The sequence below is a fragment of the Agrobacterium sp. 22-214-1 genome (assembly GCF_053522465.1).
On record NZ_JBNWCK010000002.1, the window covers coordinates 512439 to 626279 of the forward strand.

102 protein-coding genes and 1 riboswitch (2 of these 103 running past the window's edge) are annotated in these 113841 nt (G+C 60.9%); of the genes, 50 read left to right on the top strand and 52 right to left on the bottom strand.

The window, feature by feature from the left end:
• The 5 genes from ACQZ5G_RS12165 to ACQZ5G_RS12185 form a co-directional block, all read right to left on the bottom strand.
• On the bottom strand, positions 1 to 461 hold the beginning of the coding sequence (locus ACQZ5G_RS12165; protein ID WP_448738187.1) for an ABC transporter permease. The gene continues 550 nt to the left of window position 1, outside the view; only the first 461 of its 1011 coding nucleotides appear in the window; the start codon lies at positions 459 to 461; its stop codon lies beyond the left edge, outside the window.
• Complete coding sequence (locus ACQZ5G_RS12170) at positions 458 to 1459, bottom strand: ABC transporter permease (RefSeq protein ID WP_448738186.1); 1002 nt, start codon at positions 1457 to 1459, stop codon at positions 458 to 460. Before ACQZ5G_RS12170 ends, ACQZ5G_RS12165 begins: the two co-directional genes overlap by 4 nt.
• 13 nt (positions 1460 to 1472) lie before the next feature.
• Positions 1473 to 3008 carry a sugar ABC transporter ATP-binding protein gene (locus ACQZ5G_RS12175; protein WP_448738185.1) on the bottom strand — a complete coding sequence of 512 codons (1536 nt, stop codon included), beginning with the start codon at positions 3006 to 3008 and terminating at the stop codon, positions 1473 to 1475.
• 225 nt (positions 3009 to 3233) lie between these two features.
• Positions 3234 to 4244 carry a rhamnose ABC transporter substrate-binding protein gene (gene rhaS / locus ACQZ5G_RS12180; RefSeq protein WP_142780569.1) on the bottom strand — a complete coding sequence of 337 codons (1011 nt, stop codon included), beginning with the start codon at positions 4242 to 4244 and terminating at the stop codon, positions 3234 to 3236.
• 46 nt (positions 4245 to 4290) lie between these two features.
• Entirely contained in the window at positions 4291 to 5121 is an 831-nt protein-coding gene (locus ACQZ5G_RS12185) for a DeoR/GlpR family DNA-binding transcription regulator (RefSeq protein WP_003522575.1), read from the bottom strand.
• A 200-nt stretch (positions 5122 to 5321) separates the two neighbouring features.
• On the opposite strand from ACQZ5G_RS12185, the gene ACQZ5G_RS12190 reads away from it, so the two are divergent.
• Positions 5322 to 7418: a bifunctional rhamnulose-1-phosphate aldolase/short-chain dehydrogenase gene (locus ACQZ5G_RS12190; protein WP_448738184.1), complete on the top strand. Its 2097-nt coding sequence runs from the start codon at positions 5322 to 5324 to the stop codon at positions 7416 to 7418.
• 233 nt (positions 7419 to 7651) lie between these two features.
• A complete protein-coding gene (rhaI, locus tag ACQZ5G_RS12195) occupies positions 7652 to 8944 on the top strand; it encodes an L-rhamnose catabolism isomerase (RefSeq protein WP_448738183.1) in 1293 nt (430 codons plus the stop codon).
• 196 nt (positions 8945 to 9140) lie between these two features.
• Here rhaI and panB read toward each other — a convergent pair whose 3' ends face one another.
• The 8 genes from panB to ACQZ5G_RS12235 all read right to left on the bottom strand — a co-directional run bounded on the left by panB (position 9141) and on the right by ACQZ5G_RS12235 (position 18025).
• Positions 9141 to 9980 (bottom strand): 3-methyl-2-oxobutanoate hydroxymethyltransferase, encoded by an 840-nt coding sequence (gene panB / locus ACQZ5G_RS12200; protein ID WP_448738182.1) that lies wholly within the window; start codon positions 9978 to 9980, stop codon positions 9141 to 9143.
• Positions 9977 to 10855, bottom strand: coding sequence for a pantoate--beta-alanine ligase (gene panC, locus ACQZ5G_RS12205; RefSeq protein ID WP_448738181.1), 879 nt, complete (start codon positions 10853 to 10855; stop codon positions 9977 to 9979). Before panC ends, panB begins: the two co-directional genes overlap by 4 nt.
• Before the next feature lie 150 nt (positions 10856 to 11005).
• The gene (locus ACQZ5G_RS12210; RefSeq protein ID WP_448738180.1) at positions 11006 to 11776 is read right to left on the bottom strand and encodes an enoyl-CoA hydratase-related protein; all 771 of its coding nucleotides are present in this window, start codon (positions 11774 to 11776) and stop codon (positions 11006 to 11008) included.
• Complete coding sequence (locus ACQZ5G_RS12215; RefSeq protein ID WP_448738179.1) at positions 11766 to 12692, bottom strand: hydroxymethylglutaryl-CoA lyase; 927 nt, start codon at positions 12690 to 12692, stop codon at positions 11766 to 11768. The genes ACQZ5G_RS12210 and ACQZ5G_RS12215 overlap by 11 nt, the downstream gene beginning before the upstream one ends.
• Position 12693: 1 nt before the next feature.
• On the bottom strand, positions 12694 to 14685 hold the full coding sequence (locus ACQZ5G_RS12220; protein ID WP_448738178.1) for an acetyl/propionyl/methylcrotonyl-CoA carboxylase subunit alpha: 1992 nt from the start codon (positions 14683 to 14685) through the stop codon (positions 12694 to 12696).
• Positions 14686 to 14692: 7 nt separating this feature from the next.
• The gene (locus ACQZ5G_RS12225; protein WP_448738177.1) at positions 14693 to 16294 is read right to left on the bottom strand and encodes a carboxyl transferase domain-containing protein; all 1602 of its coding nucleotides are present in this window, start codon (positions 16292 to 16294) and stop codon (positions 14693 to 14695) included.
• A gap of 9 nt (positions 16295 to 16303) precedes the next feature.
• Complete coding sequence (locus ACQZ5G_RS12230) at positions 16304 to 17476, bottom strand: isovaleryl-CoA dehydrogenase (RefSeq protein ID WP_448738176.1); 1173 nt, start codon at positions 17474 to 17476, stop codon at positions 16304 to 16306.
• A gap of 75 nt (positions 17477 to 17551) precedes the next feature.
• Positions 17552 to 18025, bottom strand: a complete 474-nt coding sequence (locus ACQZ5G_RS12235) for an Lrp/AsnC family transcriptional regulator (protein ID WP_003524741.1) — start codon at positions 18023 to 18025, stop codon at positions 17552 to 17554.
• Positions 18026 to 18208: 183 nt separating this feature from the next.
• On the opposite strand from ACQZ5G_RS12235, the gene ACQZ5G_RS12240 reads away from it, so the two are divergent.
• The 6 genes from ACQZ5G_RS12240 (at position 18209) to gpmI (ending at position 26082) form a co-directional block, all read left to right on the top strand.
• Positions 18209 to 19372 (top strand): acetyl-CoA C-acyltransferase, encoded by a 1164-nt coding sequence (locus ACQZ5G_RS12240; protein ID WP_448738175.1) that lies wholly within the window; start codon positions 18209 to 18211, stop codon positions 19370 to 19372.
• 11 nt (positions 19373 to 19383) lie between these two features.
• Entirely contained in the window at positions 19384 to 20511 is a 1128-nt protein-coding gene (locus tag ACQZ5G_RS12245; protein WP_448738174.1) for an acyl-CoA dehydrogenase family protein, read from the top strand.
• 176 nt (positions 20512 to 20687) lie between these two features.
• Positions 20688 to 21926, top strand: a complete 1239-nt coding sequence (locus ACQZ5G_RS12250) for a thiamine pyrophosphate-dependent enzyme (protein ID WP_448738173.1) — start codon at positions 20688 to 20690, stop codon at positions 21924 to 21926.
• Between the two features lie 3 nt (positions 21927 to 21929).
• Positions 21930 to 22943 carry an alpha-ketoacid dehydrogenase subunit beta gene (locus ACQZ5G_RS12255; protein ID WP_059753514.1) on the top strand — a complete coding sequence of 338 codons (1014 nt, stop codon included), beginning with the start codon at positions 21930 to 21932 and terminating at the stop codon, positions 22941 to 22943.
• 2 nt (positions 22944 to 22945) lie between these two features.
• Positions 22946 to 24217 (top strand): dihydrolipoamide acetyltransferase family protein, encoded by a 1272-nt coding sequence (locus ACQZ5G_RS12260; RefSeq protein WP_448738172.1) that lies wholly within the window; start codon positions 22946 to 22948, stop codon positions 24215 to 24217.
• Positions 24218 to 24564: 347 nt separating this feature from the next.
• Complete coding sequence (gene gpmI, locus ACQZ5G_RS12265) at positions 24565 to 26082, top strand: 2,3-bisphosphoglycerate-independent phosphoglycerate mutase (protein ID WP_448738171.1); 1518 nt, start codon at positions 24565 to 24567, stop codon at positions 26080 to 26082.
• Between the two features lie 74 nt (positions 26083 to 26156).
• Here the strand turns inward: gpmI and ACQZ5G_RS12270 are convergent, their stop codons facing one another.
• The 7 genes from ACQZ5G_RS12270 to ACQZ5G_RS12300 form a co-directional block, all read right to left on the bottom strand.
• Entirely contained in the window at positions 26157 to 26594 is a 438-nt protein-coding gene (locus ACQZ5G_RS12270) for a DUF6691 family protein (protein ID WP_448738170.1), read from the bottom strand.
• On the bottom strand, positions 26591 to 26998 hold the full coding sequence (locus ACQZ5G_RS12275; protein ID WP_448738169.1) for a YeeE/YedE family protein: 408 nt from the start codon (positions 26996 to 26998) through the stop codon (positions 26591 to 26593). The genes ACQZ5G_RS12270 and ACQZ5G_RS12275 overlap by 4 nt, the downstream gene beginning before the upstream one ends.
• Positions 26995 to 27351 (bottom strand): sulfite-sensing transcriptional repressor BigR, encoded by a 357-nt coding sequence (gene bigR, locus ACQZ5G_RS12280; protein ID WP_137004837.1) that lies wholly within the window; start codon positions 27349 to 27351, stop codon positions 26995 to 26997. The genes ACQZ5G_RS12275 and bigR overlap by 4 nt, the downstream gene beginning before the upstream one ends.
• Complete coding sequence (blh, locus tag ACQZ5G_RS12285) at positions 27345 to 28640, bottom strand: bifunctional sulfur transferase/dioxygenase Blh (protein ID WP_448738168.1); 1296 nt, start codon at positions 28638 to 28640, stop codon at positions 27345 to 27347. The genes bigR and blh overlap by 7 nt, the downstream gene beginning before the upstream one ends.
• A gap of 265 nt (positions 28641 to 28905) precedes the next feature.
• On the bottom strand, positions 28906 to 29391 hold the full coding sequence (locus ACQZ5G_RS12290; protein ID WP_003524730.1) for a hypothetical protein: 486 nt from the start codon (positions 29389 to 29391) through the stop codon (positions 28906 to 28908).
• 13 nt (positions 29392 to 29404) lie between these two features.
• On the bottom strand, positions 29405 to 30196 hold the full coding sequence (locus ACQZ5G_RS12295; protein ID WP_269829865.1) for an SDR family NAD(P)-dependent oxidoreductase: 792 nt from the start codon (positions 30194 to 30196) through the stop codon (positions 29405 to 29407).
• Positions 30197 to 30222: 26 nt separating this feature from the next.
• Positions 30223 to 31050 carry an alpha/beta fold hydrolase gene (locus ACQZ5G_RS12300; RefSeq protein ID WP_448738167.1) on the bottom strand — a complete coding sequence of 276 codons (828 nt, stop codon included), beginning with the start codon at positions 31048 to 31050 and terminating at the stop codon, positions 30223 to 30225.
• Between the two features lie 130 nt (positions 31051 to 31180).
• Between ACQZ5G_RS12300 and ACQZ5G_RS12305 the strand changes: the two genes are divergently transcribed.
• Together ACQZ5G_RS12305 and ACQZ5G_RS12310 are read left to right on the top strand one after the other, a co-directional pair.
• Positions 31181 to 32167, top strand: a complete 987-nt coding sequence (locus tag ACQZ5G_RS12305; protein WP_448738267.1) for a GlxA family transcriptional regulator — start codon at positions 31181 to 31183, stop codon at positions 32165 to 32167.
• A 96-nt stretch (positions 32168 to 32263) separates the two neighbouring features.
• Positions 32264 to 32995, top strand: coding sequence for a FadR/GntR family transcriptional regulator (locus ACQZ5G_RS12310; protein WP_174023079.1), 732 nt, complete (start codon positions 32264 to 32266; stop codon positions 32993 to 32995).
• Positions 32996 to 33022: 27 nt separating this feature from the next.
• Here ACQZ5G_RS12310 and ACQZ5G_RS12315 read toward each other — a convergent pair whose 3' ends face one another.
• Positions 33023 to 33658 carry a LysE family translocator gene (locus ACQZ5G_RS12315; protein WP_448738166.1) on the bottom strand — a complete coding sequence of 212 codons (636 nt, stop codon included), beginning with the start codon at positions 33656 to 33658 and terminating at the stop codon, positions 33023 to 33025.
• Positions 33659 to 33970: 312 nt separating this feature from the next.
• Between ACQZ5G_RS12315 and ACQZ5G_RS12320 the strand changes: the two genes are divergently transcribed.
• Genes ACQZ5G_RS12320 through ACQZ5G_RS12335 form a run of 4 tightly spaced genes read left to right on the top strand, consistent with a single transcriptional unit; the run spans position 33971 to position 37479 of the window.
• Entirely contained in the window at positions 33971 to 34993 is a 1023-nt protein-coding gene (locus ACQZ5G_RS12320) for an ABC transporter permease (RefSeq protein ID WP_020813122.1), read from the top strand.
• Positions 34993 to 35880, top strand: coding sequence for an ABC transporter permease (locus ACQZ5G_RS12325; RefSeq protein ID WP_080819256.1), 888 nt, complete (start codon positions 34993 to 34995; stop codon positions 35878 to 35880). The genes ACQZ5G_RS12320 and ACQZ5G_RS12325 overlap by 1 nt, the downstream gene beginning before the upstream one ends.
• Positions 35881 to 35884: 4 nt before the next feature.
• Complete coding sequence (locus ACQZ5G_RS12330) at positions 35885 to 36721, top strand: ABC transporter ATP-binding protein (RefSeq protein WP_448738165.1); 837 nt, start codon at positions 35885 to 35887, stop codon at positions 36719 to 36721.
• On the top strand, positions 36721 to 37479 hold the full coding sequence (locus ACQZ5G_RS12335; protein ID WP_448738164.1) for an ABC transporter ATP-binding protein: 759 nt from the start codon (positions 36721 to 36723) through the stop codon (positions 37477 to 37479). Before ACQZ5G_RS12330 ends, ACQZ5G_RS12335 begins: the two co-directional genes overlap by 1 nt.
• 381 nt (positions 37480 to 37860) lie before the next feature.
• On the opposite strand, the gene ACQZ5G_RS12340 is transcribed toward ACQZ5G_RS12335, so the two are convergent.
• The 3 genes from ACQZ5G_RS12340 to ACQZ5G_RS12350 all read right to left on the bottom strand — a co-directional run bounded on the left by ACQZ5G_RS12340 (position 37861) and on the right by ACQZ5G_RS12350 (position 41325).
• The gene (locus ACQZ5G_RS12340; RefSeq protein ID WP_448738163.1) at positions 37861 to 39459 is read right to left on the bottom strand and encodes an ABC transporter substrate-binding protein; all 1599 of its coding nucleotides are present in this window, start codon (positions 39457 to 39459) and stop codon (positions 37861 to 37863) included.
• A gap of 81 nt (positions 39460 to 39540) precedes the next feature.
• Complete coding sequence (locus ACQZ5G_RS12345; RefSeq protein ID WP_448738162.1) at positions 39541 to 40170, bottom strand: SGNH/GDSL hydrolase family protein; 630 nt, start codon at positions 40168 to 40170, stop codon at positions 39541 to 39543.
• Between the two features lie 6 nt (positions 40171 to 40176).
• Positions 40177 to 41325, bottom strand: a complete 1149-nt coding sequence (locus ACQZ5G_RS12350; RefSeq protein WP_065657151.1) for a mandelate racemase family protein — start codon at positions 41323 to 41325, stop codon at positions 40177 to 40179.
• Positions 41326 to 41761: 436 nt separating this feature from the next.
• Between ACQZ5G_RS12350 and ACQZ5G_RS12355 the strand changes: the two genes are divergently transcribed.
• A complete protein-coding gene (locus ACQZ5G_RS12355) occupies positions 41762 to 42790 on the top strand; it encodes an LLM class flavin-dependent oxidoreductase (protein WP_448738161.1) in 1029 nt (342 codons plus the stop codon).
• Between the two features lie 85 nt (positions 42791 to 42875).
• Here the strand turns inward: ACQZ5G_RS12355 and ACQZ5G_RS12360 are convergent, their stop codons facing one another.
• On the bottom strand, positions 42876 to 44183 hold the full coding sequence (locus ACQZ5G_RS12360; protein WP_448738160.1) for an NtaA/DmoA family FMN-dependent monooxygenase: 1308 nt from the start codon (positions 44181 to 44183) through the stop codon (positions 42876 to 42878).
• Between the two features lie 359 nt (positions 44184 to 44542).
• Here ACQZ5G_RS12360 and ACQZ5G_RS12365 point away from each other — a divergent pair, with 359 nt between their 5' ends.
• The 8 genes from ACQZ5G_RS12365 (at position 44543) to ACQZ5G_RS12400 (ending at position 54423) form a co-directional block, all read left to right on the top strand.
• Positions 44543 to 45610, top strand: a complete 1068-nt coding sequence (locus ACQZ5G_RS12365) for an ABC transporter substrate-binding protein (RefSeq protein ID WP_448738159.1) — start codon at positions 44543 to 44545, stop codon at positions 45608 to 45610.
• A gap of 7 nt (positions 45611 to 45617) precedes the next feature.
• Positions 45618 to 46508 (top strand): NmrA family NAD(P)-binding protein, encoded by an 891-nt coding sequence (locus ACQZ5G_RS12370; RefSeq protein WP_448738158.1) that lies wholly within the window; start codon positions 45618 to 45620, stop codon positions 46506 to 46508.
• On the top strand, positions 46499 to 47683 hold the full coding sequence (locus tag ACQZ5G_RS12375; protein WP_448738157.1) for an LLM class flavin-dependent oxidoreductase: 1185 nt from the start codon (positions 46499 to 46501) through the stop codon (positions 47681 to 47683). Before ACQZ5G_RS12370 ends, ACQZ5G_RS12375 begins: the two co-directional genes overlap by 10 nt.
• Before the next feature lie 90 nt (positions 47684 to 47773).
• Positions 47774 to 48973, top strand: coding sequence for a M20 aminoacylase family protein (locus ACQZ5G_RS12380; RefSeq protein ID WP_448738156.1), 1200 nt, complete (start codon positions 47774 to 47776; stop codon positions 48971 to 48973).
• 34 nt (positions 48974 to 49007) lie between these two features.
• The gene (locus ACQZ5G_RS12385) at positions 49008 to 50597 is read left to right on the top strand and encodes an ABC transporter substrate-binding protein (protein ID WP_448738155.1); all 1590 of its coding nucleotides are present in this window, start codon (positions 49008 to 49010) and stop codon (positions 50595 to 50597) included.
• Positions 50598 to 51039: 442 nt separating this feature from the next.
• Positions 51040 to 51390 (top strand): DUF3088 domain-containing protein, encoded by a 351-nt coding sequence (locus ACQZ5G_RS12390; RefSeq protein ID WP_137004821.1) that lies wholly within the window; start codon positions 51040 to 51042, stop codon positions 51388 to 51390.
• 39 nt (positions 51391 to 51429) lie between these two features.
• Positions 51430 to 53025: an ABC transporter substrate-binding protein gene (locus ACQZ5G_RS12395; RefSeq protein WP_080857364.1), complete on the top strand. Its 1596-nt coding sequence runs from the start codon at positions 51430 to 51432 to the stop codon at positions 53023 to 53025.
• 45 nt (positions 53026 to 53070) lie between these two features.
• Positions 53071 to 54423: an LLM class flavin-dependent oxidoreductase gene (locus tag ACQZ5G_RS12400; RefSeq protein ID WP_448738153.1), complete on the top strand. Its 1353-nt coding sequence runs from the start codon at positions 53071 to 53073 to the stop codon at positions 54421 to 54423.
• A 16-nt stretch (positions 54424 to 54439) separates the two neighbouring features.
• On the opposite strand, the gene ACQZ5G_RS12405 is transcribed toward ACQZ5G_RS12400, so the two are convergent.
• The 7 genes from ACQZ5G_RS12405 to ACQZ5G_RS12435 all read right to left on the bottom strand — a co-directional run bounded on the left by ACQZ5G_RS12405 (position 54440) and on the right by ACQZ5G_RS12435 (position 61719).
• Complete coding sequence (locus ACQZ5G_RS12405) at positions 54440 to 55411, bottom strand: LysR substrate-binding domain-containing protein (RefSeq protein ID WP_448738152.1); 972 nt, start codon at positions 55409 to 55411, stop codon at positions 54440 to 54442.
• Between the two features lie 37 nt (positions 55412 to 55448).
• On the bottom strand, positions 55449 to 56687 hold the full coding sequence (locus ACQZ5G_RS12410; protein WP_448738151.1) for an acyl-CoA dehydrogenase family protein: 1239 nt from the start codon (positions 56685 to 56687) through the stop codon (positions 55449 to 55451).
• 68 nt (positions 56688 to 56755) lie between these two features.
• On the bottom strand, positions 56756 to 57811 hold the full coding sequence (locus tag ACQZ5G_RS12415) for an aldo/keto reductase (protein WP_003524705.1): 1056 nt from the start codon (positions 57809 to 57811) through the stop codon (positions 56756 to 56758).
• Between the two features lie 18 nt (positions 57812 to 57829).
• Complete coding sequence (locus tag ACQZ5G_RS12420; protein WP_448738150.1) at positions 57830 to 58765, bottom strand: ABC transporter ATP-binding protein; 936 nt, start codon at positions 58763 to 58765, stop codon at positions 57830 to 57832.
• Positions 58743 to 59741, bottom strand: a complete 999-nt coding sequence (locus ACQZ5G_RS12425) for an ABC transporter ATP-binding protein (RefSeq protein ID WP_448738149.1) — start codon at positions 59739 to 59741, stop codon at positions 58743 to 58745. The genes ACQZ5G_RS12420 and ACQZ5G_RS12425 overlap by 23 nt, the downstream gene beginning before the upstream one ends.
• Complete coding sequence (locus ACQZ5G_RS12430) at positions 59738 to 60733, bottom strand: ABC transporter permease (protein ID WP_448738148.1); 996 nt, start codon at positions 60731 to 60733, stop codon at positions 59738 to 59740. The genes ACQZ5G_RS12425 and ACQZ5G_RS12430 overlap by 4 nt, the downstream gene beginning before the upstream one ends.
• Entirely contained in the window at positions 60730 to 61719 is a 990-nt protein-coding gene (locus tag ACQZ5G_RS12435) for an ABC transporter permease (RefSeq protein ID WP_035240494.1), read from the bottom strand. The genes ACQZ5G_RS12430 and ACQZ5G_RS12435 overlap by 4 nt, the downstream gene beginning before the upstream one ends.
• Before the next feature lie 269 nt (positions 61720 to 61988).
• On the opposite strand from ACQZ5G_RS12435, the gene ACQZ5G_RS12440 reads away from it, so the two are divergent.
• The 3 genes from ACQZ5G_RS12440 (at position 61989) to ACQZ5G_RS12450 (ending at position 65870) form a co-directional block, all read left to right on the top strand.
• Positions 61989 to 63596: an ABC transporter substrate-binding protein gene (locus tag ACQZ5G_RS12440; protein ID WP_448738147.1), complete on the top strand. Its 1608-nt coding sequence runs from the start codon at positions 61989 to 61991 to the stop codon at positions 63594 to 63596.
• A gap of 67 nt (positions 63597 to 63663) precedes the next feature.
• Positions 63664 to 64695, top strand: a complete 1032-nt coding sequence (locus ACQZ5G_RS12445; protein WP_448738146.1) for an ABC transporter substrate-binding protein — start codon at positions 63664 to 63666, stop codon at positions 64693 to 64695.
• On the top strand, positions 64692 to 65870 hold the full coding sequence (locus tag ACQZ5G_RS12450) for an acyl-CoA dehydrogenase family protein (protein WP_448738145.1): 1179 nt from the start codon (positions 64692 to 64694) through the stop codon (positions 65868 to 65870). The genes ACQZ5G_RS12445 and ACQZ5G_RS12450 overlap by 4 nt, the downstream gene beginning before the upstream one ends.
• Positions 65871 to 65930: 60 nt before the next feature.
• On the opposite strand, the gene ACQZ5G_RS12455 is transcribed toward ACQZ5G_RS12450, so the two are convergent.
• Positions 65931 to 67001 (bottom strand): LLM class flavin-dependent oxidoreductase, encoded by a 1071-nt coding sequence (locus tag ACQZ5G_RS12455; RefSeq protein WP_448738144.1) that lies wholly within the window; start codon positions 66999 to 67001, stop codon positions 65931 to 65933.
• A gap of 399 nt (positions 67002 to 67400) precedes the next feature.
• On the opposite strand from ACQZ5G_RS12455, the gene ACQZ5G_RS12460 reads away from it, so the two are divergent.
• The 7 genes from ACQZ5G_RS12460 to ACQZ5G_RS12490 all read left to right on the top strand — a co-directional run bounded on the left by ACQZ5G_RS12460 (position 67401) and on the right by ACQZ5G_RS12490 (position 73930).
• Complete coding sequence (locus tag ACQZ5G_RS12460) at positions 67401 to 68003, top strand: alpha/beta hydrolase (RefSeq protein WP_448738143.1); 603 nt, start codon at positions 67401 to 67403, stop codon at positions 68001 to 68003.
• Between the two features lie 264 nt (positions 68004 to 68267).
• Positions 68268 to 69197, top strand: coding sequence for a sulfurtransferase (locus ACQZ5G_RS12465; protein WP_448738142.1), 930 nt, complete (start codon positions 68268 to 68270; stop codon positions 69195 to 69197).
• 78 nt (positions 69198 to 69275) lie between these two features.
• Positions 69276 to 70457 (top strand): YeeE/YedE family protein, encoded by a 1182-nt coding sequence (locus ACQZ5G_RS12470; protein WP_448738141.1) that lies wholly within the window; start codon positions 69276 to 69278, stop codon positions 70455 to 70457.
• Positions 70458 to 70665: 208 nt separating this feature from the next.
• Positions 70666 to 70863 carry a hypothetical protein gene (locus ACQZ5G_RS12475; protein ID WP_003524684.1) on the top strand — a complete coding sequence of 66 codons (198 nt, stop codon included), beginning with the start codon at positions 70666 to 70668 and terminating at the stop codon, positions 70861 to 70863.
• Positions 70864 to 71030: 167 nt separating this feature from the next.
• On the top strand, positions 71031 to 72200 hold the full coding sequence (ssuD, locus tag ACQZ5G_RS12480; protein WP_448738140.1) for an FMNH2-dependent alkanesulfonate monooxygenase: 1170 nt from the start codon (positions 71031 to 71033) through the stop codon (positions 72198 to 72200).
• A 189-nt stretch (positions 72201 to 72389) separates the two neighbouring features.
• A complete protein-coding gene (locus ACQZ5G_RS12485) occupies positions 72390 to 72935 on the top strand; it encodes a flavin reductase family protein (RefSeq protein ID WP_003524682.1) in 546 nt (181 codons plus the stop codon).
• Positions 72936 to 72985: 50 nt separating this feature from the next.
• Positions 72986 to 73930, top strand: coding sequence for an acyl-CoA dehydrogenase family protein (locus ACQZ5G_RS12490; RefSeq protein WP_003524681.1), 945 nt, complete (start codon positions 72986 to 72988; stop codon positions 73928 to 73930).
• A gap of 31 nt (positions 73931 to 73961) precedes the next feature.
• Here ACQZ5G_RS12490 and ACQZ5G_RS12495 read toward each other — a convergent pair whose 3' ends face one another.
• Positions 73962 to 74411: an RrF2 family transcriptional regulator gene (locus tag ACQZ5G_RS12495; protein WP_003524680.1), complete on the bottom strand. Its 450-nt coding sequence runs from the start codon at positions 74409 to 74411 to the stop codon at positions 73962 to 73964.
• A 299-nt stretch (positions 74412 to 74710) separates the two neighbouring features.
• On the opposite strand from ACQZ5G_RS12495, the gene ACQZ5G_RS12500 reads away from it, so the two are divergent.
• From ACQZ5G_RS12500 to ACQZ5G_RS12530, 7 genes are all read left to right on the top strand, one after another.
• Positions 74711 to 75715: an LLM class flavin-dependent oxidoreductase gene (locus ACQZ5G_RS12500; protein ID WP_448738139.1), complete on the top strand. Its 1005-nt coding sequence runs from the start codon at positions 74711 to 74713 to the stop codon at positions 75713 to 75715.
• A gap of 22 nt (positions 75716 to 75737) precedes the next feature.
• Complete coding sequence (locus ACQZ5G_RS12505) at positions 75738 to 77078, top strand: LLM class flavin-dependent oxidoreductase (protein WP_448738138.1); 1341 nt, start codon at positions 75738 to 75740, stop codon at positions 77076 to 77078.
• A gap of 82 nt (positions 77079 to 77160) precedes the next feature.
• The gene (locus tag ACQZ5G_RS12510) at positions 77161 to 78348 is read left to right on the top strand and encodes a M20 aminoacylase family protein (protein ID WP_448738137.1); all 1188 of its coding nucleotides are present in this window, start codon (positions 77161 to 77163) and stop codon (positions 78346 to 78348) included.
• Positions 78349 to 78369: 21 nt separating this feature from the next.
• A complete protein-coding gene (locus ACQZ5G_RS12515; RefSeq protein ID WP_003524676.1) occupies positions 78370 to 78927 on the top strand; it encodes a GNAT family N-acetyltransferase in 558 nt (185 codons plus the stop codon).
• 13 nt (positions 78928 to 78940) lie between these two features.
• Positions 78941 to 80746, top strand: coding sequence for an amino acid ABC transporter permease/ATP-binding protein (locus ACQZ5G_RS12520; protein WP_448738136.1), 1806 nt, complete (start codon positions 78941 to 78943; stop codon positions 80744 to 80746).
• Between the two features lie 23 nt (positions 80747 to 80769).
• Positions 80770 to 81708 carry an ABC transporter substrate-binding protein gene (locus ACQZ5G_RS12525; protein WP_020809915.1) on the top strand — a complete coding sequence of 313 codons (939 nt, stop codon included), beginning with the start codon at positions 80770 to 80772 and terminating at the stop codon, positions 81706 to 81708.
• A gap of 139 nt (positions 81709 to 81847) precedes the next feature.
• Entirely contained in the window at positions 81848 to 82783 is a 936-nt protein-coding gene (locus ACQZ5G_RS12530) for an ABC transporter substrate-binding protein (RefSeq protein ID WP_448738135.1), read from the top strand.
• A 67-nt stretch (positions 82784 to 82850) separates the two neighbouring features.
• On the opposite strand, the gene ACQZ5G_RS12535 is transcribed toward ACQZ5G_RS12530, so the two are convergent.
• Complete coding sequence (locus ACQZ5G_RS12535) at positions 82851 to 83774, bottom strand: LysR family transcriptional regulator (protein ID WP_448738134.1); 924 nt, start codon at positions 83772 to 83774, stop codon at positions 82851 to 82853.
• 113 nt (positions 83775 to 83887) lie between these two features.
• On the opposite strand from ACQZ5G_RS12535, the gene ACQZ5G_RS12540 reads away from it, so the two are divergent.
• From ACQZ5G_RS12540 to ACQZ5G_RS12550, 3 genes are read left to right on the top strand one after another with little or no spacing between them, the layout of a single operon-like run.
• Complete coding sequence (locus tag ACQZ5G_RS12540; RefSeq protein ID WP_059753398.1) at positions 83888 to 84199, top strand: (2Fe-2S)-binding protein; 312 nt, start codon at positions 83888 to 83890, stop codon at positions 84197 to 84199.
• Complete coding sequence (locus tag ACQZ5G_RS12545; protein ID WP_448738133.1) at positions 84178 to 85560, top strand: FAD-dependent oxidoreductase; 1383 nt, start codon at positions 84178 to 84180, stop codon at positions 85558 to 85560. Before ACQZ5G_RS12540 ends, ACQZ5G_RS12545 begins: the two co-directional genes overlap by 22 nt.
• Positions 85553 to 86704, top strand: coding sequence for an NAD(P)/FAD-dependent oxidoreductase (locus tag ACQZ5G_RS12550; RefSeq protein ID WP_448738132.1), 1152 nt, complete (start codon positions 85553 to 85555; stop codon positions 86702 to 86704). The genes ACQZ5G_RS12545 and ACQZ5G_RS12550 overlap by 8 nt, the downstream gene beginning before the upstream one ends.
• A gap of 7 nt (positions 86705 to 86711) precedes the next feature.
• On the opposite strand, the gene ACQZ5G_RS12555 is transcribed toward ACQZ5G_RS12550, so the two are convergent.
• Positions 86712 to 88037, bottom strand: a complete 1326-nt coding sequence (locus ACQZ5G_RS12555) for an NAD(P)/FAD-dependent oxidoreductase (protein ID WP_448738131.1) — start codon at positions 88035 to 88037, stop codon at positions 86712 to 86714.
• A gap of 230 nt (positions 88038 to 88267) precedes the next feature.
• Here ACQZ5G_RS12555 and ACQZ5G_RS12560 point away from each other — a divergent pair, with 230 nt between their 5' ends.
• On the top strand, positions 88268 to 88744 hold the full coding sequence (locus ACQZ5G_RS12560) for an Lrp/AsnC family transcriptional regulator (protein WP_003506856.1): 477 nt from the start codon (positions 88268 to 88270) through the stop codon (positions 88742 to 88744).
• A gap of 43 nt (positions 88745 to 88787) precedes the next feature.
• Here the strand turns inward: ACQZ5G_RS12560 and ACQZ5G_RS12565 are convergent, their stop codons facing one another.
• The 7 genes from ACQZ5G_RS12565 to ACQZ5G_RS12595 form a co-directional block, all read right to left on the bottom strand.
• Positions 88788 to 90443 (bottom strand): ABC transporter ATP-binding protein, encoded by a 1656-nt coding sequence (locus ACQZ5G_RS12565; protein ID WP_448738130.1) that lies wholly within the window; start codon positions 90441 to 90443, stop codon positions 88788 to 88790.
• Positions 90443 to 91294, bottom strand: a complete 852-nt coding sequence (locus tag ACQZ5G_RS12570) for an ABC transporter permease (protein WP_269313440.1) — start codon at positions 91292 to 91294, stop codon at positions 90443 to 90445. The genes ACQZ5G_RS12565 and ACQZ5G_RS12570 overlap by 1 nt, the downstream gene beginning before the upstream one ends.
• Positions 91294 to 92244, bottom strand: coding sequence for an ABC transporter permease (locus ACQZ5G_RS12575; RefSeq protein WP_003524664.1), 951 nt, complete (start codon positions 92242 to 92244; stop codon positions 91294 to 91296). The genes ACQZ5G_RS12570 and ACQZ5G_RS12575 overlap by 1 nt, the downstream gene beginning before the upstream one ends.
• 92 nt (positions 92245 to 92336) lie before the next feature.
• Positions 92337 to 93947, bottom strand: coding sequence for an ABC transporter substrate-binding protein (locus tag ACQZ5G_RS12580; RefSeq protein ID WP_448738129.1), 1611 nt, complete (start codon positions 93945 to 93947; stop codon positions 92337 to 92339).
• A gap of 93 nt (positions 93948 to 94040) precedes the next feature.
• Positions 94041 to 94754 (bottom strand): HAD-IA family hydrolase, encoded by a 714-nt coding sequence (locus ACQZ5G_RS12585; protein WP_003524662.1) that lies wholly within the window; start codon positions 94752 to 94754, stop codon positions 94041 to 94043.
• Positions 94755 to 95010: 256 nt separating this feature from the next.
• Positions 95011 to 96384, bottom strand: a complete 1374-nt coding sequence (locus tag ACQZ5G_RS12590; protein WP_448738128.1) for an aminotransferase class III-fold pyridoxal phosphate-dependent enzyme — start codon at positions 96382 to 96384, stop codon at positions 95011 to 95013.
• Between the two features lie 15 nt (positions 96385 to 96399).
• Entirely contained in the window at positions 96400 to 97236 is an 837-nt protein-coding gene (locus ACQZ5G_RS12595; protein ID WP_003524660.1) for a GNAT family N-acetyltransferase, read from the bottom strand.
• Here ACQZ5G_RS12595 and ACQZ5G_RS12600 point away from each other — a divergent pair.
• Genes ACQZ5G_RS12600 through ACQZ5G_RS12610 form a run of 3 tightly spaced genes read left to right on the top strand, consistent with a single transcriptional unit; the run spans position 97201 to position 99517 of the window.
• On the top strand, positions 97201 to 97551 hold the full coding sequence (locus tag ACQZ5G_RS12600) for a hypothetical protein (RefSeq protein WP_448738127.1): 351 nt from the start codon (positions 97201 to 97203) through the stop codon (positions 97549 to 97551). The two genes, ACQZ5G_RS12595 and ACQZ5G_RS12600, sit on opposite strands and share 36 nt — an antisense overlap.
• A 7-nt stretch (positions 97552 to 97558) precedes the next feature.
• Positions 97559 to 98227, top strand: coding sequence for a haloacid dehalogenase type II (locus tag ACQZ5G_RS12605; protein ID WP_003524659.1), 669 nt, complete (start codon positions 97559 to 97561; stop codon positions 98225 to 98227).
• A 15-nt stretch (positions 98228 to 98242) separates the two neighbouring features.
• A complete protein-coding gene (locus ACQZ5G_RS12610; RefSeq protein ID WP_003524658.1) occupies positions 98243 to 99517 on the top strand; it encodes an NAD(P)/FAD-dependent oxidoreductase in 1275 nt (424 codons plus the stop codon).
• 258 nt (positions 99518 to 99775) lie between these two features.
• On the opposite strand, the gene ACQZ5G_RS12615 is transcribed toward ACQZ5G_RS12610, so the two are convergent.
• The 9 genes from ACQZ5G_RS12615 to argE form a co-directional block, all read right to left on the bottom strand.
• Complete coding sequence (locus tag ACQZ5G_RS12615; RefSeq protein ID WP_448738266.1) at positions 99776 to 101233, bottom strand: NAD-dependent succinate-semialdehyde dehydrogenase; 1458 nt, start codon at positions 101231 to 101233, stop codon at positions 99776 to 99778.
• 15 nt (positions 101234 to 101248) lie between these two features.
• Positions 101249 to 102292 carry a tartrate dehydrogenase gene (locus ACQZ5G_RS12620; protein WP_448738126.1) on the bottom strand — a complete coding sequence of 348 codons (1044 nt, stop codon included), beginning with the start codon at positions 102290 to 102292 and terminating at the stop codon, positions 101249 to 101251.
• Between the two features lie 13 nt (positions 102293 to 102305).
• Positions 102306 to 103769, bottom strand: a complete 1464-nt coding sequence (locus tag ACQZ5G_RS12625; protein WP_448738125.1) for an aldehyde dehydrogenase family protein — start codon at positions 103767 to 103769, stop codon at positions 102306 to 102308.
• Between the two features lie 141 nt (positions 103770 to 103910).
• Positions 103911 to 105878 carry a hydantoinase B/oxoprolinase family protein gene (locus ACQZ5G_RS12630; RefSeq protein ID WP_448738124.1) on the bottom strand — a complete coding sequence of 656 codons (1968 nt, stop codon included), beginning with the start codon at positions 105876 to 105878 and terminating at the stop codon, positions 103911 to 103913.
• Positions 105879 to 105881: 3 nt separating this feature from the next.
• Complete coding sequence (locus ACQZ5G_RS12635) at positions 105882 to 107924, bottom strand: hydantoinase/oxoprolinase family protein (RefSeq protein WP_448738123.1); 2043 nt, start codon at positions 107922 to 107924, stop codon at positions 105882 to 105884.
• Positions 107925 to 108052: 128 nt separating this feature from the next.
• Positions 108053 to 108508 (bottom strand): GNAT family N-acetyltransferase, encoded by a 456-nt coding sequence (locus ACQZ5G_RS12640; RefSeq protein ID WP_448738122.1) that lies wholly within the window; start codon positions 108506 to 108508, stop codon positions 108053 to 108055.
• Positions 108505 to 108861 (bottom strand): cupin domain-containing protein, encoded by a 357-nt coding sequence (locus ACQZ5G_RS12645; protein WP_035264219.1) that lies wholly within the window; start codon positions 108859 to 108861, stop codon positions 108505 to 108507. The genes ACQZ5G_RS12640 and ACQZ5G_RS12645 overlap by 4 nt, the downstream gene beginning before the upstream one ends.
• Positions 108862 to 108887: 26 nt before the next feature.
• Positions 108888 to 109811 (bottom strand): 2-hydroxyacid dehydrogenase, encoded by a 924-nt coding sequence (locus tag ACQZ5G_RS12650; RefSeq protein WP_448738121.1) that lies wholly within the window; start codon positions 109809 to 109811, stop codon positions 108888 to 108890.
• A gap of 23 nt (positions 109812 to 109834) precedes the next feature.
• Positions 109835 to 110959, bottom strand: a complete 1125-nt coding sequence (gene argE, locus ACQZ5G_RS12655; RefSeq protein WP_448738120.1) for an acetylornithine deacetylase — start codon at positions 110957 to 110959, stop codon at positions 109835 to 109837.
• Between the two features lie 203 nt (positions 110960 to 111162).
• Here argE and ACQZ5G_RS12660 point away from each other — a divergent pair, with 203 nt between their 5' ends.
• From ACQZ5G_RS12660 to ACQZ5G_RS12670, 3 genes are all read left to right on the top strand, one after another.
• Complete coding sequence (locus tag ACQZ5G_RS12660) at positions 111163 to 112041, top strand: GNAT family N-acetyltransferase (RefSeq protein ID WP_448738119.1); 879 nt, start codon at positions 111163 to 111165, stop codon at positions 112039 to 112041.
• 39 nt (positions 112042 to 112080) lie between these two features.
• Positions 112081 to 112315, top strand: a riboswitch (cobalamin riboswitch).
• 158 nt (positions 112316 to 112473) lie between these two features.
• On the top strand, positions 112474 to 113505 hold the full coding sequence (locus ACQZ5G_RS12665; RefSeq protein ID WP_448738118.1) for an ABC transporter substrate-binding protein: 1032 nt from the start codon (positions 112474 to 112476) through the stop codon (positions 113503 to 113505).
• Positions 113502 to 113841, top strand: the beginning of a protein-coding gene (locus ACQZ5G_RS12670) for a FecCD family ABC transporter permease (RefSeq protein WP_059753341.1). It continues 689 nt past the right edge of the window; 340 of the gene's 1029 nt are visible here — the first part of the coding sequence; the start codon lies at positions 113502 to 113504; its stop codon lies off the right edge, out of view. Before ACQZ5G_RS12665 ends, ACQZ5G_RS12670 begins: the two co-directional genes overlap by 4 nt.

Below are 113841 nucleotides of genomic sequence, written 5' to 3' on the forward strand. Positions count from 1 at the left end.
ATGTAGGAAATGCCGCGAAACAGGCTCATCGTTCCGATGGTGACGACGATGGACGGCAGCTTAAGCCCTGCAACCAGAAAGCCGTTGAAAGCCCCGCATAAAAGCCCGGTCCCGATGCCGATGGCGACGAGGCCGGGCGTGCCGACGCCCATCTGCACTGCCGCACCCATGGCGGTGGAGGCAAGCGCAATGATGGCGGCGACGGATAGATCGATTTCACCGGCAATGATCAGCAGCGCCATGGCGAAGGCGATGATCGCCTTTTCGGTGAAGTTGAAGGTTGCGTCGGAGAGGTTCCAGGCATTGAGGAAATAGGGCGAAGCGAGCGAATTGGCGATGAAGATCAGGATCGCAACGCCAAGCAGCAGCACTTCCCAACTGGCCATGATGCGGCGTATCGGCGTGCCGAGCTTGTCTGGAATGATGCGCGGATTCTGCGCTGGTTGAGGCGTCGTGCTCATGCTGCGGCCTCCCTGGCCTGATCGGCTGCGGCCCGGTCACGCAGGATGATACGGCCTTTTCTGGCTTCGGCACGGGCATTAAAGACGACGGCAAGCACGATCACCACGCCGGAAATCGCCATCTGCGCGAAGGGCGAAATGCCGATGACGGGCAGGGCGTTCTTGATGACGCCGAGGAACAGTGCGCCGAGCACCGCACCCGCCACCGAGCCGATGCCGCCGGCAATCGAGATGCCGCCGATCACATTCGCCGCCACGCTGTCCAGCTCGAAACCGGCGGCGATGTCGACATAGGCAACCGCATAACGCGATACCCAGAGATAGCTGGCGAGACCGGCCAGAGCGCCTGACAGCACGAAGGCGAAGAAGCGCGTGCGGCCGACATCGATGCCCGCATAGACGGCGGCACTCGGATTACCGCCTGACGCATAGGCGGAGCGGCCGAAGGAGGTGCGGCTGAGCACCAGCCACGCACCGGCGATGATGAGGACCGCCACCCATGAAAGTACGGGCATACCGAGGATCATGGTGCGCGGCACGTTGAGGAAGGTGGGGGAAAGCTGGTGCGCATTCACCCAGCCGCCACCGGACAGCACGAAGGCCATGCCGCGATAGATGGTGAGCGTGCCGAGCGTGACGACGATCGGCGGAATGCCGAGCCACCAGACCAGCACGCCGTTGAGCGAGCCGAGAAATGCGCCGATGCCGACCGCCATGACGATGAGAAGCGGCAGAGGAATACCCGGAAAGGCGGCATTGGTCATCGCCACCGCCATGCCGGTGAAGGCGAGATTGGCGGCAACCGAAAGATCGATGGATTTGGTGAGAATGACCGCCATCTGGCCAAGCGCCAGAATGATGAGGATGGAGGTATCGTTGAAGATATTGACGAGATTGCCGGGCCGGCTGAAACCGGGCGCGCGCAGCGCAAAACCGGCGATCATGATGACGATGATGCCCGCCAGCAGCCATTCGCGATTTTTGAGTAGACGTTGCATGGTTTTGCCCCTCTCAGGCATTGCCGGTGGCGGCGCGCACCAGCTTTTCCGGAGAAAAATCGGCGCGTTCGAACTGGCCCGCCATCAGGCCTTCGCGCATCACGATGGCGCGGTCGGACATGCCGAGGATTTCGGGAAGTTCGGATGAAATCATGATGATGGAAAGCCCCTCGGCGGCAAGCTCGCTGATGAAACCGTGCACGGCGGCCTTGGAGCCGATATCGATGCCCTTGGTCGGTTCATCGAGAATGATGACCTTGGGCTGGGTGGCGAGCCACTTGCCGATCACCACCTTCTGCTGGTTGCCGCCTGAAAGCGTACCGACCGGCACGGAAAGGGCGGCGGCGCGCAGATCGAGCCGCGAGGCATATTTGCGCGCGAGCGCGAATTCATTAGCGGCGGCCAGAAATCCCTTGCGCGAGGTGCGCGTGAGCGATGGCAGCGACATGTTCTGGTAGATCGGCATGTCGAGCGCCAGCCCGTGGCGGCCGCGCTCCTCCGGCACATAAACGATGCCGGCGCGGATCGCGTCTTCCGGCGAGCGGATGGAAAGCGGCTGGCCTTCCAGCGATACCTTCCCTGAAGCCGGCCGGGTAATGCCGAACAGCGACTGGCAGAGTTCGGAGCGGCCGGCGCCGATCAGCCCGTAAAGGCCGAGAATTTCGCCCTTGCGCAGTTCGAGCGAAATATCGCGGAATTCCGTTTGATGCGAATAATCGCGCACCGAAAGAACCGTCGGACCAAGGGTGACGGCCTGCTTGGGAAAGGCGTTCGTCACGTCGCGGCCAACCATCAGCCGCACGATTTCGTCCTGCGGCGTGGCGGCGAGATTGCCCGCTCCAACCATCCTGCCGTCGCGGAACACGGCGTAGTTCTCGGCGATCTCATAGACCTCGTCGAACTTGTGGCTGATGAAGAGGATCGCCTTTCCCTGCCGCTTCAGGTTCTCGACGATGCGGAAGAGATCATCGATTTCCTTGCGAGAAAGGGCGGCGGTCGGCTCGTCCATGATGACGATGCGCGCCTCGACCGACAGCGCGCGGGCGATGGCGACGAGATGGCGCTGGGCAATGGACAGGTCCTTCAGCCGGATCGTCGGATCGATGGTGCTTTCCAGTTGTTCCAGCAGGGTTCTGGCGCGCGTGTTGATGGTCTTCCAGTCGATCAGACCGAAACGGCCTTTTGGCGCATGGCCTAGGAAGATGTTTTCGCCGACGGAGAGCTCGTCGAACAGCACGGTTTCCTGATGAATGGCGGTGACGCCGGCATCGATGGCGTCCTGTGCGCTGTGAAAATGGACGGGCTGACCATCGAGAAGGATTTCGCCCTCATTCGGGCGGTAAATGCCGGTGAGGATTTTGACAAGCGTGGATTTTCCCGCGCCGTTTTCACCGATCAGCGCGGTGACCTTGCCGGGATAAAGCGCGATATCGACGCCATCCAGCGCTTTGACGCCGGGGAATATCTGGCTGATGCCGCGCATTTCGAGAATGGGCGTGGCTCTGGAAGTCGCTGGGATGTCAATGGTTTGGGTTTCAGCACGCATCATTCCGTCTTACCGGTCGGTTTTGAGTGAAGCGGCGAGGGGCACCCCCCTCTGCCCTGCCGGGCATCTCCCCCTCAAGGGGGGAGATCGGCAGGAGGCGCTACCACCACTTCATTCGCGAATGTTTAGATGGGCGAGACTTATCCGCGAGTCGATCTCCCCCCTTGAGGGGGAGATGCCCGGCAGGGCAGAGGGGGGTAACCTCCGCACCGCCGGATATTATCAAGATCAGAAAATCTTCGAGAACTGATCGATATTCTTCGCATCATAAACAAACGGATCGGCCATCGCCGCTTCGCTGTTTTCGCCAACCTTGATCTTGCCCATGCGGCCTGCCTCGATTTCCGAGCCCGGCTTGCCATCGGTTTCGCCCTTCACGAGGCGATAGGCGATCTGGGTGGCGGAGTAGCCGAGGTCGATCGGGTTCCAGATGGCGAATTCCTTGGTGGCGCCCGACTTGATGGCGCCGGCCATTTCGGACGGCAGGCCAAGGCCCGTCACATAGACCTGACCGATCTTGCCCGCATCCTTCACCGCCTGCGAGGCGGCGAGAACGCCAACCGTTGTTGGCGCGACGATGACCTTCACATTCGGCTGCGAGGAGAGCAGGCCCTGCGCTTCGCGGTAGCTCTTGTCGGCAAGGTCGTCGCCGTAGACCGTGGTGACAAGGTTGAGGCCGGGGAAATCCTTCAGCTGCTTTTTCATCTCGTCGATCCAGATATTCTGGTTCGTGGAGGTGGTGGTGGCCGAAAGAATGGCGAAATCGCCCTTGCCGCCTTCCAGATGCGACGCGGCGAGCTGCAGGCACATCTTGCCGATCAGCGCGTTGGACGAGGGGTTGAGCTGGAGAATGCGGCCTTCCGGCGCAACACCGGAATCCCAGGAGATGACCTTGATGCCGCGCTGGGCCGCCTTTTTCAGCGCCGGAACCACGGCATCGGGGTCATTGGCGGAAATGGCGATGGCGTCGACGCCCTGCGCGATCAGCGAATTGATGACTTCGATCTGGCCTTCGGCCGTGGTGCTGGTCGGGCCGGTATAGATGATCTCGACGCCGCCGAGGTCCTTTGCGGCCTCCTGCGCGCCCTTGTTGGCGGCTTCGAAAAAGCCGTTGCCGAGCGATTTGACCACCAATGCGATTTTCACGTCGGCGGCCTGGGCGACGCTGCCCAGCCCTGCGACGGAGAGCGCTGCGCCAAGCGCCAGAGCGCTCGTCAATGTTCTGCGTGTAAGTTTCATGTCCCTTTTCCTCCCGTTTTGAACGTTTTCCTCCCCCCGGTGCTCCTCAGGCGACCGAAGAAGAATCCTCTTCATCCGGTGGGGCGGCTGTCTTGCCATCCCTCACCGCGCCGACGACCAGCAATTCGACGCCGGCATCTTCCACCATCCTTGCCGCTTCGTCCGAAATCCCGTCATCGGTGATGATGGTCGAGACATTCTCGAGCGGACATAAAATGAGGCTGGAACGTTTTCTGAATTTCGAAGAATCGACCATCACGATCAGCTCTTCCGCCTGTCGCATCAGCTTCTGCTCGCTCTGAATAACCAGCGCGTCGGATTCCATGATGCCGAGTGCGCCCACGCCCTGCGCACCGAGAAAAATCCGCCGCGCATAAAAATTGCGGATCGCATCGTTCTCGAAAGGCGACAGGATAAGGCTCTGGTCGCGATAGATCGCGCCGCCCGGCACGCTGACATTGCATTTGGAATGCTTGACCAGATGCTCGGCGATGGCGAAAGAATTGGTCATGACCTGCAGGCGGCGCGCCGCCATGTAATGCACCATCTGGAAAGTCGTCGTGCCGCCATTCAGGATGATCGCGTCGCCATCATTGCAGAGATCAACCGCCTTGCGCGCAATTGCGCGTTTCTTGTCGATATTGACCGATTCGGACACCCGGAACGGCCGGGCGGCCAGATTGCCGAGCTGCGGCGGATGCACCGCTTCCGCCCCGCCGCGCACGCGGCGCAACTTGCCCTGAACATGCAGCGAGGCGATATCCCGGCGGATCGTCGCTTCCGACGCATCCGTCAGTTCAGCAATATCCTGCACCGTCACGACAGCTTTTTCCTGTGTGGCGCTCAAGATGATGCGATGGCGTTCGCGTTCGTGCATGGGGTCCTCCTGATCGTGATTATTCGCAATCTCTTTACGTTGTCAATCAAGAACGATCAAATTAATCAATATCGCGCTGCAACATGAAAATTTGTGATCGTTTTTGATTGACATTATGCTTTTGGATGCGCGATATCTGCCATCAAAGGAGGCGGGCCGGTATCGGCTCCGCGAATGCAGACAGATATTGGGAGGAAGACATGACGGGAAAATCCCGCCTTCTCGAAAGCCGTTGGGACGATGCCTATGCCAGAACGCTCGATGAGCCGGGCAAGCTGCTTTATCGCTCCAATCTGCTCGGTGCCGACAAGCGCATCACCAATTATGGCGGCGGCAACACATCCGCAAAGGTGCTTGAGACCGATCCGCTGACGGGCGAGAAGGTCCGCGTCATGTGGGTGAAGGGCTCCGGCGGCGATGTCGGCACTATCAAGCTTGATGGTTTTGCAACGCTTTATCTCGACAAGCTGGAAGCGCTGAAGGGCATTTACAAGGGTGTGGAGGATGAGGACCGCATGGTCGGTTTCCTGCCGCATTGCACCTTCAACCTCAATCCGCGCGCGGCTTCCATCGATACGCCGCTGCACGGTTTCGTGCCTTACGATCATGTCGACCATATGCATCCGGACGCGATCATCGCCATTGCCGCCTCGAAGAATTCGAAAGAGCTGACGCAGCAGATTTTCGGCGATGATATCGGTTGGCTGCCCTGGCGTCGCCCCGGTTTCCAGCTGGGTCTCGATCTCGAAGCTTTCGTCAAGGCCAACCCGAAGGCCAAGGGCGTCGTGCTGGAAAGCCATGGTCTCTTCACATGGGATAATGACGCCAAGGCGTGTTACGAACTGACGCTCGCCATCATCAACAAGGCCATCGAATGGTTTGCGGCCAAGACCGAAGGCAAGACGATTTTCGGTGGCGCGGTGGCGAAGAGCCTGCCCCTTGCCGAACGCCGCGCCATCGCCGCCCGGTTGATGCCAGAAATCCGTGGCCGCATCGGCCGTGAGGAGCGGAAGCTCGGCCATTTCGACGATCAGGATGCGGTTCTGGAATTCGTCAACTCCAAGGATCTGAAGCCGCTCGGCGCGCTCGGCACGTCCTGCCCGGATCACTTCCTGCGCACGAAAATCCGCCCGCTGATCCTCGATCTCGATACGGCGAACCCGGATGTGGACGCGCTGACGGCGGGTCTCGACAAGGCGCTTGAAGCTTACCGCGCCGATTATACCCGCTACTACGAGGCCTGCCGCCACGACAATTCGCCGAAGATGCGCGATCCGAATCCGGTGATTTTCCTGATCCCCGGCGTTGGCATGTTGTCCTTCGCCAAGGACAAGGCCACCGCCCGCATCGCCGGCGAATTTTATGTCAACGCCATCAACGTCATGCGTGGTGCTTCTACCGTGTCCGAATATCAGGGCCTGCCGGAGCAGGAGGCCTTCGATATCGAATATTGGCTGCTGGAAGAGGCAAAGCTTCAACGCATGCCGAAGCCGAAGAGCCTTGCCGGCCGGGTGGCCTTCGTCACCGGCGGTGCTGGCGGTATCGGCCGGGCGACGGCGGAAAGGCTGGCGGGCGAGGGCGCCTGCGTTGTGCTGGCTGATATTGACGAAGCGGCGCTGGAAGCCGCCAAGGGCGATTTCGTCAAACGCTACAGCACGGATGCAGTGCGCAGCGTGAAACTGGATGTCACGAAAGAGGATGCCGTCATCGCGGCCTTCGCGGAAGCGAGCGTCGAATTCGGCGGCGTGGATATCCTCGTCTCCAATGCTGGCATCGCTTCCTCCGCGCCGGTGGAAGAAACGACGCTTGCCATGTGGAACAAGAATATCGACATTCTCGCCACCGGCTATTTCCTCGTTTCGCGCGAAGCGTTCCGGCTGCTGCGGCGTCAGAATCTCGGCGGCAACGTGGTGTTCGTCGCCTCGAAAAACGGTCTCGCTTCCTCGCCCAATGCATCCGCCTATTGCACGGCGAAAGCTGCGGAAATTCATCTGGCCCGTTGCCTCGCGCTCGAAGGCGCGGAAGCCGGCATTCGCGTCAACACCGTCAATCCCGACGCCGTGCTGCGCGGTTCCAAAATCTGGAATGGCGAGTGGCGGGAGCAGCGAGCGGCGTCGTCCAAGATCGAGGTGACCGATCTGGAGGAACATTACCGCAAGCGCTCGATGCTGAAGCTTAATGTCTTCCCGGAAGATATCGCCGAGGCGATCTACTTCCTGGCGTCCGACGCCTCCGCCAAGTCGACCGGCAACATCATCAATGTCGATGCCGGTAATGCGCAGAGTTTTACGCGGTAGGGTGTCGGTGGATACCGACATATAAAAAGACACGATGCTTTGAGAAGTGGCGAAAGTCCCACCTCCGTCATTCCGGCCTTGAGCCGGAATCCAGCAGCCGCGCGTCTGCGCGGCGAGAGAGTTTTCTCAGCCCAAAGACTTGGGCTGGCTGGATTCCGGCTCAAGGCCGGAATGACGGGGTGGTGGCGTCGCGGGCCGAAGCACCTGTTGTGTTCATTGCCCGGGAGGAAAAAATGACCGAGACGAAAATCGCCGCCGATGTGATCGCGGCCGAAAACGACAAACGCGCCGCGGTGCTGAAGGATGATTATCAGGCGCTGGGCAACCAGCTTGCGCGCCGCAATGTCGATATCGAGGCCGTTACGGTCAAGGTCGCGGAATTTTTCGTCGCCGTGCCCTCCTGGGGCGTTGGCACCGGCGGCACCCGTTTTGCCCGTTTTCCCGGCACGGGCGAGCCGCGCGGCATTTTCGACAAGCTGGATGATTGCGCCGTCATCAACCAGCTGACACGGGCGACGCCCAATGTTTCCCTGCATATTCCGTGGGATAAGGAAGACCCGAAGCGATTGAAAGCCCATGCCGATGCGCTGGGTCTCGGCTTCGACGCCATGAATTCCAACACGTTTTCGGATGCGCCCGGCCAGAGCCATTCCTACAAATACGGTTCGCTCAGCCACACGGATGCCGCCACGCGCCGGCAGGCAGTCGAGCACAACATAGAGTGTATTGAGATCGGCAATGCCATCGGCTCGAAGGCACTGACGGTGTGGGTGGGCGATGGCTCGAACTTTCCCGGCCAGAGCAATTTCACCAGAAGCTTCGAGCGCTATCTCGCCGCCATGGCGGATATCTACAAGGCGCTGCCGGATGACTGGCGCATCTTTTCCGAACACAAGATGTACGAGCCGGCCTTCTATTCGACCGTCGTGCAGGACTGGGGCACCAATTACCTCATCGCCAATACACTCGGCGAAAAGGCCTTCTGCCTCGTCGACCTCGGCCACCATGCGCCGAACACCAATATCGAGATGATCGTCGCCCGGCTCATCCAGTTCGGCAAGCTCGGCGGTTTCCATTTCAATGACAGCAAATATGGCGACGATGATCTCGATGCCGGCTCGATCGAGCCCTACCGCCTCTTCCTCGTCTTCAACGAGCTGGTGGATGCCGAACATCGCGGCGTGAAGGGTTTCCATCCCGCCCATATGATCGACCAGTCGCACAATGTGACGGACCCGATCGAAAGCCTGATCTCCAGCGCCAACGAAATCCGCCGCGCCTATGCGCAGGCGCTGCTGGTGGATCGTGCGGCCCTCGACGGCTACCAGCAGGACAATGATGCGCTGATGGCTTCCGATACTCTGAAGCGGGCCTATCGCACCGATGTGGAACCGATTCTTGCCCAAGCGCGGCAATTGGCGGGCGGAGCTATCGATCCAGTCGTGACTTATCGTGCGAGCGGCTATCGCAGCCATGTTGCGGCGAAGCGCCCGGCTTCGGTTGGTGGCAGCGGCGGGATTGTGTAAATTCGGTGTCGCTGGAATAGGGGGAAGCCGAGGCTGACTACACACCTTGCCTCTATCTCGACGTCATCCTCGGCCTTGTGCCGAGGATCTGCCAGCGTCGCATAAAATCGTTAGGCAGCAGATGCTCGGGACATGCCCGAGCATGACAAAGGTGAAGGTGTCGGTCACGAGCGCGCCCGCTCGCTGCGCGCCTTCATTACTTGCCCGAAGGCGATTGCCGGCGTGCCTGAAACGTATGCTCCGGCCCCGGAAACGCCCCCGAGCGAACCTCATCGGCATAAGCGGCCGCTGCTTCCGAGACCGCCGGGCCCAGATCGGCGAAACGCTTGACGAATTTCGGTTTGAAATCGGTGAAAAGGCCAAGCATGTCGTCGGAAACCAGCACCTGCCCGTCGCAGGCCGGCGATGCGCCGATGCCAACCGTGGGCGCGGCGAGTTTGTCGGTCAGTTCGCGGGCAAGCGGTTCGACGGTGCCTTCCACGACGATGGCGAAGGCGCCCGCCTGATCCACCGCAATCGCATCGCGCCAGATTTTTTGCGTTTCCGCATCCGAATGCCCGAGCGAACGGAAGCCGCCGGCGGTGTGCACCAGCTGCGGCATCAGCCCGACATGGCCGAATACCGGAATGCCGCGCGCCACCAGAAAGGCGATGGTCTCCGCCATTTCCTCGCCGCCTTCCAGCTTCACGCCGTCGCAGCCGGTTTCCTGCATCAGCCGCACGGCATTGCGGAACGCCTGTTCCTTCGATTCCTGATAGGTACCGAAGGGAAGATCGACGATGACGCAGGCATGTTCGACGCCGCGCATGACGGCGCGGCCATGGGCGATCATCATATCCAGCGTGACGCCGACCGTCGTGTCCATGCCGTAAAGCACCATGCCGAGGGAATCGCCGACCAGGAGCAGATCGCAATGCGGATCGAGCAGGCGGGCAATCGGCGTGGTATAGGCGGTCAGGCAGACGATGCGCGCCTCGCCCTTCATCTGCCGGATGGAAGCCGTTGTCAGCCGCTTGTGTTTTCCATGGGCGCTCATTCGGCCGCCTCCCGTTGATTGATCCTGTCGCGCCCGATGACGCGGTTGTCGAGGAGCCTCGTGCTGCCGAGGCGCACGAACAGCGCCACCAGCACAGGCCCCGCCTGCAATGAAGCAACGGGGGCGAGCGTATCGGGATCGCGCACCGCGACGACTTCCGGTGATGCCAGCGGCTCGGCGGCGATGAATTTTTCTATGGCCGCCTCGAATGCGGCGGGGTCGTCGAAGCCTTCACCATAAAGCCGTTCCGCTTCGTCCAGCGCGCGCGGCACGATCACGGCGGCGGCGCGTTCCGCGTGGCTCAGATAGACGTTCCGCGAGGAGCAGGCCAGCCCATCCGCCTCACGCACGGTGGCGACGGGAACGACCCTGACCGGCTGGGCAAGGTCCTCGACCATGCGGCGGATCAGCGTTACCTGCTGATAATCCTTCTCACCGAAATAGGCCGCATCCGACTGGACGAGGTTAAAAAGCTTGGTCACGACGGTCGCAACACCGGCGAAATGCCCCGGCCGCACCGCGCCTTCCAACTGGCTTCCCAGTTCGGGCACATCCACCACGGTCTGCATCGGGCGCGGATACATCGCGGAGACTTCTGGCGCGAAAAGAATATCGATACCCGCCTCTTCCAGCAATGCGCTGTCGCGGGCGAGATCGCGGGGGTAACGGGCCAGATCCTCATTCGCACCGAATTGCAGCGGGTTGACGAAGATCGAAACCACCGTCACGTCGTTTTCCGCCTTGGATTGGGCAACGAGCGTCAGATGGCCGATATGGAGAAAGCCCATGGTCGGCACGAAGCCGATGGTTTTGCCCGCACGGCGAAAGGCGGCGGTGGCATCCCGCAATTCGGCGACGGTTTTTACAAGCTGCATGGGTCTCCTCCGGCTTCCCCAATCGCCGCCCGGCGAAAGGTGCTGGATAGAACTCGATTTGCCGAACGGGGTCAACGGACGCATCGGGATTATATCGATTAACCCTATGACGACTTTTAAGAAAACCGGTGCCCGGACAGATGGCGGCGATCACTCCACCCAGAGCGGTTTCCTTTTTTCGGCAAAGGCCAATCGCCCCTCCCGCGCCTCGTTGCTGCCGCTGATCGTGGCGATGACGTTTTCGGCAAAGGCGAGCCGCTCGCTGGAGGGCATATCGCGCATCTTCAGCAACGCCGCCTTTCCGGCCGCGATGGCGCCCGGCGCATTCTGCCGCAACCGGGCGAGAACATCTTCCACCACGCCATCGAGTTCTGCCGACGGGACAACCCGATTGACGAGGCCAAGGCGCTCCGCATCAGCGGCGTTTATCGCAGCGCCGAGATAGGCCATTTCCTGAAGCTGGCTAAGGGGTATCTTCGCCAGAAGCTTCGCCGCCACCATGGCCGGGAAAAGCCCGACGCGGACTTCCGGCAGGCCGAATTCGGCATTGTCGGCGGCATAGGCGAGATCGCAGGCGGCGATGAGGCCAAGCCCGCCGGCCAGAACCCGGCCGTTGATGCGGGCGATGACGGGCCTGTCGCAGCCCTCGATGGCACGCATCACATCGGCAATAGGGTTGGTTCCGTCCCGCGAGAGGAACATGCCGCCGGCGCTTTCTTTCAGATCGGCCCCGGAGCAGAAGCTGCGGTCTCCCGCAGCCGTTATCACCACGGCGCGCAGGCCGCCATCACCCGATGCAGTGCGGATGGCCGTCGTCAGCGCGTCCGTCATCGCGGCATTCAAGGCATTGTGCACCTCCGGCCGGTTGAGCGTCAGCCAGAGAACGTCCTTGCGCCTTTCGCTCAGCAATTCATCCGCCATGCGCGTCATCCTTCTGTCTTGCCGCAAGCAGCGCCTTGCCGGCGCGGGCCGCATTCGGTCTGCCGAGATGCCGGCTGATCCAGTCTCCGGTTTTCGCCACCACCATCAGGTCGATACCGGTTTTAATGCCAAGCCCGTGCAGCAGATAAACGACATCTTCGGTGGCGACATTGCCGCTGGCGCCCGGCGCAAAGGGGCAGCCGCCCAGCCCGGCCACCGAACTGTCGAAGACGGAGATACCTTCATTCAGCGAGGCCAGCACATTGGCGACGCCCTGCCCATAGGTATCGTGGAAATGCATGGCGAGTTTTTCACGCGGGATGCGGACCGATACCCGTTCGATAATGCTGCGAACCTGCGCGGCTGTGCCGATGCCGATCGTATCGCCTAGCGAGATTTCGTAACAGCCAAGCCCGATAAGCGCCTCGGCCATCGCCGCCACCTCATCGGGCGCAACCGTACCGTCATAGGGGCAGCCGGCTGTGCAGGAGACATAACCGCGAATGAGGATGTTCCGGCCGGCCGCGGCTGATGCGACATCGCGCAGGCGCTCAAGGCTTTCGGCGCGCGAGCAGCCGATATTGTGCTGGCTGAACCCTTCGGATGCGGAGACGAAAACGGCGATTTCCGTCACACCGGCATCAAGGGCGGCCTCGAAACCTTTCATATTGGGAACGAGCGCCGGATAGGCGGTGCCGGGTCGCCTTTCGAGGCCCTGGAACACCTCTTTCGAACCCGCCATTTGCGGCACTTTTTTGGGTGAGACGAAAGCGCCCGCTTCCACCGCCGTCAATCCGGCTGCGGCCAGCCGTTCGATCAGCTCGATCTTGATGGCGGCTGGAACCTCGGCGCTTTCGTTCTGCAAGCCGTCACGCGCGCCCACTTCGACGATTTTTACCCTTCGGGGCCAATTCATTTCAGCCGCCCTCCGGCTCGAAATCCACCAGCACCGCACCGGCCGCGACCATATCGCCCTCGTTGCAATTGATGGCCGTGACGGTGCCTTTCGCCGGTGCCCGGATCGTGTGCTCCATTTTCATCGCCTCCATCACCACAAGTGCCTCGCCGGCCTCAACCGCGGCACTGTTGCTGCTCAGCAAGGCGCGGATGACGCCGGGCATGGGTGCTTCCAGACCGCCGGTATGGGGAGTGGAATCCGCGATATCGACCGGATCCGGCTGGTTGATGCGATAATGCTCGCCATCCAGAAAAAGTGCGTAACGGCCATCCTCTGCAAAGAAATGGCCCTGTCTTTTCTTATCTTCCACGGTCGCACGGAATTTACCGTCCTCGAAAAGGTTGCCATAGGCGCTGATTGCCCGTCCGTCGATCTCCAGCGAAAAGCCGTCCGCCGCGTGCGTGACGCCGACGCCAAGCGGCTGGTTGTCAAACACGAAATACAGCGTTTCCCTTGCCGGCGCGTTGAGGCGGAAGGCGGCCGTCGTGTTCCACGGGCTATGGGGATCGGCCTGCGAACCCGGCTTTCCGTTTTTTTGCCGCGCAAGTAGCAGGCCAAGCGCGGCCATGGCTATCTCGTTCCCGGCCGTTGCTGCCGGAGCAAACAGTGCCGCTTCATTACGGGCGATGAAACCGGTGTCGAGATCGGCGTTCGCGAAGGCCGCCAGTCCCGCAAGCCGCGTCAGAAAGGCGGCATTGCTGGTGACGCCGCAGATCGCCAGATTTTCGAGCGCCAACCGCAGACGCCGTACCGCCGATGGGCGATCACGGTCCCAGACGATCAGCTTGGCGATCATCGGATCGTAATGCACGGTGATGGCGTCGCCGGCGCGGATGCCGCTGTCGATCCTGACATGAGGGCCATGATCGGGAAAAACCAGATGGCTGATGGTGCCGATCGACGGCAGGAAATCATGCGCCGGGTCTTCGGCATAAATCCGCGCCTCGATGGCATGGCCGTTTATGCTGAGACCGGTCCAGTCTTCCGGCAGGGCCTCTCCGTTGGCGACGCGTATCTGCCATTCGACCAAGTCGAGACCGGTAATATATTCCGTGACCGGATGTTCGACCTGAAGCCTCGTATTCATTTCCATGAAATAGAAGTCGCCGGAAGGGTCGAGCAGGAATTCCACCGTTCCCGCGCCGCGATAATCGATGGCGCGGGCGGCGGCGACCGCCGCTTCATACATGCGCTGCCGAAGCGCATCGGGCAGGCCGGGGGCAGGGGCTTCCTCTATGACCTTCTGGTGCCGGCGCTGGATCGAGCAGTCGCGCTCGAAAAGCGAAACACAATTGCCGTGGCCATCGGCAAAGACCTGCACTTCCACATGACGCGGTCGCTCGAGGTATTTTTCGATCAGCATGCGGTCATTGCCGAAGGCGGCCAGTGCTTCGCGTTTTGCGCCCGCAAGCTCCGCTGCGAAGTCGCGCTTTTGCCGGACGATACGCATGCCCTTGCCGCCGCCGCCGGCCGAGGCCTTGAGCAGCACCGGATAACCGATCTTGTCCGCCTCGCTTGCCAGTCGTTTTTCCGATTGTTCGTCACCATGATAGCCGGGAACGACCGGAACGCCGGCCTTTGCCATCAGCGCCTTTGCCTCGCTTTTCCCGCCCATGGCGCGGATTGCCGCTGCCGGTGGGCCAATGAAAACGAGATCGGCGGCGGCGCAGGCTTCGGCGAAACCGGTATTTTCCGAAAGGAAACCGTAGCCCGGATGAATGGCTTGCGCGCCGCTGGCTTTTGCGGCGGCGATGATTTTTTCGCCGTCGAGATAGGAGGCTCGCGCGGGTGCTGCGCCAATGGCGATGGCCTCGTCGGCAAGCGCCACATGCATGGCGTCACGGTCGGCGTCCGAATAGACTGCGACGGTGCGGATGCCCATCCTGGCGGCGGTGCGGATGATGCGGCAGGCGATTTCGCCCCTGTTGGCGATCAGTATTTTCGAGAACATGGTCGCCTCACATCCTGAATATGCCGAAACGGGTGGGTTCAATCGGTGCATTGAGCGCGGCGGACAATCCGAGACCGAGCACAAAACGGGTATCCTTCGGGTCGATGATACCATCGTCCCAAAGTCGCGCGCTGGCATAATAGGGATGTCCCTCCCGCTCGTATTTTTCCCGGATCGGCTGCTTGAACGCCTCTTCCCCTTCCTTCGACCAGTGGCGGCCATCGGCCTCGATGCCGTCTCGGCGGATTTGCGCCAAGACGGATGCCGCCTGTTCGCCGCCCATCACGGAAATGCGGGCATTCGGCCACATCCACAAAAAGCGCGGTGAATAGGCGCGGCCGCACATGCCGTAATTGCCGGCCCCGAAGGAGCCGCCGATGATGACGGTAAATTTCGGCACTTTGGCTGAAGCGACTGCAGTCACGAGCTTGGCGCCATCCTTGGCGATACCACCAGCCTCATAGGCCTTGCCGACCATGAAGCCGGTGATGTTTTGCAGGAAAACGAGGGGAATACCGCGCTGGCAGCAGAGTTCGATGAAATGTGCGCCTTTGAGCGCTGATTCCGAGAAAAGAATGCCGTTATTGGCGACGATACCAACCGGATAGCCATGGATATGGGCGAAACCGCAGACCAAAGTCGTGCCGTAAAGCGCCTTGAACTCATCGAATTCGGAACCGTCCACCAGACGCGCGATGATCTCCCGCACCTCGAAGGGTTTTCGCATATCGGCGGGTACGATGCCATAAAGTTCATCTGCCGGATAAAGCGGCTCCGTCGGCTCGCGAATATCCAGCTCCACCTGTTTGCGGCGGTTGAGGGTGGAAACGATCCGCCGGGTCAGCGCCAGCGCGTGGCGGTCGTAATGGGCATAATGATCGGTGACGCCGGATTGGCGGGAGTGCACGTCGGCGCCGCCAAGTTCTTCCGCGCTCACTACCTCGCCGGTCGCGGCCTTCACCAGCGGCGGGCCGCCGAGGAAGATCGTGCCTTGATTTTTGACGATGACGGACTGGTCGCTCATGGCAGGCACATAGGCCCCGCCCGCCGTGCAACTGCCCATCACCACGGCGATCTGGGCGATGCCTTCCGCCGACATATTGGCCTGATTGTAGAAGATGCGGCCGAAATCATCGCGGTCGGGAAACACCTCGTCCTGATTGGGCAGGTTCGCGCCGCCGGAATCCACCAGATAGATGCAGGGCAGGCGGTTCTCCGTGGCGATTTCCTGCGCGCGCAGGTGTTTCTTCACCGTCAGCGGATAATAGGTGCCGCCTTTCACCGTCGCATCATTGGCGACGATCACACATTCGCGGCCCGAGACGCGGCCGATGCCGGTGACAATGCCGGCGGCGGGAACGGGTTCGTCATAGACTTCGTAAGCTGCAAATTGCGAGAATTCGAGGAATGGACTGCCGGGATCGAGAAGGGCTTCGATCCGGTCGCGAGCCAGCAATTTGCCGCGGGAAAGATGCCGTTCGCGAGCCTTGTCGCCGCCGCCTCGGGAGATTTTTTCGACGTGCTGGCGCAGGTCATCCACCAGACCCGACATGAATTCCACATTGGCGGCAAAGGTTGGATCGCGGTTCAGACTGGATGTTAGCTTCATCGCGTGTCCTCACCCGTTGCCCTTGACCAGTTCGCGGCCGATCAGCATCCGGCGAATTTCGCTGGTGCCAGCACCGATCTCGTAAAGCTTGGCGTCGCGCAGCAGCCTTCCGGCCGGGCTTTCATTGACATAACCGGAACCGCCAAGAAGCTGGATCGCATCCAGCGCCACCTGCGTCGCCCGCTCGGCGGCAAAGAGGATCGCGCCGGCAGCATCCTGCCTCGTGATGCGGCCATTGTCGCAGGCACGGGCCACGGCGTAGACATAGGCACGGGACGCATTCATGGACGAGTAGATATCGGCGAGCTTGCCCTGCACCAGCTGGAATTCGCCGATAGCTTTGCCAAATTGCTTGCGCTCGCGGGCATAGGGCAGCACCAGATCGATGGCCGCCTGCATGATGCCAACAGGGCCGGCGGCCAGCACGGCGCGCTCGTAATCCAGTCCGCTCATCAGCACCGTCACGCCGTCATTGAGGCGGCCGAGAATGTTCTCTTCCGGCACCTCGCAATCCTCGAACACCAGTTCGGATGTAGGTGAGCCGCGCATGCCGAGCTTGTCGAGTTTCTGGGCCGGGCGAAACCCCTTGAAGCTCTTTTCGATCAGGAAGGCCGTGATACCGCGAGGGCCGGCCGACATATCCGTCTTGGCGTAAACCACCAGCGTATCGGCCTCGTGGCCGTTGGTGATCCACATTTTCGCGCCGTTCAGCACATAGCGGTCGCCTTTGCGCTCCGCCTTCAGCCGCATTGAGACGACATCCGAACCGGCCTCAGTCTCGCTCATGGCGAGTGAACCGACATGCTCGCCGGAGACCAACTTCGGCAGATATCTGTGCTTCTGCTCTTGCGTTCCCCAGCGGTGAATCTGGTTGATACAGAGGTTGGAATGAGCGCCGTAGGAAAGGCCGATGGAAGCGGAAGCGCGGCTTATCTCCTCCATCGCCACGCAATGGGCGAGATAGCCCATGTCGGCACCGCCGAACTCTTCCGAAACGGTTATGCCGTGCAGACCGAGTTGGCCCATTTCCGGCCAGAGCTTGCGTGGAAAACGGTCTTCGCGGTCGATCTCCGCCGCCAAAGGGGCGATTTTATCGTCTACGAATGCACTTGCGCTGTCGCGCAATGCTGCGATTTCCGGGCCGAGATCGGCATCGAAAATAGCGGCGAGGTTCAAACTCATCGCGTCTCCTCCTCCGGACGGCATGCCGTCCCTTTTGTCAGCAGCCGGCGCCTCCTCCGCGCCGGCAACCCTCGATTACGGCGTGTCACCCCCGGTGAAGGCGGCGGAACGGCGCACGAATGTCTTGATGGCGAAATTGGACTGGATGCGCGACACGCCGGGAACCGTGGTCAGGAAATCCAGTAGCTCCTGATAATGCGGCAAATCCCGCACCATGGCGTGGATCAGATAATCCGAGCTGCCGCTGGTCTGATAACCCCCCACCACTTCCGGAATGGAGGCGACATGGTGTTCGAAGGTCGTCAGCGCTTCCTTGATCTGCCGTTCCAGCGTGACGGAGATGAAGACGCCCATATTGCCGAGCAGCCGGTTCTCATCGAACACGGCGGTATAACCGCGAATGATGCCTTCCTCTTCCAGCTTGCGCACGCGTCGCAGCGTCGGTGTGAAGGAAAGACCGATGCGGGCCGCCAGATCGCGCCAGCTCACCCGCCCGTCATCGCCGAGCACATGCAGAATCTTCCGGTCGAAACTGTCGAGCTCAATCATGGATCATTTGCTCTATGATATGACTAATTGTTGGATCAAAGATATCGTCAATCAAAAAACTGTCAATCAAAATAGCTTTGAAATGAATTCGAGATAGTGATAGCGTTCACGTCAGTCGAGGTCTGGAGGAGATCACGACGATGGTTGTTTTCTCAAACGGGAGAATGGCCAAGGGAGGTGAATTTGGCTGTGCATGACCCTGTCGTGATCGTCGGGGCCGCCCGTACTGCTATGGGTGGGTTCCAGGGCGAATTCAAATCGGTGGCCGCGCCTGAGCTAGGGGCGGCGGCGATCCGCGCGGCCGTCGAACGGGCCGCTGTTCCGTTTTCTGATATTGACGATGTGCTGATGGGCTGCGTGCTTACGGCCGGACAGGGGCAGGCTCCGGCCAGACAGGCGGCCATTGCCGCCGGAATCCCCAACTCGGTTGGCGCGACGACCATCAACAAGATGTGCGGCTCGGGCATGAAAGCAATCATGCTGGGGCATGACCAGCTTACGGCGGGAAGCTCTTCGATCGTGCTGGCGGGTGGCATGGAAAGCATGAGCAACGCGCCTTATCTGCTGGACCGCGCGCGGAACGGCTATCGTCTCGGCCATGGTAAGCTCACTGACCACATGTTTCTGGATGGCCTCGAGGACGCCTATGACAAGGGCCGGCTGATGGGGACTTTCGCGGAAGATTGCGCCGAAGCTTATCAGTTCACCCGCGCCATGCAGGATGATTTTGCGCTTGCCTCACTGGAACGGGCGCGACGCGCCATACCGGAAGGTGCGTTCGAAGCGGAAATAGCGCCCGTCGGGGATATCTCGGTGGACGAGCAGCCTGCCAAGGCGAAGCCGGAAAAAATCCCGCAGCTGAAACCCGCCTTCCGCGATGGCGGAACGGTGACGGCCGCCAATTCCAGTTCGATTTCCGATGGTGCGGCCGCTCTTGTTCTCATGCGTCGCTCCGAAGCGGAAAGGCGGGGCCTTTCACCACTGGCGACGATCATCGGTCAGGCCTCCTATGCGGATGCGCCCGCCGGATATCCAACGGCTCCCATCGGCGCGATAAAAAAGCTATTCGGAAAAACCGGCTGGGCGGCGAAGGATGTCGATCTCTTCGAAATCAACGAGGCCTTTGCCGTGGTGGCGATGGCGGCGATGCGCGATCTCGATCTGCCGCATGACAAGGTGAATGTGCATGGCGGCGCCTGCGCTCTCGGCCACCCGATCGGCGCTTCCGGCGCCAGGATCGTTGTCACCCTGCTGGCGGCCCTGCAGCGCCACGGGCTGAAACGCGGCGTGGCCGCCGTCTGCATCGGCGGTGGCGAAGCAACCGCGCTCGGCATCGAGCGACATTAAGGGAGGCGGCGATGATCCTGAACGAAGCCCAGCAGCAGATCAGGGACATGGCCCGCGATTTCGCCCGCGAGCGGCTTGCCCCCGGGGCTGCTTCGCGTGATCGGGAAAGCCGGTTTCCGAAAGACGAACTGAAGGAGATGGGAGATCTCGGCTTCCTTGGTATGCTTGTCTCCGAGGACTATGGCGGGTCGGAAACCGGCGCTGTTGCCTATGCTTTGGCGCTGGAGGAAATCGCTACCGGCGACGGGGCCTGTTCCACCATCATGAGTGTGCATAATTCGGTCGGTTGCGTGCCGATCCTGAAATTCGGCACGGAAGACCAGAAGCAGCGCTTCTTGCCTAAACTGGCTTCCGGCGAATGGATCGGTGGTTTTGCGCTGACCGAACCGCAGGCCGGTTCAGATGCGTCCAACCTCAAGACCCGCGCCCGGCGCGATGGTGATCGATATATTCTCGATGGCGCGAAGCAGTTCATCACCTCGGGCAAAAATGGCGATGTCGTCATCGTCTTTGCCGTTACCGATGCGGCGGCGGGCAAGAAGGGCATCAGCGCGTTCATCGTGCCGACCGATACGCCGGGTTACGAGGTCATCCGGGTCGAGGAAAAACTCGGCCTGCATTCGTCCGATACCTGCCAGATCGCCTTCACCGACATGGCGGTCCCAGTCGAACTGCGACTGGGCGAAGAGGGGCAGGGTTATCGCATCGCGCTCGCCAATCTGGAAGGCGGCCGCATCGGCATCGCCGCGCAGGCGGTTGGCATGGCGCAGGCCGCCTTCGAGGCGGCGCGGGATTATGCCCGCGAGCGCAAGGCCTTCGGGCAGGCAATCGTGGAGCATCAGGCGGTGGCGTTTCGCCTCGCGGACATGGCGACGCGCATTGAGGCGGCGCGGCAGCTGATGCTGCATGCGGCGGCGCTGAAGGAAGCGGGTGAACCCTGTCTTTCGGAGGCCTCGATGGCCAAGCTCTTCGCTTCCGAAATGGCGGAGCGGGTCTGCTCGGACGCCATCCAGATTCACGGCGGTTACGGCTACATGGCGGATTATCCGGTGGAGCGGATCTATCGCGATGTACGCATCTGCCAGATTTACGAGGGGACCAGCGATGTCCAGCGGATGGTGATCGCGCGGAATTTGTGAGGCTGATGATTGGAAAGGAAAAACCTCCGTCATACCGGCCTTGAGCCGGTATCCAGTCAGCCCAAGTCCTTGGGCTGAAAAGAGTCTTCCCGACGCGCAGACGCGCGTCGGCTGGATTCCGGCTCAAGGCCGGAATGACGGAATTATAGGGCGCGCTAGCCCGCCGGAGGAGTAGAATGGATATAACCGAAACGCCACATCTCAGCCTGCATGTTCCGGAGCCTGCGGTGCGGCCCGGCGGGGAGCCGGATTTCTCCAATGTGAAGATACCCAAGGCCGGCAGCGTGCCGCGCCCGGATGTGGATGCAGCGCCGGAAAGCATGCGCGATCTCGCTTATTCGATCATCCGCGTCCTCAATCATCAGGGTGAAGCCGTCGGGCCGTGGGCCGGGCTGCTTTCGGACGAGGAATTGCTGGTCGGCCTCAAAAACATGATGCGGCTTCGGGCTTTCGATGCTCGCATGCTGATGGCGCAGCGACAGGGCAAGACTTCCTTTTACATGCAGCATCTGGGGGAGGAGGCGGTCAGTTGCGCCTTCCGCAAGGCGCTTTCCAAAGGCGACATGAATTTCCCGACCTACCGGCAGGCCGGGCTGCTGATCGCCGATGACTATCCGCTCGTCACCATGATGAACCAGATCTATTCCAACGAACTCGACCCGCTGCACGGGCGGCAATTGCCGGTGCTCTATTCCTCGAAGGAGCACGGTTTCTTCACCGTATCAGGCAACCTCGCCACGCAATATGTGCAGGCGGTCGGCTGGGCGATGGCGTCCGCCATCAAGGGCGATACGAAGATCGCAGCCGCCTGGATCGGCGACGGTTCGACGGCGGAGTCCGATTTTCACTCGGCGATGGTCTTTGCCTCCACCTACAAGGCTCCGGTGGTTCTCAATATCGTCAATAACCAATGGGCGATTTCCACCTTTCAGGGCATCGCGCGCGGCGGCTCCGGCACCTTTGCGGCGCGCGGCCTGGGCTTCGGCATTCCCGCACTGCGGGTCGACGGCAATGATTATCTCGCCGTTTATGCCGTGGCGCGCTGGGCAGTGGAACGGGCGCGCCGCAATCTCGGCCCGACGCTGATCGAATACGTGACCTATCGTGTCGGCGCCCATTCCACCTCCGACGATCCGAGCGCCTATCGCCCCAAGACGGAGTCCGAGGCATGGCCGCTGGGCGATCCAGTTCTGAGGCTCAAAAAACATCTCATCCTGCGCGGCGTCTGGTCGGAGGAGCGGCACCGGCAGGCGGAGGCGGAAATTGCCGATGAAGTGCTGGAAGCGCAACGCGAAGCGGAAAGCCACGGCACGCTGCATGAAGGCAAAAAACCGCCGAAAAAGGATATTTTCGAGGGCGTCTACGCCGAGATGCCGCCGCATCTCGTCCGCCAGCGCCAGAAGGCAGGATGGTAAGACATGGCAAGAATGACGATGATTGAAGCCGTCCGCAGTGCCATGGATGTGTCCATGGAGCGCAGCGACGATGTCGTGGTGTTCGGCGAAGATGTTGGCTATTTCGGCGGCGTGTTCCGCGCCACGCAGGGGCTGCAGGGAAAATACGGCAAGACCCGCTGTTTCGATGCGCCGATCAGCGAATCCGGCATTGTCGGCACGGCCATCGGCATGGCCGCTTATGGCCTGCGCCCCTGTGTCGAAATCCAGTTCGCCGATTACATGTATCCCGCCTATGATCAGATCACCCAGGAGGCGGCGCGTATTCGCTATCGCTCCAATGGCGATTTCACCTGCCCCATCGTTCTCAGAATGCCGACAGGCGGGGGCATTTTTGGCGGGCAGACGCACAGCCAGAGCCCGGAAGCGCTTTTCACCCACGTCTGCGGGCTGAAGGTGGTGGTCCCTTCCAATCCCTATGACGCCAAGGGACTGCTGATCGCATCCATCGAAGACCCCGACCCGGTGATGTTTCTGGAGCCGAAGCGGCTTTATAACGGTCCCTTCGACGGGCATCACGACCGGCCGGTAACGCCCTGGTCCAAGCACGAGATGGGGGAGGTGCCGGAAGGGCACTACACCATTCCCATCGGCAAGGCCGAGATACGCCGTCCCGGAAACGCTGTCACCGTCATCGCTTATGGCACCATGGTGCATGTGGCGCTGGCGGCGGCGGAAGAAACGGGTGTGGATGCTGAGATCATCGATCTTCGCAGCCTGCTGCCGCTCGATCTCGATACCATCGTGAAGTCCGTCTCCAAGACCGGTCGCTGCGTCATGGTGCATGAGGCGACGCTGACCTCCGGCTTCGGGGCCGAAGTCGTGTCACTGGTGCAGGAACATTGTTTTTATCACCTTGAGGCCCCCGTCGTCCGCGTTGCGGGCTGGGATACGCCTTATCCCCATGCGCAGGAGTGGGACTATTTTCCGGGACCTGCCCGCGTCGGGCGCGCCCTTGTCGAAGTCATGGAGGCCTGATTATGGCGGAATTTGTTCTCACGATGCCCGATGTCGGTGAAGGTGTGGCGGAAGCCGAACTGGTGGAATGGAACGTCAAACCGGGCGATCTCGTCCATGAGGACATGGTGCTGGCCGCGGTGATGACCGACAAGGCGACGGTGGAAATCCCATCCCCGGTGGCGGGCGTCGTCACCTGGCTCGCCGTGACGGTCGGAAATACCGTGCCGGTGAAGGCACCGCTCCTGCGCATCGAAACCGATGTCGCGGCCGCCGCTCCCAATGGCAGCGTGCCGGAAGCGGAAGCGCCGACCCAGATGACGGAAGCGCCTGCAGACATGACGGACACGCCTCCACCCGTTGAAGCCCAGCCGACGGCGCGAGAGACCGAGGAGGCGCCGCCGGCGCCTGCCGCCGAACCGCATCATAAACCGTTGGCGTCTCCCGCCGTTCGCCAGCGCGCCGACGATCTCGATATCGATCTCACCAAGGTCAAGGGAACGGGGCCGGACGGGCATATCACCCATGCCGATCTCGACGGGTTTTTAACCGTGCGGGGCCGGCCGGAACGCCCCGAGCCGATAGCGCCGCACGATAGCGCTGTCGAGGAGGTGAAGGTGACCGGGCTCAGGCGCAAGATTGCCGAGAAGATGGTGCTTTCCGCCTCCCGCATTCCCCACATCACCTATGTCGAGGAAGTCGACGTGACCGATCTGGAGGATTTGCGCGCGACCATGAACGGCAACCGCCGTTCCGGGCAACCGAAGCTGACGATCCTGCCGTTCCTGATGCGTGCACTGGTGAAAGCCGTTGCCGATCATCCCGGCATGAATGCCACCTTTGACGACGACAAAGCGGTCGTCAGCCACTATGAAGCGGTTCATATCGGCATCGCCACGCAGACGCCGTCGGGCCTCACCGTTCCGGTCGTGCGCCACACGGAAACGCTCGGTCTTTGGGAATGCGCGGACGAAGTCGCACGCGTCGCCGAAGCCGCCCGCACCGGCACGGCGCATCGGGAAGAGCTGATGGGCTCCACCATCACCATCAGTTCGCTGGGAGCCTTGGGCGGTGTGGTCTCGACACCCATCATCAATCACCCCGAAGTGGCGATCATCGGCGTCAACAAGATCATGACGCGTCCGGTCTGGGATGGGACGCGCTTCGTGCCGCGCAAGATGATGAACCTCTCATCGAGCTTCGATCACCGGGTTGTCGATGGGTGGGATGCGGCGGTCTTCATCCAGGCCGTCAAGGCATTGCTGGAGAAGCCCGCGCTTATTTTCATCGAGTGAAGGCGATCCGTGCTCCCTCATCCCTGTGCTCGTCACAGGGATCCAGCCAGCCCAAGTCTTTGGGCTGAAAGGACTCGTTCCGTCGCGCAGACGCGCTTCGGCTGAATTCCTGTGACGAGCACAGGAATGAGGGTGTATGCGTGTCATGACCGCATTTCTTAGCCCGCGTTTTCGACCTTCACGGAACTGTTTCGCTGTCGGTATAGGCTTGCGTTCGTCATCTTCGGGTATAGAAGAGAAGAACGAGAAGCATGTTTTCTCATCATGATCATAGTGGCGGAAGAGGGCGCTCCGGTGCCCGGCGGTCCGCCCTCCGCCGGCAACCGAATGAAGAAGAAGGTCCTCCCATGCGCACTCCCAAACCCGTTGTCCTGACTATTCTCGATGGCTGGGGGCTGAACGAGGACACATCCAGCAATGCGCCGGTGCTGGCGAATACGCCCACCATGGACCGGCTTTTCGCCACCTGCCCGAATGCGAGGCTCACCACTTTCGGCCCGAATGTCGGTCTGCCCACCGGGCAAATGGGCAATTCGGAAGTCGGCCACACCAATATCGGCGCCGGCCGCATCGTCGCCATGGATCTCGGCCAGATCGATCTGGCGATTGAGGATGGCAGCTTTTTCCGCAATGCGGCGATGCTCGATTTCGCCGCCACGGTGAAGGCCGCGGGCGGTGTGGTGCATCTGATGTGCGTCGTTTCCGATGGCGGCGTCCATGGTCATATTCTCCACGGTCAGGCGGCGGTAAGGCTGATGATCAGCCACGGCCTGAAGGTGGTGGTGCATGCCATCACCGACGGCCGCGATGTCGCGCCGCAATCGGCTGAAGAATTCGTGGCGGCGCTGGTGGCAAGCCTGCCGCAGGGGGCAAGCATCGGCACGGTGATCGGCCGCTATTATGCGATGGATCGCGACAATCGCTGGGAGCGCGTCGAGAAAGCCTATGACGCCATGGTTCTGGCGAAAGGCGAACACGCGCGCGATGCAGTGAGCGCCGTTGCCCAGAGCTACAAAAACAACGTCACCGACGAATTCATCCTGCCGACGGTGATCGACGGCTATGAGGGCTTCAAGGCCGGCGACGGCCTGTTCTGCCTGAATTTCCGCGCCGACCGTGCCCGTGAAATCCTGCTCGCCATCGGGGCGGAGGATTTCGACGGTTTTTCGCGCGAAAAGCCAGTCCTTTCGGCGCTGCTTGGCATGGTGGAATATTCCACCCGGCACAATGATTTCATGACCACGGCCTATCCCAAGCGCGATATCGTCAATACGCTGGGCGAATGGGTGGCGAAGCAGGGGCTTACGCAGTTCCGCCTTGCCGAGACGGAAAAATATCCGCATGTCACCTTCTTCCTGAATGGCGGCAAGGAAGAGCCGGAAGTCGGCGAAGACCGCTTCATGCCGAAATCGCCGAAGGTTGCGACTTACGATCTGCAGCCGGAGATGAGTGCGCCGGAAGTGACGGAAAAATTCGTTGAGGCGATCGGCAAGGGTTACGATCTGATCGTCACCAATTACGCTAACCCCGATATGGTCGGTCATACCGGCGATCTGCAGGCCGCAATCAAGGCCTGTGAAGCCGTGGATCGCGGGCTTGGTGCGGTCGTTGCCGCCCTCGAAAAAGTGGGTGGCGCAATGCTTGTCATTGCCGACCACGGCAATTGCGAAACCATGGTCGACCCGGTGACCGGTGGCCCGCATACGGCGCACACCACCAATCCGGTGCCGGTGATCCTTTTCGGCGGTCCGGAAGGTGCGAAGCTGCATGACGGCATTCTTGCCGATGTCGCGCCCACCCTGCTGCAACTGATGAATGTGCCGCTGCCGCCGGAAATGACGGGAAAAAGCCTGATCGACCTCTAATCACACGCCGTCGCGCGGGAGCGTTCCAGCCCCGCGCGACTGCCCGTTCCCCGCGCGCCGAACGAGCGTTTGCGTTATGGCTGCTTTGAATAGAGGCGGTCGTGGACTAGCATGCCGGCAATCATGGCGCCGACGAAAAGAACGACCGGCATCAGCCCGAGGGCGAGGGCCGATAGTGCCGGGCCGGGGCAGAAACCGGCAAGCCCCCAACCGACGCCGAAAATGGCCGAGCCTGTTATGAGCGGTCGGTCGATGCGGGTTTTTGCCGGAAGGCTGAAATCCTCAGTGAGGATGGGCTTGGCAAGACGTCGGCTGAGCAGCACACCCGGCACGGCAACCATCACTGCACCACCGAGAACGAATATCAGGCTCGCGTCCCAATGGCCGCTCGCCACATCGAGAAAACCGGAAACACGAGCCGGATCCACCATGCCGGACAGCGAGAGGCCGAAGCCGAACAGTGCCCCTGCGACCAATGCTAGGGCAACACGCGCCGCGACAGGGTTTTTCATGACAGGGCTCCCACTATCGTCGCGGCGCAAATGCCGGTAATCAGGAAGGTGGCGGTCGCGGCGATGGAGCGCCGGGAAAATCGCGCCAGCCCGATGATGCCATGGCCGGAGGTGCAGCCGGAGCCCATGCGCGTTCCGAAACCCACCAGCAGGCCGGCAATGAGGATGAGCGGCCATGGTGAAACTATGGTGACGGCAGGCAGCCGGCCGAATGCGGCGGCATGGATATAAGGCCCGGCCAGCAAGCCGGCGACGAAGGCGAGATCGGCAAGACGCCGCTCCCTGCCGAGCATTTTTCCCATTATCCCGCTGATGCCGGCAATGCGGCCGTTGAAAAGAAACAGCAGAATGCTGGCAAGACCGAGCAGCATGCCACCGAAAAGAGAGGGCCAGTAGGGGCTCACAGGGTCTCCTCCTCCGGCGCGCAGAATATGGTGTAAAGGGCCTCGATCAGTTGCGCCGCTTTCGCTTCGCTCAGTTGGTAGAAGATTTGCTTGGCGTCGCGCCGGGTTTCGACCACGCCGGCTTCCCGCAGGACGCCCAGCTGCTGGGAAAGCGTTGGCTGGCGAATATCCAGCTTGACCTCCAGCTCACCGACGGAAAATTCCCCCTGCGCCAGCGTGCAGGCGAGCATCAGCCGCGCGGGATGGGCAAGCGTTTTCAGAAGCAGCGCGACCTCGACAGCCCGCTCTTCCATGGCGGGGAGAGGGATTTCTGCAAGATGCCGGTGCTTTTCCAGCGCGTTTTCCTTTACCATATGCTGCCCTCCAGCACGTCGAGCGGGAATTTCAGGTAACGCTTGCCATTCGCTTCCGGCTCCGGCAGGCGGCCGCCGCGAATATTTACCTGCAGGGCGTGGAGAATGAGCTTCGGCATCGGCAATGTGCGATCCCGCGCTTCTCTGAGACGGATGAAGCCCTCCTCCGTCATGCCGGCAAGATGCGGATTGCTGCGTTTCTGTTCGCCGACCGTGCTTTCCCATTTAGGCGCGCGGCCGCCGGGCTGATAATCGTGGCCGGTGAAAAGCCGTGTTTCATCGGGAAGGGCGAGAATGTCCTGGATCGACGCCCAGAGTTCCCTGGCGCTGCCGCCGGGGAAATCGGCGCGCGCGGTGCCGGAATCGGGCATGAAAAGCGTATCATGCACAAAGGCGGCATTACCTACCACATAGGTCACGGAGGCGAGCGTGTGGCCGGGCGAAAACAGCACGCGCGCTTCAAGGGAGCCGATATTGAACCTGTCGCCCGCCTCGAACAGCCGGTCCCATTGCGAGCCGTCGGTTTCGAGATCCGGCCAGTTGTATTTCTCCTGCCAGAGCTTTTGCACGCCGGTGACTTTCGCGCCGATCGCCGTCTGCGCGCCGGTCTTCTGCTTCAGATAATGGGCGGCGGAAAAATGGTCGGCATGCGGATGGGTATCGAGAATCCATTCCACCGACAGACCCTGGCTCTCAACATAGTCCAGAATGGCGTCGGCATTCATCGTTCCGGTTGCGCCGGATTTCTCATCGAAATCATAGACCGGGTCGATAATGGCGGAGCGCCCGGTCGAGGGATCGGACACGACATATTGCACGCTCCATGTGCGCGGATCGAAGAATGCCTTGACGTGCGGAACCGCCGCTGCGCGCCGTTCCAGCCAGCGGGTGGCGCCGGAAAGGTCAAAGCCATGCGCCTTGCCGAAAGCCTCGATATCGTCCCTTTCGATGCGCCCATCCAGTGCTTCCCCAAGAACATGAAGCGTGAGCGCGCGGGTGCCGCCCTTGCAATGGGCAAAAACGGGGCCTTCCGCTTCCGCCATTTTCTGCTGGAAGGCGCGGATATCGGCTTCGGTAATGGTTGGGCCGCTGACCGGGATGAAACCATAATCCATGCCCGCCGCGCTGGCGGCGCTTTTTTCCTGCGCATTGCCCGGCTGGCCGGGCTCTTCACCATCAGGCCGGGCGTTGATGATGCTTTTATAACCCTGGGCGGAGAGCGATGGGAAATCGGCGATCATCGGCTGGCCCGCAACTGTCAGACGCTCGTTGATCTTCACGGCATTCATCGGCATCTCCTGTTGTAATAATTTAATATATATTATCATATAATGTATATTGTATTTTTGCAAGGGCGTGAACCGCCCTCGTTTCCGAATGTCTCCTGCCGTATTTTCAGGAAAGGTTCGGAAGGAAATCCTAGAGGCGGGATTTCTTCGTTTTGTGACGGGTGGGCGGAGATCGCCTGTATTTGACATGCAAAAACATGCCTTGCGCCCGAAATATTGGGGCACAAGGCATGTTCGCGAAAACCGGTTCGAATTCAGGCTCGCTTCAGACGGCGAGCCTGCGGCGCGTCGCCTTCCAGCCGAGACAGATGGCTGCAACAAGCAGAACCGTCTGGGCGACCACGAAGGGCGGTTCATTGCCGTTCGGCGCCAGGTTGTTGAGTGTTTCGACCTTGAGAAAAGCCTGAACGATCAACACGAACATATTGAGATAAAGGCTGATCGTGGCGGTGATCGTATAAATGATGCGCGCCCTGCCATTCAGACCGTATCCATAAAGCGCAACCAGTGCGATTGCCAGAACGAGGGTCGAGATGATGCCGACGCCGAGTGCCGGTGTGAAATTTCCGATTGGAAACAGGAAGCCGGTAAGCGTGGTGGCGAGCGTGGTGACGAGGAAAATCGCCATCATGCGGGGCATCCACCGCCCCGCCGCATAAGCGGGCAGGGCGATCAGTCCGGTGGCAATGCCGATGAAGCTTAAGCCCACATGCAATGCCGTGAATTGGGGAATGGTCAGTCCGAGGATCATGATACGTCTCCCTCTATTCGGTTTTGGCTGCACGATACCGGCTGGCGGCAAGTGCATGCGACAGATTGGGCCTTAACGCCGCGCGCGCTGCAAGGAAATTTTCGAGATCGGCCGTATCCGGCAGGGAAGGAATGGTCAGCGCTTCGCCGAGATCGAGACCGGCAAGGGCCGCATCCACCATCTCGTAAACATCCATGACCATGGCGGCCGGGATGGCGTCGAGCCTTTCCTCTTCCCAGATCGCCGTGCGGGTGATGCCGGGCAGGACGGCCTGAACCCGCACGCCGGAAGGCGAAAGCTGCGCCTGCAGCGCCTCGGTGAAGGCAAGTACGAAGGCCTTGGTGGCCGGATAGACGGCGGTGAATGCCGCCGGCATCAGCGCCGTGACCGAAGTGATGTTGATGATCGTGCCCTTGCCATCGGCGGCAAGGCGCGGTGCGATGGCCGCCGCAAGCCGGGTGACGGCAAGAATGTTGAGGTTGATCATCGTCGTCACATAGGCCGGGTCCAGCGCCGTGATCGCGCCCTCGCCGGCAATGCCGGCATTGTTGACGAGGCCGGTAATCCGCCGGTCGTCACGCAGCCGGACCTCGACTTTTTCGAGGTCTTCCGCCCTGGAAAGATCGGCGGAGAGAACCTCGACCGCGATGTGATGATCCTTTTCCAGCTGTGCGGCGAGCGCCTTCAGCTTTTCGGCACGCCGCGCCACGAGAATGAGATCATGGCCGCGTTTTGCCAGACGTTCGGCATAGACCGCGCCGATGCCATCCGATGCGCCGGTGATGAGAAATGTATTCTGTGTCATGTCCGTGTCTCCTTTGTGCGGCGGTTTCAGGCGTTGATGAAGGCGAGAAGGTCGGCGTTGAACCGGTCCTGATGGGTCTGCGTCAGGCCATGGTCGGCGCCCTCATAGATTTTGAGGACCGCGTGTTTGACGATTTTGACCGTGGAAAGCGCGGAAGCGCCGACCGGCACGATCTGGTCGTCATCGCCGTGCAGAACCAGCGTCGGTTTGTCGAAGGCCTTCAAATCCTGATGGAAGTCGCTTTCCGAAAAGGCGCGGATGCTGTCGAGCTGGCCTTTAAGACCGCCCATCATGCCCTGCCGCCAGAATTCCTCGCGAATGCCTTCGGATATCACGGCACCTTCGCGGTTGTAGCCGTAGAAGGGAATGGTCAGGTCCTTGAAGAACTGGCTGCGATTGTCATAGGTGCCCTTGCGGATACCGTCGAAAACATCGATCGGCAGGCCGATGGCATTGCTTTCCGTCTTCAACATCAGCGGCGGCACTGCGCCGATGAGGGCGATTTTCGCGACGCGGGCCGTGCCGTGGCGGCCGATATAGCGTGTCACTTCGCCGCCGCCGGTGGAATGGCCGACCAGAATGATGTCGTGAAGATCGAGCTGTTCGATCAACTCGGCCAGATCGTCGGCATATTGATCCATGGTATTGTTATGCCAGACCTGATCGGAGCGGCCGTGGCTGCGGCGGTCATGGGCGATGGTGCGGAAACCGTGATTGGCGAAGAACACCATCTGCGCATCCCATGTATCGGCGCTGAGCGGCCAGCCATGGGAGAAGATGATGGGCTGGCCGTCTTTCGGGCCCCAGTCCTTGTAGAAAATATGCGTTCCGTCTCTGGTGGTGATCGTTGTCATGGCTCTCTCTCCTGTTGCAGGGGGCTTGCTTGCGTCCCGTGGGAATAGAGATACTCTGGAGGCAGCCGGGGCTGGATTGGCGCTTCTGACAGAAAACGAGCCGAAACTGACAAAACGGGGTGTGGGGCGCATGGCAGGTGTAACGGGAAGCGCGCTGGAAGTGGGGCTGGTCCTCTATCGGGACTGTCAGATCGCCATGGTACATGGCATCACCGATCTTTTCGTCATCGCGTCGGTATTTTCACAGGATCGCGGCGGGCCGAAATTGCGGGTTAGCCACTGGAGCATGGGCGAGAGCGGTGAATTTTCTCGCTGTCACGATACCGAGCCCGGTAGGCCGGGACATCCCGACATTTTCGTCGTACCCGGCCGGTTGACCGGGCCTGCTGAAATCGCTGAAGCCGAACCTTACGCCCGCTGGCTGCTGGATCGGCATGCGCATGGCGCGACGCTGGCCGCCAGTTGCGGCGGCTCCTTCATCATCGCCGCAACGGGTCTTTTGTCCGGCCGCCCGGCCACTACCCACTGGCTGTTTGCTGAGCGGTTCCGCGAACGTTTTCCAGACATCCGGCTGGAGATAGACAAGATCGTCATCGAGGATGGCGATATCATCACGGCTGGCGGGCTGATGGCGTGGACCGATCTTGGCCTGCGCATCGTCGACCGGCTGCTCGGACCTTCGGTGATGATCGAGACCGGAAAGTTCCTGCTGATCGACCCTTCGGGGCGTGAACAGCGCCATTATAGCAGCTTCGCCCCGAGGCTGACGCATGGCGATGAGCCGATCCTGAAGGTGCAGCACTGGTTGCAGGCCCGCGCCGGGCGGGCGACGAGCGTTGCCGACATGGCCGGCCATGCCGGGCTGGAGGAGCGGACCTTCCTGCGCCGCTTCAAGGCGGCGACCGGCATGAAGCCCATCGAATATGTTCAGCATCTGCGTGTCGGCAAGGCGCGGGAATTGCTGGAATTCACCCGCCGTTCGGTCGATCAGATTGCATGGTCGGTGGGTTATGAGGATGCCGCCGCCTTTCGCCGGGTGTTCCACCGCATTCTTGGCCTCTCACCGGGTGAATATAGGAGCCGCTTTTCCAGCAGTTCGGCCATGGCTGCGGCGTGAAGGCGGCCAACCGTCCCGGCGTTGCGGAGGCCCGGCCCTTGCAATGTGGCGGGTGTTTGCTAACATGCCAGACAAGTTTAAAACAGGTGGGCCGGAATGGACGTTGAGAGCAGCACGAAGCAGGGGGTATCGCTCGCGGCGAAAATCAGTTCGGCATTGCGGCGGGATCTGTCGGAGGGTGTGTTCCGCCCCGGCGACCGTCTTCCGAGCGAAAGCGAACTGACGCGTGAATATTCCGTCAGCCGAACCGTGGTGCGCGAGGCCATCGCCATTCTGCGCGCCGATGGCCTCGTTGAAGCCCGCAAGGGTGCGGGCGTTTTTGCCGTTGAAGTAAAACCGGCCAAGGAGCTGCCCTTTAACGATCTGGCCGTGGGGCGAATTTCCTCGGTGATCGAATTGCTGGAATTGCGCACCGTTTTCGAGGTCGAATCCGCCGGGCTTGCGGCATCGCGCCGTTCCGCCGTGCAGGTGGAGGCGATTGTGGATGCGCACCGGCGCGTCGGTGATTGTCTCGCTGCCGGCCTGCCGACGCGGGACGCCGATTTCGAGTTCCATCTGGCCATTGCACAGGCGACGCAGAACAGGCGTTTCCCGGAATTCCTTCAACTCATTCGCTCCGGCATCATTCCCCGTGGCGAATTGCAAGGTGCTGCGCCCGGGTCGCGTCCGAAGGACTACAACCTGCATCTCCAGGAGGAGCATGCGAAGATCGTCGATGCCATCATCGAAGGCGATGCGGATGCCGCCCGCCAATATATGGCGGCGCATCTGCGCGGCAGTCTTGAGCGCTACAAGGTGCTTCTGCGCTCCCGAACTGCCGCGGAGTGATCCTGAAATGGCCCATAGGTCAATGGGTTAAGCGGTCGCCCGCCGATAGAAGGCCAGCGAGGCGGCGAGCGTCAGAAGCGCCCCGCCGCAAACCCGGTCGAGCCATAGGGCTCTGGATTTCCGCAACAGCCGGACGGCCTGCGAGCCGAGCAGGGCATATCCGAACATCACGATGAAATCGATACCGGCGAAGATCAGCGCAAGCGCTGCATATTGCTGGAGCTGCGGCGCGGCGGGATCGATGAATTGCGGCAGGAAAGCCGAAAAGAACAGATATCCCTTGGGGTTGGTCACCGCCACGAGAAAGCACTTGAAGAAAATCGAACGGGCGGAAGCGACCCCGTTGGCCTCTGCGGATTGAAGAGCACCATCGAGCGTGCCTCTTGAGCGCAAAAGCATGATGCCGAGGAAGGCAAGATAACAGACGCCCACCCATTTGACGACGCTGAACCAGAATTCGGAGGCCGCGAGCAGGGCACCCAATCCTAGTGCTACTGCGCCGATCAGGACGAAATCCGAGAGGACAGCGCCAGCCATGCCGATCATGGCGCGGCGTACTCCGAATCTTGAACCATTTGCAAGCGCGAGCAAGACGGTAGGGCCGGGCGTGGCAATGCCGATAAAGGCGACCACGGCAAATGCCAGAAGTGTCACGTCAGCCATATTTTCCTCCCCCTGTCGGCACGGATGTCATCGGTGCCACCGCCCAGCTAGCCTCCGCGCATTCCGCGAAGTCGGAGAATACAGGCTTTTACGGGTGCCACAACACAAGTGCTTTTTCCCAAAGCAACACGAAAGCCGGATGATTTCAGCATGAGATTCCTCCTCGAGGCACGCCTTTCAGAGCCCTGGGCGATGCGGATTTCACAGTCACGCGCTTGACAGCTCTCAACACCTGTGACAACTTGCGAATAGTTGTCAGACAGGATTGCGCCTTGGTCACTCGCGCAGTCGATCTCTGGCAAGGGAGGAATCATGTCAAAAAGACGCCTTTCGCTGTATGGCCTGTCCGGCCAGATCGGAAGTATTGCGGTTACGCTGCTTGGATTGCTGTTGCTGACCTTTTTTATCGGCCGCCTGATGCCCGCCGATCCCGTGCGGGCGATTGTGGGCGAGGACGCGACGCGCGAAACCTATGAACAGGTCTATCACGCGCTCGGTTTCGACCGTCCGCTGTGGCAACAGTTCTTCTATTATCTGGGAGACGTGTTTACCGGCGACTTCGGAACCTCGATCCGCACCGGCCGTCCGGTCATCGAAGACATCATCAGGGTCATGCCGGCGACGATGGAGCTTGCGACCTTCGCGATCCTGATCGGTGCCGGCCTCGGCATTCCCATGGGCGTTTATGCCGCCGTCAATAAAGACCGCTGGCAGGATCATCTGGTGCGGGTGCTCAGCCTGTTCGGCCATTCCATGCCGATCTTCTGGACCGGCATGATCGCGCTGATCGTTTTTTACGCCCATCTCGGCCTTGTCGGCGGCGGCGGTCGCATGGACCAGTTCTATATCGGTCTGGTTGAGGAGCGGACGGGCTTCCTGCTGATCGACAGCCTGCTTGCGGGCGATATGGAGGTCTTCTGGTCGGCCATCAACCACCTCATCCTGCCCGCCGCTCTGCTGGGTTATTCCTCCTCGGCCTATATCACTCGTATGACGCGCAGCTTCATGCTGGACCAGCTGGGCCAGGAATATGTGACGACCGCCCGCGTTAAAGGCCTGTCGCAGCGACAGACGGTGTGGCTGCATGCCTTCGGCAATATTCGCGTGCAGCTCGTCACCATTATCGCGCTTGCTTACGGCTCGCTGCTGGAGGGGGCGGTTCTAATCGAGACCGTCTTCGCCTGGCCGGGTTTCGGGCAATATCTCACCAGCAATCTTATCATCGGCGACATGAATGCCGTGATGACCTGCGTTTTGATCGTCGGCGTCATCTTCATCGGACTCAATCTCCTGTCCGACATTCTCTACCGCTTTTTCGATCCGAGGACCCGCTGATGACGGCCCGTACAGAAACTTCCTTCCGCCTTCCGGTGCCCTTGAACGCGCTGAAGAACATCGTCGTTTTCCTCCTGAAAAGCCCGACATCGGCTTTCGGTCTGGCCGTCCTGCTGCTGCTCGTCATCGCCGCGATTTTCGCGCCCTGGCTTGCGACGCATGACCCTTACGCACAGGATCTCGCCAATACGCTGCAGGCGCCGGGTAATGGCCACGTCTTTGGTACGGACGAGTTGGGACGCGATATCTATAGCCGCCTTCTCTGGGGCGCACGCATCACACTCACCATCATCTCGCTGGTCTCGATCATCGTCGGTCCCGTCGGGCTTCTGGTCGGCACGGCTTCCGGTTATCTCGGCGGCAAGTTCGATACGGTGATGATGCGCATCACGGATATTTTCCTGTCCTTCCCGAGCCTCATCCTGTCGCTCGCCTTCGTCGCAGCACTTGGGCCCAGCCTCAACAATGCGATCATCGCGATTGCGCTCACCTCCTGGCCGCCGATTGCGCGCCTTGCCCGTGCCGAAGCCATGACCTTCCGCAAGGCGGATTACATTGCTGCCGCGCGGCTTCAGGGCGCGTCGCCGCTGCGCATCATCGTCAAGTCGATCATGCCCATGTGTCTGCCCTCGGTCCTCATCCGCCTGACGCTGAACATGGCGACCGTCATTCTCACCGCCGCCGGTCTCGGCTTCCTCGGCCTCGGCGCGCAGCCGCCGCTGCCGGAATGGGGGGCGATGATCGCCACCGGCCGACGTTACATGCTGGATAGCTGGTGGCTCGTCACCTTCCCCGGCATTGCGATCCTCTCCGTCAGCCTCGCCTTCAATCTTCTGGGTGATGGCCTGCGGGATGCGCTCGATCCGAAGCAGATGAACCGGAGATAGGGCCATGGAAAAACCAATCCTCGACGTCGAAAATCTTCGCATCCGCTATGGCGGCTCGCCCACCGAGGCGGTGCGCGGCATCTCCTTCACCCTTGGCCGGGAACGGCTCGGCATCGTCGGCGAAAGCGGCTCGGGCAAATCCACCGTTGGCCGCGCCCTGCTGCGCCTTCTGCCGTCGGCGACAATCACCGCCGACAGGTTGGATTTCGATGGCCTCGATCTTCTCTCGCTCGATGAGAAGGAGATGCTGAAGGTTCGCGGCCGGCGCATGTCGATGATCCTTCAGGATCCGAAATTCTCCCTCAACCCCATCCGCCGGGTCGGCGATCAGGTGACGGAAACCTATCTGCGCCACTTCAAGGCTTCGAAAGCCGAGGCCCGGGAAAAGGCGCTGGCCATGCTCGATGCGGTGAAAATCCGCGATGCCGCCCGTGTTTACGAGCAATATCCGCATGAGATTTCCGGTGGCATGGGCCAGCGTGTCATGATCGCCATGATGCTGCTTGCCGATCCCGACCTCGTTATTGCCGATGAGCCGACCTCGGCGCTCGATGTGACGGTGCGGCTGCAGGTGCTGAATATTCTCGACGGTCTGGTGCGGGATCGCGGCATCGGCCTCATCATGATCAGCCACGACCTCAATCTCGTGCGAAATTTCTGCGACCGGGTGCTCATCATGTATTCCGGCCGGGTGGTGGAAACGCTCGCCGCACGCGATCTCGATCAGGCGCAGCACCCCTATACGCGCGGTCTTCTGGCGGCGCAGCCGCGCATTGGCGGCACACGTGCGCCGCTTGCGGTGCTGGATCGCCGCCCCGAATGGCTGGAGGAGAAAGTATAATGGCCGTTTCCGTTGAAACCCGCGATCTCTCCATCACCTTCGGCAGCGGCCATACGGCGCTGAAAGTGCTGCCTTCGGTGTCATTTCGAGTCGAGCCGGGGGAATGTTTCGGCCTTGTCGGCGAAAGCGGTTCAGGCAAATCCACCGTGCTGCGCTGCGTGTCCATGCTCAACGATTTCTGGACCGGTGACATCCTCATCGACGGCAGGTCGGTACGTGAGATGCCGCTGATCGAGCGGTGCCGCATGCTGCAGATGGTATTTCAGGACCCTTATGGTTCGCTGCATCCCCGCCAGTCGGTGCGCACCGTGCTTTCGGAATCGCTTGCGATCCATAAGCTCGGCGACCGTGAAGAGCGCATGCGCAGGGTCATCACCGATGTCGGCCTGCCCGTAGCCTTTCTGGATCGTTTCCCGCACCAGCTTTCCGGCGGCCAGCGGCAGCGTGTTGCGATTGCCCGGGCGCTGATCCTCGAACCGTCTCTGCTCCTGCTCGACGAGCCGACCTCGGCGCTCGATGTCTCGGTGCAGGCGGAAATCCTCAACCTCTTGCAGCGGCTGCGGGAAGAGCGCGGCTTCACCTATATCATGGTGACCCACGATCTCGCCGTGGTCGATCACATGTGCGACCGTTTCGCGGTGATGCTGCGCGGCGAAATCACCGAAATCCTGTCGCGCGACGCCATCGCAGGCAATGGCGCGACGCATCCCTATGCGCGCGAACTGATCGGCGCTTCGCTGGAATATGAAGGCGCGTGACGGCTCCAAGAACGTGACTGTCCTCCTCCGGGGCGTCACGATAATAACATCCTCCTTCCTTGCCCGGCCTCCCTGCCGGGCATTTTTTTGGAATGGCTACGGCGGGGATGGGGGGCCGCCAACGACGCCTAGGCTACTGACATAGTGCGAGACCGCCTTCCGTCATGCCGGACTAGATCCGGCATCCAGCCACGGCGCGTCTGCGCCGTGAATGGACTCTCTCGCGATCAAGGACTTGATCGCACTAGACCCCGGATCTAGTCCGGAGTGACGGGGTGCGGAGGCTTCGCTTGTGCCTAACACATTGGGTGCGTGGGGCTTTGTTACAGCAAAAAGGCGCGGGGTTAGCCGCGCCTTTTCATTCGCAGATAGGACGGCCGATTACCGCTCCTTGCTCACCTCTTCAAACCGCGAAAGCCAGGGGCTGACGATCATGCCCTTCACGTCACTGCGGAAGGCGGCGGTGTCGATGACTTCGGAGAAGGGCTGAATGGACATGACGATCTCGTCCATATAACCCTGCAGCTCCTCATAAAGCTTCGTCTGTTTCGCCACGTCGCGCTCGACCAAGGCTGCCTCGATCATCTTGTTCAGCTTCTCATCGAAGAAGCTGGTGCGCCAGCTCTGGTAATTGGTGAGCTTGGCATCATCGGCATTGTTGGGGTTATAGGCGATGGAGCGCAGATTGTTGTCCGGATGCGGCTGCTGGCCGCCGCCACCGCGGCCGAGCAGCAGTTCAAAGTTGCGCTCGCGCATGGCGCCGTAAATCTGGTCGCCGGAGCCGCTGATCAGCTCGGCCTGAATGCCGGCCTGGGCGAGCGTGTTCTGGATAGCCGTTGCCGCTTTCATGAAGGGGTCTTCCGAAAGCACGCGCAGCGTGGTCTTGAAACCGTTCGGATAACCGGCTTCTGCAAGAAGCGTCTTGGCTTTTTCGATATCGAGCTTGTAGCCCTGATCCGGCAATGCACCCATGACGCCGGTGCTGAGGGAGCGCTGATGCAGCTTGCCGTAATAGGGCATGACCGCCTTGTCGAGACCGTCGTAATCGATCAGGTAACGCAGGGCCTCGCGCACCTTCTTGTTCGCGAAGCGCTCATCCTTCATCGAAACGCTGAGGTAATAAAAACCGGAACCGGGTGTGGATTCGATGGTGACAGCCTTGTCGGCCTCGAGCGATTTCAGGTCCGGGGCCTGCAGGGAATAGGCAACGTCGATATCGCCTTTTTCCAGCATCAGCCGCTGCGATTGCGATTCCGGCAGATGGCGCATCAGGATGCGCTTCATCTTTGCCTTCTCACCCCAATAATCGTCGTTGCGGGTGAGGATGATATATTCGTTGGATTTCCACTGCGTCAGCTTGAAGGGGCCGGAGCCGGCGGAATTCAGCGTCAGCCATGCGCCGCCCAGATCGCCGTCCTTTTCATTCTCAAGCGCCGTCTGGCTGTCGATGATCGAGCCGGGGCCGTTCTGCGCTAGGATCATCAGGAGAAGGTTGGGGTCGTCGGGCTTCGGGATATTCAGCACGAAGGTCTGGTCGTTTTCGGCAACGAAGAGCTTGTCGGCCTCTTCCAGCTTGAAACCGCGTGTTTTGAGGAAGGACGATTGAGCCAGGTTGCGGGCGAGCAGCCGCTTCAGACTCCACGCCACGTCCTTGGCCGTTACGGCATTGCCGGAAGCGAATTTGGCATCGGCACGCAGATGGAAACGGATGGATTTCCGGTCTTCGACAATCTCCCAGCGTTCGGCAAGGCGTGGCTGAACGCTGCGGTCTTTCGGGGAAAGCACGACCAGTGTGTCATAGACATTGTTCAGCACCTGCACGGTCTCGCGGCCGGTGATGGCGGCGGGATCGAGGGTGAGGATATTGCTCATGGTCGTGGCGACGATGAGCTGGTCCTTCGGCGTTTCGGCAAAGGCGCTGAGCGGCATGGCGCCGATCAGCAGCGCGCCAAGTGCTGCGGTTGCAAGAAAATGTTTCATCTTTCCTCCCAATACGGCCGGTTCATACGGCCTTTCCACGTTTTGATCCACACGCCCGGTTCCTCCTCGGGCGTCGCAGGATCAGCCAAGAATCTCTCTGACGGGTGCTGCGAGCGCCCGGCCGATTGCCGCCGTTGCCGGCGCATCCAGATGCACGCCATCCACCGGTGAGACGCTGGCCACCGACCCTGCATCGAAAAAGGCATGTCCGAGTTCGGCGGCGAGTTTGCGGTAAAGCGGCGCAAGCCTGAGCGATTGCCCGATATCCCGCCCGCCCGCCGGTTCTCCGCCCGGGCCTGCGACGCAAGGCGGCGGCGCGACGATCAGCAGTTTCGGCACGGCCTCGCGCGGTTTGTAGATGAAGGTCTCGACGATCTGCGCCAGCCTCCGCATGCCGGAAACTGCGGCTTCCGCCCGCCCGCCATGCACCGGTTTGATGTCGTTGGTGCCGAGCATGATGATGACGAGATCGAGCGGCATGTGGCACGAAAGCGCGATTTCCAGCGCCCGCGCGCCGTTGCGGCAGGCCGGGCCGGCATGGTCGTCGTAGCAGGTGGTGCGCCCGCCAAGTCCTTCCGGGTGAACCTTCGCCTTTCCGGAAAGCTCCGCCTCCAGAACCTCCGGCCAGCGGTGTTCGGCGGGGTGCCGCAGACCCGTTGCCGGGTCCGCGCCCCAGGTGAGGCTATCTCCGAAGGCGAGCACCGTTTTCATCGCCCGTTACCTCACCCGGTTATTGTCGATGAAGGTAAAATCGATGTCCTCGCCAAGGCCCGGCCGATCAGGTACGTGGACGAAGCCGTCGCGGTCCATCGGGTCGGACAGCGATTTCAGATAATCGTGGCCGTCATCATATTCGAGGAAGGGGTGCAACAGGCCGCGCTCATACCAGCGGCAATTCTTGGTGGCGGCGACAACATGAAGGTTCATGGCGGTATTGCCATGCACCTCGCATTCCATGCCGAAGGCTTCTGCCAGATGCATGGTCTTCAGCGCCGGGGTGATGCCGCCGACATCGTTGACGCCGGTGCGCAGAATATCGCAGGCGCCGGATTTGATCCATTCGGCCCGGTGCCAATGTTTGCCGGCCGCACTTTCGGGGCCGACGACCGGAATATCGAGATTGTCGGAAAGCCATTTGTAGGAGGACAGCGACTGCTCATCCATCGGCTCCTCGATCCAGTCGAAACCGAGTTTTTCGAGGCCACGCCCAAGCGCCAGCGCATCGGTGCGGGAATACCAGTGGAAGGCGTCGATCATCAGGCGAATATCGGGGCCGACCGCCTCGCGCACGGCCGCGCAAGCCTTGAGGTCCATCTTCACATCCGGCGCCCAGCTGACGGGCGGCATCCAGGTGTGCAGCTTGATGCCCTTGTAGCCGCGCTTCACCAGCGTTTCGGCAAAGCGGCCGTAATCTTCCGGCGTCGCCAGCCCGCCTTCCAGCTCATCGCCGCACATGATGGAGCCATAAGCGAGCACCTTGTCGCGATAACCGCCGATCAACTTGTATACAGGTTGATTGAGCGAGCGGCCTGCAAGGTCCCACAGGGCGCAGTCCACCACAGCCAGTGTGCGGTCGGTCAGCTGCGCGGCCGATCCGCGCTGCCAATGGGCAAGGTCCTGCCATAGCCGTTCCCGGTCGCGATGGTCCTCACCGATCAGGACTTTCTTGACGAATTTTTCGATGACATGCGGGCGAACGATCTCCGGCGCGGTGAAGGAGTGGCCTTCCTGACCGTCCTCGGTGCGGATGGTCAGCATGGCCTGTTCCACCTGATGCGCCGGACCCGGATGCGCGTGACCGGCACTGTCCGAGTGCCGACGGGTCGTCGTGCGGAAAACACGGACCTCGACGTCGGTGATGATCATAATTCCTCCCTCATGCAGGTATGGCAGCGTTTGCGATTGCTGCAATGTCATACATGTACGCATTATTTGTCAACATGTATGATAATCTGTATTACATGTTAGCACCAAAAATCAAGGCCATTGGCGCACGGTGTTCCACAGGTCATCGGTGAGACCGGGCTGCTGAGGGAGATTTTGCGTCTTGGCGGAAGAAAATCTGAAGGGAGGCATGAGCGTGGCCTATGCTGAATGGGATGTAATCCATAATTTTAGTAGACTATTGAATCGCGCAATGATCTTTCAACAAAGGCCGGGACTATAAACGAACATGCCGTGCCAGCCGTGCCTGTCATCATGCATTCTGCGTGGGTATGCGCCGCATTGAACGGCTGTCCGGAACGGGGATGGCTGCATCTGCGCTGCTGAGCGTCAACAGTCATTTCCGGACCTTACAGCCATGCCCCTTTCCCATATCTCCCACTTCGCATTTCTGGTTCCCGGCAATTATCACGATGATGATCCTGCTGAGGGTCTGGAAGAAACCCTGCAGCTTTTCGAAACCGGAGAGGCGCTGGGGTATCACAGTGCCTGGGTTCGCCAGCGCCATCTGGAACGGGGTGTGTCATCGGCGGCGACTTTCCTCGCGGCGGCATCGCAGCGCACGAAACGGATCGGCCTCGGCACCGCCGTCATTCAGCTTGGTTATGAAAATCCCTTCAGGCTGGCGGAAGATCTGGCCACCGTGGATGTCCTGTCGCGCGGGCGGTTGAATGTCGGGGTTTCGGTGGGCGCACCACCCTTTGCCCATCTCATTTCGGACTATGTCGATACGGTTCCCGATGCCGATTACAGCCATGCCCGCGCCGAAAAGCTGGCAAGGGCCCTGCGGTCGGAACCGCTATCCAGCGAGACGGAAGCGGGCAATGCGGCCGGCGCGCAGGTGCCGCGCCTGCGTCCAGTCGCCAGGGGGCTGACGGACCGGCTATGGTATGGCGGCGGATCGCAGAATTCCGCGCGCTGGGCGGGGAAGGCGGGCTTCAATCTTCTGACGGGCAATATCGTCAGCGGCGAAAATACCGATGATTTTCTGACCGCGCAGGCGGCATTGGTCAGCCGCTTCCGGCAGGAATGGGCGCATGAGCGCCAGCCGCGTGTCGCTCTTGGCCGCGTGATCCTGCCGACCGATAGCGCGAGCCCCGCGACCCGCCGCCGTTATCAGGAATTCGCCGCCGAGCGTGACAAGCGCACGACCACGCCGCATGGTACACGCCGCACGCTTTTCCTGCCCGATATCGTTGGGACGACGGACGAGATTCTGGAGAGACTGTCGCGCGATCCCGTTCTGCCGCACGTCTCGGAATTCCGCCTCGAACTGCCCTATGAATTCCAGCCGGAAGATTATCGCCAGATCGTCACGGATTTCGCCTCCGTCCTGCCGCAGCTTTCAGGCGGGCGGCCGGTTTTGAAAGTGGCGACGGGCCAATAAAATGCCCCGTTCCCGCCATTCCCGTTTCCAGCGGGAAGGGCGGGAGATGAGTATATGACACCTTCAACAGTGCCGTATCCGCCTTTCAATCTGGATAAGGCAGGCCATAGCGGTCACGTATTGTCGCGCCTTCATATTCGCGCGGGTAAACACCGCGATCCTGAAGCACCGGCACGACCTTTTCGACGAATTCGGCAATATCGTCCGGCGCGCGCGGCGGCTGCAGGGTGTAACCATCCACCGTGCCGTCCTGCCAGAGATCGATAATACCATCCGCCACCTCTTCCGGCGTGCCAAGCAGCAGCCGGTGGTGCCCCTCGGAGCGGCGCACGGCCTCACGGGCGGTGAGCTTTTCGTGGGTCAGCAGTTCGGAAAGGCCAAGCCCCATGCCAACGGCCCATTGCCGGTTCTGGTCGGGAATGAAGCGCTCGCCATCGAGTTTTATATCCGGGTTGAAGTCGCGCGGATCAATGCCGTTTTCTTTGGCGAAACGCACCAGAAGCCCGTCTTCAGAGCCTGTCCCGCTGAAGAGTTCATGCTTGCGCAGCGCTTCCTCACGGGTCTTGCCGAGAATGACGACAAGGCCGGGAACGATGCGGATGCCGGAGGGATCGCGGCCGAGGGAGACGGCGCGGTCACGGACCTTCTTGCCGAAGGCCTGGCCCGCCGGTCGGGACAGGATGTTGCAATAGATGATCTCGCCATGGCGTGCCGCCAGATCGATGCCGCCTTCGGAGGCGCCGGCCTGCGCGATGACCGGATGCCCCTGCGGCCCACGCGGAACGTTGAGCGGGCCTTTCACATGGAAATATTGCCCCTCGTGATCGATGGTCTCGGCCGTTGCCGCATCCCAGAAACGCTCTTCCGGCACCTCACCTTCACGGCGCGGATCCCAGCTTGACCATAGTTTTTTCGCCACGTCGAGAAATTCGGTGGCCTTGGCATATCTCTCGCTGCGCGGCGGCAGCGGATCGTTGCCGAAATTGGCGGCGACATTGGGATTGAAGGAAGAAACGATGTTGACGATCAGCCGGCCGCCGGTGACGAGGTCGATGGATTGGGTTCGTCTGGCGAAATTATAGGGCGAATTATAGGTGGAGGACACCGTTGCCACAAAGCCGATATCCGGCACCTGTGCGGCAAGCGATGTCGAGAGAACGAGCGGATCGATGGTGTGAAACGGGCGGCTTGCCGGGTCGGTCAGCAATGCCGGGTGGTCGGAAAGGAAAACGGCGTCGAACCGGCCCTTATGGGCCAGTTCCGTCAGCCGGCGATAATAGCCTATGTCGTTGATGTCATGCCGGTCTCCGCTCCGGTATTTCCAGGCATTGGCGAGGTATCCGGTGGTGTTGATGCCGACATTGAGATTAAGCCGGCGTTTGGTCTTGCTCATGCTGCCACGTTTCTTTCAGGTCTGTTGGATTGCCGGCCCGTATGACCGGCGCAATTGCGGGAAGCGTAACAGCCGGAGGTCCGGTCGCGAGTTAAAAATCCTTGCAGTGCGGAGAAGAAAAACTTTCATCCGTGGCAGCACCCAAGCTGCGGTTGAAAGGTAGGTAACGGCTGAGGCGGGGGTAGGGATGCGACCCAGAATCTTGTCATTATCGAAAGGATATTCCGTCACTCCGGTGTATCGCTGATAAGATGGAAACGAATTTCCCCAATCGCGTCTGAAATAGTACACTTTATCTATAGAAAATATTTTATGGCGTGTAGCGTGCCGTTCAGATCGCAATTTCGAGGACGAACGCCATGGCTGATGCCGCCCTTCGCCAGATAACCCAACCCGTAACCGTGTGGTACACACGTTGCCCGGCACCCACGCCGCTTTCCATCGCGGCGCAACTGGGCTGGATCGAGGACAGTTTCGGCGCCCATGGCATCTCTGTTTCCTCCATTCGCGACGCGGCCGATCCGGCCATTCGCCAGAGCCATTTCGATCATCGTCTGGACTGGTCCTTCCGTCAGGGCGGCAATATTCCGCCGATCTGGGCGAAATCAGGCGGCCGGAAAACACGGTTGGTGGGGCTGACGAGAACTGACGAGTTTCAGGCTGTCATCGCCTTGCCAGCAAGCGGAATAAGCAAGGGCAGTGACCTGAAGGGGCGGCGCATCGGCCTGCCGAAGCGCCCGAATGAAACCATCGATTTCCAGCGTGCCACATCGCTCAAAGGCATCGTTTCGGCGCTGACGGTCTCGGACCTCGCTGTTGCGGATGTCGAGCTTGTCGATCTCACGGCGAAAGAACCGGTGTTGCTTAATCCTTCTGACGACAGGTTCCATGGTCTGCGCCGACGGTTTCCTTATGGCGAGGAGATTGCAGCGCTGCATCGGGGCCAGATCGATGCGTTTTTCGTCAAGGGCGCGGAAGGCGTCACCGTCGCCAATCTGATCGGTGCGCAGGTCGTGGTGTCGACAGGCTTCCACCCTGATCCAAAAATCCGCATCAACAACGGCACCCCGCGCCCCTTGACGGTGGACGCCACCTTCGCCGATGAGCGGCCCGATCTGGTGGCGGAACTCGTCGCCACCGTACAGCGGGTTGCCCAATGGGCAAATGACAATCCGGCGGAAGCCGTGCGTTTCATTGCTCGTGAGATCGGCGTCAGCGAGGAGGCGGTTCTGGCTGCGAATGGCCTGGATGTACACCGCAATCTGAGGCTTGATCTCGATCCGGCCGAGCTGGATGCACTGAGCCACTTCAAGGATTTCCTGCTGGAATGGAAATTCATTCCGGCGGATTTCGATGTGCAGGACTGGGCCGATCCACGCGCCCTTTCTTTCGAGCAAGATGCTGCGCAACGCAGTGCGGGAAAGTGAGGGCGTCATGACAGCCACCATTCTTGTAACGGGCGCAACCGGCAAGCTCGGCAGACGTGTCGTCAGCCGTCTTTTGCAGAAAGAGGTGAAGGTTCGGGTGCTGGCCCGCAGGAGCGAGGATGCGCTCAAGCTCTGGGGCGACATGGTCGATATCTCGGAGGGAAATTTCTCCGACACGGCCAGCCTGAAGGAGGCCTCGCGCGGTATCGGGACCGTCTTTCTGCTTTCCCCCATCGGTGAAACGCTGGTGGCGGACCAGAATGCGGTCATCGATGCCGCCCTCTCCGCCGGTGCGTCGCGGATCGTGAAAATATCCGGCTCCGACTGGACCATTGAGAACGCCGTACATTCCATTTCGGGTGCAGCGCATGCCGAGGTGGAAGCGCATCTGGCTGGAAGCGGTATCGCATATACCGTGCTGCGGCCGAATGCCTGGATGCAGGTTGCGCTGGAGCCCGTTGTTGCCGCGCTGCGCAAGGGGGAGGATGTGCCCGCCCGCTTTGGCGACGCGGCTGTCTCCTTCATCGATGCGGACGATATTGCCGATGTCGCGGTTCACGCGCTCACCACAAGCGCACCTGTTTCCGGCACCCTGGTGCTGACCGGTGGCGAAGCCCTGTCGGCGCTGGAAATCGCTCGCATCGCGGCGCGCATCCAGCATCGGCCCGTGGGAATTTCGGACAATGCCGCCCCGGCCTTGCAGCCACATATAGGCGCGTTTGAACAGAAGGCGATCGGCGAATTCGGCCAACTCATCCGCAAAGGCCTTGCGGCGGCCGTCAACAATACCGTCCAGCAAATTACCGGCCGGTTGCCCCGCAGCGTGGAGGACTATCTGCGTGTCCGGCTGGCAACCACCCCGCAGGATCATTCCGAGGGAGAAAAGACATGGCGTTGACTGTTCCGCTGCCTGAAGGTTCCGAGCTGAAAGGTCTCGACCTAAAAAGTCCGGCTGATTTCGAAGACAGCCCACTCAGCCGGGCGGTGAAGCAGCCGCTGATGCTGGGCCTGTTCCTTAATCTGCAGGACATCAATTTCTCCAGCCTGCCGACGAGTAACAGCTGGACCTTCGATTATAATGTCGAACTGGTGAAGCGCGCGGAAGAGCTTGGTTTCGAGATCGCCTTCAGTCGCACACAATGGCTGCCGAAGGGCGGTTATGACGGTGAATCCTCGCTCGACAGTTTCATCGCGCTTGGCGCCATGGCGGCGGTCACGAAGAACATTCTTCTGATCTCCACCATCCATGTGCTTTATGGGCCGCTGCATCCGCTGCATCTCGCCAAATATGGCGCGACGCTGGATCATATCGCCAAGGGACGCTGGGGCATCAACATCGTCACCGGCCACCGCGCCATCGAGCATGAAATGTTCGGCTGGCAGCGTATCGACCACGACAAGCGTTACGACATGGCCGGCGAATTGTTCGATGTGTTGCATCGCCTGTGGGGTGAGACCGAGAATTTTTCCTATGAGGGAAAACTCAATCCCTGGGCGATCAACAATGGCTGGATCACGCCGAAACCCGCCTTTGGCCGCCCGCCGCTGGTGACGGCGACCGGTTCACCCGCAGGCATCGATTTCGCCGCCCGTCATTCCGATCTGGTTTTCGTCACCTCGCCCGGCGGCGCGCATATAGACAGCGCGCTGGAAACGCTTCCCGATCATGTCGCAAACATTAAAAACCGCGCAAAGGCCTATGGCCGGCAGGTGAAGACGATCATCAATCCGATCATCGTCAGCCGCGATACGGAGAAGGAGGCAATCGCCTATGCCGATGCCATCGAGGCCGGAAAACCGCAGCCCGGCACCCGTGCCTTTGCCACCAATAATTACGACAGCGACGCCCACGCCTGGCGCGGCCGTGGCGATGCGCGCCACAAGCAGGGGCGTAATCTTGGCGGCAATATCGAAATCATCGGCTCGCCGGAGCAGGTGGTAGAGCAGCTTGTCGGTCTGAAAAAGGCCGGGATCGATGGGGTTCAGCTGAATTTCTACGATTTCCGCGAAGACCTCAATTATTTCGCCGAACGCATTCTGCCCCTGATGAAGGAGGCGGGCCTGAGGCTCTGACGCCTCTCCCGCTGCATTTTCCAGTCCCGAAATCCACACTTCGCAATCGCCTGATTGCGGAAACGATATTTTTTACCCTGAGGAGATGCCGTGAATATCGCCGTCGATCCCGTCAAAACGCCCGCACCTAAAATCCTGGACCGGATCGGGACCTATGTTCCCGAACTCGTCTCCATCCGCCATGATCTGCACCAGCATCCGGAAATCGGTTTCGAGGAGGTCCGCACCTCCGGCATTGTTGCCGAAAAGCTCGCCTCCTGGGGCATTGAGGTTCATCGCGGATATGGCAAGACCGGCGTGGTCGGCGTGCTGCGCGGCCGGCATGCGGGCAACCGCTCCATCGGGCTGCGGGCGGATATGGATGCGCTGCCGATGCCGGAGGAAACCGGTCTGCCCTATGCGTCGGTCTATCCCGGCAAATTCCACGGCTGCGGGCATGATGTGCACACCACGATCCTGCTCGGCACCGCCCGTTATCTGGCCGAAACCCGCGATTTTGCCGGCACGGTGGTGTTCATTTTCCAGCCGGCCGAGGAAGGTCTCGGCGGCGCGCGCGCCATGATCGCCGATGGGCTGTTCAAGGATTTTCCGGTCGACGAGATTTACGGGCTGCACAATTCCTCCCATGCCGCGCCCAATCATCTCAAGGTTTCGCCCGGCACCATTCTGGCGGGTGCGGATTTCTTCGATATCCGGCTTAAGGGCAGGGGTGCCCACGCTGCTCATCCCGATGTTTCGCGTGATCCGGTGCCGGCGACGGGTGAACTGATCCAGGCATTGCAAACGATCGTCAGCCGCAACGTGCCGCCGACCGATCCTGCCGTCCTGTCGATCACCCGCATCGAGTCGGGATCGGCCTATAACGTCATTCCCGAAACGGCAGCGATTGCAGGCACGGTGCGGGCCTTCTCCGATAGCGTGCGCGAAACCATAAGGGAGCGCATCCGCACGATTTCCGATCACATTGCCGCAGCACATGGCCTCACCGCCGAGGTGGATATTCGCGACATATTCTCGGTTCTCACCAATGACGATGCATCGGTGGAGATCGTTGCCGGTGTGGCGCGTGAGGTTCTGGGAGACGAGCGCGTTTCCACCGAGCCCGGTCGCTTCATGGGCAGCGAGGATTTCGCCGATCTCCTGAAACACGCGCCCGGCGCGTTTTTCACCCTCGGCCATTCCGGCACGGTGCCCGCCCATAATCCCGGTTTCATCGTCGACGACGCCATTCTGCCCGTCGGAGCCACTCTGTTTGCCCGGCTGGTGGAAACCCGGCTGAAACCTGCCTGAACATTTAAAAACAAGCCTGCAAGAGGAAACATCCATGGATATTACAAGACGTAAGACATTGCTTTTGAGCGCAGCGCTAACCGGGGCAATGCTGTTGCCCTCCCTGCCGGCTCTGGCGGCCGAAACGCCGAAAAAGGGCGGCATCGTCACCCTTGCAGGCCTTGGCGAGCCGACGACGCTGGTGCCGCTTTCCGATTCCAATACGCGCACCCGCGCCATTTCCACGAAAATCCTCGAAGGGCTGGTGCGGTTCGACAGCGAATTCAAACCGCACCCGGTTCTGGCCGAAAGCTGGGAAACATCGGCCGACGGGCTGCGCCACACTTTCAGGCTGCGCAAGGGCGTCAAATGGCATGACGGCAAGGATTTCACGTCGCAGGACGTCAAATTTTCCCTGCTGGCCTTCAAAAAGGTTGGCCCACGTGGGCGCATCACTTTCGCTAATGTTGCCGATATCGAAACGCCCGATCCGCTGACGGCCGTGGTGGTGCTTTCCAAGCCCGCGCCCTATCTCCTGCGGGCGCTGACAGGCGGCGAAACGCCCATTCTGCCGGCCCATGCCTATGCTTCGGAAAATTACAATGAAAGCCCGAATGGGAACGCGCCAGTCGGCACCGGCCCCTTCGTCTTCGAGGAATGGAAGCGCGGCAGCTATGTGAAACTGAAGAAGAACCCGAACTACTGGCAGGCCGATCTTCCCTATCTCGACGGTTTCGTGGCCCGTTTCGTCGCCGATTCGGCTTCCACCACCATTTCCGTGGAGACGGGTGAGGCGGATTATACCGCCGATGTGTCCTACAGCGATCTGGAGCGTCTGCGGCAAAATCCGAAGCTTGCGGTGGAGGTTTATACCGACTCCTATCTCAACAATGCCGCCGTGTTCGAATTCAATCTCGAAAATCCGATCCTTGCCAAAAAGGAGGTCCGGCACGCGCTGGCACATGCCATTGATCGCAATTTCATCAACGACGCCATTTTCTTCGGGACGGCGAAACCCGCCGGTTCGAACATCCCGGCCGTCTTCACCGCCTATAATGACGAGAAGCCTTTCACCTATCCCTTCGATCTCGCCAGAGCGAACGAATTGCTGGACAAGGCCGGCTACCCGAAGGGCGCGGATGGCACCCGTTTTTCGCTGCGGCTGGCCTTCCTGCCTTCCGACGTCTTCCGCAAAACCTCCGAATATCTCCGCTCATCCTTCGGCAAACTCGGCGTGAAGGTGGATATCGTCGAAGGCGATCTCGCCACCTTCATCAAGCGGGTCTATACGGAGCGCGGTTTTGACCTGACGGTGAATGGCATCAGCCGGCTGTTCGATCCGACGGCGGGCGTGCAGCGCCTCTATTGGTCCGACGGGATCAAGAAACCCGCCCCCTATGTCAACGCCGCCCACTACAATAATCCAAAGGTGGATGATCTTTTCCGTGCCGCCGCGATTGAAGTGGACGAAACGAAACGGGCAGGGCAGTTCCACGATATCCAGAAAATCACCGGCGACGATCTGCCGAATTTCTCTATCGTCGCTTTGCCGACCGTCATTCTGCGCAACACCAGCTTGAAATCGCTCGTGACGACCATCGACATAGCTTATGGCGATCTGGCGACGGCCTGGAAAGGCGAGTGAGGGCAGAATTCCGGTGATCCTGTGGTGCGAGAGTTATGACGAATTTTCCTCCGCATTCGACGTCATCCTCGGTCTTGTACCGAGGATCTGCCAGGGCATCCTCGCCTTGTAGGTTGCAGATGCTCGGGACAGGCCCGAGCATGACGAAGGAGAGGTTTTGCGCCAACAGCATCTCACCAGAACCCGGCAATTCTGCCGGGTTTTTTATTGCCGAAATCCGCCTTCCATCCTTTTTTGCACCTTCGCGCGGCACGCCCGTTTCAGGGAAAAACTTTGCGCATGAAACAGGTCGGGCGAAACAGCGATACCACCCGTGAAAATTTAGAAAAAATAAGTTTCATCAATAATTTAGCGCAAAGCATTTCTTCGCCGCGAAGCAAGAATTGCTTTCTGGACCGACGCTTTGGCCACCTGCACTGTGAGCTGGAAATCTCACCCTCACATGATGGATGCCATGGCCAAGGATACGCTTTTTTTGATCGCCCCCGGTTTTGAAGACCCAAAACACCCCGGTGTCCGCTTCGTCTGCCCGCATTGCAACCAGATCGAAGGCCTGCTTGCCGCCTTTCCGGACCTTGCCGCCGGGATCGATGTCCATCGCGTCGGTTTCCAGCGCCCGCGTGAGGCTGTCATCGCCGCCGTGGGTGAGGAAAACCAGTCGCTGCCGCTGTTCATCTTCGCCGGCGACGCGCCCAGCGACGCTACGGCCAAGGGCGCGACGCATTTCATTCAGGACACCAAACGCATTTTGCAAATCCTTGCCGAGCGCCATGGGTTCCCGCAGCTGCACTGAGTTGCCGCGCCCGCATATCGGATTTTTTCGGAGACAGACATGACCATTTCCAGACGCCAGTTTCACAAAATTGCACTTGCCGCCGGCGCTTTCGTCGCGCTTCCAGGCGGTTCCTTTGCGGCTGCCGAAGAGCCGGTTTCGGGCGGGACGCTCAAGATCGTTTATTTTCCCGAGCCGACCCAGCTCGTGGCGATCAATACCAGTGCGGGCGGTCCGCAGTTTATCGGCTCGAAGATTTATGACGGGCTTTTGACCTATGATTACGAGCTTTCGCCCAAGCCGAGCCTCGCCAGGGAATGGAGCGTTTCGGCCGATGGGCTGGAATATGTCTTCCATTTGCAGCCGAAGGCGAAGTTTCACGATGGCAAACCCGTGACATCGGCAGACGTGGAATTTTCCATTCTGCGGCTGAAGGAAGCCCATCCGCGCGGTCGCGCTACTTTCTCGCATGTTGAAAGTGTCGATGCGTCCGATCCGCTGGTCGCGAAAGTGAAGCTTTCCAAGCCGGCGCCGGGCCTGATTACCGCGCTCGCCTCGTCGGAATCGCCAATCGTGCCGAAGCACATCTTCGAGACCTTCAAGCCGACCGATAATCCGAAACCGGCCCAGATCATCGGCAGCGGCCCCTTCGTGCTGAAGGAATGGGTGCCGGGCAGTCATATTCTTCTGGAGAAGAATGCCGATTACTGGGATGCGCCGCGCCCTTATCTCGACCGCGTCATCATCCGCCTTATCAACGATGCGGGGGCCCGCGCTGCGGCACTGGAGACCGGAGAAGGCGATATCGGCCCGAACCCGGTGGCGCTTGCCGACCTGGAACGGCTGAAATCCATTCCCACATTGAAGGTGGATGACCGCATCTATGCCTATGCCGGCCAGCAGAACCAGCTGGTGATCAACCTTGAGAATGAATATCTCAAGGAATTGAAGGTCAGGCAGGCCATTGCCCATGCCATCGATGTTCCGGCGCTCATCGATACCGTGCTTTACGGTTACGCCGTGCCATCGCCGACGCCTATCAGCCCCGGCCTTGCGAAGTTCCACAATCCGGATATCGGTTTCGCCAAGTTCGATGTCGCACAGGCTGAAAAGCTGCTGGATGAGGCCGGTTTCCCGCGCAAAGATGGCGGCAAGCGCTTCAAGCTTCGGGTTACCACCAACCCCTTCAATCCGCAGACCTATTCGGATTTCATCGCGCAAGCTCTGTCGAAAATCGGCATCGAGGCGGATATCCAGAAATTCGATTTCGGCACCTATGTGAAGGTTGTCTATACCGACCGCGCCTGGGACCTTTCGGTGGAATCCCTCTCCAATACTTTCGATCCGACAGCCGGTGTCCAACGCGTCTACTGGAGCAAGAACTTCAAGATCGGCCTGCCATTCTCCAATGCCAGCCACTACGCCAATCCGGAGGTGGACCGGCTGCTGGAAGCGGCGGCGGTGGAGCCGGATATCGAAAAACGCGCCGCCTTCTTCAAGGAGTTTCAGGCCGTTATCGCAAAAGATCTTCCCGTCATCAATCTCGTCTCCCCCATCCAGCCGGTCGTCGGCAGCGTGCGCATCAAGGATTATGCGACCGGGGCGGAGGGGCTGAGCGGCAATCTCGCCAAGGCCTGGGTGACGAAGGAGGCGTGAGCGCCTCCCAACCCTTCGGTCCAGAGCGAATAAGAGGTCATTTCCATGAGCAGAAAATCCGAGAAGCTGGTTCTCAATGCCTTCATCTATCCGGGCGGACATCACGAGGCGGCCTGGCGGCATCCGGACTCCGAGCCGCATCGCGTCACCGATATAAGGCTTTATCAGGATATCGCCCGCAAGGCCGAGGCGGCCAAGCTGGATGCCATCTTCTTTGCCGATGCGCCGGTGCTGGACGCCAATATCCGTTATGCCGCCCGCCACCGGCTGGAGCCGATCACCATGCTGGCGGCCCTCGCCGCCGTCACCGAAAAGATCGGCTTCATCGCCACGGCCTCCACCACCTATTACGAGCCGTATAATCTTGCGCGGCTCTTCGCGTCCGTCGATCATATCAGCGGCGGCCGGGTGGGCTGGAACATCGTGACGACTTCGGCGGATGCGGCCGCCGGTAACTTCAATCTCCAGAAGCATCCGCCGCATGCCGATCGTTACCGTCAGGCGATCGAGTTCGTGGATGTGGTGACGAAGCTCTGGGACAGCTGGGAAGATGACGCCATTGTTGCGGATAAAGAAAGCGGCCTTTTCGCCGATACCGACCGCATTCATCCTGCCAATCACGACGGCGAATTTTATCGGGTACGGGGCGCGCTGAACGTGCCGCGTTCACCGCAGGGCCGGCCGGTCTATGTGCAGGCTGGCTCCTCGGAGGAAGGGCGTGGTTTCGCCGCCCATTATGCCGAGGCAATCTTTACCGCGCACCAGACTCTGGAGAGTGCGCGGTCTTTTTATTCCGACATCAAGCGGCGCGTCGCGGCCACGGGGCGCAATCCCGCCCATGTGAAAATCCTGCCGGGCATCAGCCCCTTCATCGCGTCAACAGAAGAGGAGGCGCGCAGACTCGAGGCCTCTTTCAACGATCTCATCCAACCGGCCTTTTCTCTCGGGCAATTGCAGCGCATCACCGGCATCGATCTCTCATCGGCCGATCTCGACCAGCCGCTGCCGCACGAAGCCGTGGAGGCGACGCGGGCCCAAGCGGATAGCAGCCGCCATCAGCTGGTTCTCGATGTCATCGACAGGGAAAATCCGACGATCCGGCAATTGCTGCACCGGCTTGCCGGCGGGCGCGGCCACAAGGTGATTTCCGGAACGCCGGAGCAGGTGGCGGACTGGATAGAGACCTGGTTCCGTGAGGGTGCGGCCGATGGCTTCAACATCATGCCGCCATGGCTGAATGGCGGGTTCGACAACTTCGTCGACGGGGTTGTGCCGATCCTCAAACAGCGTGGGCTGTTCCGCGAAGATTATGAGGGCGATACGCTGCGCGATCACTATGGCCTGCCTCGGCCGGAAAATATCTACACGGCCAGAGAGTTGCAAAGGGAACGCGCCTGAGGTGGGACGGGCGTGTTCAGGCGGCGGCCTCGAGAGAGCGCATATCCTCGCGCAACAGGGCGAGTAGAGATGCGACCTCCGGCAGCCGCCGCCTGTCAGGACTGGTCAGCAGGTGATAACGGCTGGCGGTCGGTTGTGGTGCGCCAAAGGGCGCGATCAGCCGGCCGTTTTTCAGCTCTTCCGAAATCAGCGAATGGCGCACGAGGCCGATACCGTGGCCGGATGAGATTGCCTCTATCAGTGCCGTCTGGCGTGAAAAACGCGGACCGCTTGCCGAAAGCCTGAGCGGAATGCGGCAGGCGCGAAGCCAGTTCGCCCATTCGAAGGCCGGGTCCAGGCCATTGCCGCGCAACATCGCAAAACCGAGATCCCGCAAGCGCTCCGGTTCGTCTGCAAGCCCATGGCGAGTAGCGAATTCCGGGGTGCAGACGGCGCTGACGGTATCGGCGAAAAGCGGCTCATGAATGAAGCCGGGAATCTGCGCATGGGTGGCGACGATGGCGCAATCGGCATCGAAATGGGTAAGGTCGATGGTTTCGCTTTCAAGGGATTCAATGGAAAGCTCCACGTCTCCGAGTGCTGGAACGATGCTGCCCAGCCGCGGCGCCAGCCAGCGGGCGGCAAAACAGCCTTCGGCCAGAACTTTCAGCTGCGGCCGGGCGTTGGAAACCATCAGGTCGGAAAGACTGCCGATCATGGTCTCGAAGGCATCGGCAAGGCCGGGATAAAGCGCGCTGCCGGCATCTGTCAGCAGCAATTCGCCGCGCTGGCGGCTGAAAAGCGGCTGGCCGAGATGGGTTTCGAGAATACGGACCTGCTGGCCGATGGCCGCCGTCGAGACATGCAGCTCCTCCGCCGCTCGCGAAAAGCTCGCATGGCGGGCGGCGACGACAAAGGCGCGCAAGGCGGTCAGCGGTGGCAGCCGGGAAAGTGTCGGCAGGCGAAAAGCCGCCCGGCTCCCGGCGGGAGCGATAAACTCCGTTCTCATTGCTGTTTCTCCTTTGCCGCCTGCATCTTCCGCATGGTCAGAACACCCGGCCTTCCCTGAGGTGGGTCGTGGTGCCGTTGAGGTAATAATCGCCGATGACGCGCGCCTTGTGGGCGAGCGGATTGTGATTGTAGACCGTGCGGATATTGCGCCAGTGGCGGTCGAAATTCCGCTCGCTCGATGTCGCCGAACCGCCGCCGAGTTCATAGAGATTGGTGGCGACCGTGAGCGAAAGCTGCGATGCGATGATCTGGGTACGGGCGGTGGCGAGTGAGCCTTCCAGCAGGGCTGCCTCGATCGCCTCTTCGTCCCCGGTGGCGAAGGCGGCCGCGGTGCGGTCGAGCGTTCTTGCCGCTTCGCGGATCAGCGTCTTCACCGCGAAAGCGCCGGCGCTGATTTCGCCGAGCATCTTCTGCACGAAGGGGTCCTGATTGGCGGTTTCGGCGCTGCTGTGAAGCGTCGTGCGCGCCTGGCGCAACACATACTCCACGCCGTCCTTCAGTGCGCCCTGAACGGCGCCGGCCGCCGAGGCGGCGAGATGCAGCTGCCGCATGGCCGAGCTGTGGCGGCCGATCTGGCTGCCGAGCTTGCGCGTCGTCAATTCATGCGGCAGCACCTCGACATTTTCCAGCAGAACACCGCCGCTCGCCGTCATGCGCTGGCCCATGCTGTCCCAGTCGTCGAGAATGGTGATGCCGGCGCGGTCGAGCGGAATGAGAACGCCGATCGGTTGTTCGTCATCGCCAATGGCGCTGAAGGTGCCGAAATCGGCAAAGGCCGTGCCTGTCGCATACCATTTGCGACCATTCAGCCGGTAACGGTCACCATCCGCACTCAGCCGCGTGGTGATTTCGCCGGGGCGTTTGGTGCCCTGTTCTGTGCTGGCGCCTGCGAAGAGCTTGCCGGCAAGCACATGTTCGAGATGCCGCCGGTCCTCCAGCTCAATGGGTGCGAGAGCGAGGTTTTCGGTGAAGTTGAAATGGCTGCGAAGCGCGTGAGGAATATTGCTGTCGGCTTCGCCGAGGATCATCAGCACTTCGATATAGTCGGCAATCGAGCCGCCCGGTCCGCCCTTGGCTTCGGGAACGCGCAGCGTGCCGATCTTCGCCTCCTTGATGAGGGCGAAGATATCGAAGGGCAGTTCCCGCTGGCGTTCGCGATGGGCGGCATCCTTGGCCGCGATGGCCGCAATGTCCGTTGCCCGGGCCAGAATCTCGTCACGGCTCGGTACGCCGGAATTGTCGGTGGTGGTTGTCTGTAGTTTCGGAGTGGACATTGCGGTTTTCCCTGAGCGGATGTGAGGGCCTGCGGCACGGCGCGCCGCAGGCATGGTCTTCTGGACGATCAGGCGACCGCGCGCGGCTTGAGTGCCGGGCGGTGTGCGGGCTCGAGATTGCGCGGCACGCGGCCTTCGACGGGATGGCTCGGATCGTTGAAACCGGGGGTGGAGGGGTGGCCGGTCGTCACGAGGCTGTCGACCAGCGCTTCATCTTCCGCATCGATCTTCACATCGAGCGCACGGATATATCCGTCCCAGTGCTCTTCGGTGCGCGGGCCGGTGATGGCGGCGGTGACGAACTTGTTGTTCAGCACCCAGGCAAGCGCGAAATCCGCCGCCGAAACGCCCTTCGAAGCGGCATGGGCTGCGACCTTCTGGGCGATTTCGACCGATTCCGGACGCCATTCCGTTTCCAGAACGCGCTTGTCGCCACGGCCGACGCGCGTATCGGCACCCGGCTGTTCGCCCGGCTGATATTTGCCGGTCAGCACGCCGCGTGCGAGCGGCGAATAGGACACCACGCCAAGGCCATAATGATTGGCCGCCGGCAGCTGCTCGGCTTCGGCCGTGCGGTTGACGATGTTGTAGAGCGGCTGGCTGGCAACCGGCCGGTCGATGCCGAGCTGGTCGGCCAGATGCGAAATTTCGGCGATGCGCCAGCCACGGAAATTCGAAACGCCGAAGTAACGCAGCTTGCCCGCACGGATGAGATCGGCGATGGCGCGTACCGGCTCTTCCAGCGGCGCATCGAAGACGGCGCGGTGGAAATAGAGAATGTCGATATAGTCCGTGTTGAGACGGCGCAGCGAGTTTTCGACAGTCTCGATCACCCATTTGCGCGAATGGCCGCCGAGGTTAGGGCCCTTGGTGTGGGAATTGACGAATTTCGTCGCCAGAACCCAGTGATCGCGGCTGGCCTTGATGCCGCGACCGACGACTTCTTCCGACTTGCCGTCGTGATAGACATCGGCCGTGTCAATGAAATTGATGCCCTGTTCGCGCGCCTTGTCGATGATGCGGAAGGCCACGTCATCCGGCGTCGGGCCTCCGAACATCATCGTGCCGAGGCTCAGCGGTGAAACTTTCAGCGCGCTGCGTCCGAGATAGCGATAGTCGACCATTATGGTTGCTCCTTCAAGTTATTGGGCATGGTGGCAGGCCACGGCGTGGTTCTTGCCGAAAAGGGTGTAATCCGGCGCTTTTTCGCGACAGAGCTCGGTGGCGAGCGGGCAGCGGGTGTGAAACCGGCAGCCGGATGGCGGGTTATGCGGGCTCGGCAGGTCGCCGGAAATCGGTGCCGCCTGCTTGCGGCGGGCGGGATCGGGAACGGCGGCGAGAAGCGCGCGCGTATAGGGGTGCTTCGGGGAAGCCCAGAGTTCCGATGTCGGTGCGCTTTCCACGATCTTGCCGAGATACATGACCAGCACGCGATCGGAGAAATAACGCACCACGGAAAGGTCGTGGGAGACGAAGAGATAGGACAGCGAAAGCCGCTTCTTCATCTCCACCAGAAGATTGAGGATTTGCGCCTGTATCGACAGATCGAGCGCCGAGACCGGCTCGTCGCAGACCACCAGTTCCGGTTCCAGAACCAGCGCGCGGGCAATGCCGATGCGCTGGCGCTGGCCGCCGGAAAATTCATGCGGATAACGGTCGAGCGAATCCGCCGGCAGGCCCACCTGCGCGACGATGGCTTCGACGATCTCTCGCTGGCGCGCCCTGTCGCCGATGCCGTGCACCTTCAGTGGTCCGGTGAGAATGGTGCGCACAGTCTGGCGCGGGTTGAGCGAGGCGAAGGGGTCCTGAAAGATCATCTGGATGCGGCGGCGGATGCCGCGCAGTTCGGACGATGTCATTGCCGTGACGTCGGCACCCTTGAAGGTGATCCGGCCGGAAGATGGCTCGACCAGACGCATCAGCGATTTGCCGAGCGAGGATTTGCCGCAACCGGATTCGCCCACCAGCGCCACGGTCTCGCCCGCCTCGATATCGAGGGAGACATCGTCGACGGCGCGCACGGTGCCGCGTCCGCCCGTATAATGGGTGGAAAGACTATGCACTGACAAGAGCGCCATCGGGTACCTCGTGGGATGTGGGAGCAACGAAGGGGCAGGCGGCGTAACGGCCTTGCGAGATTTGCCGCAGCGGCGGCACGAACTGCCCGCAGAAGCCGCGGGCGCTCGGACAGCGTGGCCGGAAGGCGCAGCCGCGCTCCCCCGTGGCGGAAACGATGGAGCCCGGAATCTCGATGAGCGGCCCGTCGCGATAATGCTGCCCGTCTTCCGCGCGCGGCGAGGCGGCGAGCAGGCCGCGCGTATAGGGATGGTAGGGGTTGGAGAAAACCGGTTCCGGCAATCCCTCCTCCACCTTGCGGCCGGCATACATGACCATCACCCGGTCCGCCCATTGCGCCACGATGCCAAGATCGTGGGTGATGAGGATGACGGCCATGTTGAGATCGCGGCGCAGATTGTCGAGCAGTTGCAGGATCTGCGCCTGTATCGTCACGTCGAGCGCCGTCGTCGCCTCGTCGGCGATCAGCAGTTTCGGATTGCAGGCGACGCCGATGGCGATCATTACGCGCTGGCGCATGCCGCCGGAAAGCTGGTGCGGATAATCGTCCACCCGGCGGCGGGCGTCTGGAATATTGACCAGGTCCAGAAGCTCGATGGCGCGTTTGCGCGCCTGATGCCGGTCGATCTTTTCATGGATGCGCAGCACCTCGATGATCTGCTCGCCAACCGTCAGGACAGGGTTGAGCGAGGTCATCGGCTCCTGAAAGATCATGCCGATATCCCGGCCGCGAATGCCGCGCCATTGCCGCTCGGAAAGCGGTAGCAGGTCGCGGCCCTCGAGCAGAACCCGGCCGCCGGTCTTGGCGTGGGATGGCAAAAGACCGATGAGGCCGAGCGCCGTCAGGGATTTGCCAGAGCCGCTTTCGCCGACAATGGCCAGCATTTCGCCGGGGCTGACATCGAAACTGACACCTTTCACCGGCTGGGCGGAGCCGAAGCTGACGGAGAGATCATGGACTTCGATCAATTTGCTCATCGGCGTTCCTCCGAAAAACGGGGGTTGAGCGCATCGTTGAGGCCATCGCTGATGAGGTTCAGCGAAATGACGGTGAAGACGATGGCAAGGCCGGGAAGGGCTGTCAGATACCAGGCGGTGCGGATGACATCGCGGCCGGAACCGATCATCGACCCCCAGGACACGCGGTTCGGATCGCCAAGCCCCATGAAGGAGAGTGCCGCCTCCATGAGGATCGCGCCCGCCACCATGACGGAGGAGGTGACGATGATCGGCGGCAGCGCATTGGGCAGGATTTCCTGAAAGACGATGCGCGCATGGCCGTAACCGAGGCTGCGGGCGGCGAGCACATAGTCTTTCTCGCGGATGGCGCGGAATTCGGCGCGGGTAAGTCGTGCAACCAGTGGCCAGGTGATGATGCCGATGGCCGATGTGACCGTGGTGACCGACGGCTGGGCGATGGCGACGAGCACCACCAGCAGCACGAAATTCGGCAGGGTCTGGAAGATTTCGATCAGCTTGACGAGGATATCATCAATGACGCCGCCGAAATAACCGGCGAAGGCGCCGACCGCGATGCCGATCGTGAGCCCGATCAGCGTCGCTACGACCCCGACGGTGAGCGAGATGCGCGCGCCATGCACGATGCCGGCTAGAACATCCCGGCCCATGGAATCAGTGCCGAGCGGATAGGCCACGTTCTGGCCCGGCCACAGGAACGGGCGGGCCACCATTTCCAACGGATCACCGGGATAGATCAAGGGGGCGATCAGTGCGGTGACGATGACGGTTGCGAGAAACAGCAGCCCGACGATGGCGTTTGGATTGGTGAGGAAGATTTTCAGTTCCCGCCGCAGGCCGCGCCGGGGCACGGAGACGGAGCGGGCCGAAAGTGCATCCGGCGCATGGATATAGGGCCAGGCTTTTTCTTCCGGTTTCTTCGGTTTGGGATTGTTGTCTTCGGCGCTGAGTTCGGCCGTGCCGAGGACAGCGGTGGTCTGGGAGGAATTCATCGGCTTTCTCCGATGCGGGGGTCGAGCCATGCCTGCAACAGGTCCACGGCTGCATTGACGATGATGACGACGAGGGAGGAGAGAAGCAGAATGCCCAGCAGCACGCTGAAATCCCGCGCCATGACGGCTTCGAAAGCAAGACGGCCAAGACCCGGCCAGCTGAAGACGGTTTCGACGACGACCGCGCCGCCGAGCAGGCCGCCGATATGCATGCCGGCCATGGTGGTGATGGGGATGAGCGCGTTGCGCAGGATATGGCGCGTGGTGAGCCGGAGCGGAGAGACGCCCTTGGCGCGCGCCGTGCGCACATAGTCCTGGGATTTCACTTCCAGCATCGCCGCGCGGGTAAGGCGGGCATAGATGGCCAGAAAATAAAGCGCGAGCGAAAGGGCGGGAAGAACGATATAACGCAGCCGGTCCAGCAGGGCGTTGAGACCGGTGAGGCTGCTGCCGATGGTGCTGTCGCCGCCGGAGGGAAGCCAGCCGAGCTTCACTGAGAAGGTCAGGATCAACATCAGGCCGATCCAGAAACCCGGCACGGAATAGAAGATCAGCGAACCGATGGAAATGATCCGGTCCGGCAGCTTGCCGGAAAAAAGCGCCATGATCGAGCCGAGAAACACGCCGACAAAAATCGCAATGCCGAGTGCCGCGCCCATCAGGGCGAGTGTGCCGGGCAGACGCTGGCCGATGAGGTCTGCCACCGGCATGCCGTAACGCGGCGAAAAGCCGAGGCTGAATTGCGCGAGATTGCCGAGATAATTCATAAGCTGATGCAGAACCGGCAGATCGAGCCCGAAGCGATTGCGGATTTCAGCCATGGTTTCGACGGTCGCCGAACCCGCTTCAGCGGCCAGCACATCGGCCGCATCGCCGGGCGCCAGTTGCAGCAGGAAGAAGTTCAGGATGACGATACCGAGGACCGTCGGGACGGCCTGAATGGCCACCCTTTTTGCCTGCGATAAAATCCGTTTCGAATTCGACATCGGCTCCAGTCCGTAAGCGTGGAAATATGAAATCGGCCCCAGGAGGCGTTGGTATTAGTTGACTAATTTTATGGAATTTGTCAAAGAGTAATAGAATTATTTTCTGAAATTTACGAAAATATGCGCCATAAAGAAAAGATAATTCCTGTTTATGAGAATGATTGGTTCTTCATGCCAAGCTCGTTCTCGTCTGGGGAACAAACTTCTTCCTAAACGCGGTGGTTCAGTTTGCCGGTTTTTCGCCGGTTCAATCAAGGAGAGGGTATCGCATGACTATTTTCAACCAGACGACGCGGCGTGGATTTCTGCTGGCGTCCGTGGCGCTTGGCGTGGTGTCGTTGCCGGGGCTGAAGCTCAACGCGGCGGAGCCGGCAAGCGGTGGCACGGCCACCCTGCTCATCTCATCGGAGCCGCCGGTGCTGACGACCATCGCACACACAGCCTATAATTCCGTCTATATATCGCCCAAGGTCACCGAAGGGTTGTTGACCTATGATTTTGACCTCAATCCCAAACCGCTCTTGGCCAAATCATGGGAAGTGAGCGCGGATGGTCTGCGTTACAGCTTCAAGCTGAGGCCCGGCGTGAAGTGGCATGACGGCAAGCCTTTCACCTCCACTGACGTGGCGTTCTCCATCAATACCATCAAGGAAGTGCATCCGCGCGGCCGCAATACATTCCTGAACCTCACCGAGGTCGAGACACCGGACGAACTGACGGCGGTTCTGGTTCTCTCCAAACCCGCGCCCTATCTGATCACGGCGCTCGCCGCCGCCGAAACGCCCATCGTGCCGAAACATCTTTATGAGGGTACGAAGGTGACCGAAAACCCGGTCAATCTCGCCCCCATCGGCACCGGCCCGTTCAAGTTCAAGGAGTGGGTGCGTGGCAGTCATATCGTTTTCGAGCGCAATGCCGATTATTGGGATGCGCCGCGCCCCTATCTCGACAAGCTCATCGTTCGCTTCATTCCGGACGCTTCGGCCCGGGCGATTGCCATCGAAACCGGTGAGATCGATCTCGCGCCCAGCACGCCGGTCGCCTATAGCGATCTCGACCGGTTGAAGGAGCTGCCGAGCCTCGGCTTCGAGACCAACGGCTATCAATATACCAATTCGATCAGCCGCGTGGAATTCAACCTCGAAAAGGACGTGTTCAAGGATGTCCGCGTCCGCCGTGCCTTCGCGCATGTGATTGACCGCAACGTCATCTTCAACACTGTTAATTTCGGTTATGGTGCAACGATCACCGGGCCGATCAATCCGAAGCTGACGAAATGGTTCGTGGACGATCTGAAGACCTATCCGATCGATCTGAAGGCGGCGGAAGCGCTGCTGGATGAGGCCGGATACAAGCGCGGTGCGGATGGAATCCGTTTCAAGCTTAATCTGGATTACGTGCCGAGCACCGAGGCCTATCCGCGCGGTGCGGATTATATTCGCCAGGCGCTGGCGAAGGTCGGCGTGGACGTGACGGTGCGGACGCAGGATTTCGCCACCTATACCAAGCGTATCTACACGGATCGCGATTTCGACTTTGCCTATGAGGGCATGAGCAATCTCTTCGATCCGACTGTCGGCGTGCAGCGGCTCTACTGGTCGAAGAACTTCAAGAAGGGCGTGCCCTTCTCCAATGGAGCGGCTTACAGCAATCCGAAGGTGGATGCGCTGCTGGAGGCCGCCGCCATCGAGATCGATCCGGACAAGCGCGTCGCGCAATGGAAGGAAATCCAGCAGATCCTCGTCGAGGACGTGCCGGCCATCGACATCGTCGCAGCACCGGAGATCACCATCTTCAACAAGCGTATCGCCGATCACACCATCGGTGCCGAAGGTGTGGCGGGAAGCCTCGCCTTCGCGCATATCGCCGCATCCTGATCGTCTCGCCAGACCCGGCCCCCTTTGCGGCGGGCCGGGACCTTTCCCTTTCATCGAGGCCAAAGCCATGAGCACGACACTTTCTGAAATCTGGTACACACGCTGCCCGGTGCCCACGCCCGTAGGGCTGGCGGCACAGCTCGGTTATCTCGGCGAGACCTTCGAGGAGGTCGGCATAGCGTTGAAATCCATCATCGATTCGCCTGACCGTTCCGTCCGGCAGAGCCATTTCAATCACACGCTGGAATGGTCCTTCCGCCATGGCGGCAATGTGCCGCCCATCCGCGCTCGTTCGGAAGGGCGCAATACGCGTCTCATCGGGGTGACGTGGACGGATGAGTATCAGGCAATCATCACCCTGCCGGAGACCGGTATCCGCTCGCTTGCCGATCTCGCCGGTCGCCGTTTCGGCGTGCCGCGCAGACCGGAAGGCATCGTCGATTTCATGCGCGCGACGGCGCTGAAGGGTATCGTTTCGGCGCTTTCGCTGGAAGGGCTGAAGGTCGAGGATGTCGAACTCAAGGACATCGTCATCAGGGATTCGGTGCTGGCCTCGCAGGAAGGGCCGTCGCTGTTCGGCCTGAAGCGCCGGCAATCCTTCGGTGAGGAAATCATCGCGCTGCTGCGGGGCGAGGTCGATGCGATTTTCGTGAAGGGAACGGCCGGTATTGCCGCCGCGAACCTGATCGGTGCGGTGCAGGTGGCGGAGTTCGGTTTTCATCCCGATCCTAAGATACGTATCAATTCCGGTTCGCCACGGGTACTCACGGTTGATGGACGGCTTGCCGATGAGCGCCCCGATCTGGTGCAGCGGCTGGTTGACGCTATCGGCCAGGCCTCGCTCTGGGCGGAACAGCACCCGGAGGAGACGCGCCGTTTCATCGCGCGCGAGGCCGGTGCGACGGAGGAGCAGGTTCTGGCCGCCAATGGAGCTGAGGTTCACCGCCATCTCGGTCTCGGCCTCGATGCCGATCTTGTCGGTGCCGTGGACCATTACAAGGACTTCCTGCATCAATGGGGCTTCCTTGAAAACGACTTCGATCTGGGCGACTGGATCGACGACCGTTTCGTCACGGCAAATGAAAGGGCGGTGGCATGAGCGTTGCACTTTCCGCCGTTCCGAACGCGCCGGCGCAGCGGCCAGATTCGGTCGCCGTAGCAACCGCGCTGGCCGGGGATTTCAGCCTGACTGCTGCGGACCATGATAAAAGCGGCGAATTCGCCGCCGGTAATTTCGAGGCGCTTTTCAAGTCCGGCCTGCTGGGTCTCGTCACGGCTGAAAAGGATGGCGGCTGGGGTGAGGGCATGGAAACGGCACATGCCGTCATTACGGCCATTGCCAGGGGCGACCCATCGACCGCCCTCATCCTCGCCATGCATTACAGCGTTCATGCCGCGATCGGTCGCGGCAAGTGGCCGGCAGCACTTGCTGCAAAGGTACTGGCCGCCAATAGCAGGGAACCGGCGCTCCTGAACAATGCGCAGGCGGAGCCGGGTGTCGGTTCCCCCGCCCATGGCGGCCTGCCGGAAACGACGGCGCGGATCGAGGGCGATTTTTGGGTGGTCAATGGCCGCAAGAGCTTCGTCACCGGCCTGCCGGGCCTGAAATGGGCGATCGTGCTTGCCGTGACGACGGAAGAGGCGCCGCGCCTGATCCAGCTTCTTGTTCCTCTCGATGCGGCTGGCATCGCCCAGGAAAAAGCATGGGAGGCGACCGGCATGTACGCCACAGCCAGCCATGATCTGGTGCTGGAAGATGTAAAGGTGCCGCTTGCCGACATCGTCGCCGAGCAGCCGGCGGATGAGCCGCTGCGGCGCGATGAGGCGGACGGTTATAATTTCTTCGTGCTGCTGGCTTCCGTCTATCACGGTGTCGCGCTTTCGGCGCGGGACGATCTGTTGCGCCATCTGAATGGCCATGTTCCGGCAAGCCTTGGCGCACCGCTGTCCTCCATCCCCCGCATTCAGGAAGGTCTCGGCCAGATCGAGGTGCTGCTGGCGGCGAACCGACGCCTCCTCCTCTCGGTCGCCCGCGACGTCGATGCGGGGGAGAGGGTGGGAACCGATGCGCTGGCCGTTCGCCATGTGGTCATCGACAATGCGGTGGCGGTGACGGATCTGGCGCTGGAGCTTGGCGGCAATCGCGGCCTGCGCCGGGATTACGACCTTGAGCGCCATCACCGTGACGCCATAACGGCAAGGGCGCATGCGCCGCAGAGCCATATGATCCGAACGATCCTCGGTCGTCAGAGCATCAAGGCGGCGGGCGGTTGACCGACGAAGCAAATGGGCGGCCTTGTCCGAGGCGGGCCGGCCATTTTCAAGCCACGCCCATCAATCCCGCAGCAGCGGCAGCAAGCTCTCGCCCTGCCGCTCGATTTCCTTGAGATAGGGCGTATCGGAAAGAACGAAATGGCTTATGCCCAGCGCGCGATATTTGCGCAGTGACGCCGCGACATCTTCCGCCGAACCGACAAGCCATGTGGTTCCCGCCCCGCCGCCGCCGAATTTGCCCGGCGCGGTATAGAGATTGTCGTCCAGCACGTCGCTCTGACGGTGCAAATCCAGCAGGCGGCGCTGGCCGACCGCCACGGCCTGAAGATGGTCGTTCCAGCGTACGCCATTGTTTGCGGCCATTTCGGCAACTTTCGCTTCCGCATCGCGCCATGCCTCGGCTGTGGTTTCGCGTACCAGCGTGGTGATCCGCAGGCCGAATTGCAGCGGCGGCAGATCGCGGCCAAGCTTTTCGCTGAAGTGCCTGAGCCGCTCGATCCTTTCGCGCACGCCGGCGAGCGGTTCTCCCCAGAAAAGCTGCACATCGGCCTCGGTTGCGGCAACCTGCTCGGCTGCTTCGGAAGCGCCGCCGAAATAGAGTTTGGGATGCGGCCTGCCTTCGCGCGCGGCGATGCGTGGCGAAACGGTGGAGTTCGTCACCCGGAAATGATCGCCATTAAAAGTGACGTTTTCCTCGGTCCAGAGCCGCCGCACCAGCCGCATGAATTCTTTCGTGCGGGCATAACGCTGCGTCTGATCGCCTTCTTCATCGCCATAGGCGGCAAGCTCATCCCTGCCGGAAACGATGTTGATCCGAACTCGACCGCCGGAAAGCTGGTCGAGCGTGGCGGCGGCCGATGCGAGGTTGGCGGGCTTCCAGTAGCCGGGACGGATAGCGATCAGCGGCTCGAATGTGGTGGTGCGGGCCGCAAGCGCCGCCGCCACCGTAAATGTATCCGGACGTCCCCAGCCGGTGCCGAGCAGCGCGCCTTTCCAGCCATGGGTTTCAAGCGCCCTGGCATGGCTCGTCAATGTATCGAGACTGTTGTGGTTTTCGCTGACGGCGTCGCCCCGGTGGCCGGGTTTGACGTCATTGGGGATGTACCAGAGAAATTCGCTTGTGCTGCTCACATTATCCGCCTGAATTTTCGTTTTATGGTGCGGTGGGTGGCCCTGCTGACGTTTGGCCTTCACCGCTTGGGCCTACGGGAGGTGCAAGCCTCCGCAGCTGCGAGAATGGCAAAGCGGCGGCGGCCCGGCGAAGCAGCGACGTTTCTTTTGTTATGCGGCGGAGGAAAAGCTTTCCGTCTGGAAAGCCTATATTGCACATATTTTCTATATAAAAAATTTAAGTAAATGATTCCCCCCTGATCGATATTATCTGCATCGATGAGAACGCATTTTCTTCATGATCGAAATTGTCTGGATCGATTTTTCGCGAGGCTTCGAAAGGTGAGCAAGGCAATAGTCGACGGAAATCGCGAAATTCACCATGCTTGCGACATACCGCCCACAACCTATGGAGCAGGCATGTGTACCACCTTGATTGTCCCTGGCCTGAATGGTTCGGATGAAGGACATTGGCAGCGGCACTGGTTGCTGGATGATCCCGACTCGCGGCTGGTCGATCAGGACAATTGGCAATGCCCGGTTCTCGAGGACTGGCTCGATCGTCTCGAGGCCGCGCTGGCGACAGTCGAAAGCGCTTATATCGTCGCCCACAGCCTCGGTTGCCTGTTGGTGGCGAATATGGCCTCTCGCCCCTCGGCCGCCAAAATCAAGGGCGCGCTTCTCGTCGCACCCGCTCATCTCAACCGCGTGGAGGCGATGCATCCCTGTATCGTCCGGTTCGGTGCGTTTCCGCAGCAACCGCTTGCGTTTCCCAGCCTCGTCGTGGGCAGCATGAACGATCCCTATATGGATTTCGAAGAGCTCGCGCGCAGTGCGAGCATGTGGGGGAGCGATCTCATCAATCTCGGCGCCGTCGGACATATCAATATTGCCAGCGGCTACGGACGATGGCCGGAGGGTTATGCTCTTCTCGAACGGTTGAAGGCAGATGGCGCACCCGCAAAGGCGGTGGCCGGATCGAGGCTGCGCAGATTGACTGCCCTGGGCGACGCGCATTTTTAGAGAAAGGCCGAGGCTTTCCAGCCTTCCTTGCCGAATGGGATGAGTGCGGGTTGGTTGATCGCTTCTTTTGGTTTTTTTGCATCGTTTGCAACCTTTGAGCGCTTTATCGGCGATTTTTACCGATTAAATTTTGAATTTCGCCTGAAGATTGTTTTTGAGTGGCCGCATTTATTTTCCATAAAAATATAGAAAAGCATTTCTTCGCTCCGGTCGGTTTTGCCGTCACCTTTCATTGGTCATCAAATCAGGGAAAGGGGTAAGGAAATGTCCAGGATCAAGCTTGTAACGTCGGCTCTCGGCGGGTTGTTTTTGTCGACGATATCGTTGGCCACGGCCGGGGCTTCGGAAGCGCTGGTAACAGCCGACTGGCTGAAGGAAAATCTCGACAATCCGAAAGTGCGGGTCTTTGAAGTCAGCGTCGATACGGGTGTCTATGAGCGCGGGCATATTCCCGGTGCGGTGAGCCTCAACTGGCATACGGATCTCGTCGACAAGGAAAAACGCGACATTGCCGCGCGCGATAATTTCCAGTCCCTGCTGCAGAAGGCCGGCGTGGGTGACGATACGACGATCGTTCTATATGGCGATAACAACAACTGGTTTGCCGCCTGGGGGGCGTGGATTTTCGAAACCTACGGTCTGGGCGACCGGGTGAAATTGCTGGATGGCGGCCGCAAGCTCTGGGAAGCGCAGGGACTGCCTTTCGACACATCCGCACCGGCAACGGCCGAAACGAAACTGAAGCTTGCCGAGCCCGACACCTCGGTCCGGGCGCGCTTTGTGGACGTCGTTGCGGTGGCCGAGGGCAAGCACAACATCAAGCTGGTGGATATCCGCTCGGCGGATGAATATTCCGGCAAGATTTTCGCGCCGGATGGCGTCAAGGAGCTGTCCGTCCGGGCCGGCCACATCCCCGGTGCCGTCAATGTTCCGTGGGGCACAATCGTCAACAAGGATGGAACCTTCAAATCGGCCGAAGAGATCAAGGCGATCTATGCCGAGAAGGGCGTCGACGGCTCGGCGCCCATCATCACCTATTGCCGCATCGGCGAGCGCTCCAGCCACACCTGGTTCGCGCTGAAAAAGATCCTCGGTTACGACGTCCGCAATTATGACGGTTCCTGGACCGAGTACGGCAATGCGGTCGGTGTGCCGATCAGCAATCCGACGGGAACGGTCTGGACGGGCAAATAAGCCTTAGCTGCCTTCATCCGTGAGCCGGCGCATCGGGTGGCGCGCCGGCATCCATTCTTCCGACCTCGCCGGTATTCCATGCGCTCGACCCTTTCCCGCCTCGTGGCGTTTGCCATCTTATGTGCCGTGACGGTTGCTGCTTATCGATTGGAGCTGCTTGAGAATGGCAGGCCACTTGCCTTTTCTCTTCTGGCCGGGGCCGCTTTCGGCATCGTGATGCAGCGCGGACGGTTCTGCTTTCTCTGCAATTTTCGCGATTTCATCGACGGCAGGCGTTCGGACGGTGTTGTGGCTATTCTTGTCGCCCTGCTGGCGGGCGTGGTGTTTTACCAGATCGTCACCGCGGCGTGGATGCCGGTGCCGCAACCCGGCCGCCTGCCGCCCAATGCGCATATTGGGCCCGTTGGCTGGATTCTGGCGGTGGCGGCGACCGTTTTCGGTTTCGGTGCAGCGCTCTCCGGCTCCTGTCTGTCAGGGCATTTTTACCGGTTGGGTGAGGGGGCCTTCGGTTCCGTGCTTGCCATAGTGGGAGCGGGGGTCGGCTTCCTGCTGGCGTTTCTCAGCTGGAATTTTCTCTATACGGTCAGCATTTTCGACGATTGGCCCATCTGGTTGCCGCATCATCTGGGATACGGCCCGGCGCTGCTGATTGCCGGCGCTGTGTTGATCGTTCTGATCCTTCTCGTTCTGTTTTTCGATAAAACCGCCCCCGCTTCTGCGACCGCGGCCCCGGAAAACCGGCTGCAACAGGCATTCCGAAGCGTTTTCATCGACCGCTGGCCGCCCGTCGTCACAGGGGTTCTCGTCGCGGCCATCAGCGCCTTTTCCTATTTCCGTGTCGCGCCGCTCGGGGTGACGGCCGAACTCGGCAGCATCGTCAGAACGGCAGGGGCTGCGGCGGGCTGGGTGCCGGAAACGCTTGCGGGGCTCGACACGGTGCGGGGATGCATCAGTGCCGTTAAAACGACGATCCTGTCGCCGAACGGCCTCTTCGTTTCGGGACTGATATTTGCAAGTCTCGCGTCTGCGCTTTCATCAGGAAAATTTCAGCCCGCATGGCCTTCCGCCGGTGGGTTGGCGACACGGTTTGCCGGTGGCGTGCTGATGGGCTGGGGCGGTATGACCGCGCTTGGCTGCACCATTGGCGTGCTGCTGTCGGGCATCCATGCGGGCGCGCTTTCCGGTTGGGTATTTCTTGTTTTTTGCGGTTTGGGCGCATTTGCCGGCCTTTTTCTCAAGCGCCGGTTTGCCCTGCCGTGAGGCCGGACACCTGAAAATCACCGCCGTCGCAAGATGAAGCGGCGATGGCCCCATTATCGGCGGCCGGAAACGGATTTTTTCTCGCCGCCGCAACCTTAGTCCACATTTGCCGGCGATCCTCCAATTATAGAATAGTAATTTTATGGAAAATATTGACGATTTGGGACGGTCGCCCGAGGATAAGGGGAGTTGAGCAAAGGAGGCGCACATGCCGCAGGGACTTCATGCGTTTACTTTCGATCTGTTCGGTTTGACCCGGCGTCAGCCGCGGGAAGAGGAACAGGTCAGCCTTCATCCTCTGGATCATTCCGGACGCATCAGGCAGGAGAAAAGCGATCTCGAACTCGAACGGGAAGAGATTTGCGAAATGAACTTTGCGATGCTCGGCCTTTATCCGGTCTTCTGACGACCATCAGCGAGGGCTCCTTTTCTCTTCGAAGCGCGGTTTATCCGGGAGAGAAACTCTCCTCGCCGGATAGAAATTGGAACAAAATTTCTTAAACGCGCCGGGGAATTGGCTACCCTTTTATCATCAAGCGCATTGCCCGAGGGCAGATTGCAGAGGACCTGCCGATGAGCACATCCGATAAACCACTCGATTTTCTGTGGTTCATACCCACCTCAGGCGATGGCAGCTATCTGGGCTCGGATGATCTTTCGCGTCCTGCCGATCCCGGCTATTTCCGGGAAATAGCCCAGGCCGCCGATCGGCTCGGTTATTCAGGCGTGCTCATCCCCACCGGTGTCGCCTGCGAAGAATCCTTCATCCTTGCGGCCAATCTCGCCGCCTATACCGAGAAGCTGAAATTCCTTGTCGCCATCCGTCCGGGCGTCGCTTCGCCCGCCTATTATGCGCGGCTTGCTTCGACGCTTGATCGCGTTTCCCATGGCCGGCTGCTTCTCAACATCGTGGTTGGCGGCAGCGCGCAGGAATTGGCCGGTGACGGCATTTTCCTGCCGCATGACGAGCGTTACGATCACGCCGGGGAGTTCTTCCAGGTGTTCAATTCGCTGATTGAAACCGGCAAGGGAAACCTCGACGGCAAATATATCAAGGCGGTGGACGCAAAACTCGGCCTGCCGCCGGTGCAGGAACCGCGACCGCCTATTTATTTTGGCGGCTCCTCCGATGCCGGCATCGAGTTTTCGGCCGGTATCACCGACAAATATCTCACCTGGGGCGAACCGCCGGCGCAGGTGGCTGAAAAAATCGCCAAGGTGCGCGCCGCCGCCGCCAAAAAAGGGCGGGAGGTTACCTTCGGTATCCGGCTGCATTTCATCGTTCGCGAAACAGACGAGGAAGCGTGGGCCGATGCCGACCGGCTGATCTCGAAGCTTTCCGACGAAACCATCGCATCCGCTCAGGAGGTCTTCTCCAAGGCTTCGGATTCCGTCGGGCAGGCGAGAATGCAGGCGCTGCACAATGGCCGGCGCGACCGGCTGGAAGTCTCGCCGAATTTATGGGCGGGCATCGGTCTCGTCCGTTCGGGTGCGGGCACGGCGCTGGTCGGTTCGCCGAAGACGGTGGCGGCGCGCCTCAGGGAATATCAGGCGCTGGGCATCGATACCGTCATCGCCTCGGGTTATCCGCATCTGGAGGAAGCCTATCGGCTATCCGAACTGCTGTTTCCGGAAATCGGCCTTGGCGGACCCCGCAACCAGATACGATCTTCTTTCGGCACGAAACAGGTTTTCGGCGGCGGCGGTCATGGCGGTAACGTCAAGTTGGTGTCCGGATCCTGATCCATCGACGGGAGGCGACCTGTGCCTCCCACCTTTTAGGCAGGTATCCTTGCGGCGGGGCGAAATCGGACGGCGGCACATAAAACATTATTTCTATAGAATATTATCATTATGGAAAACGATGTCTATTTCACCCCCCGCCGCCGCTGCTAGCTATTGAACAATTCAGCTGTTTTCAGGAGCAACCCGATGACATTGCAATATGCGGCCAAGGATCAACAATTCATCAACCTCCGCGACCCGGTCGCCGGCAAGGCGGCGGATGCCGACAGCCTCAAGGCGGCGCTGAGAACGCTGGGCGGCGGTGTCAGCGTGATTACGGCGGGTGAGGGCGACGAGCGAACGGGCGCGACCGTGACCTCGGCCACCGCTTTGTCGGTCGATCCGCCGCGCATTCTGGTGGCGCTCAACCGCTCCTCATCCACATGGCCGGTGGTGCAGCGTTTCGGTCATCTCGCCGTCAACATCGTCGGGGCGAACCATCAGTTCGTCGCCAATCAGTTTGCCGGCATCGGCGGCCTGAAGGGCCCGGACCGGTATCGCGGTGCGGAATGGACCCGGCTGTCGAGCGGTGCGCCCATTCTCGAAGACGCTGTTGCCGCGATCGATTGCACCATTGAAGAGACGATCGAACGGCACAGCCATGTCATCGTCATCGGCAAGGTTGAGGCGATCCGCATCGGCTCCGGCCATTCGCTGCTCTATCAAAACGGGCGTTATCATTCTCTGGACTGAGCGCCGGCCATTCGGCGCTTTCACTTTGTCATTGTTTGAGGGAGTTGAGCATGGGATCCGTCACGCCTCTCGGCGAAAGACTTCGTTTCGTTCCTCCACGCCTCGGCGCGGATATCGATGTGCTGACCGTTGCCCGGACGATCGCCGAAAACTGCGCCGTTGAAAGTCCCGGGCAAATCCATGCGCGGATCGCCCGTTCCGGTCTTCTTGCTCTTTCCGTTCCAACGGAACTGGGCGGGACAGACATCACCAATGATGTTCTCTCGCAGGCGCTCGCCATCATTTCCGCAGCCGATGCGGCGGCGGCGCATGATCTCGTCGAACATTTCACCGCGCTTGAATTCATCAGGAATGCGGGCAGCGAAGACCAGCGCAAGGCACTTTTCGCCCGTCTCGATCTTGGCGAGACCTTCGCACTGGCAATATCTGCCGCGGATCTGGATCAGGCGGTTACGGTGACGGAAGACGACTACGCCCTGCGGCTTCCCGATGACGTTGCGGGGTCGGTGAGGGGTGACGCGGACTGGATTGTCGTGCCGGCCGTCAACACGGCCGGGCAGCCTTTGCTTGTCGTTCTGCGCAACCGCCCCAATACGTCATGGGAAGGTCTGTTACGCGCCGATCAGGTGGTGTTCCTGGCTCAGGGAGCCGGAAATCTGGCCGTTTCCGTTTCCACCCTTTTGAAAGCCGCAGTGGCTCTGGGGCAAAAGCAGCGTGAACTTTCGGCGCTGCTGATCGACAGGCTGGCCGGCGATGGTGCGGCGCGGCCCGTGATAGGCGAAATATTTCTCGCCATCGAGCTCCTGAAGGCGCAGATATCCAGCCTTGCGGCCAATATCGATGCGGCGCAGGTGGGAGCGGAAAACGTCACCTTTCGCTCGGTTCGCAACAATGCCATCACGCTTGAAATCCTGATGGCGCGCCTCGGTCTTGTCGAAGGCGTCAGTGAAGCCGGGCTGATCGCGTCGCTGGACGACGATCTGCGCAGGCAATAGGCAAAGCTCGAATGAAGGGCCGCGCGGAATCCTATTCGCCGGCCGGAATGGAGCGAGCGTTCTGCCCGTCCTTGGCCACGAATTGTGCGAGTGTCATGTTGTCCAGAATGGTTGCGATGGCGTCACGCACGTCCGTCATCGAAACCCTGACCTGACAGGTCTCCGGATCATCGCAGTCGTCACAGGCTTCAAAAGCCGTGCGGCTTGCACAGCGGATGGGGGCCAGGGGACCGTCCAGCGTGCGGATGACTTGCCCGATCATGATTTCGGATGGCATTTTAGACAGCGAATAACCGCCATTCGGCCCCTTCTTGGAGCGCAGAATGCCGCTATTGCGCAGCTCCAGAAGAATAGTATCCAGGAATTTTTTCGGGATATTGTTGCGGGCCGCAATTTCGGTCACGAAGGCGGTCTCGCCCTGGGGCAGCCGCGCCAGATCGACAAGAGCCTTTAATCCATATTTGCCTTTTTTGGTCAACATCGCATGATCCGAAAAGAGAGTCGGCACGTTTTATAGCGCCGGGCCATATTCCTAACTTACTAAGTAGTTTTTAGCGAATTCCGGCGCAAGCCCGTTTCGTCCGGGTTTGGCGCGGAAAACGGCTTGTTGCAGCCTTTTTGGTCCATTCCTTCGGCTCTACCAATGGCTTTGCCAGGGCCGGCTTCCGAAAACATCACTGAAAACAATATTTTCTCTGATCGCGCTGCAACGTGGAACGATCATCCTTTATTAGAATATAAAATCGGTAGACAAAGTATGCATCAAAGACACGCGAGGTGATGATGTATACGCTCAGTTTGCTGGACAAGAGCCCGGTTCCGACGGGTGAGGACGCGGCGAGTGCATTCCGCGATACGATCAATCTTGCCAGACGCGCCGAAGAGCTGGGTTACCGCCGTTTCTGGGTGGCCGAACATCACAATTCGCCGGAGCTTGCCGGTTCCGCACCGGAAGCGCTGGTTGCGTGGATATTGGCGAAGACCTCCCACATCCGCGTCGGCTCGGGCGGCGTCATGTTGCAGCACTATAGCCCTTACAAGGTCGCCGAGGTTTTCAACGTGCTGTCGTCGCTCGCGCCGGGCCGGGTCGATCTCGGCATCGGCAAGACACCGGGCGGGTTGCCGCTGGCGACGTCGGCCTTGCAGCAGGCCTATGATCCTGCCCGTAAACCCGATTTCGAAACGGCCTTCAGTGAACTCACCACGTTTTTGTCCGGCGCCGCGCCGCAGGACCACGCACAGGCCGGGCTGCGGGCAACACCTGCGCCGCCGGTCGCTGCGGAACGATTCCTGCTCGGCGCCAGCCCGGAAAGCGCAAGACTTGCGGCTTCAAGGGGATGGAATTTCGTCTTTGCCGGCCACCTCAATGGCGATGCGGAGGTTCTTCGCCGCAGCCTCTCGGCTTTCCGGGAAGAAAGCGGCGGAAGCGCTCCGATCCTTGCTTTGTCGGCTTTTGCGGCCAGTGACCCCGCCCATGCCGCGAGACAGGTGGAAGGTCAGCGCATCTACCGGGTATTCCTCAGCGACGGCAGGGCGTTCAACCTTGGCCGGCGTGAACAGGCGGAGGAATTCGCCCGCCAGTCCGGGGATGCCGATTACCGCATCGAAGAGCGCAAGCCGAACGTCCTGCATGGTGGGCCGGAGGATATTCACAAGGCGCTTCGTTCGCTTTCCGAAGAGCACGGCATCGAGGAATTCATCATCGAGCCGCCGCATGTCGGTGCCGATCAGCGGCTTGCCTCGATAGAACTGCTTGCCACGCATCGCCTTTCCCGGGCGGCGTAATTTTCTCTGAGGAGGGAATGACATGACGAGAAAGAAAATCCGTTTCGGCATCATGCTTCAAGGCCCCGGCGGGCACATGAATGCCTGGCGGCACCCCAAAAGCCCGGTGGATGCCAGCGTCAATTTCGACTTTTTCAGGAAGACCGCGTTGAAGGCGGAAGCGGCGGGCATCGCCTTCGCTTTCGTGGCGGATGGGCTCTATATCAATGACAAGTCGATCCCGCATTTCCTCAACCGGTTCGAGCCGCTGACGATCCTTTCGGCGCTCGCCTCCGTGACCTCGAAGATCGGTCTCGCCGGCACCGTTTCGACCTCCTATAGCGACCCCTTCACCATTGCCCGCCAGTTCGCCTCGCTCGATCTCCTGAGCGGCGGCCGCGCCGGGTGGAATGCCGTGACGACGCCGCTTGAAGGTACGGCGAAGAACTACAGCCGCAACCACCCCGAACATGCGCTGCGTTACGAGATTGCCGACGAATATCTCGAAGTGATCAAGGGCCTGTGGGATAGCTGGGACGATGACGCTTTCCTGCGCAACCGCGAGACGGGACAGTTCTTCGACCGCGCCAAACTCCATACGCTCGGCCATAAGGGCCGCTTCTTCCAGGTGGAAGGCCCGCTCAATATCCAGCGTTCGCCGCAGGGGCAGCCGGTCGTATTCCAGGCCGGTTCCTCCGATGCCGGCATCGGTCTTGCGGGCAAACATGCGGACGCGGTCTTCACCAATTCCGCTTCGCTGGAGGAAAACCAGACCTTCCTCAAGCGCGTGAAACAGAGCGCCGTCGCGCAGGGCAGGTCCGCTGCCGATGTGAAGATTTTCCCCGGCATCGGCCCGATCGTTGGCGAGACGCAGGAGGAAGCGGAGGCGAAATACGACGTCATCCGCAACCTCATCACCATCGAGGATGCGCTGGCCTATCTCGGCCGTTTCTTCGATCATCACGATTTCAGCGTCTATCCGCTGGATGAGCCTTTCCCCGAACTCGGCGAGATCGGCAAGAACAGTTTCCGCTCCACGACCGACCGCATCAAGCGGCGGGCAAAGGAAAAGAACCAGACGCTGCGTGAGGCGGCGCTGGAGGCAGCGACCCCGCGTGAAGGTTTCATCGGCACCCCGGACAAGGTGGCCGACGAAATCATCCGCTGGGTGGAGCACGATGCGGCCGATGGCTTCATTCTGGGATTCCCGGTAATTGCCGAGGGACTGGACGATTTCATCCGCCTCGTCATCCCGGTGCTGCAGCGGCGCGGTTATTTCGATCCGCATCTGGAAGGGGTGACGCTGCGCGACCATCTCGGCCTGCCTTTCAGGGAAAGCGTCTATTCCCGCCACGAAAACGGGTCGGACAAGGCCATCGCCTGAGCTTGCAGCCGGGCGGAGACGATTGCCGCCCGGTGCAGATTTCAAGACGCGGCGCGTAGCGAGCCGCGCAGGAGACAGAACCATGAATATCCGCATTGACGGCGCGCGTCCGCAGGACGACGCCGAACGGGGAATCCTTGCCTTCATCGACGAGAGCATCGCCATCCGGCATGATCTCCACCGGCATCCCGAGCTTTCGCTCAAGGAAAAACGCACCGCGGCGCTCATTGCCCGCTATCTCTTGTCGTTCGGATATGAGGTGACGGAAGGTGTCGGCGGCCACGGCGTTGTCGCCACGTTGAAACGCGGTCATGGCGACAAGCGCGTCGGCATTCGCGCCGATATCGACGCCCTGCCGATTATCGAGGAAACCGGCCTTGCCTATGCCAGCCAGACGCAGGGCGTCATGCATGCCTGCGGTCACGATGGTCATACGACGATCCTGCTTGCCGCTGCCCGGTATCTTGCCGAAACATCGAATTTTTCCGGCACGCTGACGCTGATCTTCCAGCCGGCCGAGGAGATCGGCGCCGGGGCAAGGGCGATGATAAAGGACCGGCTTTTCGAGCGGTTTCCGGTCGATGCGGTCTTCGGGCTGCACAATTGGCCGGGTGTCGACACCGGACATTTCGGCTTCGTCGAAGGCCCTGCCATGGCCTCCGTCGACAAGGCGAAGGTGCGGATCGTCGGCAAGGGCGGGCATGGCGCCGCGCCGCATGAGACGGTCGATCCGGTTCTCGCCTCGGCAAGCTTCGTCACCGCCCTGCAGAGCATCGTTTCGCGCAATGTCGATCCGCGCGAGATGGCGGTGCTGACGGTCGGTTCCATCCATGGCGGAACCGCCTCCAACGTCATTCCCGAAAGCGTCGAGCTTCAGATCACCGCCCGGGCGTTCTCGCCTGCCGTGCGTGACAGGCTGGAGGAGCGGCTTCCGGCGCTGGCCAAAGCGCAGGCCGAGAGCTTCGGCGCGAAGGCCGAGGTCGCCTATTCCCGTGGGTTCCCGCCGGTCATCAATCACACCCCTCAGACGGTCTTCGCCCGGGATGTCGCCAAACGGCATTTCGCCGCCGGGCAAGTCGCCGAAGCCTTCCAGCCGCGCACGGCGAGCGAGGATTTCGCCTTCATGCTGCAGGAGCGGCCCGGTTCCTATCTCTTCGTCGGCAATGGCGACAGCGCGCCGCTGCACAGCCCCCACTATGATTTCAACGACGCGATCATCACGCCGGCAGCACGCTTCTGGGTGCGGCTGGCGGAAGCCTATCTCTCCTGACGCGAAAATTAGGACAAGGACATGAGCGACAGTTTCTTCTACACATCGGTCAAGGATCCGCTCGCAACCCCGCTTCTGGAGGAGTTGCTGTTCGAATATGACAGCCGCTACGGCACGTTCTTCAATGCGGAGGGGGCCAAGGCAGAGCTGAACAAATATCCGCCGGAAGCCTTCAGCCCGCCATCGGGTAATTTCCTGCTGCTCCTGCGTGACGGCAAAGCGATCGCCGGCGGCGCCTTCATGCGCTACGACGACGAAACGGCGGAATTCAAGCGGGTCTGGACCCATTCCGCCCATCGCCGGCAAGGGCTTGCGAAAATCGTGCTCCGGGAACTGGAGCAGCAGGCGATCCGACAGGGTTATGCCCGCGTTTATTTGACCACCGGCTTCCGTCAGCCGGAAGCGGTCGGTCTTTATCTCACCAATGGTTATCGCGCTTTGTTCGATACCGCGGCCGATCCCGAGACGATCCGGTCGTTGCCCTTCGAAAAATGGCTGTCCGAACCCGCACCCGTCTCGGTTCCGGGAGGAGCGCCGATAGCGACTGTCCGGCCGCAACCCTCTTCCGCCCATCCGTGAAAGGCTTTTTCCGATGACGATGGCCTCTGATTTTCCGCATCTCGCCGTGGGCGACAAGAAGAGTGAACCGATCACGGCCGGTTACTCCCATTTCCGCATCGTTCCGGCCCGCTACCCGCTGCGGACGGTGGGCACGGTTTTCTCCGTCCTCATCATTGCCGCCGTCGTGCATTCCGTTTTCGGCAACCCGCGCTGGGGCTGGGATGTGTTTGCCGAATGGTTCTTCGCCGAACCGGTGCTGGTCGGTCTCGGCCGGACGCTGCTCCTGACCGCGCTCGGTGCATTGTTTGGTTTTGTGTTGGGAACCCTGCTGGCGCTTGCCCGTGTTTCCCGTTCGCCGCTGCTGGTCGCTGTCTCCTGGACCTATATCTGGATTTTTCGCTCCATCCCGCTGATCGTGCTTTTGCTGATCCTCAATAATCTCGGCTATCTCTATGAAACCGTGACAATCGGTGTGCCCTATACCGGCATCAATTTCTTCAGCTGGAATACGACACAGCTGATGACGCCCTTTGCGGCGGCCGTTTTGGGGCTGACGCTCAATCAGGCCGCTTTCGCCTCCGAAATCGTTCGCGGCGGAATCCTTTCAGTCGATCAGGGGCAGCTCGAAGCCGCCGCCGCGCTCGGCCTTCCGCGCAGGCGGCAGGCGTCCCGCATCGTCCTGCCGCAGGCGATGCGCTCTATCCTGCCCACGGCCTTCAACGATATTATCGGCCTCGCCAAGGGCACGTCGCAGGTCTATATCCTCGCGCTGCCGGAACTGTTCTATACGATCCAGATCATCTATCGCCGCAATCTGGAAGTGATCCCGCTGCTGATGGTCGCCACCGTCTGGTATCTGGTGATCCTGACTGCGCTTTCCATCGTTCAGCACCACATCGAACGGCACTTCTCGCGCGGCGCGTTGCGCAATCCGCCGCCCTCGCTGCTTGCCACGCTCTATCGCACATTCCTGCCGCGCAAGCCTTTGCCGGAAGCGGTGGAGACGCCAGCGCCCGCCATTGAAAGACCTGAACGACCGGCCGCCGCCAGGACGGGAAGTTTCCAGCTCGGCAATCGTGGCGGTTCGGTCAATATCCACGGCGTTTCCAAGTCCTTCGGAACACTGAAGGTGCTGGACGATGTCACGCTCTCCATTCCGGCAGGCAGCGTCACCACCATTCTCGGCCAGTCCGGCTCCGGCAAGTCCACCTTGCTGCGCTCCATCAACCATCTGGAGCGTGTCGACGACGGCTTCATCGCCATCGACGGTGAACTGGTCGGCTATCGTCAGAAGGGCGACACGCTTTATGAATTGAAGGAACGGGAAATCCTCAAGCGCCGCGTCGAAGTGGGCATGGTGTTCCAGAGCTTCAACCTGTTCCCGCATCTGACGGCACTTGAGAACATCGCCGAAGCGCCGGTCGTGGTTCGCGGCATATCGAAAGAACAGGCGGAAGCCGAGGCGCGCGATCTTCTGGCCCGCGTCGGTCTGGCCGAAAAGGCAGGCGCTTATCCCCGCCAGCTTTCCGGCGGGCAGCAGCAGCGTGTGGCGATTGCCCGGGCCTTAGCGCTGCGGCCGAAGGTGCTGCTCTTCGACGAGCCGACATCCGCGCTCGACCCGGAGCTGGTCAATGAGGTGCTGGATGTCATCAAGGAGCTGTCCCGCTCCGGCGTCACCCTCATCATCGTCACCCACGAAATCGGCTTTGCCCGCGAAGTCTCCGACAGGGTCGTCTTCATGGAACAGGGCCGCATTCTCGAAACGGGCACGCCGGAGAAAGTGTTCAACAAGCCGGACCACCCGCGCACGGCCGAATTTCTCGCAAAAGTTCTCTAATCAACAACAAAGGAAACACTCACATGGCTTTTTCATCGAAATTATTGTCCCTGCTTGCCGGCGGTCTTTTCACCGCCACCGCTGCGCTCATCCCGGCCGCGCATGCGCAGGAGGTTGACCTGTCGCCTGAACAGAAGGGGCGGGTGCGCGCCGAAAAGGTGGAAGAGGCAATCAAGCTTCTGCCCGCCGGCCACAAGTTCATTGCCGATGGAAAGCTGACGGTCGCGACCGTTCCCTTCCGCCTGCCGCTGGTGGATTATGCGAGCGACACGAAAACGCCGATCGGCGTGGAGCCGGATATCGCCCAGCTGGTCGCCGACAGCCTTGGCCTCGAGCTGCAGCTTGTGCCTATTGCCTGGGCGGACTGGCCGCTCGGTCTTGCATCCGGCAAATATGACGCCGTTACTTCCAACATCACGGTGACGGAAGCCCGCAAGGAAAAGTTCGATTTTTCCAGCTACCGCAACGATCTGCTGGGATTTTATGTCGGCAATAACAGCAAGGTCACATCCATCGGCAAGCCGGAGGATGTCGCAGGGTTAAAGGTCATCGTCGGGGCCGCCACCAATCAGGAGCAGATCCTGCTGAAATGGATCAAGGACAACAAGGCGAAGGGGCTGGCCGATACCGAGGTGCAATATTACGACGATCAGGCCGTGCTTGACGTCGCCCTGCAATCCGGCCGTGCGGATGCCTATCTCGGCCCCAACGCGACCTCTGCCTTCCAGGCGGCAAGCCAGAAGAAGACGAAGCTTGTCGGCACCTTCTCCGGCGGCTGGCCGGAAGCGGCCGAGATCGCCGTCGCTTCGAAAAAGGACGCAGGCATAGCGGAGGCCATCACCGCCGCGCTGAACGCCCAGATCAAGAACGGCAATTACGGCAAGGTTCTCGCCCGCTGGAATCTCGGTTCCGAAGCCATCACCGAATCCCGCACCAATCCGCCCGGTCTGCCCAAGAGCTGAGGCCAGATCTTCCAAAGGCTGAGTTGCCAAAAGCTGAGTTGAAGGTGGGACATCACTCAGCCGGTAGCGCGGGCATCCTCCCGTCCGCGCTACCTCCGTCCCACAGTCATTCTATCGGGCATTCTATCGGGAAACCACAATGACCTTCACCTCTCGTCTTACCACGGCCACGCTCGGCGCCTTTCTCTCCATCGCCGGTCTTGGGTCGGCTTTCGCAACCGATGTCTTCGACCTGTCGCCGGATCAGCCCGGCCGCATCCGGGTTGAGAAAGACCCCGGCGCAATTGCCGCCGTTCCGAAGGATTTCAAATTCGTCACACCGGGCAAACTCACCGTCGCGGTCGCACCCGGCGGACCGCCGCTGGCAACCTATGCGACGGATGCAAAAACGGTGGTCGGTGCAGATCCCGATTATGCGCTTGCGGTGGCCGACAGCCTCGGCTTGGAGCTGGAACTGGTGGCGGTTGCCTGGGCGGACTGGCCGCTGGGGCTTGCCTCCGGCAAATACGATGCGGTGATCTCGAATGTGGGCGTTACCGAGCAGCGCAAGGAGAAGTTCGATTTCTCCACCTATCGTCAGGGCCTGCACGGATTTTTCGTCAAGGCAGACAGCGGCATAACCGCCATCCACGAGCCGAAGGACGCGGCCGGCCTGAGGATCATCGTCGGCGCCGGCACCAATCAGGAGCGTATTATGCTGAAATGGAGCGACGAAAACGTCGCCGCCGGATTGAAGCCGATCGAGCTGCAATATTACGATGATGAAGCGACCCGGCTTGTGGCGCTTTCAGCGGGGCGGGCGGATGTGATCGTTCAGCCGCATGCGCAGCTGGTCTTCATCGCCGCGCGTGACAAGACCATCAAGCGTGTCGGGACCCTTTCCGCCGGCTGGCCGGAGCGTTCCGATGTCGCCATCACTACCCGCAAGGGATCGGGACTGGCCGATGCGCTGACGCTTGCCACCAACGACCTGATCAAGAGCGGCGCTTACGCGAAGATTCTGGATCGCTGGCAGCTATCGGAAGAAGCCCTGCCGGAATCGCGGACCAACCCGCCCGGCCTGCCGAAAAGCTGATCGTTCTAACACATGCGGCGGACTGCAATACCCGCAGGCTCAGGCCTTGCGGGTATTGTTTTATCCGTCAATTCTGCGCGGGAAGGGCGCGAAAGAGCTCTCGCAATTCACCGACGAAGGGTTTGAAGAAACGCGAGAGCGGCCGGGCCGTGTTGGTGGAAACGGCGACATTCATCGTTACTTCAGGCATGAACGGGCGCACCGTCACCCCCTCGAACCTGTTCCAGCGCACCAGGCCGTCGACAAGGGCGATGCCGATGCCGCCGCGCACCAGCGGTACCGCGCCAACGGATGAGGTGACCTGCACCGAGACATCCCGTATAAGCCCATCGCGTTCGAAGACCTCGTTCAGCTGCGGGCCGATCTCGTCCGCATGGTTGCCATAGGAAATCAGCGGTCTACCGGCGAGGTCGCGGGGCGTCACCGTCATCATTTCGGCCAGGGCATCATCATGCCGCATCACCGCCACGACCGGTACGGAGGCGAGGATTTCGCTGCGCACCGTCGGCGCCTGAATGGTGGAGAGCGTTACCGCAAAATCGATGTCGCCCAGCAGCAATTGTTCGGCAATCTCTTTTTTGGGCAGGGCGTTGAGGTGGATTTTGACGGTCGGATGCGCCTGCCGGAAGGCAAGCAGCGCCTCGGGCAGCACGGAATAGGTGACCGGCAGGCTGGCGCCGATGCGCAGAAGGCCAAGCTTGCGCTCGCCGATGGTGCGCGTCAGCTTTTTCAGAACTTCAAGTTCGCGAAAAACCCGGTCGGCATCCTCATAGATCAGATGTGCTTCCATCGTCGGCACCAACCGCCCGCCGATGCGCTCGAACAGCTTGTAACCCAGCTGGCTTTCCAGATGATGCAGCACCTTGCTGACGCCGGGCTGGGAAACGGCAAGCGAATTGGCCGCCGCCGTCACGGAACCGTCGCGCATGATGGCGCGGAAAATTTCAAGCTGTCGGGCGTTCATGGAAACCTCCGGCGTCATCTCTTCCATAACCCAAGGTTCTGTTCAAGCGACCATTTGCGATTGGCGGCAAACCTTCTGCCGTGGAAATCTGTGAGGGTGCAGGAGAGGTGCCTGCGAAGGTTTCGGGAAAGGAAACGCGAATGCTGGCCAGATTCAGGCGCATCGCCGAAGAGCGACGCGCGGCTTGCCCTGTTCTGATCGACGGCATGCCGGTCGAGGCGCTGGAGGGAGACACAGTGCTGACGGCGCTGATGCTTTCGCGCGGATTTGCCCGTTTGTCCGAGTTCGCCGATGGCGAGCGGGCGGGGTTCTGTCTGATGGGCGCCTGTCAGGATTGCTGGGTCTGGACGGGTGAAGGTGAGCGGCTGCGCGCCTGCTCCACCGCCGTACTCCCGGGCATGGATATCAGAACCGAGGTTCCGGAGGGGTTATGGCAGATTTGCGCGTCGTGATCGTGGGCGCCGGCCCCGCCGGTACGCGTGCCGCCGAGGCGTTGGTGCGGACGGGGCTCCGCCCCGTCGTCATCGATGAGGGAGATCGCAGCGGCGGCCAGATCTATCGCCGCCAGCCGCAAAATTTCCGGCGTTCCTATGCGGCCCTTTACGGCACGGAAGCGGACAAGGCGAAGGCTCTGCACGAGGCATTCGACGGGCTTTCGGACCATATCGATTACCGCCCGCAGACCCTGGCATGGGCAATCCGCGACAATCGCATTCATATTCAGCGCGCCGAGACATCCGAAGCTCTCAATTTCGATGCCCTCATCATCGCATCGGGTGCGACCGACCGCATCATGCCTTTGCCGGGCTGGACGAGACCGGGATGTTTTTCGCTTGGCGCCGCGCAGATATCCCTGAAGGCGCAGGCCTGCGCGATAGGGCGTCGCGTGGTTTTCATGGGCACCGGGCCGCTGCTTTATCTCGTTGCCTGTCAATATATGAAGGCAGGCGCGGCCCCCGTGGCGGTGTTGGATACCACACCGTTTTCCACGCAGATCAAGGGTCTGCCGGGGATGATCACGCGGCCGTCGCAGCTCCTCAAGGGCATGCGGCTCGTTGGAGCCTTGCTGGCCGGCGGGGTAAGGATCGAGCGAGGCATTGTGCCGATAGAGATTATCGGTGACGCCGAGAGCGGCGTGACCGGCATTCGCTACCGGGATGCGTCCGGTGAGGAAAAACGCCTCGCCTGCGATGCGGTCGGTATGGGTTATCATCTGCGGGCGGAAAGCCAGCTTGCCGATCTTGCCGGTTGCCGCTTCTCCTTTCATCCGCCGATCCGGCAATGGTTGCCGGATGTGGACGATATGGGACGCAGTTCGGTGCCGAATGTCTATCTGGCGGGCGACGGCGTGCGGATTCTCGGTGCAGATGGTGCGGAAGCCTCCGGCCGGCTTGCCGCCTTCGCGCTTCTTGAGGATCAGGGTTTGAAGCCATCCCGCGCGGAGATCGGCTGCTGTCAGAAGCAATTGAAAGCTGCGAGGCGCTTTGCGCAGGGAATGGCGCGGGCCTTCCCCTGGCCGCATCTGTTGGCGCAGGCGCTTGCCGACGACACGATCATCTGCCGCTGCGAGGTGGTAACGGCGGGCGAGTTACGCGCAAGCGTCACCGGGAAGGGCGCAACGGAGGTCAATCGCTCGAAAGCTTTCTCACGGGCCGGCATGGGCCGGTGCCAGGGGCGGTTTTGCGGGCAGGCGGGACAGGAGATTGTCGCCGCCGCCTCTGGCCTGCCGGTGGAATCGGCGGGACGGCTGCGCGGGCAGGCGCCAGTAAAACCGCTGCCACTGGCGATTGTGAGGGGAGACGATGATGCGTAACGCGCTTGCGGAGGCGGATGTCATTATTGTCGGCGGCGGCATTGTCGGAACCGCCACGGCGTTTTTCCTGCGGCAACGGGGCGTCAGCGTCATTCTGCTGGAGCGTTTCCTTGTCGGTCAGCAGGCGAGCGGCACCAATTTCGGCAATGTCCGCCGTCAGGGCCGTTACCTCGGGCAGCTTCCGCTCGCCAACAGATCGCGGGATATCTGGAGCCGCATCCCGCAACTGACCGGTGCGGATGTGGAATTCATGCCCGTCGGCCATATCCGGTTTCTCTGGGCGGAAGAACAGATATCCACGGTCGAGAAATACCGCGACGATGCCGCGCAATATGGTCTGGAACTGCATATCCTCCCGCGCGAGGTCATCCGGCAGAAATTTCCCTTCATCGGACCGGAAGCGGTTGCCGGATCATGGTCGCCGCATGACGGTCACGCCAATCCGCGCCTCGTCGCGCCCGCCTTTGCCCGTGCGGCGCGGCGGGATGGCGCAAGGATCGTGGAAAATTGCGAGGTTCTGGCCATCGAAAAGGCCGGTGAGGATTTCCGGGTGACGACGGCGGAAGGGGATTATCGCGCGCCCGTGGTGCTGGTCGCCAGCGGTGCATGGGGCGGCGGGTTTGCCGGCACTTTGGGGGAAGCGGTGCCGCTGGAAGTGGCCGGCCCGCAAATGGGCGTGACGGAACCTTTGCCATGGTTCATTCACCCGGTCGTTGGCGTCTCCACCAAAATTCCCGGCGAAGTGATCTATATGCGGCAAATCCCGCGCGGAAATGTCATTTTCGGTGGGGTGAAACGATGCGCCGCCGCGCTGGACGAACGCCGGGCGAAATACGATCCCGCCGGGCTCGATGCCCAGTTGCGGCAGCTTCTGCGGCTGGCACCCGCTTTGCGCCATGCCCGGCTGATCCGTACCTGGTCCGGCGTGGAAGGCTATATGGCCGACGATCTGCCGGTCATAGGAGACAGTGCCGCAACCTCCGGCCTTTATTACGCCTTTGGCTTCAGCGGCCACGGTTTTCAGATCGGCCCGGGTGTCGGCGACGTGATGGCGGAGCTGATAGCGACCGGAAAGACCACGACGCCGATTGCGGATTTTCACATCGGCCGTTTTCGCCGCGGTGAGCCTGTCGCATCCCATTAAGGGAGGGTTAGAAATCCGCGACCTTGCCCCAGGACGAATTCAGGAAACGGCTGGGGTGATAGGGGGCGGCATCGACGATCGGGTTCGAGCCCGTCACGATATCGGCGATCAGATGGCCGGCGCCCGGCCCTATGCCGAAACCGTGGCCGCTGAAACCGGCGGCGAGAATGAAGCCGGGCAATTCGCTGGTTTCGCCGATTGCGGGCACGCCATCGGGCGTGCTGTCGATGAAACCGGCCCAGGCGGCGGAAATCTGCGTTTTGCCGAGGGCGGGCAGAAGCTCCAGCGCTCTTCTATGGGTCTCGCGGATGGCGGCGGTATTGGGTTTCGGATCGAGAATACGAACCCGTTCCATCGGTGTCGGCGCATCGAGCCGCCAGCGTTTCAGCGTCTCATGGCCGCCGCGAATGCCTTCCAGCCCGCCCGGCCGCAGGCTTCGCCAGCGCTTGAGGAACATCGGGATGAACTCACGGGCAAACCGCATCTGCTGTGCCGTCGGGTCGATGCGTCCCAGCCCGCTGATGGCGAGCGTGTAGCCGCCGTCTTTTCTCTTCGTTGCCGAAACGGCGGCGGTGTGCAGCGCATCCGGCAGCCCTTCCGCACCCGGGGTGACGGAGAGGATGGAAGAGCGGACGGAGGCCTGCGGGAAACGAATGCCGAGCTGCCGGCAAAAGGACGACGCCCAGGCCCCGCCGGACATGATGGCGGTTTTGGTGAGGATCGTGCCTTTTTCGGTGACGACGGCGCTGACCCGGCCGCCTTCCGTCTCAAGCCCGCGTGCGGCGCAATTCTGATGCACCGTGCCGCCCAGCTTGATGATGGCGCGCGCCACTGCGGGCGCCGCCATGGAAGGATCGGCCGTGCCGTCCGTCGGCGAAAACACGCCGCCCTTCCAGCGCTTTCCCGTGGATCGGCCACGTTCGCTCGCCTCATCGGCGCTCAGCATATGGGTCGTCACGCCTGCGGTAATGGCAAAGTCGCGCCAGCGCGCCCAGCCGGCAAGTTCGGCCTCATTGTCGCTCAGGTAAAACAGCCCGCAGCGGCGAAAACCCGTGTCCTCGCCGCTCTCTGCGCCAAACTCTTCCCAGAGCGCCAGGCTCTTGGTGGAAATCGGCAATTCGCGGGCGTCGCGGTTCTGCTGGCGGCACCAGCCCCAGTTGCGGCTGGATTGCTCGGCCCCGATCAGGCCTTTCTCGACCAGCGCCACTTTCAGGCCGCGCCGGGCGAGATAATAGGCGGCGAAGACACCGACGATGCCGCCGCCGATAATGACGGCGTCTGCGGATATGGGCAGTTCCGGCGATGTCGTGATCTGTTGCAGCGGGGCGGGCATGGTCGGACTCCTTGTATTCGTCCTAATTTACCTCAGCCGGCGTGTAAACGCTGCCAGACTGGGCCTCTTGCCGGAATCTCCTGCTGTTGGGCGAGGCCTCTGCAACTCTTTATGCTGCATCAAAAAAATATCCCCACGTCGACAGGGCTCGCCCATGTGGTAAGATTTCCTTTGCCGCGCCAGAATTTTATGCCGCGTGTTCAAAAAACAAAAAAGGGGTTCCGCACGTGATGAAACTTGACCGGATCGATATCAAGATCCTCTACGAATTGCAGAAAAACGGTCGCATCACCAATGTCGAGCTGGCGGAGCTTGTCAATCTGTCGCCAAGCCCCTGCCTGATGCGGGTGAAGAAGCTGCAGGCGGAAGGTTATATCGAGGGTTATTCGGCGCAGATCAACATCAACAAGCTCGGCCAGACGCTGACGGTGTTTACGGAAATCACGCTCAAGAACCATCGCCAGATCGATTTCGCCCGCTTCCTCGGCGTTGTCGAAAAGATCGACCAGGTGGTGGAATGCCACCTTGTTTCGGGCGGTTACGATTACCTGCTGAAATTCGTCACCTCTGGCATCGTCGAATATCAGTCGATCATGGAGCGGCTGACCGATATGGATGTGGGCATCGACAAATATTTCAGCTTCGTGGTGCTGAAATCGCCGATCATCAAATCGCATATGCCGCTGACCAGCCTGTTTCCGCTGTGAGGTCTGAGAAAACGGCCCGTTGCCGGGCCGGATCATTTCATTCTCACCTTTTCGAAAACGCCCGCACCAGCTCCGCATCCTGCTGGAGATTGTCGAGCCATGTCGGGTCGAGTTTTGGCACGGAGGAGAACAGCAGTTTCGAATAGGGGTGGGATGGCGATTTGATCGCTTCGGTTTCCAGATGCTCCACCTTCTGCCCGCCATACATCACGACAATCTCGTCGCAGATGGTCTCCACCACCGAGAGATCGTGGCTGATGAAGATATAGGAGAGGCTCAGCTCCCGCTGCAGCTCTCCGAGAAGATCGATGATCGCGGCCGCCACTACGGTATCGAGCGCCGAGGTGATTTCATCGCAGATGATGAGCGAGGGTTCGGCGGCAAGTGCGCGGGCGAAATTGACGCGTTGCTTCTGCCCGCCGGAAAGGCCGGAAGGGTGGCGGTGACGCACCGAGCGCGGCAGCTTCACCATATCGAGAAGCTCATCGATCCGGGCGTCGCGCGCCTTTCCTTTCATGCCGTGATAGAAGGTCAGTGGCCGGCCGAGAATATCCTCGATGGGTTTCGACGGGTTGAGTGCGGTATCGGCATATTGGAACACGATCTGCATCCGGCGTAGCTGGTCGCCGGTTCGACGCCGGGCATCCGCATCCAGTTCCCGGCCTTCGAAGATGACATGGCCGCCGGCCGCCGGCAGAATGCCGGCAATGGCGCGCGCCAGCGTCGATTTTCCGCAACCGGATTCGCCGATGATGCCGAGATTGCGACCGGGATAGACCGAAAGGCTGACGCTATCCACCGCACGCACCAGCGGCATCTTGTCTTCGCCCTTCGTTCCGTAACCGGCAATCAGCTTTTCGATAACCAGCAGCGGCGTTGCCTGCTCCTGTTTGGCGGGTGTGATGACACGCGCCTTGTCATGAAAGGCTGTCAGCAGTTCCTTCGTGTAGGGATGCTGTGCATTTTCGAGGATATCCGTGGTCGTACCGGTTTCCTGAACCTCGCCGCCTTTCAGCACAACGATCCGGTCGGCGATCTGGGCGACGACGGCGAGATCATGCGAAACATAAACGCCGCCTATGCCGTTCTTGCGCATTGCCGATTTGAAGGCGCGCAGAACCTCGATCTGGGTCGTGACGTCGAGCGCGGTGGTGGGCTCATCGAAGATCACCAGCTTCGGATTGCCGATCAGCGCCATTGCGGCGGAGAGGCGCTGAAGCTGGCCGCCGGACACCTGATGCGGGTAACGCTCGCCGATGGTCTCGGGGTTGGGCAGTGACAGCGCCTTGAAAAGTTCCACCGCGCGTGTCCGCGCTTCCTGCGGCGGCATCAGATGGTGGATGCGGGTGACTTCGATGACCTGATCGATGATCTTTTGCGCCGGGTTGAAGGCGGCGGCGGCGCTTTGCGGCACATAGGCCACTTTTGTGCCGCGGACTTTGGCGCGTTCGGCTTCGGAAAGCTGCACCATGTCCTGGCCCGCCACCTTGACGCTGCCACCGGAAATGCGGCAGCCCGGCCGGGCATAGCCCATCAGGGTCAGCGCGATGGTGGTCTTGCCGGAACCGCTCTCGCCGATCAGCGCGACGATTTCGCCATCGGCGATGTCGATGTCCACGCCTTTGATGATGTCGATACGGCGGCCGGAATCGGTGGTGGCCTCGACTTTCAGTCCACGGATTTCAACGAGATTGCTCATTATTCGCTCCTGTCGCGGATTTTCTGCGGCAGATTGTCGATCAGCAGGTTGACGCTGATCGTCAGGCTGGCAATGGCCAGCGACGGGAAGATGACGGCGGGGGCCGCAAACGGCAGGCCGCCGATGTTCTCACGCACCAGCGCGCCCCAGTCCGCATTCGGCGGCTGCAGGCCGAGGCCGAGGAAGGAAAGGCCCGATAAAAGCAGCACGATGAACACGAAGCGCACGCCAAGATCGGCCAGGACGGGCCGGACGATGTTCGGCAGGATTTCAGAGCCGATGAGGTAGAACAGGCTTTCGCCGCGCACCCGGGCGACGGTGACGAAATCCATTGTGTTGACGTTGACGGCGAGCGCCCGGGCGAAACGATAGGCGCCCGGCGTATAGATGACCGAGAGCGTGATGATCAGCACCGGAATGGAAGAGCCGACGGCGGCGACGACCACGAGGCCGAAAAGCTTGCTTGGAATGGAATTCACCGCATCGAGAAACCGGCTCAGCGCCGCATCGAACCAGCCGCCGATGACGGCGGCGCACATGCCGAGCACGACGCCGGAGGTGCAGGCAATGGTGACGGCGGCGAGCGATATGCCGACCGTGAAACGCGCGCCCATGAGAATGCGGGAGAACACATCACGGCCGAGATAATCGGAACCGAGCCAGAGATCGGAGGTCATCGGCCCGAAATAATCGAGATCGACGATTTCACCGACCGGATGCGGAATGAGATAGGGCGCGAAGATTGCGACCATGGCCCAGAAAAAAATGACGAGAAAGCCGAAAACGCCGACTGCGTTGATCTTGTAACCCAAACGCGAGGTCCCCGAAGTTGTTTTGATATTCTCGGCCATCAGCGCAGCCTCGGATTGGACATGATGGCGATGATATCCGCCGTCGTGATGAGGAGGAGATAACCGACGCAGAAGATCATCGCGCAGCTCTGGATCAGCGGCAGGTCGCGCGTCGCGACGCCATCCACCATCAGCTTGGCGATGCCAGGATAATTGAAGATCGTCTCGACGATGATGACGCCGCCGACGAGATAGGAAAGCGACAGCGCCACCGCATTCACGATGGGACCGAGCGCATTCGGAAGCGCATGGCGAAGCACGATGCGCATGCGCGGCGCGCCCTTCAAAAGCGCCATTTCCACATAGGGCGTATCCAGCGTCTCGATGACGGCGGCGCGGCTCATGCGGATCATCTGTGCGGAAACGACGAAGGTCAGCGTGATGACCGGCATGGCATAGACCCGCAGCACATCGAAAAGCGTGTGAACTTCGCTGACCAGCGACAGCGCCGGAAGCCATTTCAGATAGACGGCGAAAAGCAGCACGGCGAGTGTGGCGATCATGAATTCCGGCACCGAAATGACGCCGATGGTCAGCACGGTGACGGCCCGGTCATAAAGCGTTCCGCGCAGCATGGCGGAGCTGATGCCGAGGGTCAGCGCCAGCGGCACGGCGATGATGGTGGTAATGCCGGCAAGCTTCATGGAGTTGACGAAGCGTGGGCCGATAAGATCGGCAATCGCCATGTTGTTGGCGTAGGATGTGCCGAGTTCACCCTGCAGCAGGCCGAGAAGCCAGCGGACGAAACGCAGGAGGGCCGGATCGTCGAGATGCATGGCGGTGCGCAGGCCGGCCACGGCCTCCGGCGTCGCCGCCTGGCCAAGAAGAATCGTCGCCGTGTCGCCGGGCAGCAGGCTGGTGGCGGAAAAGACGATAAACGAGACGATCAGCAGCGTCGTCAGCATGACGACCAGCCGCCTGGCGATAAGGGATAATATCCGGCTGTTCATTCACATGCTCCTGCGACGTGCCTGATTGTGGAGGCTTTCCGTAACGACGGAAAGGCTGCCGGGCGCATTTTCGCGCCCGGCTCCATGGTCTATCAGGCTTCGAGCCAGACGTATTCCGCAAAGGCATAACCCATCATGCCGCCGAGCGGATTGGCTTCCAGCCCCTTCAGCTTGGAGGTGATGGCGTCGACGTTCGAAATATAGGCGGGAATGATGGTGCCGGCTTCGTCGGCGATCATCGTTTCCAGTTCGAAGTAGATCTGCTTGCGCTTGTCCATATCGAGCATGCCGCGTGCTTCGAGCATCAGCTTGTCGAATTTCGGCGACTTGTACTGGCTTTCGTTCCACGGTGCGTCGGAAGCATAGAGCAGGGAGAACAGGATATCCGGTGTCGGGCGCGGGTTGATGTTGCCGAAATGGACCGGCGCCTTAAGCCAGTAATTGCTCCAGTAACCGTCCGAAGGCACGCGCTGCACATCCAGCTTGACGCCGATTTCGGCGGCGGAAGCCTGGATGATCATCGCCATGTCGACGGAAGAGCTTGCCGCATCCGATGCGATGACCGGAATGGATTGGCCAATGAGGCCGGCCTTCTGGAAGTGGAACTTCGCCTTGTCAGGATCGAAGGCTTTCGGCTTGAGGTCGGGATTGTGATAGGGGTTCATCGGCGGAACCGGCTGGTCGTTGCCGACTTCACCCAGACCGCGCAGCGCCGCCTTGACGATCTGCTCGCGATTGACGATCGACTTCATGCCGGCGATGAAATCGGCATTGTTGCCCGGCGCCTGGTCAAGACGCATGTTGAGGTTGGTGTAGTTCCCCGATGTCGTCTTGGAAAGAACGACACCTTCCTGCTTGTCGAGCAGGCGAAGTGCACGCGGGTTGATGGAGGCCGCGAGCTGGATATCGCCGGAAAGAAGGGCGTTGACGCGGGCATTGTCGTCCGAAATCGCCATGAATTCGAAACTGTCAATGTGCGGGCCGCCGGACTTCCAGTAATTGGTGTTCTTGGCCATGATCGAACGCACGCCCGGCTCGAATTTTTCGAGCTTGAAAGCGCCGGTGCCGTTGCCCTTGGAGAAATCCGTGGTGCCGTCGGCAACGATCATGAAATGGTGCAGAGCCAGAATGGATGGCAGGTCGGCATTCGCGTTCGCCAGCGTGATTTCGACCGTGCTCTTGTCGAGAGCCTTGAAGCCGGTCATCTGCGCGGCAATCTTTGCGACCTTGGAACCGACGGCCGGATCGAGGTGACGCTTCAGCGAATAGACCACATCGTCGGCGGTCAGCGCCTTGCCGTCATGGAAGGTGACGCCGGAGCGCAGTTTGACCGTCCAGGTCTTGGCGTCCTTCGTTTCGATGGATTCGGCCAGCTCCATCTGCGGCGTGCCGGAAACATCGAGGAGGCTCAAACGGTTATAGAGCGCGCAGCAACGGACATAGTCCGTCGAAAGCGAGGCTTTTGCCGGATCGAGCGTATCGGCGGTGGAGGAGGACCAGCCGGCAGCTTTCAGCGTGCCGCCGGATACCGGCGTTGCGGCCACGGCATTTGAAGCGCGGCCGAGGATGGCCGAACCGGCGGAAAGGGCGACGCCGCCCGCCAGCAGCATGTGAAGCAGCTCACGCCGCGTTGCGCCGCGTCGGATCGCCTGTTCAACGGCGGCATCGTCGGAGCGGGTCCAGTTTGTAATCCTGTCACTCATGGTCTTCCCCTTTTGTATGATTTGTTGAAATGCGTCTGAAGAAATTTTCGGCATGCCGCATCCCAGTTCGCGGCAAGCCATTGGCGGGGCGGCTCAGCCGCCCGTCTGTTTCACTGCTTCGGCAAGGCCGGCCATGGAGGTGAAGTGGTAGTCCGGCTCGGTAAAGTTTTCCGGCTCGATCGTACCGCCATATCCTTTCTGGGCGTGGCGACGCTCGATCCAGCAATTGGTCATGCCCAGTTTCCGGGAAATGCCTATATCGTGGTACTGGCTTTGCGCGACGTGCAGAATGTCGTCCTTCGACGCGCCCTCGCTTTCCACAAAGGCAAAGACCTTTTCGAAGAAGGCGGGATCGGGTTTTTCGGTGCCGGTGTCATCCGCCGTGAAAGCGGCATGAAAGGGATTGCCGAGTTCCTTCGAGAAATATTCGAAGGCCCAGCGCTGGGCGTTGGTCATGGCGATGAGGCGATGCGTCTTGGCAAGCTCGGCCATGGCGGCGCGGCTGTCTTCAAAGCCTTTCCAGCTTTTTGCCGCATCGCGCAGGCGTTCACCGAATGCGCGTTCCGCCGGCAGGCCGAGTTCGGGAGCGATAATCAGGTATACGCGGACGAGGTCATCCGGAAACAGGTCGGTCGCGTCGGAATAACGGGCGGCGCGGTAAAGCGCGAGCGCCTTTTCACCATCGACCTCCACGCCGTTTTCCGCGCCGATTGCGGCCAGCGTCGATTTCAGGCCGCCTTCGAAATCGATGAGGGTCCCCACCACGTCGAAGCTCATATATTTGAAGTCGCTCAGTTTTTTGGGCAATGTCGGTCTCCGCTTTGCCGCCTTAAGCCTCTTGGGGAGCCTGCGGCAGATTATTCTGTTCCCGGACGGGATCCTTGCCCCGTTCCCATTTGCGATTACGCCCTTTTTTATGGCGTTTAGTGCCGTTTGCATTAATAGTTTGGCACTTTCGGCACGCCGGATTCGCCGAAATGGATCGGCTCTTCGGCAGAATATTGCGAATATGCGGTGCATTGCGACATTTCGAGAGGGTGCCGCAACGCCACCAGCTATCGCCTCAGGCCATGGCGGCTCGTACCGCGGGGTCTTCGAGCGTCTGGTCGAGGGTTTTCAGCGTCCGCTCGATGATGGCGTCGATCTCGCTGTCGGTGCAGCAGAGCGGCGGCGCGTAACCCAGAATACCGTTCGCAAAGGCGCGCACGATCAGGCCGTTTTCCCAGGCGCGGTCGAAAACCTTGCGTGCGGGGGCCGCAGCGGCGGGCAGCGGCGTTTTCTTGTCCTTGTCGGTCACGAGTTCGACAGCGGCGAGCATGCCGCGCCCGCGGACATCGCCGACCAGCGGATGGCTTCTCAGGCTCTCAAGCCCCGCCATCAGCCTTTGACCGGCGCGGCGGCCGTTTTCCAGCAGCCCGCCCTCGTAAAGTTTCAGCACTTCGAGGCCGACGGCGGCGCTGACGGGATGGGCGGAATAGGTATAGCCATGCCCGATTGCGGCCTCGCCTGCGAAGTCGGCTATTGTATCATAGACGTGGTCCGCCATGAAGACGGCGCCCATCGGCACGTAGCCGGAGGTGAGGCCCTTGGCGGTGGTGATGAAGTCCGGCACGATATCCTCGTCGGCACAGGCAAACAGCGGCCCCGTGCGGCCAAAGCCGGTGATGACCTCGTCGGCGACGAAAAGGATGCCATAGGACCGGCAGAGGTCGCGCATGGCCTTGACCCAGCCGGGAGGCGGCACGAGAACCCCGCCGGAACCCTGGATCGGCTCCGCATAGAAGGCGGCGACGCGGTCTGGACCGATCGTCTCGATCTTGTCCTTCAGGATTTGCAGGGAGGATGCGATGATGGCGGCCGGGTCGCTTCCCACCGGGTTACGGTAGGCGTAGTGCGACGGGATTTTGTGCTGCCAGTCGTAAGGCACGCCGAAACCGGCATGGAAAGCGGGCAGGGCGGTGAGGCCCGAACCGGCGGTGGTGGAGCCGTGATAACCCTGTTCGATGGAAATGAACTGGTCGCGCTGTGGCTGGCCCTTGGCATGCCAGTAATAGCGGATGAACCGAATGGTGCTGTCCACCGCATCGGAACCGCCAAGCGTGAAATAGACGTGGTTGAGATCGCCCGGCGCGCGGTCGGCAAGCTCGGAGGCCAGCCGGATGGCCGGTTCGCTGCCAATGTCGAAATAGGCCGTTGCATAAGGCAATTCACGCATCTGCTTTGCCGCTGCTTCAACAATGCTGTCGTGCCCGTAGCCGGCATTGACGCACCACAGGCCGGCAAATCCGTCGATCAGCTGATGGCCGGTCATATCGGTGACGGTGGCGCCGCGTGCCGATTGCAGCACCCGCACGCCCAGCTTCTCATGGCCGCGGAAGGAGGAGACAGGGTGCACCAGATGGGCGCGATCCAGTTCGATCAGTGAATTGCTTAACATGGGGTCTCTCCGGATTCAGCCCAGCGCCTGGCTGGTCAATGCGAATGTTTTCAGTTTTTTGTCGGCGGGGATTTCGGTTTTCGACCGGCGCATGGCGATGCCGCCGCCGACATGGCCAAGACCGCGTTCGGCAAGCCAGGGGGCAAGGCCCGTATCGGCCGTGGTGTCCACACGAAGGAATGCGCCGGGACGTTCAGAAAACACGAATGCGATCAGATTTTTCGCGATCTCAGCATTTTCCGCGACAACCGGGCCGATGACTTCGCCGCGCCCGAAGGCGCGAAGTGCTGCAAAGCCCTTGATGACCCCTTGGTCCTGCACGAGTGCGAAACGCGCCCTTTCGGCAAGTGCTGCAAAGAGGGCCGTGCGATCCGCACCGAAAGCCTGCGCATCGAGCGCGGCGAGTTCGGCCGGATCAATGGTTTCCGCCCAGATGATACCTTCCGGCCTGTCGGTCGCCGCCGGAATGCCCTGATGCTGGAGCACTTCGCCGCAGGCGGCGAAGCCCAGCTTTTCATAAAGGGGCAGGCCGTCGGCCGTGGCTACAAGACGGCACTCGCGATTTTCTGCTGCGTCCATTGCCGCGCCCATCAGCTGGCGTCCAAGGCCGCGGCCGCGCATGCTCTCGTCCACGATCACCATATTGACGGTGGCGCAGGTGTCTCCGAGAATTGTCGCCATGGCGGTTCCGACGACACGTCCGTTTTCCAGCGCGACGAAACCCTTGCTCAGGGAAAGAACCAGCGCCCAGTCTTCTTTCCGGTGCGGCCAGCCGGCCTGGCGGGAAAGTTCAACGGCCGCGTCGAGGTGGTCCGGTTGAAACGTTTGGATATCGATCAGGCTCGCCTGCATGCCGGAACTCCGTTTTTCTGCTTATTCATTGATAGACCGATGCCGAAAGAAGATTGTCCCGACAAATGGGAAGGTTCGATATGTTTCGCTGTTGCTTTTATCCGCCGCCGCATCTTATGCCGCATCTTGTCCGCACCCGGCCGTAAACCGGGGACCGGCGGCGGCTTCCGGTTTGCCTCAACGCAACTCTCTGCCAAACTGGCGGCTGCATACGCAACAATCTGCTTCCGCGAATGGCAATTGCGGTGCGCCGACCGGGCAAAGGCTTTCTATGATCAATTCATTCCGGCACGGCCGATCCCCAAGCAAGGATGACGACGACATGACCATCTTCCGCCCGAAATACATCTCCTTCGATTGCTATGGCACGCTGATCAATTTCCAGATGGCAGAGGCCGCACGCGATCTTTATGGCGATCGTCTCGATGAAGCGCAGATGCAGCAATTCATCAAGAATTTTGCGGCCTATCGTCTGGATGAGATCATGGGCGACTGGAAGCCCTACGCCCAGGTGGTTCACAATTCGCTTTCGCGCAGCTGCAGGCGCAATGGCGTGGCCTTCAAGGATGAAGATGCCACCTTCGTTTACGAGCGCGTTCCGACCTGGGGCCCGCATGCCGATGTTCCGGCCGGGCTTGCCAAGGTGGCGAAGGAAATTCCCCTCGTTATCCTGTCCAACGCCATGAATTCGCAGATCATGTCGAATGTCGAAAAGCTCGGTGCGCCCTTCCACGCGGTCTATACCGCTGAGCAGGCGCAGGCCTACAAGCCGCGCTTCAAGGCTTTCGAATATATGTTCGACATGCTGGGCTGCGGTCCGGAAGACATGCTGCATGTTTCCTCCTCGTTCCGTTACGACCTGATGTCGGCCCATGATCTCGGCATCAAGAACAAGGTCTGGGTCAATCGCGGTCACGAGCCCGCCAATCCCTATTACGGTTATATCGAAATCGCCGATATTTCCGGCCTGGCAGGCGTGGTTGGATTGTAAGGAAAGGTCGGGACCATGAAGTTCGTCTCCTATTGGCACGATACCGCGCCGCAATTTTCAGGTGCCGCGCAAGGTCCCGTCGAAGGTCATTACGATGTCGCCGTCATCGGTGGAGGTTTCACCGGTCTCGGGGCCGCGCGCCAGCTGGCCAAGGCCGGTGCGCGGGTCGTCGTTCTTGAAGGGGAGCGGGTCGGCTGGGGCGCTTCCGGCCGCAATGGCGGACATCTCAACAATGGTCTTGCCCATTCCTATCTCTCCGCCAAGGCCGAGCTTGGCAAGGAACGTGCGATCGCCCTCTACAGGGCGCTCGATTCCTCCATCGATACGCTGGAGGGCCTGATTGCGGAGGAAGGCATCGATTGCAACTTCCGCCGCTCGGGCAAGCTGAAGCTCGCCTCCAAGCCGCAGCATTTCGAAGGTCTGGCGAAGAATTTCGAGGCGCTGCATGCCGAGGTCGATCCCGATACGGCGCTTCTTTCCGCAGCCGATCTCAAGGCGGAGATCGGTTCGCCCTTTTATGGCGCCATGCTCTCGAAGAAGAGCGCCATGATGCATATGGGTCGCTATGTGGCCGGCCTTGCCGAAGCCGCCAGCCGTCATGGCGCGGTGATCTTCGAAAATGCGGCGGTGACGAAGCATACCCAGAACGGCAGGACCCATGAACTGGAAACTCCGCGCGGCAAAGTGACGGCCGACAATGTTCTGGTGGCGACCGGCGCTTACACGCCGTCCGGCTTCGGTTATTTCCGTCGCCGCATCATCGCCGTCGGCAGTTTCATCATCGCCACGCGGCCGTTGACGGATGCGGAGGTTCAGGCTTCGGTTCCGGGCAACCGCACCTATGTCAACTCCATGAATATCGGCAATTATTTCCGGCTCGCGCCGGATAACCGGCTGATCTTCGGCGGCCGTGCACGCTTTTCCGCCACGTCGGACCAGCGTTCGGACGCCAAAAGCGGTGCGATCCTGACGGAAAGCCTGCATCGCATCTTCCCGCAGCTTGTCCATGTGCCGATCGATTATTGCTGGGGCGGTCTGGTGGACATGACCAAGGACCGTTATCCGCGCGCCGGTTTCCATGACGGCGTCTGGTACGCCATGGGCTATTCCGGCCACGGTGCGCAGCTTTCCACCCATCTCGGCATGATCATGGCTGACGCCATTCTGGGACGGCCGGACAACAACCCCCTGAAGGGGCTGGAATGGCCGGCGGTGCCGGGTCATTTCGGCAAGCCGTGGTTCCTGCCGCTGGTGGGCTTCTATTACAAGATGCTGGACAAGATTCAGTAGAGTGCGGTCGCTTCCTGTCGCTCAGGCTTCTTACGAACCATCCTCCACATTCGACGTCATCCTCGGGCTTGTCCCGAGGATCTGCCCACCTATCGTAAAATCAATCGGTAGCAGATGCTTGGGACAGGCCCGAGCATGACGGAGGAGAGGTTTGTGGGCGTTCCATCAGTCTAACAGCAGCTGTCCGGCCGTTTTATTGCCTCCACACAAAAAGAAGGGCCGCAGAGCGGCCCTTTAGGCGGGGAGAAGGAAGCGGGCTCAGGAAAGCCCGCCAATATGAAACGTCTTGATCTCCAGATATTCCTCGATGCCGACCTGTGCGCCCTCACGGCCGAGGCCGGATTGTTTGACGCCGCCGAAGGGGGCGACTTCGGTGGAGATTGCGCCGGTGTTGAGGCCGACCATGCCGAATTCCAGCGCCTCGCCCACGCGCCAGGCGCGTTTCAGGCTTTCGGTATAGAAATAGGCGGCGAGGCCGAAGGGCGTGCCGTTGGCGATGGCGATGGCTTCTTCTTCCGTCTCGAAACGGAAGAGCGGCGCTACCGGTCCGAAGGTTTCTTCGCTTGCCAGCCGCATCCCGGTCGTGGCGCCGGTCAGCACCACGGGGGCGGTATATTGCGGACCTTCCGGCAGATCGTGCGGCCTGGTGATGATCTTTGCGCCCTTGGAAACGGCGTCATCGATATGGGCGCGGATCTTGGCGATGGCCGGCTCGTTGATCATCGGGCCGATGGAAACGCCTGCTTCCGTTCCGGGTCCGACCCGCATGGCGTCGACGCGATCCGCCAGTTTTTTCGCAAAGGCGTCATAAACGCTCGACTGCACGAGAATGCGGTTGGCGCAAACGCAGGTCTGGCCGCCATTGCGGAATTTCGAAACCAGTGCGCCTTCAATGGCGAGATCGAGATCGGCATCATCGAAAACGATGAAGGGCGCATTGCCACCCAGTTCCAGCGACAGCCGCTTGACACTGTCGGCAGCGCCACGCATCAAAAGCGAACCGACGCGGGTGGAGCCGGTGAAGGAAATTTTCCGCACCGTCTCGTTAGCCATGATTTCGTTGCCGATTTCTGTCGGCATGCCGGTGACGATATTGATGACGCCCGCGGGAATGCCGGCCCGTTCGGCAAGAACGCCGAGCGCCAGGGCCGAATAGGGCGTAAACTCCGAAGGCTTGATGACCACGGTGCAGCCGGCCGCAAGTGCGGGCGCGACCTTGCGGGTGATCATGGCGTTCGGGAAGTTCCACGGGGTGATGATGCCGCAGACGCCGACTGCTTCTTTCAGAACCACGATACGCCGATCCGGCGTCGGTGAAGGGATGGTGCCGCCGCTGATACGCCGGGCCTCTTCCGCGAACCATTTGACGAAGGATGCGCCATAGCGGATTTCGCCCTTCGCTTCATCCAGCGGCTTGCCCTGTTCGGTGGTCAGGATCAGGCCGAGATCGTCGACATTGTCGATCATCAGCGCGAACCATTTTTCGAGAAGCGCTGCGCGCTCCGCGTGGGTTTTCTTTTTCCACGGACCGAAGGCGGCGTTGGCGGCTTCGATTGCCGCGCGGGTTTCCGCGCCGTCCATATCCGGCACGGTGCCGATGACCACCTGCGTCGCCGGGTCGATCACGTCGACCGCCTTGCCAGATACCGCCGCCTTCCAGGCGCCGCCGATCAAGCCCGTCTGGCGAAAGAGTTCCTTGTCCTTCAAGCCCTGCATCATAATTCTCCGAAATCAGTCGAGCGCCGCGAGAACCGCGGCGGTGATGGCGTCTGTCTTGTCCTTGCCCGGCACCGTGCCGATACCTCGGCCGGTCGCCGTTTCCAGCGCCGTCATGATACGCACGGCCGCGTCTTTTTCGCCGAGATGCTCGAGCATCATCGCGCCGGACCAGATGGCGGCGATGGGGTTGGCGATGCCGAGATGGGCGATGTCCGGGGCCGAACCGTGCACCGGCTCGAACATGGAGGGCGCGCTGCGGTCGGGATTGATATTGGCGGAGGCGGCAAAGCCGAGGCCGCCCTGAATGGCCGCACCGAGGTCGGTCAGAATGTCGCCGAAGAGGTTGGAGGCGACCACGACATCGAGGCTTTCCGGGGCCATGACCATGCGGGCCGCCATGGCGTCGATGTGATAGCTGGAAACCTCGACGTCGGGATACTCAGTGGCGAGCTTGTGGGTCACCTCGTCCCAGAACACCATCGAATACTTCTGGGCATTGGACTTGGTGATGGAGGCAAGCTTACCGCGACGCTTCTGCGCCTGTTCGAAGCCGAAACGCAGGATGCGCTCCACGCCCTTGCGGGTGAAGATCGAGGTTTCGACCGCAACTTCGTCATCGGTGCCCTGATGCACGCGGCCGCCGGCGCCGGAATATTCGCCCTCCGTGTTCTCCCGGATGCAGAGAATGTCGAAGCCATCGGCCTTCAAAGGTCCCTGCACACCGGGCAGAAGCCGGTGCGGGCGGATATTGGCATATTGCACAAAAGCCTTGCGGATCGGCAGCAGCAGGCCGTGGAGCGAGACAGAGTCCGGCACTTCCGCCGGCCAGCCGACAGCGCCAAGCAGAATGGCGTCGAAGCCGCGCAGGGTTTCGATGCCGTCCTTGGGCATCATCGCGCCGGTTTCCTTGTAGAAGGCGCAGGACCAGGGGAATTCCGTTCCTTCAAGCGCAAAACCGGAGGTTTTGGCGGCGGCGTTGAGCACCTGCCATGCGGCGTCCGTTACGCTTTTGCCGATGCCGTCTCCGGGAATGAGTGCGATGCGATGCGTTTTCAAGACATTACCCCTGTTACAGTCCGATAAGGACGCTTTTGCTCTTGCGGTTGGCGAGATAGGCCTCGCGTCCGAGATCCTTGCCGATTCCGGAGCGTTTGTAACCACCGGTCGGCAATATGTGGTCGCGCGAGCGGCCATAACGGTTGACCCAGATCGTGCCCGCCTGAATGGCGCGGGACAGGCGCATGACGCGCGAGACGTCACGGCTGAAAAGACCCGCCGCCAGACCGTAGGTCGGATGGTCGGAAAGCGCCAGAGCCTCTTCTTCCGTGCGGAAGGTCTGCAGCGTCAGCACCGGGCCGAAGATTTCCTCGGTGACGGCAGGGGAGGTCTGGTCGACATTGGCGATCAGCGTCGGCTGGTAGAAATAGCCGGGACCGTCCATGATCGCGCCGCCCGTCAGGCATTCGCCGCCATGGGCGACCGCGGCCTGCACGATGCCGTCGATGCGCTTGCGCTGCACCTCGGAGATGATCGGCGAATATTGCGTCGTCTCGTCCCAGGTCGGACCGGGCTTCACCGCCTTCATGCGGGCGATGATGGCGGTGGAAAGGGCATCCGCCGCACTTTCTTCGACGATGATGCGCGAGCCGGCCACACAGGCCTGCCCGGCATTGAAGAGGATATTGCCGGCGATGGCCGCTGCCGCCTTCTCGATATCTGCATCGGCGAAGACGAGTTGCGGGCTCTTGCCGCCGAGTTCCAGCGTCATGGGCTTGATGCCGGTGCGGGCGATATTTGCCATGATGGCCGAACCCGCGGCCGTGGAGCCGGTGAAGCTGACCTTCGAAATTTCCGGATGGCCGGTGATGGCATTGCCGGTCACAGGCCCGTCGCCCAGCACGATGTTGATGAGACCTGCCGGCAATCCGGCCTTGATCGCCAGCTGCGCCATGAAGATGCTGGAGAAGGGCGTCATTTCAGATGGTTTCAGCACCACGGCGTTGCCTGCAGCGAGCGCCGGGCCAAGCTTCCAGCCGGCCATGGAGACGGGGAAATTCCACGGCGTGATGGCGCCGACGACGCCATAGGGTTCGGTCATGATCATGCCGAGGCTCGCATCGTCTGTCGGCACCAGATCGCCGCCTTCCTTGTCGGCAAACTCGGCGAAGAAGCGGATCTGTTCGGCGGTGACGGCGATATCGCCGGCGATCAGTTGGCCCACCGGTCGCGTCGAGGAGAGCGCCTCGATTTTCGCCAGCGTCTCGGCTTCCTGTTCGATCAGGTCGGCCCAGCGCTGCAAAACCTTCGTGCGCTCGCGCGGGCGCACGCCGCCCCAGTTGCTGCTCTTCAACGCGGCCTTGGCAGTCTGCACAGCCTCATCGACCAGCGCCGCATCCGCCTTGGGACAACCGGCATATTCGATGCCGTCCGAAGGGCGGTGCATGTCGATGCCGTTTGCCGCCGGAACCAGCCGGTCGCCGATGAAGTGGCCGATCGGCAGGGGTAAGCTGTCTGGATCGAAGCTGAGCGTCATGTGGAATCCTCTTTGGATATGCCCCAACGCTAATCCCTGATGGCAAGCAGCATCGACCGACTGCGGCGCGGGCGGTGAATGAAAATCCTGTTTTGCCACCGGCAGACAGCGCAATCTTCGGCGGCCGGTATATGCCGCAGGTCAAACGCCGTATCGGGCGCTTATACGGTCGAAAATCCCGGCCATCCGCTCGCTAAGGGGGCGGGGATCATCGCCCTCGTTTTCGACCGCTTCAAACACCCGGTGTTTCAGGAAAAAGCGCCATCCCACCGGCGATTTTTGCAGGAATTGCGTCAGAAGATCATAACGTTCCGGGGTCCAGACCGCCTCGAAGGCGAGCCGTTCGGGTCCGTAGCTGATGATATCGTCCGTCTTCCGGCGCGGAGCGGCGCGCAGGGCAGCCGTCGCCTCTTCGTCGATATCATCACCGTTGAGCGCCACCCCATAGTGTCTTGCAGCATTTTCTGCCGACACCGCACCACGCCGCACATCGCGCAGCACGGCCTGCTGCGGGCGGGTGAAGGGGTCGCCGTAACCGCCGGCTCCTGGCCCTATGACACGAATGACATCGCCCGGGCCGCAATGGACGATATCTGTATTGCCGAGCGAGATTTCGCCCTCGGTATCGGGATTGCGGAGGAAGCGGGAAATCAGCCCCGGACCTGCGCCATTGACACCCCAGCTCGCCATCACCGAACGGTTGCGGTTGCGGGCCGTGACCACCGTTTCCGGGGAGGATATTTCAAACTCCATGATAGCCGAAAGGCCGCCGCGAAAACGGCCCGCCCCGCCGGTGTCGCGTTGCAGCCCATAACGGCGGAAAAGGATCGGTACTTCCGCTTCGCTGATTTCAATCGGCGTGTTGCGCAGAAAACCGGTGGCGCCGCCCGCGCCGTCGCTGCCGTCGCAGAAGGGCGTGCCGCCGCCGCCGCCGCCAACCGGGCCGATGGAGGCCATGACCGGGCGGCCGTTCCTGTCGCTGGTCTTGATGTTCATGATGGCGTTTCCGCCGGGTGAGGCGGCGGGAATAAGCTCCGGCAGGGCCTTTGCAAAAGCGCCGATGGTGACGATCTGCGTCATGGCGCAGGTCAGCGAACGCATGCCGACGGCGGCCGGGCGCTGGCAATTGACGATCGTGCCTTCCGGCAGCACGGCCCGCGCCGGGCGTAGCGTGCCGGCATTCAGGAGCAGGCTGTTATCGAGCGTATAAAGCACATAGGTCAGGCCGACCATGACGAGTGAATGCCGCTCGCGGCCGCCGGTCGGCATGTTCAGCGACGAGCCGAGCTGCGGGTCGCTGCCGGTGTAATCGAGGATGGCTTCGCCGCCTCGGATTTTCAGCGTCAGCGCCACGCGGCATGGCCGGCCGCCGACGGAATCCTCATCGGCATAATCGGCAAAGAAATAGTCGCCATCGGGCACCCGGGTGAGGATTTGCCGGGTCTGCTCTTCCGCATAGTCGAAAATCTGGCGCACACCGTCCAGAAAATCGTCAAAGCCGAAGCGGGCGATGATCTCCTGCATCTTGCGTTCGCCGATATTGACGGAGGCGATCTGGGCGTGGAGGTCGCCGATATTCTGCTCCGGCATGCGGACATTGGCCTTCATCATGTCGATGATGAAGGGGTCGAGCCTGCCTTTGCGAACGAGCTTGACCGGCGGAATGCGCAGGCCTTCCTGCTCGATTTCGGAAAGCGAGCGGGACAATGAGGCGGGAACCGCGCCGCCGACATCGGTATTGTGGATATGCCCAACCACGAAACAGGCGATTTTGCCCTCATGGAAGACCGGTTTCCAGATGTGGATGTCCGGCGAGTGGGTGGCGACGAAACCACTATAGGGATCGTTGGTGATGCAGATATCGCCCTCTTCATATTCCTCGAACATGGAAAGCAGCGGCGCGTAGTCGATGCCGCTATACCAGGGCGCGCCGAATTGCCGGGGATTGGCGAAGGCCAGCCCCTCGCGCGTCACCACCTGACAGGAAAAATCCTCGGTTTCCTTGACGAAGGCGGAATGGGCGGTGCGCATCAGCGTAAAGGCCATGGCATCGGCGGCGGCCGAGCAGAAATTGGCGAGCACCTTGAGATTGCGGCGATCGATGGTCATGGGTCAAAACTCCCGCTTGGTAATGACGAGATTGCCGAAACGGTCCACATGGACCGAAAAGCCGGGGGGGACCACGGTGGTGGTATCGTCCTGAAGGACGATGGCGGGGCCGTTGAAATCGTGGCCGGCCGCCAGATCGTCACGGTGATAGATCGCCAAGTCGTGCTCCATGCCGCCAAACCAGCCTTTCGTGTGAAAGCGCGGCGTTGCGGGGCCAGTGGCCGCGCCTGTCTCGCGAAGCGGCGGCTTCGGTGTTTTCCCGGAGACGACAAGCCTGAGATTGACCATCTGCACCGCCGCCCGTTCATCGGAATGACCGTAGAGGCGGGCATGTTCCTCATGGAAAGCCCTGTTGATCGCGCCGGCGTCGCCGCTGCACAGCCATTCCGGCTGGAGCGTGGTCTCGATTTCGTAGGATTGGCCGCGATAGCGCATGTCCGCGGAAAGCCGCATCTCCCAATCGCCGTTAAAACCCTGTTCTTTCAGCCAATTGCGGCCGGTTTCCTGCATTTCGGCGAGAAGGGGGGCGAGATCGGAGGCCTCCCTGTCGTTCACATCGCAATAGGTGGTGCGGATGAAATCGTTCTTCAGATCGGCAATCAGGCCGCCGAGCGCGGAAACGACGCCCGGGGTGGGCGGCACCACCACACCCTTCATGTCCAGCTCGCGGGCGAGGAAGCAGGCGAGCATCGCGCCGGCGCCGCCGAAAGCGAAGAGGTGAAATTCGCGCGGGTCGATGGCGAAACGGGAGGTGAGGGCGTTCACCTCCGCATACATGCCGGAGACGGCGATATCGACGATGTTGCCGGCGAGCGCCTCGACGGAAAGGCCGAGCTTTTCCGCGAGCGGCGAGAGCGCGGCGCGCGATGCGGCGTGATCGACGGTCACCGCGCCATAACCGAGCGGCATATGGCCAATGAGATTGGCGGCCGCCATGGCGTCCGTGATCGTCGGGCGGTCGCCGCCGCGTCCGTAACAGGCCGGCCCCGGCGTCGAACCGGCACTTTCAGGCCCCACCTGCAACAGCCCGAGACTGTCGACCCATGCGACCGAGCCGCCGCCTTGGCCGACGGAGCTGACCGAAACGGAGGGGACATGAATCTGGAAATCGCCGATCAGTTCGCCGACCCCATATTGGGCCTCGCCGTCCAGGATCACGGCCACATCGGCGCTGGTGCCGCCGATGTCGAGGCTCATCACTCGCTCAAAGCCGCTGGCCTTTGCCAGATAACCCGCGCCGATGACGCCGGAAGCGGTGCCCGACAGGATCATCTGCACACATTCCCGCCGCGCCTGATCGATGCCCATGACGCCGCCATTGGTCTTGGTGATGAGCAGCGGGCAGGCAATGCCTTGCCCGCGCAGCACCGTTTCGAAACGGTCGAGGTAATGTGCGACGCGCGGCTGGACATAACCGCTGATGACGGCGGTGACGGTGCGCTCATATTCGCGGATGATCGGCCATGTCTCGGCAGAGGAGACCACCGGCAATTGCGGCGCGATGCGTTCGATCATCGCCTTCACGGCAAGTTCGTTTTCTGGGTTGCGGTAGGAATGCAGGAAGGCGAGCACGATACCGTCGCAACCGGCTGCAAGGGCGCCGGCGACAGCCTGCGCCACATTCTCTTCGTTCGGGGCGAGCTTTACCTCGCCGGTCGCCAGCATGCGCTCGGCTATGCCGAAAACCCGTTCACGCGGGATGAGCGGTTCCGGCCGCACGGAATAGAGATTGTGGATCTGCGGAATTTTCAGGCGTGCAACACCCAGCACATCCTCGAAATTTTCGGTGGTGAACAGCGCGACGTTCTGGCCGTTGCGCTGGATCACGGTGTTGACGCCGACGGTGGTGCCATGGGTGAAATAGGAAACGTCCTTCGCTTCGATGCCGTCGCGCTTTTTCAGCGTATCGAGCGCGAGAAGGATTTCTTCTCCGGGCGCATCGGGGCGGGAAAACACCTTCAGGGTGGAAAGCGCGCCGGTCCCATCGTCGAACACGGCAAAATCCGTAAACGACCCGCCCACATCGACGCCAATGCGATATCCCATCTCTTCCGTCTCCTTTTCCAGTGCGGACGATGCTGTCATCGGGACCGGAAAAGGGCCAAGCATTTATGGGGTAAGGGTCATAGCCCCAGGTTATGAGGATGGCCGGGGTGACCCATAGGGAGGGTTGTTCAACCCTCGCCGGGTTTCGGCACCGTCATGTAATATTCGGGATGCGACGCTGCGCGATAGCCGGCCTTTTCGTAAACGCCATGGGCGTCGCGGGTCGCCAGCATCCAGCTCGATACCGTCGAAAGCTCCGGGTGTTTGCGTATCTCGGTGGCGATCCAGGACGCAAGGCCGCGACCGCGATGATCCTCCACCGTGAAGACATCGCGCAGATAGCCGAAAACGGCATAATCCGTTACCAGGCGGGCGAAGGCGGCCATGGAGCCGTCAGGGGCGTAAACGCCGACCGGCAACGAATGCGAAAGCGCCCGCTTCAGCCGGTCGGCGGTCATTCCCTGCGCCCAGTAGGAATCGCGGGCGAGAAAACCATGGACCAGATCGAAATCCACCCGTGCCGGATCGGTGCTCAGCACGTAGCCGTCGCGGGTGATTTCGAAAATGGCCGGTTCCCAGTTCATCCGTTCACCGTAACATAGATTTTGCGGACGGTTTCAATGGTTTTCCACACCCCGACGAAGCCCGGCTTCATGACGAAGCTGTCGCCAGCCGTATAACGCAGCGGTTCGCCGCCTTCCGGTGTGATTTCGATGACGCCTTCGAGAATATGGCAGAATTCGAAGGTTTCGCCCTTGATCGAACGGCTTTCGCCCGGCGTCGCTTCCCATATGCCGGTGTGGACGGTGCCGTTGCGGGCTTCGTCCAGCGGCCAGGTCTTGAAGGACGGATCGCCGGAAATGAGGCGTTCCGGCAGGGCCTTGGAGGCTTTCGGTTCAAAGGCGGGGTGCGTGTCGATGGTCTTGAGAAGCGGCATGGGTGTCCTTTCCTGGAACGGGATGATCAATATCCGCGATTGCGGTCGACGAGGCCGAGCGGCTCGAGGCCGGACTGGTATCGTTTGATGTTCTCGACAACGGTGCGTGCTGCCGAATGCGGCTGGGTGACGCTGGCGATGTGCGGCGTCAGGAGAATTTTCGGATGCGTCCAGAAGGCATGGTCTTCCGGAAGCGGTTCCGGATCGGTGACGTCGATCACCGCGCCCGAAAGCCTGCCGCTGTCCAGCGCATCGATGAGGGCGTCGTGGTCGAGTTGTTTGCCACGCCCGGCGTGAACCAACCCCGCACCCTCGGGAAGCATCCCCAGGCGTTCGCCATTCAGAAGTCCCGTCGTTTCGTCGGTCAGCGGCAGCAGGCAAACGAGAATATCGCTGGTCGAAAGGATCGTGGACAATCCGGCTTCGCCATGATGGCAGGTCACGCCATCGATCTCGCGCGGTGAACGGCTCCAGCCGGAAAGCGGAAAACCGAAGGGTTTCAGCCGTTCCAGCGCCGCAACGCCCAGCATGCCGAGGCCGAGAACGCCCACCCGGCACTCTTCCGCCTGACGCTGCGGCAGGGCCTTCCAGAGTTGCTGGCGCTGCTGTTTCAAATAGACCGGCAGGTTGCGGTGAAGCGCCAGCACGCCGAGGCTCACATATTCCTGCATCATGCGGATGATGCCTTCATCCACCATGCGCACGACTTTTACATGCGCAGGGACGGTGTCGATGTGAAACTGATCGACGCCCGCACCGATGGAAAACAGGATTTCGAGATTGCGGTAGCGGCCGATATCATCAGGCACGGTCCAGGTGATGAGGTATCGAACCGCATCCGGATCGACGCTTTCGGCATCCATCGAAAAGGGTAGTTCCGGCAGGTCGCGGGCCAGAGCCTGCCGGAAAATCTCGCCGCGCTTCGCGTCGGAATTGAAGAAGAAAGTCATCTGAAATCCGTGGTTCCGAAGGTTTAAACCGTGCAGCGGTTCGCCAGTGTTTCCAGCATTGACTGGCAGGCCGACAGTTCGCCGGCCGTTATGAATTCGTCCGGCTTGTGGGCGCGGCCGATATCGCCCGGGCCGCAGATGATGGCGTCGATGCCGGCCGCCTGGAAAAGCCCGGCTTCCGTGCCATAGCTGACGGCGGCGATGCAGGGCGCGTCGGTCAACTCTTCCAGAAGCTTCACGAGCGGTGCATCGGCGGCAAGGGAGAGCGCCGGATAATCGCTCATCGGCGTCCATTCTATGTCGATGCCCTCGGCGGCGAGCGCTTCGACACGGTCGCGCACCGGCTGGAGCAGGGCGACCGGCGACACGCCAGCAATCGCCCGCGCCTCCAGTTCGATGGCGCAGAGATCGGGGATGATATTGATCGCCTGTCCGCCTTTCACAGTGCCGATCTGCAGGGAGGAATAGGGCGGCTCGAATGTCGCTTCGAAGGGACCTTGGGTGAGAGCCTGTGCGGTCTCGACCGCCTTTGCCATGATGCCGGTCATCAGATGAATGGCGTTCACGCCCTGATCCGGCCGCGAGGAATGGCCGGAGCGACCGCGAATGGTGATGCGTGCGGCGGCCTTGCCCTTGTGGGCGCGCACGGCGCGCAGATTGCTCGGTTCGCCGATGATCGCGCCCGCCGGTTTTGCGCATAGTTCCGGCAACCGGGCGATGAGATGGGGAACGCCGCGGCAGCCCGCCTCCTCGTCATAGGAAAAGGCGATGTGAACGGGCCGCTTCAGCGCCATGCGTGAAAATGCCGGTGCTGCGGCGAGAACCGTGGCCAGAAACCCTTTCATGTCGGTGGTTCCGCGTCCGTAGAGGCGCTCGTCCTCGGCTCTCAGCGTAAAGGGATCGGAAGACCACTCCGGCTCACCGGCAGGCACCACATCCATATGGCCGGACAGGATGTATCCGCTGATATCGGTCGGGCCGAAGCTGGCGAAGAGATTGGCGCGGTCGCCCTCCGGGCCGGCAAGCAGCGATACTTTCGCGCCGTGGCTTTCCAGATAATCGGCGATCCATCCGGCAATGTCGCCATTGGCGGTTCCGACCACCGACGGGAAGCCGACAAGACGCTCCAGAATGTCGATTGCGTTCATGGCTGTCTCCGTCGCTTCAACGCCGAAAAGCTTAGAGCGGCCTGCGGCGTTTATCTGCTGAAATACGGGCGATTTCAGTAGATTGTTGTGTCCTTCCAGCGCTTTCGGAAAATTCCTGCTGACGAGGCTGGTTATCTTCGGATGTCGTGAGCTGGGCTGCCGGGATCAAGATCCCGCGCCGGAGGGAATGAGAGCCGTTTGTCATGGAGCTGCTCAAAGTCGATAGTTTCGAGTTGCGGACAGTGGATATCGCCGATGTGGAGGCCGATCATCTGCATGCTTTGTCCATGGCTGTCGGATGGCGATATCACGCGAACGAATGGTGTTTCCTGCGGCAGTGCGGCGTCGGCCTTGCCGCGCTTGACGAAATCGATCGCGTTGTCGCAACGGCAATGCTGTTTCCTTATGATGAGGCTTTCGCGACGGTCGGCATGGTCATCGTTTCCCCCCGTTTGCAGGGGCAGGGTGTTGCACCATGGCTGGTGGGCCAACTCATTGCGGGCTACCCTGACGCGGCCCTGCGGTTGAACGCCACGGAAGCCTCGCGACGGCTTTTCGCACGGCTGGGTTTTGTCGGAGATACGGAAAAAGTACATCTCCTGCGCGGCAAGGCGCGCTGCCCTGCCGAGATGCCGACGCTTGGAAGAAAACAGAGAATCGAGCCGCTGTCCGAGGATCATTTGTCCGCCGTGGCGGATCTGGATCGGGCGGCTTTCGGTGTTTCGCGCCGGGGTGTCCTGCAACGCCTTCTCCGGGAAAATACGGGTTACGGCCTGTTCGAGGCCGATCGTCTTGCCGCCTTTGCATTGCGGCGTGCTGCGGGGCGGGGCCATATTGTCGGCCCGGTCGTCGCCGGTGACGAGGCGGATGCGATTGCGCTGGTGAGGCGACATTTTTCTGATCTCGACGATCAGCTTGTCCGTCTCGATGCCGTGCGGGATAGCGGTCTTCTGACCGAGTTCCTGGCACAATCCGGGCTGGTGGTGATCGAAACGCTCACCACCATGTCGAAAGGCGTACCGCAACCGGCAGGCTCCGGTTCCGCAAAGATTTTCGCCCTGGCGGGCCCGTCTTTGTGCTGAGGTGCGGCACTATCGCAATTGACGCCCCGCCTCATGCCCCTTATGTGAGAAAGCGACGGTTCCTGCAGCCGAAAGGCGAAGGGATTAATAGGGAACATGGTGCGGGCGATCTTTTTCGCCCAATGCCGTGGCTGCCCCCGCAACTGTAAGCGGATTGTCGTTCATCCCCGTGACGCTCCAAGGCGTCATGCCACTGTATTCTCCGGAATGCGGGAAGGCAGATGAGTGACGCAAATCCGTGAGCCAGGAGACCTGCCGTCGAAATATAAACCATCGTTACGGGCGGGGAAGCCCGGAGGAGGAGGTTGTAATGTTATTTCATAACATTTCGTTTGCGTCCTATTGCCGTTCTCCGTACAAGACGTCCCGCTGTTGCTGCGCGTTCTGACGCCTGCTGCTCTGGAATAAGATTTACTTTCGACTGGAGAACATATGTTTCATTCTAGACGCCTGCCGGTCCATGCCGGTTTTCTGGCCGCTGCGCTTGCGGCTTTGCCTGTCGCCGGCGCCAATGCTGCCGAAACCACCTATCCCCTGACGATCAACAGCTGCGGTCAGGAGATCACCTTCAGGCAGGCGCCCGCCCACACCGTGTCCGTCGGCCAGAGCACGACCGAGGTTCTTTACCTCCTCGGCCTCGCCGACAAGGTGGTCGGCACGGCGCTGTGGATCGGTCCGGTTCTGAAGGGGTACGAGGAGGCCAATGCCAGGGTCGAGCGTCTGGCTGACAATGATCCGAGCTTCGAGGCGGTCATCGGCAAGAAGCCGGACCTCGTGACGACGCAGTTCCAGTGGCAGATCGGCCCGGAAGGCGTTGTCGGAACACCGGCGCAATTCGCCGAGCTTGGCGTTCCCGTTTATACCTCGCCCGCCGATTGCATGGGCAAGGACAATTCCGGCGGCGGTGACGGCGTGCGCAACACCGTCTTCACCATGGATCTGATCTACCAGGAAATCCGCGATCTCGCCAAGATCTTCAACGTGCAGGATCGCGGTGAAGAGGTCGTTGCCGACCTGAAGAAGCGTGAAGAAGCCGCCCGCGCCAAGATCGCCTCGGCCAACGGTAAGCTTTCGGCCGTCTTCTGGTTCTCCAGCGCCGAGCTGGATATCGATCCCTATGTGGCCGGCCGCAATGGCGCGCCCGGCTACATCATGTCCGCGCTGGGGTTGAAGAACGTCATCGAAAGCGATGAAGAGTGGCCGACCGTCGGCTGGGAAACCATCGCCAAGGCAAATCCCTCCATCATCGTCGCCGGCAAAATGGATCGCCGCCGTTTCCCGGCAGACGATGTCGCCGTCAAGCTGAAGTTCCTCGCCACCGATCCCGTGGCCAGCATCATGCCCGCCGTCAAGGAAGGTCATGTGTTCGAGATGGATGCGCAGGCGATGAACCCGACCATTCGCACCATTGAAGGCATCGAAACGCTGGCCGAGGCGATTTCGGCTGCCGGCCTCGCCAAGTGAACGGTCTTTCCACCCATCTCGGCAGGGTAGGGCTGGCTTTTGCCGCGCTCGCCCTGCTGCTCGTCGCGCTGATGGCCGGCGCGGCCATCGGCGAGACCGCCATTCCTTTTGACGTTGTGGCGAAAACAATCGCCAACCGTGTCTTCCATGCGGCCTATCCGCTGGAGCCGCTGGATGAGGGCATTGTCTGGAGTTATCGTCTCAGCCGCGCCGTCGTCGCCGCCTGTTGCGGTGCTTCGCTGGCGCTCGCCGGGGCGGTGCTGCAATCGCTTTTGCGCAATCCGCTTGCCGATCCTTATATTCTCGGCATTTCCGCCGGTGCCTCCACCGGTGCCG

What these genes read in the sequence shown, in the direction of transcription:
- ACQZ5G_RS12325 (WP_080819256.1), top strand. Translation starts at nt 34,993, where the DNA reads ATGACGGCCCGTACAGAAACTTCCTTCCGCCTTCCGGTGCCCTTGAAC.
- ACQZ5G_RS12255 (WP_059753514.1), top strand. Translation starts at nt 21,930, where the DNA reads ATGGCAAGAATGACGATGATTGAAGCCGTCCGCAGTGCCATGGATGTG.
- ACQZ5G_RS12500 (WP_448738139.1), top strand. Translation starts at nt 74,711, where the DNA reads ATGATGTATACGCTCAGTTTGCTGGACAAGAGCCCGGTTCCGACGGGT.
- ACQZ5G_RS12340 (WP_448738163.1), bottom strand. Translation starts at nt 39,459, where the DNA reads ATGAAACATTTTCTTGCAACCGCAGCACTTGGCGCGCTGCTGATCGGC.
- ACQZ5G_RS12640 (WP_448738122.1), bottom strand. Translation starts at nt 108,508, where the DNA reads ATGAACTGGGAACCGGCCATTTTCGAAATCACCCGCGACGGCTACGTG.
- ACQZ5G_RS12290 (WP_003524730.1), bottom strand. Translation starts at nt 29,391, where the DNA reads ATGATCCTCGGACTGACCATTCCCCAATTCACGGCATTGCATGTGGGC.
- ACQZ5G_RS12400 (WP_448738153.1), top strand. Translation starts at nt 53,071, where the DNA reads ATGAGCAGAAAATCCGAGAAGCTGGTTCTCAATGCCTTCATCTATCCG.
- ACQZ5G_RS12420 (WP_448738150.1), bottom strand. Translation starts at nt 58,765, where the DNA reads ATGGCGCTCTTGTCAGTGCATAGTCTTTCCACCCATTATACGGGCGGA.
- ACQZ5G_RS12610 (WP_003524658.1), top strand. Translation starts at nt 98,243, where the DNA reads ATGAAGTTCGTCTCCTATTGGCACGATACCGCGCCGCAATTTTCAGGT.
- ACQZ5G_RS12235 (WP_003524741.1), bottom strand. Translation starts at nt 18,025, where the DNA reads ATGATTGAGCTCGACAGTTTCGACCGGAAGATTCTGCATGTGCTCGGC.
- ACQZ5G_RS12460 (WP_448738143.1), top strand. Translation starts at nt 67,401, where the DNA reads ATGTGTACCACCTTGATTGTCCCTGGCCTGAATGGTTCGGATGAAGGA.
- ACQZ5G_RS12350 (WP_065657151.1), bottom strand. Translation starts at nt 41,325, where the DNA reads ATGATCATCACCGACGTCGAGGTCCGTGTTTTCCGCACGACGACCCGT.
- bigR (WP_137004837.1), bottom strand. Translation starts at nt 27,351, where the DNA reads ATGGTAAAGGAAAACGCGCTGGAAAAGCACCGGCATCTTGCAGAAATC.
- ACQZ5G_RS12630 (WP_448738124.1), bottom strand. Translation starts at nt 105,878, where the DNA reads ATGACCATCGATCGCCGCAATCTCAAGGTGCTCGCCAATTTCTGCTCG.
- ssuD (WP_448738140.1), top strand. Translation starts at nt 71,031, where the DNA reads ATGAGCACATCCGATAAACCACTCGATTTTCTGTGGTTCATACCCACC.
- ACQZ5G_RS12365 (WP_448738159.1), top strand. Translation starts at nt 44,543, where the DNA reads ATGGCTGATGCCGCCCTTCGCCAGATAACCCAACCCGTAACCGTGTGG.
- panB (WP_448738182.1), bottom strand. Translation starts at nt 9,980, where the DNA reads ATGAGCGCCCATGGAAAACACAAGCGGCTGACAACGGCTTCCATCCGG.
- ACQZ5G_RS12545 (WP_448738133.1), top strand. Translation starts at nt 84,178, where the DNA reads ATGGCAGATTTGCGCGTCGTGATCGTGGGCGCCGGCCCCGCCGGTACG.
- ACQZ5G_RS12430 (WP_448738148.1), bottom strand. Translation starts at nt 60,733, where the DNA reads ATGAATTCCTCCCAGACCACCGCTGTCCTCGGCACGGCCGAACTCAGC.
- ACQZ5G_RS12425 (WP_448738149.1), bottom strand. Translation starts at nt 59,741, where the DNA reads ATGAGCAAATTGATCGAAGTCCATGATCTCTCCGTCAGCTTCGGCTCC.
- ACQZ5G_RS12250 (WP_448738173.1), top strand. Translation starts at nt 20,688, where the DNA reads ATGGATATAACCGAAACGCCACATCTCAGCCTGCATGTTCCGGAGCCT.
- ACQZ5G_RS12295 (WP_269829865.1), bottom strand. Translation starts at nt 30,196, where the DNA reads ATGACACAGAATACATTTCTCATCACCGGCGCATCGGATGGCATCGGC.
- ACQZ5G_RS12495 (WP_003524680.1), bottom strand. Translation starts at nt 74,411, where the DNA reads ATGTTGACCAAAAAAGGCAAATATGGATTAAAGGCTCTTGTCGATCTG.
- argE (WP_448738120.1), bottom strand. Translation starts at nt 110,959, where the DNA reads ATGAACGCAATCGACATTCTGGAGCGTCTTGTCGGCTTCCCGTCGGTG.
- ACQZ5G_RS12535 (WP_448738134.1), bottom strand. Translation starts at nt 83,774, where the DNA reads ATGGAAGAGATGACGCCGGAGGTTTCCATGAACGCCCGACAGCTTGAA.
- ACQZ5G_RS12530 (WP_448738135.1), top strand. Translation starts at nt 81,848, where the DNA reads ATGACCTTCACCTCTCGTCTTACCACGGCCACGCTCGGCGCCTTTCTC.
- ACQZ5G_RS12315 (WP_448738166.1), bottom strand. Translation starts at nt 33,658, where the DNA reads ATGGCTGACGTGACACTTCTGGCATTTGCCGTGGTCGCCTTTATCGGC.
- ACQZ5G_RS12665 (WP_448738118.1), top strand. Translation starts at nt 112,474, where the DNA reads ATGTTTCATTCTAGACGCCTGCCGGTCCATGCCGGTTTTCTGGCCGCT.
- ACQZ5G_RS12570 (WP_269313440.1), bottom strand. Translation starts at nt 91,294, where the DNA reads ATGGCCGAGAATATCAAAACAACTTCGGGGACCTCGCGTTTGGGTTAC.
- ACQZ5G_RS12565 (WP_448738130.1), bottom strand. Translation starts at nt 90,443, where the DNA reads ATGAGCAATCTCGTTGAAATCCGTGGACTGAAAGTCGAGGCCACCACC.
- ACQZ5G_RS12450 (WP_448738145.1), top strand. Translation starts at nt 64,692, where the DNA reads ATGAGCGTTGCACTTTCCGCCGTTCCGAACGCGCCGGCGCAGCGGCCA.
- panC (WP_448738181.1), bottom strand. Translation starts at nt 10,855, where the DNA reads ATGCAGCTTGTAAAAACCGTCGCCGAATTGCGGGATGCCACCGCCGCC.
- ACQZ5G_RS12245 (WP_448738174.1), top strand. Translation starts at nt 19,384, where the DNA reads ATGATCCTGAACGAAGCCCAGCAGCAGATCAGGGACATGGCCCGCGAT.
- ACQZ5G_RS12645 (WP_035264219.1), bottom strand. Translation starts at nt 108,861, where the DNA reads ATGCCGCTTCTCAAGACCATCGACACGCACCCCGCCTTTGAACCGAAA.
- ACQZ5G_RS12260 (WP_448738172.1), top strand. Translation starts at nt 22,946, where the DNA reads ATGGCGGAATTTGTTCTCACGATGCCCGATGTCGGTGAAGGTGTGGCG.
- ACQZ5G_RS12310 (WP_174023079.1), top strand. Translation starts at nt 32,264, where the DNA reads ATGGACGTTGAGAGCAGCACGAAGCAGGGGGTATCGCTCGCGGCGAAA.
- rhaS (WP_142780569.1), bottom strand. Translation starts at nt 4,244, where the DNA reads ATGAAACTTACACGCAGAACATTGACGAGCGCTCTGGCGCTTGGCGCA.
- ACQZ5G_RS12590 (WP_448738128.1), bottom strand. Translation starts at nt 96,384, where the DNA reads ATGTTAAGCAATTCACTGATCGAACTGGATCGCGCCCATCTGGTGCAC.
- ACQZ5G_RS12355 (WP_448738161.1), top strand. Translation starts at nt 41,762, where the DNA reads ATGCCCCTTTCCCATATCTCCCACTTCGCATTTCTGGTTCCCGGCAAT.
- ACQZ5G_RS12360 (WP_448738160.1), bottom strand. Translation starts at nt 44,183, where the DNA reads ATGAGCAAGACCAAACGCCGGCTTAATCTCAATGTCGGCATCAACACC.
- ACQZ5G_RS12505 (WP_448738138.1), top strand. Translation starts at nt 75,738, where the DNA reads ATGACGAGAAAGAAAATCCGTTTCGGCATCATGCTTCAAGGCCCCGGC.
- ACQZ5G_RS12390 (WP_137004821.1), top strand. Translation starts at nt 51,040, where the DNA reads ATGATGGATGCCATGGCCAAGGATACGCTTTTTTTGATCGCCCCCGGT.
- ACQZ5G_RS12410 (WP_448738151.1), bottom strand. Translation starts at nt 56,687, where the DNA reads ATGTCCACTCCGAAACTACAGACAACCACCACCGACAATTCCGGCGTA.
- gpmI (WP_448738171.1), top strand. Translation starts at nt 24,565, where the DNA reads ATGCGCACTCCCAAACCCGTTGTCCTGACTATTCTCGATGGCTGGGGG.
- ACQZ5G_RS12210 (WP_448738180.1), bottom strand. Translation starts at nt 11,776, where the DNA reads ATGGCGGATGAATTGCTGAGCGAAAGGCGCAAGGACGTTCTCTGGCTG.
- ACQZ5G_RS12635 (WP_448738123.1), bottom strand. Translation starts at nt 107,924, where the DNA reads ATGGGATATCGCATTGGCGTCGATGTGGGCGGGTCGTTTACGGATTTT.
- ACQZ5G_RS12345 (WP_448738162.1), bottom strand. Translation starts at nt 40,170, where the DNA reads ATGAAAACGGTGCTCGCCTTCGGAGATAGCCTCACCTGGGGCGCGGAC.
- ACQZ5G_RS12230 (WP_448738176.1), bottom strand. Translation starts at nt 17,476, where the DNA reads ATGAGTTTGAACCTCGCCGCTATTTTCGATGCCGATCTCGGCCCGGAA.
- ACQZ5G_RS12605 (WP_003524659.1), top strand. Translation starts at nt 97,559, where the DNA reads ATGACCATCTTCCGCCCGAAATACATCTCCTTCGATTGCTATGGCACG.
- rhaI (WP_448738183.1), top strand. Translation starts at nt 7,652, where the DNA reads ATGACCGAGACGAAAATCGCCGCCGATGTGATCGCGGCCGAAAACGAC.
- ACQZ5G_RS12520 (WP_448738136.1), top strand. Translation starts at nt 78,941, where the DNA reads ATGACGATGGCCTCTGATTTTCCGCATCTCGCCGTGGGCGACAAGAAG.
- ACQZ5G_RS12215 (WP_448738179.1), bottom strand. Translation starts at nt 12,692, where the DNA reads ATGAATTGGCCCCGAAGGGTAAAAATCGTCGAAGTGGGCGCGCGTGAC.
- ACQZ5G_RS12415 (WP_003524705.1), bottom strand. Translation starts at nt 57,811, where the DNA reads ATGGTCGACTATCGCTATCTCGGACGCAGCGCGCTGAAAGTTTCACCG.
- ACQZ5G_RS12650 (WP_448738121.1), bottom strand. Translation starts at nt 109,811, where the DNA reads ATGACTTTCTTCTTCAATTCCGACGCGAAGCGCGGCGAGATTTTCCGG.
- ACQZ5G_RS12510 (WP_448738137.1), top strand. Translation starts at nt 77,161, where the DNA reads ATGAATATCCGCATTGACGGCGCGCGTCCGCAGGACGACGCCGAACGG.
- ACQZ5G_RS12525 (WP_020809915.1), top strand. Translation starts at nt 80,770, where the DNA reads ATGGCTTTTTCATCGAAATTATTGTCCCTGCTTGCCGGCGGTCTTTTC.
- ACQZ5G_RS12465 (WP_448738142.1), top strand. Translation starts at nt 68,268, where the DNA reads ATGTCCAGGATCAAGCTTGTAACGTCGGCTCTCGGCGGGTTGTTTTTG.
- ACQZ5G_RS12660 (WP_448738119.1), top strand. Translation starts at nt 111,163, where the DNA reads ATGGAGCTGCTCAAAGTCGATAGTTTCGAGTTGCGGACAGTGGATATC.
- ACQZ5G_RS12560 (WP_003506856.1), top strand. Translation starts at nt 88,268, where the DNA reads ATGAAACTTGACCGGATCGATATCAAGATCCTCTACGAATTGCAGAAA.
- ACQZ5G_RS12485 (WP_003524682.1), top strand. Translation starts at nt 72,390, where the DNA reads ATGACATTGCAATATGCGGCCAAGGATCAACAATTCATCAACCTCCGC.
- ACQZ5G_RS12375 (WP_448738157.1), top strand. Translation starts at nt 46,499, where the DNA reads ATGGCGTTGACTGTTCCGCTGCCTGAAGGTTCCGAGCTGAAAGGTCTC.
- ACQZ5G_RS12330 (WP_448738165.1), top strand. Translation starts at nt 35,885, where the DNA reads ATGGAAAAACCAATCCTCGACGTCGAAAATCTTCGCATCCGCTATGGC.
- ACQZ5G_RS12395 (WP_080857364.1), top strand. Translation starts at nt 51,430, where the DNA reads ATGACCATTTCCAGACGCCAGTTTCACAAAATTGCACTTGCCGCCGGC.
- ACQZ5G_RS12440 (WP_448738147.1), top strand. Translation starts at nt 61,989, where the DNA reads ATGACTATTTTCAACCAGACGACGCGGCGTGGATTTCTGCTGGCGTCC.
- ACQZ5G_RS12515 (WP_003524676.1), top strand. Translation starts at nt 78,370, where the DNA reads ATGAGCGACAGTTTCTTCTACACATCGGTCAAGGATCCGCTCGCAACC.
- ACQZ5G_RS12555 (WP_448738131.1), bottom strand. Translation starts at nt 88,037, where the DNA reads ATGCCCGCCCCGCTGCAACAGATCACGACATCGCCGGAACTGCCCATA.
- ACQZ5G_RS12385 (WP_448738155.1), top strand. Translation starts at nt 49,008, where the DNA reads ATGGATATTACAAGACGTAAGACATTGCTTTTGAGCGCAGCGCTAACC.
- ACQZ5G_RS12170 (WP_448738186.1), bottom strand. Translation starts at nt 1,459, where the DNA reads ATGCAACGTCTACTCAAAAATCGCGAATGGCTGCTGGCGGGCATCATC.
- ACQZ5G_RS12220 (WP_448738178.1), bottom strand. Translation starts at nt 14,685, where the DNA reads ATGTTCTCGAAAATACTGATCGCCAACAGGGGCGAAATCGCCTGCCGC.
- ACQZ5G_RS12445 (WP_448738146.1), top strand. Translation starts at nt 63,664, where the DNA reads ATGAGCACGACACTTTCTGAAATCTGGTACACACGCTGCCCGGTGCCC.
- blh (WP_448738168.1), bottom strand. Translation starts at nt 28,640, where the DNA reads ATGAATGCCGTGAAGATCAACGAGCGTCTGACAGTTGCGGGCCAGCCG.
- ACQZ5G_RS12615 (WP_448738266.1), bottom strand. Translation starts at nt 101,233, where the DNA reads ATGCAGGGCTTGAAGGACAAGGAACTCTTTCGCCAGACGGGCTTGATC.
- ACQZ5G_RS12550 (WP_448738132.1), top strand. Translation starts at nt 85,553, where the DNA reads ATGCGTAACGCGCTTGCGGAGGCGGATGTCATTATTGTCGGCGGCGGC.
- ACQZ5G_RS12270 (WP_448738170.1), bottom strand. Translation starts at nt 26,594, where the DNA reads ATGAAAAACCCTGTCGCGGCGCGTGTTGCCCTAGCATTGGTCGCAGGG.
- ACQZ5G_RS12595 (WP_003524660.1), bottom strand. Translation starts at nt 97,236, where the DNA reads ATGCAGGCGAGCCTGATCGATATCCAAACGTTTCAACCGGACCACCTC.
- ACQZ5G_RS12320 (WP_020813122.1), top strand. Translation starts at nt 33,971, where the DNA reads ATGTCAAAAAGACGCCTTTCGCTGTATGGCCTGTCCGGCCAGATCGGA.
- ACQZ5G_RS12580 (WP_448738129.1), bottom strand. Translation starts at nt 93,947, where the DNA reads ATGAGTGACAGGATTACAAACTGGACCCGCTCCGACGATGCCGCCGTT.
- ACQZ5G_RS12335 (WP_448738164.1), top strand. Translation starts at nt 36,721, where the DNA reads ATGGCCGTTTCCGTTGAAACCCGCGATCTCTCCATCACCTTCGGCAGC.
- ACQZ5G_RS12470 (WP_448738141.1), top strand. Translation starts at nt 69,276, where the DNA reads ATGCGCTCGACCCTTTCCCGCCTCGTGGCGTTTGCCATCTTATGTGCC.
- ACQZ5G_RS12300 (WP_448738167.1), bottom strand. Translation starts at nt 31,050, where the DNA reads ATGACAACGATCACCACCAGAGACGGAACGCATATTTTCTACAAGGAC.
- ACQZ5G_RS12405 (WP_448738152.1), bottom strand. Translation starts at nt 55,411, where the DNA reads ATGAGAACGGAGTTTATCGCTCCCGCCGGGAGCCGGGCGGCTTTTCGC.
- ACQZ5G_RS12225 (WP_448738177.1), bottom strand. Translation starts at nt 16,294, where the DNA reads ATGAAGCTAACATCCAGTCTGAACCGCGATCCAACCTTTGCCGCCAAT.
- ACQZ5G_RS12370 (WP_448738158.1), top strand. Translation starts at nt 45,618, where the DNA reads ATGACAGCCACCATTCTTGTAACGGGCGCAACCGGCAAGCTCGGCAGA.
- ACQZ5G_RS12540 (WP_059753398.1), top strand. Translation starts at nt 83,888, where the DNA reads ATGCTGGCCAGATTCAGGCGCATCGCCGAAGAGCGACGCGCGGCTTGC.
- ACQZ5G_RS12475 (WP_003524684.1), top strand. Translation starts at nt 70,666, where the DNA reads ATGCCGCAGGGACTTCATGCGTTTACTTTCGATCTGTTCGGTTTGACC.
- ACQZ5G_RS12190 (WP_448738184.1), top strand. Translation starts at nt 5,322, where the DNA reads ATGACGGGAAAATCCCGCCTTCTCGAAAGCCGTTGGGACGATGCCTAT.
- ACQZ5G_RS12625 (WP_448738125.1), bottom strand. Translation starts at nt 103,769, where the DNA reads ATGACGCTCAGCTTCGATCCAGACAGCTTACCCCTGCCGATCGGCCAC.
- ACQZ5G_RS12175 (WP_448738185.1), bottom strand. Translation starts at nt 3,008, where the DNA reads ATGATGCGTGCTGAAACCCAAACCATTGACATCCCAGCGACTTCCAGA.
- ACQZ5G_RS12575 (WP_003524664.1), bottom strand. Translation starts at nt 92,244, where the DNA reads ATGAACAGCCGGATATTATCCCTTATCGCCAGGCGGCTGGTCGTCATG.
- ACQZ5G_RS12490 (WP_003524681.1), top strand. Translation starts at nt 72,986, where the DNA reads ATGGGATCCGTCACGCCTCTCGGCGAAAGACTTCGTTTCGTTCCTCCA.
- ACQZ5G_RS12305 (WP_448738267.1), top strand. Translation starts at nt 31,181, where the DNA reads ATGGCAGGTGTAACGGGAAGCGCGCTGGAAGTGGGGCTGGTCCTCTAT.
- ACQZ5G_RS12435 (WP_035240494.1), bottom strand. Translation starts at nt 61,719, where the DNA reads ATGTCGAATTCGAAACGGATTTTATCGCAGGCAAAAAGGGTGGCCATT.
- ACQZ5G_RS12185 (WP_003522575.1), bottom strand. Translation starts at nt 5,121, where the DNA reads ATGCACGAACGCGAACGCCATCGCATCATCTTGAGCGCCACACAGGAA.